The sequence below is a fragment of the Vibrio hyugaensis genome (genome assembly GCF_002906655.1).
Classification (GTDB): domain Bacteria; phylum Pseudomonadota; class Gammaproteobacteria; order Enterobacterales; family Vibrionaceae; genus Vibrio; species Vibrio hyugaensis.
The window spans coordinates 1,957,646-2,072,988 of record NZ_CP025794.1; the positions used below are offsets into that span (position 1 = coordinate 1,957,646).

A 115,343-nucleotide genomic window follows, 5' to 3' on the forward strand; every position below is an offset into this window, starting at 1 on the left:
AATAGGCTAGCGTTCCTTCATAACAATGCCCTCCCCCCCATATGTAAAACGGAGAGTAGCCTAGCGAAGACCAGCGAAGCATTTCAGCGTCCATAACAGCAGCTACATCTTTCATTTCACAGTAGACTATTCGAACACCAAGAAGCTCTAATAGCTTCAAATTTCCTGATGATTTTTCTTTAGACTCGGCATGAATAACTATCGAGCATTCCAACCCTAATTCTTTGCATCGAATCGCCGTTGCCCGAGCATGATTGGATTGAATTCCACCACAAGTTACGACTGCATTACATCCATCTGAAGTACACTTTTCTAAAATGTATTTGGCCTTTCTTCCTTTATTGCCGCCTCCAGTGATAGGGTATAAATCATCCCTTTTCACATAAACCATATCTAGTTTTCTGGATGTGACTTTATGAATTGGCGTAGTATTAGTCATATTTTCTTCACCATGTTCAACCCAATAATTTCAGAGTTTTCGTATTGAAACTCTGAATCTATTTTGAAACCAAATTTTTTATATAAATGAAGTGCATCAGAAGACTTTCTTACGGTTAAAGACAATCCCTTGAAACTATTCATTTCTAGTTCAGAAATTAGCTGTGTTAATAGCATGCTTCCGATACCATATCCATGAAGCTCACGTTCAACAGCAATGAGAGGAATATAGGCGTTTATTTTATCTGGATCATTTGCATAGCAAGCAACTAGACCAACCGTCTTTGAACCTTTACTTGCTTTGAAAATTATTGCGCTATCTATTAACTTTTGAGCATAGCTTCCAATATCAACGCGAGACGATAAGCTTGGCTCAAAGTCCTTATCGATCTTATGAAGAAAACCTTCTAATTCAGAGATTTCTTTGCTATTTATCTTGCTTATTAGCATTACTGTCACACGTAATAACATTAATAATAAAATCCAAATCTAACTGAGTTAGATCCGCATGTATAGGTAAGCATATTATGCTGTTGGAAATTTCTTTTGAGGAAGGGAACTCTCTCTTAAATCTACTATATGCTTTGAAATCTGTAATGAGTGGATAAAAGTATTTCCTCGCTAAAATTCCATTCTCCTTGAGAGCATCAAATAATTCATCACGATTCACACCTAACACTTCCTCATCAATGAGGATTGGGAAGTACGAGTGATTTAACTCTACATCCGACTCCGCTGCAAATGTGCTGATGCCATCTATAGACGCCAAGCGTCGCTCGTAAAACTCTGCGACCTCTTTACGCTTGGCAAGCGCTTCATCAATATGCTTTAACGTTGCCAAACCAAAAGCTGCTTGTATCTCGTTCATTTTGGCATTTGTCCCTAGGAGCGAGATTTGCGTCTCAGATTCAAATCCAAAGTTCTTCAGCCTATCCAGTTTATCTTTCATTTCTTGGGTATGGCAAACGATGGCCCCGCCCTCAATGGTTGAGTAGGCTTTGGTAGCATGAAAACTCAAAATCGACATGTCACCAAAATTCAAGATTGACTCTTCATTCTTTCTTACGCCAAATGCATGAGCCGCGTCGTAGACCACTTTTAAGTTGTGCTTATCCGCAATACTCTGAATAGCTTGATGATCACATGGGTTGCCATAAACATGCACAGGTAAGATCGCACACGTATTCTCGGTTATCGCCGATTCGATTTGTGCTGGGTCAATATTAAAGGTATTTGGATCAATATCTACAAAGACTGGTGTTAGGTTGTTCAACATGATTGCATGGCTTGTTGCAACAAAACTGTAAGGCGTCGTGATCACTTCCCCTTTTAGATCCAGCGCCTGCAAAGCCGTTACTAGTGCGAGCGTACCATTAGAAAACAAGCTAATAAATGGAACATCAAGGTATTCACAAAGTGCTTTCTCTAATTCCTGATGATAATGGCCATTGTTCGTTAACCATTTTCTAGACCAAATATCTTCAAGATAGGGGGTCAATTCATCTAATGGCGGAAGTAGAGGAGAAGTTACCGTTATTTTCGTCATATTATCTGTTTTTTTTCTTTAAAAGAGCCGAAAGTACATGTTGATATAAATCATTTTGAAATACTTTCACACTCAGAATATATAATGGAATTGCAATAAAAAGTGTTAATAAAGTTATGACTATACTATTTACTGCAACGATTTCAGCAATCATTCTGCTTAGTATGCATACAGAAAAGCTAAGTAACCAAATGGGGAGCAATCCTCTGAGTTGAGAAATCAACGTAAGCTTGCCTAATTTCCCGTTATAATAGGTGTTTATTATTAGAGAAAGATGAGACTGCACCACAACACCAATACAAATAGCAGTAACCCCTAGGGGGACTGTAATGAATAATATTGCGGTTGTAATAAGTTTTTTAATAATCTCTAGTTTTAAAAATAAGTCGGAACGCCCTTTTACTTGGAGATAATTCAAGTTAATGGCATGTATTGGATAGAGTATTAGACCAAAGGCTAATATAGTCACTAATATGGCAGCGGGTTTCCAAACTTCACCTAATATCATTGGTAATAGCGTGTCGGCCAGTAGCGCTAGCCCCATTAATAGTGGGAAGACAACAACAGCCGCTAAACGCAAGGTTAGTAAGTATGCGGCATTAAGTTTTCCCGGCTGCTCTTGCATTCCACTGAGCATCGGGTAGGTAACCCGTTGAATGATTGCTGTAAATGTTTGAGCCGGCACTTTCGTTAATTGATTGGCCTGAGTGAAGTGCCCTACATCAATCGCATTAAACTGCTTACCAATGATTAACTGGTAAATATTCTGATAAATACTATCAATCAGTCCCGACACTAGAAGTTTGGATCCAAAGCCAAATAGCTCATTAAATGATTTGAGTGAAGGTCCGAGTGTTGGCCGCCAACGATAAATTAGGTTTATAAGGACGGCGTTCGCGAAGGCAAATGTAAGCGTCTGGGCCACGAGAGACCAAACCCCAAACCCATGATATGCCATTGAGAGGCCAACGATACTGCTAGTTAAAACAGCCAATACAGACGCTTTGGCTTGCGTCTTAAAATCCATTTCTATCGTCAGTTTTGCCCTAGGGATGACAGTAAAGGCGTTGATGATCACGACAAGTCCAATCCACTTCATTAGTGGATTGAGTTCAGGTTGCTCATAAAACGTGGCAATCATTGGCGCGCAAGCATAGAGCAATGCATAACATAATAATGAAATAGCAATATTGAAATAGAATGCTGTTGCGAAGTCATGCTCGGTTCTGTCAAGCTTACGAATAAGCGCAGAGCTCATGCCACTATCAACAAACACCTGACTAATTGCAATAAATACGGCAAGTATCCCTATTAAGCCGAATGCGGTCGGGCCAAGTAAACGCGCGAGCATTAACATCACCAATAGCTGAACTAGTTGTGTCGTTAAACGTTCAATTGCACTCCATTTCAGCCCCTTCGTGACTTTCTGTTTTAAGCTAGACATCGATTAATCTTTCAATAAGGCTGATAAGTACTTTCCGTAGTCATTTTTGCTCATCAACTTGGCCTTTGCTTCTACTTCTGTACGGCTCAACCAGTTCTGGTGATAGGCTATCTCTTCTATGCACGCAATTTTATAACCTTGGCGCTTTTCTATCGTTTCCACAAATTGAGCTGCTTCAAGCAAACTTTCATGTGTACCTGTATCTAGCCAAGCGTACCCTCGACCAAGCATTTCCACGTTAAGTTTGCCTTTATTAAGATACATTTCATTTAATGTGGTGATCTCTAGCTCCCCTCTGTCTGAGGGTTTAACTTCCTTGGCTAACTCAACTACCTGGTTGTCATAGAAATAGAGTCCTGTCACGGCATAGTGGCTTTTCGGTTGAGGTGGTTTTTCCTCAATAGAGATCGCCTTTCTATTCTCATCAAACTCAACCACACCAAAACGCTCAGGATCTTTTACTTGGTAACCAAATACCGTCGCTCCTTTCCCTTTCTTGGCATTTTCAACCGCACTTTTTAATTTCGGGGTAAAATTAGGCCCCCAAAAAATATTGTCCCCCAATACTAAGCAAACCGAATCTTGTCCAATGAACGATTCTCCAATAACAAAAGCCTGCGCAAGGCCATCGGGACTCGGTTGAATCGCATATTGAAGCTCAATACCAAAAGCAGAGCCATCACCAAGTAGGCGTTTAAAGCTGTCTTGGTCTTCTGGCGTCGTGATAATTAGGATATCGCGAATTCCCGCAAGCATTAGTACTGACAGCGGGTAATAAATCATTGGTTTATCGTAAACGGGAAGCAACTGCTTTGAAATGCCCTGGGTAATGGGGTAAAGACGTGTGCCAGAACCACCTGCAAGAACAATACCTTTCATTATAAATAGATCCTAAGTTGGTAGGACCTAGATCCTAGGAAAACCTACGATCTAGAACCTCAAATGTTTGCAGAAGAGAGAATGCTATCAGTTAATACCTAAACGTTCGCGTTGGTAGCTGCCGTCTTGGACGTTTTGACACCACTGTTGGTTATCTAGATACCATTGAACGGTTTTCTTAAGGCCAGTCTCGAAGGTTTCTTCTGGCGTCCAACCTAATTCACGCTGCATTTTACTTGAATCAATCGCATAACGGCGATCATGGCCTGGGCGATCTTGCACGTACGTGATTTGTGCTGCGTACTTGGCGTCTTTTGGCACCAGCGTGTCCAAGATGTCACAAATGGTGTTCACCACTTCGATGTTTTTCTTCTCGTTATGGCCACCGATATTGTATGTCTGACCAATCTTACCTTCGGTTACTACTTTATATAGTGCTCGCGCGTGATCTTCGACAAATAGCCAGTCACGAATTTGATCGCCTTTGCCGTAAATAGGCAAATCTTTTCCCTCAAGCGCATTCAGAATAACAAGTGGAATCAGCTTTTCAGGGAAGTGATAAGGACCATAATTATTCGAGCAGTTGGTCACGATCGTCGGCAAACCATAAGTGCGCAACCATGAACGTACTAAGTGATCACTCGATGCTTTAGATGCTGAGTAAGGGCTTGATGGTGCGTAGGGGGTGGTTTCCAAAAACAGTGGAAGCTCTGAGTCAGAGCTCACTTCATCCGGGTGCAGCAAGTCACCATAAACTTCATCGGTTGAGATGTGATGAAAACGGAAAGCAGATTTTGCCATTTCATCCAGTGTATTCCAATATTCACGCGTTGCTTCTAGAAGGGTGTACGTGCCAACAACGTTCGTTTCAATAAAAGCTGCAGGGCCGGTGATTGATCGATCAACGTGAGACTCTGCGGCTAGATGCATCACAGCACCAGGCTTGTGAGTTTCAAATACGCGGTTCAATTCAGCACGGTCACAAATGTTCACTTGCTCAAATGCGTAACGATCGTTTGATTCTACCGAAACTAAAGACTCAAGGTTGCCGGCGTAGGTTAAGCAATCTACATTTACCACACTGTCTGATGTATTTTCGATGATGTGGCGCACGACCGCTGAGCCAATAAAGCCCGCCCCGCCTGTCACGAGTATTTTCATTTTTACCTTTCCAACGTTGGGAAACACCACATAAAGTGCTTCAAAACTTCCATTCCCATCTCAGACATCCAACCCCATCTGAGACATTTTTCACTCATTTTGAGACAGTAAAATTTCGCCCATCCCGCCCGTATAAAACCAAGATTTTGCTTACTTTTTTAAAACCACCCCAATAGGTAATGCAAAAGCCTAGGTCCTAGGTCCTAGGTCCTTATTATCTTCTTCTTTTCGAAACGCAAAGTGTATTAGCACAATTGCTACACCCAACATCCCACCAAGTAATGTGCCTAGCACACAAATCAGCGCGCGTTTCGGCCCATCTTTTAGTTCAGGCACTACAGCTGGGTCTACTACCTTGAAGATAAACTCTTCTTGTACCTCTGCTAGCATCAAGCTTTTGGTTTGCTCTTCTATCAGTTTGTAAAATGTACTCTGCATATCTGCCACAGCAGTCTTTTGTAACTGAGCGTTCAAATATGCTAAGTTTTGTGAGGTTTCTGCAATCGTACGTTCACGCATCACTTTATTGATGTCTTCAATTAACCAATTGACCCATTGTTGCGCAAGGTAGGGCGAATAGTGCTTAACAGAAACAGTATACAAGCCACTTTCTTTATCTTGATTAACGTTCAAAATGTTTTTATTAAAGACCTTAAATGCTTCTTGTGCGGTTGGTGTAGCACCACGTAGACCATCAGGTTCACGCAACCACTCACCGGTAGTTGGGTTATAGAGATCTTCATCTAAAATGAGTTTGTCATTTGCTAAGTCCCAATCTTTTGCCGCCATTAGTGGCACAAGTAAATCATGCTTGTTGATGAATGCTTCTACAAACTGTCGAGACTTCATTACCTGAACGGCTAAATCTGTTTGAGAAGATTCACCTGCACTCAAGTTAACACCTGCTAGTGCCGCAAGACCACCTAACTGACCTGCCATTTTTGAAAGACCACCACCATTTGAGCTTTCTGCAGGGGCAAGCAACGCATCTGATTTATAGATATTAGGCAAACTTAGTGCGTAGAGTACCGCGCCGACGGCAAAGACAAATGTGGTTACGATGATTATCCACTTGCCTTTCCACAATGCTTTGAAAAGTTCACGCAAGTCGATTTCATCGTCTGTAGGTCGCGATTGGGGTGGATATGGTAGGTAGTTTGGATTGGGTTCTTTTTGTGGTTCCATTGGTCTTTAATCCTAAGCTCTGAGATTCGTTATGTGAAATTCAGAGATTGGTAAAATTGATATCAGCCACCACGCTGTGACTAGATTCCTAGTCTCGCTTAGGCTCGCTGGAATGACGGAATACTGGATATAATCCTGTCAGATTATGTCCAGTATCATTTTCAGTACTAGATTATTAACCTTAATAAAGCTGAGCTTATGTAACTTCAACCGTCACATAAGCTCTTAGTATTATTAGATTTATAAGCCCATTTAAGCTGACTGGTATGGTTTTGTCGTTCGTTACTTCAACGCATTGATCGCAACACCTGTTTGGTAAAGGATCTGCGTTGCTGCGGTCCAGGTGCTTAATGCATCGCGGTAGTCGGTATCGATTGGCACAACAATTGTGTCGCCCGCTTTTAGCTCTTCATGATTGTTACCGAACCAGTAGCCAGACGTTGGTTTGTAGACTGAACCGTCTGCGCGCACGACAAAGATACGATCTTCATCCGCTTGCTTCTTCGCACCACCGGCTTTGTTTAGGTAGTCATCTACGTCTAGCTTGTTATCCAGCAAGTACGTGATTGGCACCTGAACTTCACCCATGATCGATACTGTATTGCGGTATGTCGGAACAAACAAGAAGTCTCCATCTTCCAACATAAAGTCCGCAGAACGCTCATCTTTCAAAATGCGATTAAGCTGCACAACCATGCGACCAAGCGCTTTGCTCTTACTTGCTTCTTCTACAAACGCCAAAGTTTTTTCTGGGTCAGAAATAACCGAGCCTAAATTACTGTCTGCACGGAAGGTCTTCTTAGCGGTTTCTGCACGCATATCTGCAGCGTATTGGTTTAATAACTTCTGCTCTTGTAGACGAAGCGCTTCACGAGTGAAGATCGCACCTTGAGGGTGAGCAAATTCCGTCAAGCCACCAGCACGCTCAAGTAACTCGCCTAAGGTCTCCCCTTGACGAACCGTGTACGTGCCAGGGAAACGAACTTCGCCTTGCAGAGTTACTGTGCTTTGTAGTTTAACATTCGGTTTTTCAAGAATATTTAGACGGTCACGGCCAACAAGGATTGCATCATCTGCTGTGCTTCCCTGAATCGCTTTACGTAAGTCAATGCGTTCTACATCGATAGATGCACGTTCATCCTTGCTGCTAATCACAGTACGAGCCAACTCTGCATTAATGGTAAATGCATTGTACGTTAGGCCACCCGCCGCTTCGATTAGTGTAGATACCGACATACGTGGCGTGAGTGGGTAGCGACCAGGGTGTTTTACCTCACCGAATACTTCGGCGATTTGTGGTGCTAAACCTAAACGAGATTGCTGTTGGAGCTGCAAAAGTACCGGTGCAAGTAAGGTGCGGCGCGTATTCTGCTTCAACGCATCAAAGTCTTCTTTCGTGATTTCTTTGCCACGGAAGATAATTTTGGGCTGTTCTGATTCTTCAGTTGAAGATTGCCCCATCGCCATATTGTCTGTCGCTGAGGATAACGCTACAGATGAGCTCATAACTTCTTGCTCTTTCTGTTGGTCTTGCTCGGCTTTAAATTGTGCCTGCTCAAGCGTTTTTGCTTTAGTCACCGTGTCTTGATCGGCTAGGGTATCTAAATCTTCATTGTTGAAGCGGTTAAACACCAGCACTCGGTCACGTGAATTTAGCTTCAGGTTATCTTTGCTGCTTGGAGAAAGAATCGCGTTAGCAAGATTAACTTGATAAACCTCTATATCACGTTGTGGGTTAATTTCACGAACAACGACAGCATAGTTAACATCTGCTGTGGAATTAAACGACGTATCTACTGATTGGAACAAATCAGCAACACGCAGGCCGCTCTTCCATTCGATGAAGCCAGGATGACGGACGTCACCCTCGATTTGTACGTAACGGGTTAACTCTTCACTCTTCTTCAATACATTAACGGCGTCGCCGTCTTTTACTTTGGTTTGTTGATCGTGTGACTGGCTGAAGTTAAGGGTTAATGCGTCACGCGCTCCTTTCGCTGCGTAACGTTTTATTTCAATTTGATCGCGGTAAGCGTTAGCAGTAAAACCACCCGCCATTTGAATCGCTTGCTTGTAGGTTTCACCTGATTTCACTTCATAGATTGCAGGGCGGTTTACTTCGCCATCAATAGCGATGGTATTACCGACAGCACCAATAAAGACCACATCGCCAGGTAACAGTCGAACATCGTTGCGCGCGTCGCCTTTCAGTAATAGGTCATACATATCCAGCTTGCGAATCACCTGCCCATTACGCTTTAACTGCACGTTGCGTAATGCACCGCTCTCACCAAAACCACCACTGTAATAAATGGCTTGAGAAATGGTGGTTAGCGCACTAACGGTGTAAGCACCCGGTTTGTAGGCATCGCCCATCACAAACACTTGCATGGTGCGCATTTCACCCAGTGAAATATCACTGCGTACACCAATCATTTGCTCTTTTACACGTTGGTTTAGTGAATCACGAACGTCAGAAAAGCTCATGCCTGCTACTTGAACTGGGCCAAGTGAAGGGAAGTTGATAGTACCAGCACGATTTACTCGCAAATGGTGCGTCGCGTTCTCTTTACCAAATAGCTGGATAACAATTTCGTCACCAGCACCGACTGTGTAATCAGCAGGGACAGGCACATCGCTCACTGGGGCAAATGTCGTTGGCGAACCCGCAAATAGATCCAAACCGAAGCGTTTTAGCTCTTCGTCTTCTTTTGTTAGATCCGCTTGGTCCGTTTGATTGGCGTTACTCACTTCCGGGCGAGGATTAATCACTTGAGGGTTTTGATAGCTACTCGGCTGAGAAGAAGAGCCAGAAGGGAGAGAAATGCCGTACTTACTCGCTAACGCTTGTTGTTGGTCAGCAGGTAAGCTTTGGAACATTTGCATTTGTTCCGGGGTTGGGGTCTGCGCATGACTGAATGGCGCAAATAAACTTGCCAATACACAAGCGGCAATCGAGAAATATCCTTTAAGCATGATAATTCGCTATTTAAATCGAGAGTTAAAAAATCCTAGTTACTAAAACTAGGCACTAGGTCTTTTAATTAAAATCGGTGCTGAAAGCCGAGTGTAAGGGCATTCAGACGAACTTGGTCTTCTGACGTACTGTCAACAAACTCGAAAACAACCGCATTGTGCTTATCTAGAGCGTAATGCATACCTAAGCCAAAGCTAAAGCCTTGGTCTTTGTTCGAACCTACGTTTTGTTGATCGATCTGGACACTGGAGTAACCCGCTAGTCCGTAAAGTGCGAAACGTTCAGAAACCGGCATGTTCAACTTAACAAACCCACTTGCTAAACTGTCAACCGCGAGCCCGCTTTCGCGCTGTACTGAGGTACCGTAACGCGCCTCTAACGCGACATAATCGTTAAAGAAGTAGCCTGCTTGCGCTTGAAGAAGGAATGGATTGCCTTCGGTTACGGAAGAAGTAGAAGAGTGGTGGTATTCGGCATTAGAGTAGCTCACTAACGCACCTGCATAAAAATCTGCTGAGGCCGTAAATGAGCACAAGCCTAAGCTGATTGCACTCAACGTCCCTAGCCATGGTCGTTTGTTCATCACGTAAGTGTTCCTTGGGTATTGACTGACCGCTGCACATGAATGACGCACGCAGTGAATGTCTGTTAACTGGTTGTCTGTTTACTTGTGCGTTTTCACGCTACCGCCCTGCGGCATTACGCGTTAGCCACTGTTCGCTGATTACCGAGTTGCTCGGCTTATTGATATAAGTACCATTTTTAAGCATCGTTTTTGTGACAAGAAAATCAAAAACTCATACTTGAAAAGCACAGCATAAAAGCTGGCAAATTATGCATGGATTAGCGCAAAACGGCAAGGGGGCTCACTCTAAGGTTTGAGAATGGGCATTCTTGTTTTTGAGAGCAATTACACACTGAGCGTCATTCACCTAAGTGTTACAAAACGTAACGTTAAACTTATCTCGAATATCAATTCGCCACTTATCTCGATATTGACGAGTTGGTGTTACTTAACGCCGAGTTATCCTTCATTACTCCTATAATCTCTAGTTAAAATAACTAAATCCACCTGCAAATGAATTATCTTTTCAATGAGACGCATTCTTTAGAACTTGGTAAAATTCCATAGTAAACTATTTACATGCTGATTGTTTTTTAACTAAAATGACAAATGGTATGTTTTAAACAGACCAAACATCGATGTTTTAAAATCTGAAATACAAGGATTAATAATGAAGAACACAGCTCTAGCTATTCTTATGGCTCTAAGCGCATCAACTGCATTCGCAGCGACTGAAGCTGGTACTACTGGCACAGCAGCAGCATCTGCAACGGGTACAACTGCGGTAGCAGTAGGTGCAGCAGCAGCAGTAACTGTAGTAGCAGTTGCAGCGTCAGACAGCGATTCAACTTCAACGTCTACTTCTACTTCTACTTCTACTTCTACGAACTAATTCGTTTAAGTCGAACTAGATAAATCGCCCTGAACTGTTTCAGGGCGATTTTATTTGTAAGAGGGAATAATGAATACCTTTCTATCGCAAAAATGGATGCGCTTACTTGTTGTTTTGCCTGTATTAAGCCTCACCTTTGGGTGTACTCAGAAATTCAATGATGTCTCGGCGACCGTTCAAGAAGCTTATGGCAACTACATCGATGTTGAACTGACACCAGAAGAAATTGAAGCCGTTCCTTATGCTAGCGCTTATCTAAAAATCGGCAATCAAAAACAAGTCTTTGTTGTTCTCGCCTTTGCAGAATCAAACCCATTAACAGGCCAAACCCAACTCAAATGGGTCAGTGCCGATAAAGCGATGGTAGTGACAGAGAATGGCCATATTGTTAAAACCATTGGCTTACAAACCACCAACCTAGCCGGTGTCTACGGTGACATACCCGCTTACTCAGATTCACCTACACAATATGCCCTTTCTTACGATTGGTCTGAGCAACACCGTTACGGCTTTCAAGCTCAGGTAGAGCGCTCACGTCAAGGCAAAGAGACGGTAACCACTCCTATTTCATCGACAGAAACCGACGTTTATACCGAGACCGTGACTTTTCCAAGCTTGGAAGAAAGTGTAGAGAACACCTATTGGGTAGACCGTAACGGACAAGTGGTGAAAACACGTCAGCACTTAGGTCCAAACATGGTGCCTGTTGAATTGACAATTTTGAAAGGGTACAGCAAATCATGAGTAAGCGACTGCTCTCCTTACTAAGCTTAGTGGGTGTTGTCGGTATTACCGCCCTACCGGCTATGGCCCAGAACCAAAGTTTACCGCCGTTACAAGTTGAGTTAGCTGGTACTGGAAAAGCCTTACAATTTGAACAGCCAACTCGTTTAGACAATATCCTGAAACTCGCACAGGAGCAGAACCTTGTCTTGCAATATCCACTCGCGATTACTTTGTTTGATGATTCAGAACAGGCACAGCAAGAGAGTCTGGCTCTAAAAAACGCCGTGTTGAACCAAATGATTCAATACAATCTCGTTGACCATCCATTTTACAAGTTTATCCAGCAAAGTCAGTTTGCGCCTCGCGTTCTTTCAGCCATCGATGTTGATCAGATTCGCTTAGACAAATTTGATAATCCGCTTTTAAAAGGTCAGTTTGCCTTAAGTGCGCCTGAGCGAGCAGAGAAAGTGTTGTATGTGGGCAATGTGGACAAGGTTTATGCAATCAAAAATCTAGCTGGTATCCCTCTGCATGAACAGGTCGATAGCCTAAAAAGCAGTGAGGTTGGTGAACTGGCTCAGCCGCCTATTTTAATCTATCCAAATGGTGAGGTGGTTACCCCTCATCATGGCAGTTGGTTAACCAAACAATATTATTTACCACCTTTGACCATGGTCTATATCCCATTTGACGATTTTGAACAGTCGCCAATGGATCAAGATATCGTCAAACTGCTGTCACAACGTAAACCAACCTCGTCGAAGAATTAAATATGAACCTGATAAGAACCAGTTTATCTCTTTCTTTAATGGGTCCAGCGTTGGTTTGGGCTCAAGATATGCCTTTTGAGGCGCCACCACTAGAACCATCACAAATGGACTTTGGTGGCGTGGGCTTAATGCAAATGCCAACTGGCCGCATGGCACCTGAGGGCGAGTTTAACTTTGCGGTCACTGGCAGCGATGAGTACCTATTTTACAATGTGACTCTGCAAGTGATGCCTTGGCTAGAAACGACGATTCGTTACACCATGGTAAACGATCTTTTCTACAGTAGCGATCCGAGCTTTTCTGGTGATACCAAGTACACAGACAAAGGCATTGATTTTAAAGTTCGCTTATTAGAAGAATCTGAGTACTTACCAGAACTTTCTGTTGGTATTCGTGACTTTGCGGGTACTGGCCTGTTTGATGGTGAGTTTGTTGCTGCAACAAAACGCTACTCTAACCCTAATCTTGGTACCTTTGATTTTACCTTAGGTATGGGCTGGGGTTACCTTGGAACGCGTGACAATATTAGCAACCCGGCTTGTAAATTATCAGACAGTTTCTGTGAACGCCCTTCCGATTTTAAAGGCAATGGCGGTAGCGTAGACTTTGAACGTTGGTTTAAAGGACCGGCAGCTCTATTTGGTGGTGTGGAATATCAGACACTGCATGCCCCACTACGCTTCAAGCTTGAATACGACAGTAATGACTACAGCGAAGATTTTCCTGTGGTACGCGGTGGCATAGACATGACGCCCCACACCCCTTGGAACTTTGGTGTTCTTTATCGTTTAGGCCACATGGCCGACCTGCGTTTGAGTTATGAACGTGGTGATACGCTGGTTGCTGGTGTGAGTCTTTATACTAACTTCAATGAGATGCCGTCTTTCTGGCGTGATACACCAACACCAGAAGTGGAAGATAAACAACCAGAGCAACTGTCTGATGTCGATTGGGAGCGAGTCACTGAAGAGCTTGATAAAGTCGCTGGCTACCAAAATACGCAGCTTTATGTTGAAGGCAACACTATCTCCGTTGTTGGTGAGCAGAAGAAGTATCGCGACCGCAACGAAGCGCATGAGAAAGCAGCGGCGGTTCTGTACAACGAGATGCCAAGCAGCATTGATACTTTTACCATCAATGAACGCAGCCGTGGTTTGCTCGGCGATCAAACGGTTATCTCTAAAGATAAGTACCGTGACTTTGCTGAAGTAAACTACATCAATCCGAGCATTGAAGATGCGACTTCTACATCAAACAATAAGCCTCAGGGCAAACCTGCTTACGACGGTTTTGAGCGTTTTGACTGGGGCTTTGCACCAAAACTTGCTCAAACCTTGGGTAACCCAGAAGACTTCTACTTGTTTAGTGTGGGTTTGAGCGGCAACGCCTCTTACTGGTTAACGGACAATCTAGAAATCGGCGGTTCGCTGTATTGGGATTGGTACAATAACTACGACAAGTTTAACTACGTAACCCCACCAGATGGCACAAGCGTTCCTCGCGTACGTACTATGTTCCGCGCTTATCAGAATGAACACGCGGTAACCATGTCGAACCTTCAATTGACTTGGTTCCAAGAGTACTCCGATACCATGGACCAGCAATTCTACGCAGGTTACCTAGAAAGCATGTTTGCTGGCGTGGGTACGGAGTTCTTATACCGTCCAAAAGGCGCCAACTGGGCTCTGGGGGCTGATGTTAACTTAGTTTCTCAACGTGATCCTGAAAGCTACTTTGGTGTATACGATGAGAAGTGGCAGCATATCCCTGAATACGGCCGTCCATTCCAAGTGGTTGATAAAGGCTTTACTGGCTTTGTTTCGGGTTACTACTATCCACAATGGGATATCCTACAAGATTTGATGATTCAGGTCGATGTAGGTCAGTTCCTGGCAGGTGATGTCGGTACTCAAGTTAACGTATCTAAGCAATTCAAGAGTGGCGTGATCGCTGGTGCGTTTGCATCTATTAGTGATTTGTCTGCTGATGAGTTCGGTGAAGGTAGCTTTACCAAAGGCTTCTACATTTCGATTCCATTCGACATCATGACTGTGAAACCAAGCAACAACCGTGCGAACTTTAGCTGGCAGCCTTTGACTCGCGATGGCGGTCAGAAGCTTGGTCGCAAGTACAGTCTGATTGAGCTGACAGATGAGCGTAACCCTTGGTATCAACGTCCAAATGCATCGGATGAAAAGTAATCTAATCGCAATTAGATTACCTAAATAATACAAAGGAAGCTTCGGCTTCCTTTTTGTTTATCTAATGGCAACGCCTTCCCTCTAGCACCTAAAGGCTTAACTCTGCTAAACTTCCTGAGAAATTTTTAATCTATGGTGGAAGTCTTATGATCATCGTAACTGGTGGTGCTGGCATGATCGGCAGCAACATTGTTAAAGCACTGAACGAAGCAGGTATTAACGATATTCTGGTTGTCGACAACCTAAAAAACGGCAAGAAGTTTAAAAACTTAGTTGATCTTGATGTCACAGATTACATGGATCGTGATGACTTCCTTACTCAAATCATGGCAGGTGACGACTTCGGCCCTATCGAAGCGATCTTCCATGAAGGTGCTTGTTCTGCGACTACTGAGTGGGATGGTAAGTACATGATGCTAAACAACTATGAATACTCAAAAGAGCTGCTTCATTACTGTTTAGATCGTGAAATCCCATTCCTATATGCATCATCAGCGGCCACATACGGCGAGACAGATACGTTTGTTGAAGAACGTGAATACGAAGGCGCACTCAACGTGTACGGTTATTCCAAACAGCAATTTGATAACTACGTTCGTCGTCTGTGGAAAGACGCAGAGGATCATGGCGAGCAGCTTTCTCAAATCACTGGTTTCCGTTACTTCAATGTGTATGGCCCACGTGAAGATCACAAAGGCAGCATGGCATCGGTAGCCTTCCACCTGAATAACCAAATCAATGCTGGTGAAAACCCTAAATTATTTGCAGGCAGCGAATCATTCAAACGCGACTTCGTTTACGTTGGTGATGTGTGCAAAGTAAACCTTTGGTTCCTAGAAAATGGTGTTTCTGGCATCTTCAACTGTGGTACTGGCCGTGCAGAATCTTTTGAAGAAGTGGCAAAAGCAGTTGTTAAGCACCATGGCAAAGGTGAAATCCAAACCATTCCGTTCCCTGAACACCTAAAAGGTGCTTACCAAGAATTCACGCAAGCCGACTTAACTAAGCTTCGTGCTGCAGGCTGTGATGTAGAATTCAAAACGGTAGCAGAAGGTGTTGCTGAATACCTAGCGATTCAAAACCGTTAATTCCCTTCAGAGGTGGTAGTTAACTCTCTACCACCTTTACTCTGATGCGATTACTAGTATCATTTCTACATACCTCCACTCGCCTCTCTTCAAATATATAGGTACTTAACACTTCATGACTAATCAACGTGATGATTTCGATCCTAAAGCTTATAACCCTAAATTTGAGCGCCACTTTTTAGCGCCGAAGTATTGGGGTACGTGGATAGGCGTTGTCCTTTCTTTGCCGCTTGCTTTATTACCTTTAGGGGTTCAGAAATGGCTAGCAAAAACTATCGCGAAGAAACTGGCTAAATCGCACAAAGGTCCGGCTCACAGAGCTCGTGTTAACTTTGAGCTGTGCTTTCCAGAAAAATCATTTGAAGAGCGAGAAGCTCTGATTGAAAAAACACTTTATACCGCAGCATTGTTCTTTTTCCGTTTCAGCCTACTCAGCTTACGTTCATCTACATGGTTACAGCAGCGTTGCCAGATCCGAGGTTTAGACATCCTACAAAAACACATCGACAATGATGAGAAAGTCATTTTGATGGTTCCACACTCATGGGCAATTGATATTCCTGCGGTGTTGCTTGCTTCGATGGGAATGCCCGTTTCCGCAATGGCAAAAAAACAGAAAAATGAAGTGGCAGATTGGCTAATGCACGAACAACGTGTGCAATATGGCGGTCGCGTTTATGAACGCTCTGGTGGTGTTAAGCCGTTTTTGAAATCAGTTCGTGACGGTTACATTGGCTATTACCTACCCGATCAGGATCATGGTCCTGAACACAGCGTTTTTGTCGATTTCTTTGCGACCAGAAAAGCAACGCTTCCAGGCTTGGGTAAAATTGCCAAATTGTCACGCGCTAAAGTGTTACCTATGTTTGCTTCTATGAATACAGAAGATGGTACGTTTGATATCGAAATCTTACCGGCGTTTGAACTAGATAAAGGCGAAGAACAAGACGCTCGCACTTGTAATCAAGCAATCGAGTACTTTGTTGCAAATAAACCAGAACAATACATGTGGGTACTACAACTTCTGCACTCTCAAGAAGATGGCAATAACTACTACAACCTATTTAAACCGAGATACAACACTGACTGGCAAATAAGCAAATGAAAAAAATCTTAATTATTGGCCCTTCTTGGGTTGGCGATATGGTGATGTCGCAGTCTCTTTATATTGTCTTAAAGCAACTCCATCCAGAAAGCCAAATTGATGTAATTGCTCCGGGTTGGTGTAAACCAATTCTTGAGCGCATGCCAGAGATCCACCAAGCCATTGAAATGCCTATTGGTCATGGTGAATTCAACTTACTTGGTCGTCGCGAAATCGGTAAATCATTACGAGAAAAACAGTACGACCACGCCTATATCCTGCCTAAGTCTGCAAAGTCAGCTCTGATTCCGTGGTTTGCAAATATTCCGCTTCGAACAGGTTGGAAAGGTGAAATGCGATACGGCCTGCTCAATGACTTGCGACCAAACATGAAGTCTTTCCAGTTCATGGTTGAGCGCTATGTTGCATTAGCTTACCCACAAGAAGAGATGATTGACTCATCCTCATTGGGTGGTTTGGAAATCCTACCTCGCCCTAGCTTGTTTATTGATAAAAAAGAGCAATCTGAAGCGATTGTTAAGTTTAACCTCAATCAAGAAGCGCCTGTTGTTGGCCTATGTCCAGGGGCAGAGTTTGGTCCTGCGAAAAAATGGCCAGAAACACATTACGCAGAAGTTGCATCAGCTATGGCAAATGCAGGAAAGCAAGTCTGGCTATTTGGTTCTCAAAAAGACCTTGAGACCTGTAACAACATCAAACAATTAGTACCTCAAGAACATCAGCACCAGATTCATGTTTTGGCAGGACAAACGAGCCTGATTGAGGCAGTTGATCTTCTAGCGGCATGTCAGACTGTTGTTGCAAATGACTCGGGTCTTATGCACGTGGCAGCTGCTGTTGGCTGTAATGTTGTTGCCGTATACGGTTCAACCTCACCAAAATACACACCCCCACTTGCAGAAAAAGTAGAGATTGTTCATACCGACATTGACTGCCGTCCATGCTTTAAGCGTGAATGTCCACTAGGGCATTTAAATTGCCTGAACCAGCTGTCTCCTCAAAAAGTAATCAGCAAGATTCCCGATACTGAGTAAGGTGCAATGCAAGTAGCTATCGTTGTTAATAGTTTAAAAATTGGTGGAATGGAAAGGGTTGCTGTCAACTTGGCTGACTCCTTTCTAGATGCAGGGCATAAGACCGATCTCATATATTTAAAGAATCGCACGTGCGAGCTGTCACCGAAGAACAAAGCGTTACCCATCCATTTATTCAATTTGAAGAAAAGCGTCTTCTCCACAGGTATTGGGATTGTCTGGTTTATTATTTGTAAGCTGTTGAATTTGCTATCACGAAAAACATTCCCAATCTGGTTTGCTTACGCGGAAGCGCTTGCCTTTAAAAAACACTTGCGTGCGTTGGAGAAAAAGAACGGGAGCAAATTTGACCTCGTCATTTTTCGTGGACAAGGCACGTTTGAGCACCTTTGGCCATTGCAAGACGCCAGATTTGTGTATGTATGCGAAAATGTTCAAAAAGCTGATATGTATGGCCCTTTATCTCGCTGGGTATTCAGCAAGCTATTTAATGGACGTAATGTCACTTGCGTATCAGATGGCGCACTAAATAGCTTTCGAGATATGGCGAAGCTGCACTGTATTACACCTCGCAAATCTGTCATGTTAAATAACCCGAATGATTTTCAGCATATTCAGCAGCAAGCCACTTTAGAGACTAAGCCATTACACGAGAAACCATATATCCTTGGACTAGGTCGTATCGTTCCCCAAAAAAATTTCTCCTTGCTTGTCCAAGCGTATGACTATGCAATTAAAAACTTTGGCATCCAACAAGATTTAGTGCTCGTTGGCGATGGTAATGATCGTGCAACGGTCGAAAATGAAGTCACTCGACTCGGCCTGAATGATAGAGTTCATTTCAAAGGTTCACAAACCAATCCTTTCCCTTGGTATCAACAAGCGGATCTTTACGTTTTAAGCTCGAAGCATGAAGGGTTGGGTATGGTTCTCATTGAATCGCTAGCTTGTGGGACAAAAGTTGTCTCAACAGACAGTCATGGCGGCGTTAGACAAATAATGAACGGAGAGCTTGAACCATTCTTGGCCAAAGAAACACCAGATTCGCTGGGTACAATAATATACGAGGCTCTGAACTTCAAAGAAAGTGACGCGTTTAGTCACTTTGTACAAGACACCTTAAAACGTTTTGACGGAAAAACTATTGTAGATAACTACCTGAAAGAGTTTACATAAGAATGCTTATTCGCATTATCTATACGCTCGTGCTTGCACTCGCCTCTCCGCTGTTATTGTTTGGGCTTTACAGAAAGAAGCCCGGCAAACCTTCATTTGGTAACCGATGGAAAGAGCACTTTGGCATTACCCCAACGTTAAGTGCACAATCTAGTCCGATTTGGATTCATGCAGTGTCTGTTGGCGAAACAATGGCTGCGATTCCTCTGATAAAAGAGATGAAAAAGAAAGACCCGAGCTTGCCGATCATTGTGACAACAACGACAAGTACCGGGGCAGAGCAAGTCGCGAAATTAGGCGATCTGGTCGAACATCGCTATATGCCGATCGACTTCTCTTTTGCAATAAAGCGCTTCCTTAAAGTCGTGAAGCCTCAAAAGATGTTGATAATGGAAACTGAGCTTTGGCCAAATACATTACATGCTGTTTCCAAAGCTAAAGTGCCTATTCATGTGTTAAACGCACGACTTTCTGAGAAGTCATTTCAGAATTACCGCAAGGTCCAATGGCTGTTTAATTTACTTGCAAACAGTATTACTCAGATTTGCTGTCAAAGCTCAGAAGATGCCAAAAGGTTTAAAAACCTTGGGGTCAGTCCCGAAAAGTTAACAACAACAGGTTCAGTGAAGTTTGATATCCATGTAGACCAAAACATCCTTGATCAGGGTAAGTCACTAAGAGAACGATTGAGAAATAACCGCCCAGTTTGGATTGCAGCCAGTACACATAAAGGGGAGGATGAGCAAATTGTTCACGCTCATAAGCGTCTACTTGAGACTCATCCAGATGCTTTACTCGTCTTGGTCCCTCGTCATCCAGAACGTTTCGAATCCGTATTCCAACTTTGTATGAATGCGGGGTTCCAGACAGAAAAGCACTCCCACAAAGCCCCGAGTGTTAGTCCAGAGACTTCAGTGTATATCGGTGATGTTATGGGACAAATGCTGACGCTCATTGGTGCTTCTGATCTATGTTTTATGGCTGGCAGCTTAATTGGCAACAAAGTTGGTGGACATAATATGCTTGAACCTGCCGCTTTAGGTGTGCCTACGATTACAGGTCCTAGCTTCTTTAACTTCCTAGAGATCGTTAATAATTTGAAAGAACTAGGTGGGATTGAGATAGTAAATACCTCAGATGAACTAGCCCTCACCCTTAAGTCTTTGCTTGAAAAAGACGAACAACGTACACAATTAGCTAAGCAGGCAAAGCTGTTTGTAGACCAAAACAGCGGCGCTATTCAAAAGACATTAGAAGAGCTCGCCCTATGACTCACAATAACCCGTTAATTTCCGTCATTATTCCCATTTATAACGTGGAAGAGTATTTAGCGGAGTGCTTAGAATCGGTTATTCGACAGACCTATAAGAACATTGAAGTTTTGTGTGTAATTGATGGGTCGAAAGACAACTCACAAACCATTGCTGAAAAGTATGCCACTTTCGACTCAAGACTTAACGTCATCCTACAGGAAAACCAAGGCCTTTCGGGCGCTCGCAACACGGGGATCGATGTAGCTAAAGGTGACTATATTTTCTTGATCGATTCTGATGACTGGCTTGTCGATAATGCGCTAGAAAATCTAATAGATGCCTCTTTAAAACACAACAAACATATCGTAAGTGGTGGGATCATTTCATTTGAACATGATACAAAAATAGAAGCTCCGTATAAAAAGAATCGGAAGACAGGCGCACTAACTTTATCTGGTACAAACTTCTTTAGTGTCGAGGTCATGGCATGGAATAAACTTTACCACAAGAGTGTCTTTGAGGGTCGGCGCTTCACACCAAAACTGATCCATGAAGATGAAGACTTTTATTGGCGCACCATGCCGTATTATCGAGATGTGTTTGCAATTCCTCAAGATATTATCTTCTATCGAAAGCGTAGTAATTCGATCATGAGTAACAAACGCAGAGACGAGCAGTATCAAGAAAACTACATCACCATTATTGATGCTGCTTTCCAAGAAAGAGCTAAACATAAAGACCTTAACTTTGCCTTTAGAAAGTGCGCAATCAAGTACTTACATCAACTAAAAGCTAAGCAAGCACCTTTTGGAAAATATGAAGCTCATGTTTCAAATGAGTATAACCTAAAAGACAGTAAGCTCACCAAACTCACCACGAAGCTTATCGGAGTGTTTTCATAGTGAAGAAGTCGATAGATAAATTAAAGAAAAAACTACGAAGAGCATATTTGGGAACTGAAGAGTTTTCAATTATCAGTGATAACTGCTGGGGTGGCTTTATGCACCAGCACTTAGGGATCCCTTATAAAAGCCCGTTTGTTGGGCTCTTTATCTTTTCTCCTGACTACCTGGTCTTGCTACGTGATCTACAATACTACTTATCTCAAGCAGATCTTACGTTTATCGCTCATGATGAATCTAAGTACAAAGAAGAAGTGGTCAAAAATGGTGAGTACAACAAATACCCTATAGGTCTTCTCGGAGGGAAGGTCGAGATTCATTTCTTGCACTATACCGATCAATATGAAGCACAAGAGAAGTGGGAGAGAAGGCTAAAACGAATAAAATGGGAGAATCTACTCATTAAGTTCAGTGACCGAGATTTGTGTACACCTTCATTGCTAAATGAATTTCATCAACTTCCTTACCATCAAACCTTATCATTCAGTGTCAAACCTACTGGACATCCAAATAATTATAACTTTGACACACAGACTAACGAGTGGAAAGCATTTAAGAAGTTTGTTTCTCCTACTAGGCTGTTAAAAAAGCACCTAACTCCTAAACGTAAGTAGAAGCTGCTTTGATGGTATCTAATGATTAAGGCCCCTTTGTGTTGTACACAAAGGGGCCTTAGAATTAGCTCTAGGAATAATGAACTGTATTTAGTTACTTTTAAAAGCTGATTTTATTTTCTTCTTCAGCTCTTTTCTTCTCTTTTTAAGCGACAGTTTAAAGAAGTAAAGCTTATCTTTAAGCTTCATTTTGTAATCTTCACTTACTATTCCATTTTTAGCTTTAAAATAGTTTATCGCTCGGATATCTCGCTTATCTTTGTTTTCATCGCGATTGGTTTTAAATCCTAGAATCTCGTTCAAAGATATAAATCTATAGCCCATTATATTATAAGTTAATGATGGGTCTTCGAAGTATAAAATCAAATCGCTTGGGTACCAGTGCATATAATCATTGTGTAACCCAACCTCTTCTGAGTGTTTAACGTTGGCGTCGATGCTTATAACGTCAATATCGTTTGCTTCTCGCATTGAAAAAAGCTCTAGAGCTATGCTGCCGGTAAAGACACTCTGGTTTTTGTAATCAATATCAAGTGAGTTAATGCATTTAGCGACCGTTTTTAATCTCAGTTTGTTCAAAATAACTTTTGCAAAGGGCATCAGAGTGATTTTGACTATATCTTTTGTTTCTTCAACATTATCTGTTGAATGAATCGAATGCTTGCCACCACCACATATTTTCCGAATACTTTCTTTTAATTCTATATCTCTCGCCTCTCCTCGCGTTTCAAAGATCATGAACTTTGTAGGTTGCCCAAATTTAAAGCAATGTTTTCCTTTTCGCCTTGCGCCTTGCCAAGCCTCTCCACTCTTCCCTGTCCATTCTTCATTTTTATACGCGATCGCACATAGAGTATTGATGCCATTTTTACTCAAATTCAGCGAGTATGTGTACACGAGAGCATCGCCGTATTCCTTTATAATATCTTTGTACTTGTGCACTCCGTTTGGCCACACCACCGCGACTCGCAGAGTTGAATCAAAATCTAAAGCTATTGTTGCCAACTTCTGAATCAGGTCTATATTAGCCCCGTGCTTCTCAAAGTGTTTTAGGCCATATTCAGCCTCTACCTCATTGACAACCACTGCCTTAACATTTCGATTTAACAAAGCTAGGATAGCAATACGATGAGCGCCATCTAACGGGGTGTTGTCCCCAGAGATGGGGATATAATGTAAGTCTTCATCATAGTTTTCCTGCAGTTCAAAGAATAACGCTTTAAAACTATCTACGAAGTCTTGGGCACTTGATTTATTGCTGTCACCAGGTTCAACAAAAGAGTTTCTAGTGAAGATCTTGATCGTTTCCAAATACAAATTCTGATAGTATTTCTCGCGTTCGCTATCAGAGTTAAGCCAAGCCTCAGCAAGTTTCATTTTGACATAGATATCCACACGTCTATGAGAAAGCAATTCTCTTGCTGGAATTGTTTTAATTTCATATTGAGAACTACTAAGTTTATTATGAAACCTTGAATCTATTTTTTCTGAGACTTGCTCTTTACTAATCTTCACCACTACACCTATATCACCCTAGTCAAAGTAAACTATCATCTACATCGTCCAGATATTAAAAATCTATAGTTTCTTGATACCCAGAAACTATATAGTCAAAATGTCTCTCTTCCCAGTGAATAGAACTTTTTTCTAATTCTTTACGAAAAGAGCGCAAAAGTCTGTTTAAATTCCTTTCTTTCCACTTTTCGCCACTCTGTATATAGCACTTATCAAAATCAATTAGCCATACAGTATCATCCCCATCAATAAGTATATTGTGAATATTTAGATCTGTATGGTTAACATTTTCATTGTGCATTATTGCGATCTGTCTACCTATCGCAGAATATAAGTCACTATCAATACAGTTAGACTTTAAAATTTCAGATAAATCCTTTGCGTTATGTATTTTTTCACTTATTAAGTCCGCTTTATAAGTAAAGGTATGTTTAACCATTCGAGCAGCAATCGGACGGGGTACGTTAACACCAGCACCTCTTAGCTTACGAAGAAGCTCTAGTTCTTGATAGCTCCGTGATTTCTCACTGCCAAGATACACATAGCTATCTTCAACCAACTTGCCTAGCAAACCACCTCGGCGATAGTGACGCAACGCCGCTTGAATAGAGTCAAGTTCAACAAACCAAGTAGTGCCTCGACCAACCGCACTGCCTATAACTCTACCTTGTTTCTGCCAGTAGCTTGCATCAAAAGCAAACTTTACTTGCTCTTGAGAAATGACAGATTCATCAAACCAAATCAGTTGATTATCAAACTTAAGCGTTTGCATCCCACCTACCTACCTATTTACTCTGTTTTATTTTACATTCCCTCAGCCCAACTGCATAATTCTTATTAATCAATTTGCTAGAGCACTACCCTATGCCTTTGTTTGAATCAGCACCAAAATCACTATGTATTTTAAGATTATCTGCAATTGGTGATGTTTGTAATACCATCGCCACTGTCCAAGCGATTCAAAAACACTGGCCACAAACGAAGATAACCTGGATTACAGGTAAACTTGAAGCTCAACTACTGATGGCTATCGAAGGAGTCGAGATCTTAACCTTTGATAAGAAGACTGGCATGGAAGGCTATAAGGCTCTCTGGAAGCAATTAAAAGGCCGTGAATTTGATGCATTGTTGCATATGCAATATGCGTTAAGAGCAAGTTTTGCAACACTAGGGATTAAAGCAAAATACAAACTTGGCTTTTCTGCGGAACGAAGCCAAGACTTTCAAACTTTGTTTACAAACACCAAAGTCACATCCCCTTTTTCTCTTCATGTTGCTGACGGTTTAATGGCATTTGCTCATCAAATTGGTGTCCCTCAATCAGATCTGCAATGGTCTTTATCATATTCAGAACAAGATAAGTCTTGGGCTCAGTCACATCTACAAACTAACAAACCCAACTTGCTTCTTGTTCCTGGTGCGAGTAAAGCCTATAAAAACTGGCATGCCGGAGGCTATGCTGACGTCATCAATCATGCTCGAAATATGGGTTGGAATGTTATTTTAGCGGGTAGCCCAGCAAAAGTTGAAATCGATCTAGCAAGTGACGTTCAAGCACAGTTATCTGAACCTTGCTTAAACTTGGTAGGCCAAAGCTCTATCATGCAAATGCTAGCTCTAATCGATATGGTGGATATGGTTATCGCCCCTGACACTGGCCCTACGCACATTGCAAGTGCAATGCAAACACCGGTTATAGGACTTTATGCTCATCACAACCCTCTACGTGTTGGTCCATATCACTACTTAAAGTATGTTGTTTCCGTTTATGAAGAAGCAATATTGTCCGAGACAGGTAAGGCTAGCCGAGAATTAAGTTGGCGCAAGCGTGTACATGATGAGAACGCTATGCATAGAATCCAGTCGAAAGACGTGATTACCATGTTTGATAAACTGGTTGAGGACTTCAAACTACAAAGCAACTACACTTATCCACAAGCTTAATTAGAGGTCAGAATATTATGATTACAGGTGTAGTGATCACCTTAAATGAAGCCAAGAATGTACAAGAGTGTATTCTATCCCTACAGCAAGTTTGTAACGAAGTCATCGTCGTCGACTCTGACAGTTCAGACAACACGGTGGAATTAGCAACCAAACTTGGCGCGAAAGTGATCCATCAACCATACCTCGGTGATGGATTTCAAAAAAACGTCGGCTTAGACTTCTCGAGCAATGACTGGATACTCAGTATTGATGCAGATGAACGCTTGACAGAAGAAGCTGTCGCCGAAATTAAGAGCCTTGACCTAACTAACACTTCACACGATGCATTTGCCTTTCGACGTCGAAACTACATTGGCTCAAGATGGATTAAGCAATGTGGCTGGTACCCTGACTACTGTATTAGGCTTTATAACAAGCAGAAAACTCGCTTTGCAGAAGTAAAACAGCATGCTTCTGTACAAGCTAAAAATCCTAAGCGTCTCAACTCAGACTTAATTCATTACTCTTTTGAGAATTTGGGGCAGTTATTTTCAAAGCCTGGGCGCGATTTTAGCGGTAGGGCAGCCAAGATCATGTATCAAAAAGGAAAGCGAGCGAATGCATTTTCTCCATTCACTCACGGCTTGTCTGCCTTTTTCCGCGCATATATTATCAAACGCGGCTTCCTCGGAGGAAGTGATGGGCTCACTGTTGCTTTAAGCGCAACAATGAGTAGCTACCTAAAGTACGCTCGCTTGTTGGAATTCCAAAGAGATCCGAAAGTATTAGAAAACGAGGATTTCTCTAAGGTTTGGTAACCAGCTGGTTGTAAATAGATTGATAGCTCTGAACCATTGTTTCAGGGCTATATTTTCTCTTAATCGCCTTAACCCCTTCCCTTAAAGTTGCATAACTAGATTTATCCCTAACTATATGTTCTAAATGGGCCACCGCTTCTTCAGGTCCGTTGTCTAAATCCACTAAATATCCAGACTGACCAACCTCAACGATTTCTGGTATTCCGCCGACATTAGATCCAATGACAGGAACATTATGTTGATAAGCTTCTAAAATCGAAGAACCTAGACCTTCATTTTTTGAAGGCATGATTAATAGGTTTGTGATTGACAGAACCGATGAGATGTAAGGAGTAAAACCTAAAAATGTTACGTTAGACAGGCCTTGTGCTTGTGACTTTAATTCTTCTTCTAACTTTCCCTCACCTACAATGAGAAAATGAATATCTGGGTATTGTCTCTCTACCAGTCTTGCAAGCTCTATGGTGTAAGGGACATTTTTTATATCAATCAAGCTTCCTATTTGAGTAACAACAAACTTGTTTGAATATGCTTGCAACGTTACCTCTTCATCTTTATTTGACGGTAAATTAGAGTAGCTATCGTAAATAATTGACACATTTGAGTTTAACCCTGAAAGGTTACTCGCCACTTTTTTGCTAATTCCGACAACATAATCAGCCTTGCGATAAGTGGACTCAGAGAGTTTACCCTTTAACAACTTATTGACTCTGCGGGTAATCAAGTAGGGGCAACCAGATAGCAATGAGATGATTCGTGCTAAATGCGCTCCACGCCCGTCATGAGCATGAATAACAGTATTTGTTGAGTTCTTTCGGCACTCTACAATAGCCTTTAGAGCTCCCATCACTTGAATTTTAGGGAACTCTTCACTCAACCTCTCAAGAAAAGGGCAGTTTCTCTTGCCAATTACTATCTGTCGGTCGCTTGGCAGGTTTTTGATCAAATTAAGAGTTTGAACCTCTCCGCCTCCAAAAGCTGAGGCCAAATTGATATGTACTATCAGAGGTGATGGCATATAATGATCCGATTCCACGAAAAAAAGTAACTATACCTGTGAATAAAAAAGTCATCTACCCTGGGACCTTTGATCCGCTAACGAATGGGCACCTAGACCTTATTGAACGCACCGCTGGTATGTTTGATACCGTTGTCATAGGCGTTGCAGCTAGTCCATCTAAGAAAACAATGTTCAGCCTAGAAGAAAGAGTTAAATTGGTTGAACAGTCCTGTAGCCACTTGCCTAATGTATCTGCGGTTGGTTTTAGTGGATTATTAGTCGACTTCGCAAAACAACAGGAAGCTAACGTTTTAATTCGAGGACTACGAACAACTATGGACTTCGAATATGAGTTTGGCTTGACGAGTATGTATCGGAAACTACTTCCAGACCTCGAAAGTATCTTCCTTACCCCTTCGGAGGAATTTGCCTTCTTATCCTCAACCATTGTAAGAGAAGTCGCAATTCATAAAGGTAGTGTGGCTCAATTTGTTCCTGAAGCAGTCAACCTTGCTATCATCAATAAAATAAAATCGCAATGAGAAAGATTAAGTATTACTTTATTAATAGCTTGCTGGGGATATTACCTTCCTTTTTTTATCGTTACTCTCTAAAAAAGATATTGAATAGCAAGAGTCAATATAACGAGGGCTACTTGAAGGAAAGAAGGGATTACTACTGCAAACTCCAATCAAATTTTCAATTGACAGCCGATGGAACAACAAGAGTTAGTGACTTTAAGAAGACGGGTGGACGAACCTATTATTACGACCTACTAAGAGTAGTAAAACACTTCCCTAAGAGTTTTCAATTCAAATACGTCAATGGCGATGTTATTGATGTTCCAGATGAGCCTAGCTTCGTAAAAAGCCGCCCTATCAATGGCAAAAACAGTAACTCCATTTTGCTTAAGCTAAATGCAATCCGCCACTATAATTTTGTTGAAGACAAAATACCATTCTTAAACAAGAAGCAGATGGCTGTATGGCGTGGAGCTGGATTCAGACCCAATCGAAAACTTTTGCTTGAGAAATATTTTCATCATCCATTGTGCAATGTTGGGCGAGTTGATCATCATATTGCCGAAGGAAAACAACGCGATTACTTAACTGACTCCATGACCATTGATGAGCAACTCGAGTACCGATACATCATAAGTCTCGAAGGGAAAGACGTTGCAACTAACTTGAAATGGATCATGTCTTCTAACTCATTATGCTTTACACCAAAATTGCGTTATGAGACTTGGTTTATGGAAGGGAAATTGATTCCAGGCTTTCACTATGTCGAGGTAAAAGATGACTTCTCCGACCTAATTGAAAAAATGGAATACTATAATAATCACACTAAAGAGGCGTTAGATATTATTCACAATGCTAATCTGTGGGTATCTCAATTCAAAAACGCTAAACAGGAACACTTAATCTCATTAATGGTTGCTGATAAGTACTTTGAACAGTCGGGACAGAAGCAACCTAATGACTAGCCAAAAAGGTAAACCTCAAAACACAGGGTTAACACGTATCCTGAAAGCGACAGGGTACTCTGTTAAAGGATTGAAATCAGCATTCAAGAGCGAAGCTGCAATACGACAAGAGTTAGTACTTCTCGCGCTATTTATCCCGATTGCTCTTTACCTAGATATAAGCAAAGTTGAGCAAATCTTAATGATTGCCTCTCTAGTGCTGGTATTTTTGTTTGAATTGGTCAACTCAGCGATAGAAGCCGTTGTCGATCGTATAGGCACTGAGCATCACGAACTCAGCGGCAAAGCTAAAGACATTGGCTCCGCCGCAGTTATGGTGAGTCTTGCTCTCGCAGTTTTCACTTGGCTCTATATTCTCGTTTAAAGTGCTCTAGTAAAAACTTTAAGAAGACACAAAGCCCTACTTCTGACATTCCCCACAAAAGAAGGTATTGCGTTGGCCTATCTTTTGTTCTTGGAGAGCTTCGCCACATTCTGGGCATGGCTCTCCGGCTTTTCCGTAAACTAATAACTCTTGTGCGAAGTAACCCGGTTTGCCATCTGCTTGGGCAAAGTCTTTCAGTGTGGTTCCGCCTTGCTGAATGGCAATTTCTAGCGTAGCTTTGATGTTCTCTACCAACAATTGCCACTCTTTCTTAGTTAGTTTTCCTGCCGGGCGAGTGGGATGAATGCGGGTTTTAAACAAAGATTCGTTGGCGTAGATATTTCCGACTCCGACGACAATTTTGTTGTCCATGATGAACTGCTTAACCGCAACACGCTTACCTTTAGCTTTCTCCACGACGTAGTCCGCGTTGAACTCTTCAGTTAAAGGCTCTGGTCCCATATGACCTAAAGCGGCATGTGGCTCATTAGGCGCGCTCCACAGCCATGCGCCAAAGCGGCGCGGATCGTTGTAGCGCAGCACTTTGCCATTGCTCAGTTTGAGATCCACATGATCGTGCTTTGCTGGAGGAAAATCAGCATCAAGCACACGCAGTGAACCCGACATGCCTAAGTGAACAATCGCAGTTCCTTCGTCCGTTTCTATCAACAGATACTTAGCGCGGCGACTGATATTACGAATCACCTGCCCTTCTAGCTTCTTCAACTCTTGAGGGATATCCCAACGCAGTTTCGGGGTTCGGAATACAAATGCCTTAATCGTCTCGCCAACCATGTGTGGACTGATGCCCATTCGGCTTACTTCAACTTCTGGTAATTCAGGCATTTAATTCTCCTTAAAACGCTAAGAGCATTGATATTGGGTGGCTAGCATAATCGAAAAGAACAAAGACAAATACAGCCTTTGCATAGGGTTATTCGTAAGACTTACTTGGGCATGATGTAATTGCCATCAACAGAAATCGCAATCCATTTATCTTGCCAGTTTTTAAACAACCAAAAGTCTCCAAGCCGATAAAAGGTCACTCGTTGCGGTTCTTCTAAGTCTTGGTACCAGATCTCAATACTTTCTGGAGAAGACAACTGAGACTTTAAATTATCGTATTGTTCTGAGGTCAGCTCAGTCCCTTCCAAAGATTGCCAACGAGTCACAATCTCTTGTACGGGAATATTAGCTTTAATGTTCGATTGCCATTGCCCATTTTGTTTCTCCAATTCCCAACCTGAGAAGTAAATAGCACTCACGTCATGATCAGAGCGCAATAAATTGGGGTAAGGATCCACGGGTTCTTCGACAAGGTAGGTTTTGATCAAGGTTGGCGCATTCAAGATCACCATAAAAACGATGATGCCTAGGATAAGAATATTGTTCCAACGACGGCGACGGGCCGGACTAACGCGCATAGCAGTTCCTAATCTCCTGTAGTTATCAACAAACTACCAAAGCGTATGAATTTTGACTAGAACATCTGTATGGAAACACGTGAAAGAAGGGATGAAGTGAGAGATTACTGAATTTTAGGTAATAAAAAGCCCAACTCGAGAGTTGGGCTTTTTAAATCGTCAAAGAGACAAAACCAATTATTTGATTTTAGCTTCTTTGTACATAACGTGCTGGCGTACAACTGGATCAAATTTCTTGATCTCAAATTTGCCTGGCATGTTACGCTTGTTCTTATCTGTTGTGTAGAAGTGGCCAGTACCTGCTGAAGATACTAGACGGATTTTCTCACGAACGCCTTTCTTTGCCATTGCCTATTTCCTCTTAAACGTTTTCGCCACGTGCACGGATATCAGCAAGAACAGTATCGATACCCTTCTTGTCGATGATGCGCATACCTTTTGCAGTAAGGCGTAGTTTAACAAAACGTTTTTCGCTCTCTACCCAGAAACGATGAGTTTGTAGGTTCGGCAGAAAACGACGCTTAGTAGCATTTCGTGCGTGTGAACGGTTGTTACCCGTTACTGGACGCTTACCAGTTACTTGGCATACTCGTGACATGAATGTCTTCTCCAAAATCGTTTCAGCTCGATATCAACCTTGGTGGCCGAACCTCTCTATTTCTCGGAAAGAAGTTAGAGGTTAAGAACCGCTATGGAAAATCCATACAAGGCTATCAAAGGTCGCGCATTATACTAACTTGATATGCATTGCTCAAGACCCGAACAGATCCTTTTTACAGGTTTTCGTGATCTTTTTTTAGACAGCAGGTTTTTTCTAGCAGTCCAAGCTGAATTCAGTTAAAAATTTAGTGGCGAGGATGATAGCAGATTTTTAGCAACTAACAACCTAAAAAATGCACAGTTATATCCACCCTCTTTCTGCAAAAGAAACGCTTTCGCCATCACCGATAACGAAATGGTCCAAAATCCGTATATCCACCAGCGCTAAAGCATCGATTAATCGTCGCGTAATTCGTCTGTCTGCTTGGCTCGGCTCTGCAACACCAGACGGGTGATTGTGTGCCAGAATCAAAGCAGCTGCGTTGTGATGCAAGGCTCGCTTGACGACTTCTCTCGGATAAACCGACGCGGCATCTAGTGTGCCTTCAAACAAAATCTCATCTTTTATTACTCTATGCTGGTTATCTAAGAAAAGAATGTAGAAAGCCTCTCTTTGTCGATCTCTTAATATAGAAGAAAGATACATTTTAGTTTGTTCGGGGCTGGTTAATGCATCACCACGCTTTAAGGTTTCGGCTAAATAACGTTGCGTCATTTCCAAGACGGCTTGTAACTGCACGTATTTCGCTTGTCCCAACCCTTTGTGTTGGCAGAACTCTTTTTCGGTTGCAGAAAAAAGCTGGCGAAGTGAACCGAAATCTTGAATAAGAAAATCAGCCAATTCGATGACATTCATACCTTGTGTGCCAGTGCGAAGAAAAATCGCCAACAATTCAGCATCGCTCAAAGCTTGCGGCCCTCTGTGTAGCAGCTTCTCTCGTGGCATAGAATCAGTAGGTAAGGATTTAAGGGTCATCATGAGCTCTCTTTCTCTAGTGAACTCCTATTGCACAAAACAAAAGCAGAAATTCGAAACTGACTTTTGTTTTTTCCGTTAGCCGCGGCTTTTTTATGTAATTTAGCAATCCATCAGAACGTACCACGTTCAACCAGATCGTCTTTTCTCTCCTGTGGATTTCTAAAAAAGGCATAGACCTCTTCTCTAAAATTTGAACAAAAAAACTATTATTGAGGCTCTAGAAATCCCAATAATTAATATTCTGTAGTTTGATATGGATTAGCTTCTCATCAGATTTGCTTGGGCGATGATAGATTCAGTTGTGCTAAACTCGTCGCCAGAAAAATTGGAGATCTCACATGCAAACACTAGCAGGAAAGAAAATTCTACTCGGCATCAGTGGCGGTATTGCCGCGTATAAATGTGCGGAGCTAACCCGTCGCCTAATAGAAAGAGGCGCGCAAGTTCAAGTAGTGATGACCAAAGCGGCGAAGGAGTTCATTACTCCCTTAACCATGCAGGCAGTCTCTGGACGCCCGGTGTCGGATAGCTTGTTAGACCCAGCAGCAGAAGCGTCGATGGGTCACATTGAACTGGCAAAATGGGCAGATTTGGTTCTTCTTGCTCCTGCAACTGCAGATTTGATTGCACGTATGTCGGCTGGCATGGGTAATGATTTGCTTACTACGTTAGTACTTGCGACAGATTCACCAGTAGCGGTATCTCCAGCAATGAATCAACAGATGTACCGCAATGTCGCAACTCAAGACAACATCGCGACACTAGCACGCCGCGGTATGCACATTTGGGGTCCTGCGGCCGGTGAGCAAGCATGTGGCGATGTTGGTCCTGGTCGAATGCTAGAGCCAATGCAACTTGTCGGCTTATGTGAGCAGTTCTTCCAACCGAAACTGTTGGCAGGAAAATCGGTATTGATCACCGCAGGTCCAACTCGTGAAGCAATTGACCCAGTGCGTTACATTTCTAACCACAGCTCAGGAAAGATGGGCTTTGCACTAGCAAATGCTGCAGCGCAATTGGGTGCGAAGGTCACGCTAGTCAGTGGACCCGTCAGCTTGAATACGCCAGCAGGTGTTGAGCGTATCAATGTTGCGAGTGCACAAGAGATGCATGATGCTGTAATGGCTCACGCGCCTAGCCACGATGCTTTCATTAGCTGTGCCGCCGTAGCTGATTACCGTCCAGAAAATGTGGCGTCTCAAAAATTGAAAAAGACGGAAAACAACGATCAGATGACCATCAACATGGTCAAAAATCCTGATATCGTAGCGGCCGTCGCCAATATGACTGTGCAACGTCCATTCACTGTTGGCTTTGCAGCAGAGACCAATGACGTAGAAACCTACGCTCACGGTAAACTGGTAAAGAAAAACCTCGATATGATTTGTGCGAACGATGTTTCTGTTGAAGGCCAAGGTTTTAACAGTAACGACAACGCCATCACTTTATTCTGGCCAGAAGGCGAACAGGCGTTGGCATTAGAATCCAAAGAAGCGCTAAGTTTCAGAATTTTGGAAAAAATGCACGAATTGATGTAATTACCATTCGCTTTTCATAGAAAACTGGCACAAATTTGGTACAAACATGACAAGTGAGGGTGTTAAAGCTCCCATTACCTCCTCACTGGTCTAGTTTGATGCCAAAGAGCGTCTTATAATCCCCTCCGCTCAACTTTGTATTTTGAAAGGAAGTAACTAAATGGCCGGCAGTAAAAAATCCAATCGTCGTGAAGAAATCTTGCAAGCTCTCGCGCAGATGCTTGAATCTACAGAAGGCGCTTCACGCATTACTACGGCAAAATTGGCGAAACAGGTCGGTGTTTCAGAAGCGGCACTTTACCGCCACTTCCCAAGTAAAGCTCGCATGTTTGAAGGCTTAATTGAGTTCATCGAAGAAGCACTCATGACTCGTATCAACCGTATTTTGGATGATGAGAAAGACACATTAGAGCGCATTCGTATGGTAATGCACCTTATCTTGGCATTCTCAGAACGTAACCCAGGTTTGACACGCATTCTTTCCGGTCATGCTCTAATGTTTGAAAATGAGCGCCTACGCGATCGCATCAACCAACTGTTTGAACGTATCGAAACGCAACTTCGTCAGATCCTACGTGAACGTAAGATCCGTGAAGGTAAATCGTTCCCAGTGGAAGAGCGCATTTTGGCGGCTCAAATCCTAGGACAAGTTGAAGGCAGCTTGAACCGCTTTGTTCGTAGTGATTTCAAATACCAACCAACCGCGAACTTTGACGAGTATTGGGCACTTCTTAGCGCACAAATTAAGTAGAGATTATGAGTAAAGACAAATTCACTAAGCCGGAGTTTTCTCTTTCACTTATCCACCCTCGTAACTGGGGTGTTTGGCTCGGCTTTGGCTTTTTGGCTATCGTGGTCAATATCCTTCCATACCGCATGTTGCTATCGTTAGGTCGCACACTCGGCCACCTCGGCATGCGCTATGGCAAAGGTCGTGTCCATGTCGCGACACGTAACCTTGAACTGGCTTTTCCAGATAAAGCGCCTGAAGAGATCCAACACATTGTTGAAGAGAACTTTAAGAATACCGGTATGGCACTGATCGAAACCGGTATCACTTGGTTTTGGCCGACATGGCGTTTCAAAACTCTGATCATTGAGAAAGACCTAGTCGCACTTCGTGAGAAAGCCGCAGAAGGTAAAGGTGTATTACTGTGTTGTGTACATGCTTTAAATCTTGAAATCACCGCTCGTGCTTTCGGCGTGTTAGGTGTTGCAGGCTATGGCGCTTTCCGCCCGCACAACAACCCAGCGTACAACTTCATTCAGTACTGGGGACGCACACACAACGGCAACAAACTTATTGACCGCAAAGACGTTAAACAAATGATTCGTGTTCTACGCAGCGGTGAGCGTTTGTTTTACTTACCGGATCACGATTACGGTCGTAACAAATCGGTATTCGTCCCTTTCTTCGCAATTGAAGACGCTTGTACTACAACTGGCACCAGCATTCTGGCTTACACGTCCAAGTGCTCGATAATTCCGGGCTCTGGCTTCCGCAATGGAGATGGTAAGTATGAAATCATCGCTGATAAGTGCATTGAAGCCGACTATCCGAAAAAAGACGAAGTAGCGGCAGCGGCTTATATGAACACCTTTGTAGAAGAAGTTATTCTGCGCGCACCAGAGCAGTGGATGTGGCTACACAAGCGCTACAAGACCATGGCTGATGAAACTGCGCCAAAAGGCATTCGCTACAAGTAAGTGATAAAGATAAAAGAAAGGGGCTGATGGATATCCACCAGCCCCTTTTTCTTTAATGATGAAAGAACAATTAAATGCCGTATTCCGCGCGGTACGCTTTTACTGCTTCTAGGTGCTCTTTGTCTGTACCTTTCTCTTCAAGGAAAGTCACAAGATCTGTCAGGCTAACGATTGAGATGATTGCACAACCAAAGTCACGCTCCACTTCTTGAATCGCAGACAGCTCACCTTTGCCCTTTTCTTGACGGTCAATCGCAACTAACACACCTGCTAGGTCCGCACCGTTTGCTTGGATGATTTCCATTGATTCGCGAATCGCGGTACCAGCTGTGATTACGTCATCTACTAGCATGATACGACCTTCAAGCGCCGCTCCTACAAGGTTACCGCCTTCGCCGTGGTCTTTTGCTTCTTTACGGTTGAAGCAGTAAGGCGTGTCGGTGTCGTGGTGATCCGCTAGCGCTACTGCAGTTGCAGTCGCGATTGGGATACCTTTGTACGCAGGGCCAAACAGTACATCAAACTCAATGCCTGAATCCGCCAACGCTGCTGCGTAAAAACGACCAAGACGCGCTAGGTCACGACCAGTATTGAAAAGACCAGCGTTAAAGAAGTACGGGCTTTTACGGCCAGATTTCAAAGTAAACTCACCAAACTTAAGAACTTCTTTCTCAAGTGCAAACTCAATAAATTCACGCTGGTATGCTTTCATTATTTTCTCTCTATGTCCTTGGTTTCTTGTGTCTCTTCTCGACAATCATTCATTTCTCTGTTGTCGAGATAAAAAAATAGCCCCCATAATGGGAGCTATTAAAATCAATTGGCTAACGCCGCCTTCTGCGCTGCGACAATTTCCGTAATGCCGACTTTCGCCGACTCTAGCAGAGCCATCAGCTGCTCGTGACTGAACGGTTCACCTTCTGCGGTGCCCTGAATTTCAATCATCTTGCCTTCTTCTGTCATCACTACATTCATGTCTGTGTCTGCCGCTGAATCTTCAACGTACTCAAGGTCACACAGAACATCATCACCTAGCAAACCAACTGAAACTGCCGCTACGTGACCTTTCATTGGGTTTGCTTTTAGCTTGCCACTATTCACTAGGTGTTGGAACGCATCTGCCATTGCAACGCTTGCGCCGCTGATAGATGCGGTGCGAGTACCGCCATCTGCTTGGATAACATCACAGTCAACCGTGATCATGAACTCACCCATCGCTTGTAGATCAACGACAGCGCGTAGGCTACGTGCGATCAAGCGTTGGATTTCCATCGTACGACCACCTTGCTTACCGTTCGCCGCTTCACGACGAGTGCGCGAGTGAGTCGCACGAGGTAGCATGCCGTATTCAGCCGTTACCCAGCCTTTACCTTGACCTTTTAGCCAACGAGGCACAGATTCTTCAACGGTCGCATTACACAACACTTTGGTGTTACCAAATTCAACTAACACTGAGCCTTCAGCGTAAGCTGTGTAGTTACGAGTAATTTTGATTGGGCGAACTTGGTCCGCCTTGCGATCGTTTGGACGCATGGGCATCTACCTTAAGTAATGAGGAGAAGACGATTTGGTTGGGCGCAGATTATAACGGAATCGATTAAATAAAGCTATCTGGACAATCTCGTCACAGAATAGCAAAGCCTCTGCCATCTTGCTGTGCTACTATTGCGTGGTAATTTTCAGCAAATTTAAAAGACAGGAAAATTCGATGATTTACAGTATGACAGCGTATGCGCGCAAAGAAGTAAAAGGCGATTGGGGCAGCGCAGTGTGGGAGATCCGCAGTGTAAACCAACGCTACCTAGAAACTTACTTCCGCATGCCAGAACAGTTCCGTGCTCTTGAGCCAGTACTGCGTGAGCGTTTTCGTAAGCGCCTAGCTCGCGGCAAAGTAGAATGTAATCTGCGTTTTGAAGCAAACCCAGCAGCAAAAGCAGAGCTTAGCATTAACGAAGCACTGGCAAACCAAGTGATCAAAGCTGCTGAGCAAGTGATGCACATGACTGGTGAGCTAAGCCGCATCAACCCATTCCAAGTCATGCAATGGCCTGGTGTGATGGAAACACCTGAGCAAAATATGGATGAGGTGAACAAAGAACTGCTTGCTGCATTTGATGAAGCAATTGGTGAGTTCATCGAAGCGCGTGGCCGTGAAGGCGAGAACATGAAAGCGCTTATCGAACAACGCCTAGAAGCGATCACATCAGAAGTCGTGAAAGTGCGCGCACGCATGCCAGAAATCCTAGAGTGGCAACGTGAGCGTCTGTTCTCGAAGTTTGAAGATGCGAAAGTAGAGCTAGACCCATCTCGCGTTGAGCAAGAGCTTATCCTTCTGGCACAGAAATCAGACGTAGCAGAAGAGCTAGACCGTCTTGATTCTCACGTAAAAGAAACCACAAACATCCTGAAGAAAGGTGGCGCAGTCGGTCGTCGTTTAGATTTCATGATGCAAGAGTTTAACCGTGAATCGAACACGCTAGCGTCAAAATCGATCAGCACAGACATCACTGCATCAGGTGTTGAACTGAAAGTTCTGATTGAGCAAATGCGCGAACAAATTCAGAACATCGAATAATAAAGACCTCGATGAGATATCTAAAGAGCCTCGCACTGCGGGGCTTTTTATTTGCTGATGCTTCACTTGCTTCCTATATATAAAACCAATAATCTTGTGTGGTTACTTCTAAACCATTGAATCGCCATGACTCGTCCGCATTGCTTCGTCCTGCAACATGACTCCCCTATTTCTTTCTATCCTAATAAAAATCAGTTGATGATTGATGGTGAGGAGGTTCATTTAGAGCCATTGCAAGCAAGATTGCTGAGCTACTTTATCGAGAATCGTGGGAAAGTACTGAGTACCCAGCAAATCGCCGATGATGTCTGGCAAAGGACGCAAGTTTCCGACAACTTGGTGAGACAAGTCATTAGTCTACTGCGCAGTCAGCTTCAGGACAAAACGCGTCCGTATCGCATCATTCAGACCATTCCTAAGCAAGGTTACTTATTTGATATCGAAGTGACTGAGCCAAGCATAACGCGCACTCCTATCACTGAAGAAGCGGTTCCTCTTACTCGTACCGCAAAGCCTAAAAACAAACGTATGGTTTTAGCTGTAGCTGCAATCCTGACGGTTGGGCTTATTGTGGCTTGGGTAGTAAAAATGGTGACACCACAGATGAAACAACGGTGATAACAGCACAACACAGTGACGTAGTGCCCGTTTATATTCATGATATTACGCTCGATTCCAGCAGCAACTTTGAAATGGCAGAAAGCGTATATAACTATCTCTTCTATGGGCTAAATTCAGCCAAAAACCTATCCGGCTATCACTATTCTCAGCTATCCAAACAAAGTAAGCAGTCTCTTGCCAACCATGGTGTTGAGCTCAAAAGTTGGATTAAGAAAGTAGAAGGCAATTATGTGCTTAGCGTCTTGGTGCAAAACAACCACCAACCCAACCAGAGCCAAAAGGTAGAGAAGACGTTTAACCAAGATAACTTCTTCGATGCTATCGGCGATGTGATTTTAGAAATCAAAGCCATCATTGCACCAATGAGTTCCGATTACGAAGTGGCTAGCCATCGCGTGACGTCCATCAGTAACTATGACGATTGGAAAGTGATCTCTGAAGGGATTTCTCTTTTCTATCAAGGTAAAGGTGGTCCCGCTTTTTCGGATATTGCTCAGCAGCTAAATACGATTCAACAGCAAGGGCGAGACAGCTATTTGGTCAGCGCTTTGTTGTCTTACTCTGAATCTTTAGCTTACTTACGCGAGCACAAACAAGAAGACCGAGAGCAAGCGCTTCACTCAGCCAAGCAAGCGTTCGAACTGAACCCACGTTGTGATATTGCCAACCTCACTTTGGGGCTTGCTTTACTTATCAACCAGCACCCTAATCAAGCCTTCCCATACTTGTTTTACGCAGCAGAAAGCACGCCAAGTCCAATCAGTTTTTACTTACTCAGCGTGGCTGACAAACTCGCAGATAACCCGAAAGGCTCGCAATACAATTACCAACGCTATACTGAGATGAAAAAAGAACATAACGGGCAACTATTTGATCTTATTGAATCTTCACAAAAAGCAAACCTATTCCAAACAGCCAAATAGCCTCAAATAAATCGGAACGAAAAACCGCTACTCTCACCTATTGCTAAGTCGGCATCTCCAATGCTGATGGGTATTCTGGATGTTTGATTTTTGTTTGGAGTTCAACTCGCTTGCCTTGCATCAAGCGTAAGAAACTTACCTTCCACATACTTGTAAACCAATTCATTCATTTCTTGGGATACACACATGTTGAAGAAGTTTGCTTTTCAGATCATTCCAATCCAGATCTTTCTTTTCGTCTTTTGGTTCAAAAATGGCTTTATCGATAAAGTGATGGGCGTGCTACTTGGCATCATTACGCCTGATACTGCCTATGCAGGCGATACTTGGGCAGGCTGGAAAGGCTATATCGTTGGGACTTGGGATAAAAGCCAAGTCGGTCATGCACTGCTGAGCCCAACGTTTGACTTGATGTTCCCGATCCTCATCGCTTTGCAATGCTTACCGTTTTTATTGGTAATTCGATCAGTACTGGCAGGCGAGTTTATGGCAGGTAAAGAGCGCCCGTGGCTACTCTGTGCGGCTTTTGCATCTCTGTTCGTGACGGGTTGTATGGCTTTCACCCAAACCATTACGGGTGCGAGTGATGGGCAATACCTATGGCAATTTATTGGCTTTAGCATGGTTGCCATCATGTATCTGCGTAACGAACAAGGTAAATAAAGTCACATCAAAAGCCCCAATCCAATGGGGCTTCTTCATGACGTTTAGTCTGTTTTAGGCATTGATGTTCTTCATACAATGTTCACATAGCACAGGCTTTTGCTCTGTAGATTTTAGGCGAAAACGCTGCCAGAAAGTAGGCTCAGCTTTAGTCACAAAAATACCGCCAAGTAATGGCAACAACAGAGCGACAGAAACCAACGACAAACTGTTACCCGCAATCCATGTTGAAAGACTCAGTGCAATCAAAGGGAAAAACAGAAAACAGATCGAGGCAGTAAACGGCGTCGACACTTGTCCAAGCTTAAAGTACGCCACAATGCCACCTACGCTAGCAAACATACCGAGATAAATCACAGCGCTAATCGAGTCCACCGAGAACTGAGAAATATCTGGTCGCTCGACGATCAGTGAGGTGATAAACAACAGCACAGAAGCAACAAAGCTTGGAAAGGCGTTGTAAGTCAGTACTGGAATGCCTTTACAGAACTTTTCAACAAACACATACATCACTGCATGAATCGCAACCGCCCCACCTAGAGCGAGAAAGCCCAGCAGGTAATCCTCTCCACCTAGACTCATTTCTTTCGCCAGAATCAGAATTAAGCTCAGAACCGCGACCAAAAGGCCGGCAATCTGGGATTTACGTAACCTAAGCCCAAGAAACAGACTCGATGTCACCATCACCGCTATCGGCACATTGGCGAAGATGATCGAAGCAAGGCCCGATGAAATGTATTGTTCCCCAAAAATCATCAAGGTAAACGGAATCGCGAAATAGAAAATCGCAACGACGAACATCCAGAACACTTTACCTTTAGGGAAGAACAGAGGCTGTTTGAGGTGTTTCGCCAACATGATTAATAGCGGTGCGGCAATCAGAAAACGCAGTCCAGTAGCAAAGATAGGTGGAATAGTTTGCACCGCTACTTCCATCGCAAACCACGTGGTGCCCCAAATCAAACACACAGACACGAACAAGATAATTGGTAGATGCTTATACGTCATGACGACCTCCCGCTTGTTGAGCATTAACAAGGTTTGGCAGATACGCAGCAAAGCGCTCGTTACGAGCAATTAAAGTGGTTTTCATTTTTTAGTTCCCATCACAGGGCGGTGTAAATAAAAAGCTATTTACACGCGTAACAAATTCGCACGGTAATGCGTGCAGTGACATTGTTGGCAGCGATATGCTGCGAGATAGGAATTAAGCTATCGGAGGACGATAGTGAGAGTGCATATCTGCACTGGTATAGATAGAAGTTTGGCTAGTCGCAAGCTCATGACGATATGGTGCCTCATATGAACGTTGCTGGGTTTCGACAACTGCCGTGCCCGAAGCATGACCATGGGAACAACATTGTTTTTCGAAGCATGTTCCGCCCGGTTCACAACAACCCGGTTCTTCCTTGTTGACGGTATTAAACTCGATATCACAATAGCTAAAGTGCATCACTTCTGCATTGGGAGTGTTATCTGAGTAACCGGGTGAGACCTCTGCACGAGCTACGCCACTCGACAGCATAAAAGCCATCAAAGCAGAGAGCAGGAAGCAAATTGTGGATGTGCTTTTCATCAGCATCACAATGTCTCATAAAAAGGAGAATACGGGATAGCGTGAAGATAACTGTCAAACAGACAAGAAACAATAGTGCTTGAGATGACTTTACACTTTTTTACCCCAAAGTCGTGTAGATGTGATTCCCCTTCACACAAAAGCAAAGCCTCGCACTTGGCGAGGCTTAACATTATTCATCTTTTTCGGCGGTTTGATTATCAATATACGGCCAATAATGATGACCGACTCGAATAACCAAAGTAGCGGCAGCCAGAATAAACGCGGCCAAAGACAGCCACACTATCATCACTGAGTCGAGCTCTTTCATTCCGAGAGTGATATAGCGAGCAATGGCCATCATGGCAATGTAAATTGGGTAACGGACTGGTATCTTACCGTTCATCACAAACTGCCCAACCATAGCAAGCACTTCCAGATAGATGAACATCAATAAGATATCATCGAGTGCAACACGCTTTTGCACGTAAATATGGACAAACTCTTCGACCATAGCCCAAACAGTCGCCAGAGTAATGGCAACCAAAAGCACAGCTTCAAGCAGATGAAAGATTTTCAGAAAGGGACGACTGAATGATTTAGGTAAATGCGACGGCATGGTCAACTATCCAAACAAATCAAAGGAGTAAGTTTGCAGTGTAGCACGCGGAGTTGAATAAGCTGAACTGACAAACCTCACCGGCAGAAAGAAAAAACGCTCCAATTAATAGGAGCGTTTCATTTTACCTTGAAGGTGACTTTACGCCACTTGCTGCTTTTTTTCTGCCACGCGCTTTTTCTTGCGATATTTAGGGTGCGTGATAGGAATCGCGGATAGAAGTTTTTTGGTGTAGTCATTTTGAGGGTTCGCGTAAATTTCTTTCGCGTTGCCCGCTTCCACCACCTTGCCAAAGTACATCACCGCCACTTTATCGGACACGTGTTTCACTACAGACAAATCATGAGAGATGAAGATAATGGCCAGATTCATCTCTTGCTGAAGTTGCAGTAACAAATTCAAGATCTGAGCCTGAACCGATACATCTAACGCAGAGACTGACTCATCACAAATCAACAACTTCGGTTTAAGGGCGATCGCACGGGCAATACCAATACGCTGACGTTGACCACCAGAGAATTCATGTGGATAACGGTTCACTGCCGTTTCTGGCAAACCGACTTTGACCAACAGCTCTTTCACCCACTGCTTACGCTCTGAAGACGTACCGATGTTGTGAATCACGTACGGCTCTTCGAGAATCATTCCAATCGTATGACGTTGGTTGAGCGATTCCATCGGGTCTTGAAAGACAATTTGCATGTCTTTACGCAATGAGCGCATTTGTTTCACAGACAATTTGGTGATGTCTTTGCCTTCAAAGAAAATCTTACCTTCTGTTGGCTCGTACAATTTCAAAATAGTACGACCTAGGGTACTTTTACCACAGCCAGATTCACCTACTAGGCCAAGAGTTTCACCCTCACCTACTGATAACGACACGCCATCAACGGCTTTAATGGTGTAGCCTTTCTTAAACAGTCCTTTACCTGATACAAAGTGCTGCTTAAGATCTTCAATTCTTAATACTTCTTTTGCCATAACATCCTCTTTTATGACTTGTTCACTTTGCACCAGTTAGCTAGCAAACATACTGGCATCGATCGGTTTAATATCGATCATCTGTTTAGGTTCGTTATCTAAACTCGGCATCAAACCCATTAAACGTTCTGTATAAGGGTGCTGTGGGTTATCAAACAGCTCGAAAATCTCGGCTTTTTCCACAATACGACCACCGTACATCACGGCTACGTCATCACACACTTCCGCAACCACACCAAGATCATGAGTAATGAAGATCATCGCCATGCCCGTTTCTTCTTGAAGCTCATTCATTAGTTCAAGAATAGACGCCTGCACGGTTACATCCAGTGCTGTGGTTGGCTCATCACAGATAAGAATGTCTGGTTTACACGCTAATGCCATCGCGATCATCACACGCTGACGCATGCCACCCGATAGGTTGTGTGGGTATTCATTCAGACGTTTTTCTGGCATAGGGATTTTTACTTTAGCCAGCATTTCTAGCGCGTAAGACTCTCTTTGCCTCTTATCCAATTCAGGACGGTGCAACTCCAAGACTTCGCACAGTTGGCGCCCGATACTATGTACGGGATTCAAAGCCGTCATCGGGTCTTGGAAAATAATAGAAATGCGGTCGCCGCGCATGGCGTACATTTCTTCTGCTGGTAATGTGGCAAGGTCTGTACCACGGTAATTGACCTCACCATTGACGATATTACCGTATGGTTTTGGCAACAGACCCATTATCGACATCGACGTGACACTCTTACCACTGCCCGACTCACCAACTAGACCAAGGGTACGCCCAGCACGAACATCAAAGTTCACGCCATGCAGTACTTTGACAGGTCCATCATCCGTAATGAATTCAACCTCAAGATCTTTAACACTTAGGATTACATCGTTTTCCATAACACATCCTTACAGCTTATAAGTGTCATCAACGACGACAACCGGTTCAAAAATTTTACCCGATTTCATCGCCTTCTGAGTTTCTTTCTTCACATCAGTATCAATCCAGTAAGTGCCATCACCAATGATGCCACCGCTAAACAGTGCTTCCGTCATGCGGTTCATTGGCTTCTCTGGCAGCTTTAACCAACGCCAGTGGCCATAACGAACGTAAGGCACCATATAACCAGGAACAATCACGTGCGCATCAATAATGTCACGCTGGATTTCATGACCAAGTTGGATCTTTTTGTCCATGTCCATATTGAAGCGATAATCGATGATCTTCGCATCAAGTTCAGGCGTGCTGTAGTTTGTGAACGAGTTGGTTTGTGGCTTATTCGCGTTCACTGAGTGGAAGTATTCCCAATAGGTTGGTATCTCAGAAGTGCCCATATCAAGGAACGCTAAATCATGTTTCTTCTCACGCACATATTTGAACATCGACGAGCCATCGATCAGCTTAAGCTCAATGTCTAAACCAGCCAATTTAGCCTGTTCGCGCACAAAGGCGATACGAGGCGTGTGTACTGGTGTCGCGTACGTCAATTCGAAGCTCAAACGTTGGCCTTTGTCATTGATACGGATACCGTCCGAACCAATCTTATCAAAACCCGCTGCAGCAAACGCTTGTGCCGCTTTTTCTGGGTCAAATTTCGGAGCTTTAGCATCTGGCAACGTGTATTTGCCGTGGCCGTAACCTGTTGGGTTTGGTTTACGACTGTAGTCACCACGCATGATGTTTTCGATCATACCATCAAAGTCGATCGCGTGAGTAATGCCTTTGCGGATGTTTAAATCATCCAATAATGGCATTGCAGTATTCATCCAAACACCGCCAGCCCCTACAGGGTATTGGTTGTAACCCCAGAACTTCTGAATGTAGCCTTTTTGGTAAGGTGCGGTATTGGATTTGTCATGCCATAGGCTTGGTAGAACCAGACCAAATGCATCTAAACTGCCTTTCTCAAAGTGCTTCTTGGCAATATCGTTATCACGGATGACGGTGATGCGAATCTTGTCGACGTTATAACGGTTTTGGTAGTACTTGTTCGAGTAACCCCACCAGTCTTCGCCTACGTGTTTAAAGGTAACGCTTTTACCTTTTTTGATATCCGCTAGGTAGTAAGCACTCGTGGTTGGTTCACTCTTAAAGTTGTAATAGCGAACAAAGTTGTCGTGAATACCATCACCATTCTCATCTTTCTTTGGATTCGCATAGAAATGAGCAGGACGAGGACGCAGTGCGCCCATTCTTAACAACAACTCTTCAGGATTGAGTTCTTTCGCGGCTTTAACCGCGAACGTTAAATCATCGAACTTAATCACATCTTCGACAGTCTTGTTATAGTAATCGTTATACCATGGCTCAAGAATGTCTTTCGAGCGATAGAACTTCAGCATAAATACAAAATCGTCGGCAGTGACAGGTTTACCATCTGACCATTTTGCTTCTGGGTTCAGTTTAAAATAAACGGTTTTGTTATCACCCGCTAACGCCCACTCATTAGCTAACTCCGGAATAAATTCGAGAGTATCAGGGTGACGTACAACCAATCCCGGTGTTTCATCCAGGATATAAGAACGCAAACCTGAGTTGGCATCGGGGCCAACACTACGCAAAGTCTGAGGAAAGCTCGACATATACGCTCGGAAGGTACCACCACGTTTTGCTTCAGGAGAGCCATATTGAGGCTCATCCCAGTTTGTTTGCCAGTTTAAGTCAGTCGGAAGCGTTGCTGACATCGCACCAAAACTCAGGGCGCTCAGCGTTGACGCTAATAATAATTTTTTCATAAAACTTCCCTTTTTATGTTTTGCTCACAATGCTTACTTAAACGTAGCGCGTGAATTTTTTCGGGTCGAATGCAGCTCGGATAGCTTCACCAATAAAGGTCACCATCACTAGCACCAGTACGATAGAGCTAACAACAGAAGCAACGATCCATGGCGAGTCTAGGTTCGACTTACCTTGTTGCAATAACTCACCCCAACTTGGTGTCGGAGGCATCAGGCCAAGGCCTAGGTAATCTAGTGCTGTCAGTGCTGTGATGTTCGCTGCGATAGTAAATGGTGCCAGCGTCACAATCATTACCATGGTATTTGGCAGGATGTGGTTGAACAGGATACGGCCGGTTGACGCACCTAATGCACGTGCTGCCATTACGTATTCACGAGCCGACTCTTTATAGGTCATGGTACGCATGTACCAAGTCATCCCCATCCACCCAAAGAGTACGTTAATACCGACGAACAGAGTAAAGGTTGGTTGCACTATCGAGACGAGGATCATGATGACGTACAAAAACGGAACCATTGACCAGACCTCGATCAAACGCTGAACAAATAAGTCAAATTTTCCGCCCCAGAAGCCCATCGCACAACCCACGGCAGTACCAATCGCATACGAGATGGCCATGGTTAGCAACGCAAAGCCCATTGCCGTTCGAAAGCCATAAACCAATCGAGCTAAAATGTCTCGGCCAATCACATCAGTGCCTAGGTAGTGCTTATCTTCCGCGCTTGGCGCTGTCGGTGGGAAATCACCGCTAAAGTCTTGCTCGTATGGGTTCCAAGGTACAATAGGTAATACAACGAAGTTATCGCCACCTTCTAATTCGAATACCTTTTGTAGCTCTCGGTAGTCTGCTTCACTAGAAGAAGCTTGGCCAAACTCAGAACCCAAGCGGACATCACTGACGACAGGAAAGTAAAAACTACCATCGTACTTAACGACCAGTGCCTTACTGTTGATCAACAGCTCCGAAAACAATGAAAGGATCAGCATGGTTGATAAGATCAAAAATGACCAATAACCGCGTTTGATTTCTTTAAAGTGACGGAACTTCTTTTGAGTTAATGGGCTAACTTTAATCATATTACGCTCCAAACTTCACACGTGGGTCGACTAAAGCAACACAGATATCCGAAATGATATTACCGATCAGTAGCAATACCGCGTTGATAGCTACGATGCCCATAACTACAGGATAATCGCGCTCCATGATGGACTCATAACCAAGCAGGCCGATGCCATCAATATTGAAAATTACTTCAATAAGGAACGCACCTGTCATAAAGAACAGCAATGAATTACCAAAGTGAGAGGCGATTGGAATCAAACTATTGCGCAGCGCGTGCTTGCGTACTGCTTTCTTAAATGGCAAACCTTTTGCAATCGCAGTACGAATGTAATCGGATGACAAGTTTTCCATCAGGTTATTTTTCATTGTCATCGTTAGCGTTGCGAAGTCACCAATCAGGTAACAGATAAGAGGTAGTACCGCATGCCACATGATGTCTTTTGCGCGCTCAAAGAAGGTTTCATAGTCATCAAAGTCGTCTCCGACAAAGCCTCCCATCGGGAACCACTCTAGGTGATAACTGAACAAGGTGATAAGTAGGACACCAACCACGTATCCGGGTAGTGCGTACCCGACAAAGATGAGAATAGAAGAAGCGGAATCAAATACGGAGCCGTGTTTAAGCGCTTTATAATAGCCGAGCGGAATCGAAATAAAATAACTGATAAAAAAAGTCATTCCGCCATAAAACAAAGAAACAGGTAAGCGCTCTGCAATCATGTCAGACACAGGTTCGTAATAACGAGTAGATTCACCTAAATCAAGCGTCACCAAGCGACTCAACCACTCAACATAAGCTTCCATCACTGGTTTATCTAAGCCATAAAACGCATTCAGCTCAGCGATTTGATCATCGGAGAGAGCGGTATTACCGCCAGCAGATGTCATTGACGCGGCGCCATCACCTTGCGCTTGCATTTGAGAAAGCATGCGCTCAACCGGACCACCAGGTACGAATCGCGTGATAGCAAAGATAAGAATGGTAATCCCGAGAAACGTTGGGATAACCAACGCCAAACGGCGTAAAAAGTACGACAGCATATACAACTTGCTCCTTGTCTACTGTCCATTATTAGGCGGAATTGGAGAGGAGGAATCCGGCCCAAAATGGTGCATCTCTATCCCGTAGTAACTAAAGCTGTTGAAACACACTCCCTGAATTTCAAAAGCCAGTTTTTTCCACTACTGCAATAATTTCAGCGTCATATTTATCTTGAATCCACTGAAGCTTCAAGTGTTTGAACCCAAAACATGACAAACTTCCCTCGAGGTCGAAAAATAGAAATGTTTTTGTAAAAAATTATAAAAAACCACAAAACCAATTCATACAGAATATCAATCTGGGCACTTTAGAGCCAAAACCCTATATAAACATGCATATATAGAGAATAATTAGACGAAAACGCCCATTACTATTTGACCCTGAAATACGAGTGAGCCCTTTTATAATGGTGGGTATCATATTCTGATACCACCCCTTGCGATCGAGTTAACATAGAGACCATTCCATAAAAAAACCAAATCAGAATAATTCTCTAGATAAGTACCCATTTTCAGTACCAATCGCCTAGTTAAAAACCAAAGACCACATAAGTCATTAGTCTTTACAAGAAACACAAAATACGGTGTTTTATTAACATTTGATCTCGCCCACCCTTCCTAACACAGCCATTTATTCTGTGATTTACATCACTTTTGGAATTTTACATCTTTTTTACATTTCCTTATCTCTGTTTACCACTGGTTTGACTTCCTTTTTTCACCTCAGGTATACATGTGGCAAGCGTTAACGAAATCTTAACGTCACAATTGGTCTTTAAGTGACCATACATAGGAAATAATAATAATCGGAGCAACAAGGATGTATAAAAACACAACCGCTTTATCTGTTGCGATCAGCCTTGCACTGGGAACGGCGGCGGCAGTGGCCCCACTAGCAGCACAGGCAGAAGAGCAGCAAGTTGAAAAACTTCAAAAGATGAAAGTTACTGGTTCACGTTTAACACGTGCGTCTATGGAAGGAAGCACTCCAGTAGCAGTAATCGGCCGTGCAGAAATTGAACGTGCCGGTGATATCTCCATCGCTGATGTACTACGTAAATCTTCATTCAACTCTTTCGGTTCATACAGTGAAAGTTCAGGTAGCTCGTGGCAGAGCCAAGCAACAATGTCGCTACGTGGCCTAGGTGCTTCACGAACACTTGTTCTTATTAACGGTAAGCGTCTACCTGGTTCTGCAACCATGGGTGGCGGCGCAGCAAACTTAAACGTGATTCCTGCAGCTATCGTTGAGCGTGTTGAAGTTATGGCCGACGGCGGTTCTGCCGTGTACGGTTCAGATGCTGTTGCAGGTGTTGTAAACGTAATTCTAAAAGATGAGTTCGACGGCATTAACGTAACCGTTGGTGGCGGCATTCCTTCGCAAGAAGGCGGTGATGAACAGAACTTCTCTATCGTAACGGGTACTTCTGGAGAAAAAGGTAATATTTACTTTTCGTTTGAACATGATTCGAAAGGTGAGATTTACCAAAGAGACCGTGATTACTTGAGCTCAAAGAATACTGGTTCAGATAACTACTTTGATATGTCAGGCGTAAGTATTTATGGCCGTAACGTATATCATGATGGCAAACTAAAGCCTCTGAACGGTTATGACACTGATGCGAAGTGTGACTCATCTAAAGGCTTCGTGGGTGTTACTGAATACCCTGGTCTTGGCCCTATGTGTGGTTACGACTACACCTCAGAGGCAGCTCAAACCGCTTCTCTTGAACGAAATACAGTTTTTGTAAATGGTAATATTTTCCTATCAGATACAACGACCTTTAACGCACAAATGCTTTTAAGCCGTAACGAAAGTTTCGGTCGTTTTGCCCCAGCGGCAGGTTACTTTGAAGTTGATCCATCAACTTCAGGCGGCGCTGATTTCTTTACAGAAAACGGCTTGGACCCATCTAAGGGCCCGGCAAGTGTTTACTACCGTTTCACGAACGTAGGTACGCGTGACACAAACGTTACGGATTTCCAAGCGGATATGAAAGCAGGCCTAGACGGCTCTTTCTATACTGACGGGTTCGGTGAGGTAATTTGGGAAACTGGCTACCACCTAAACTACTCAAACAGTAACGAGCGCGGTACTGGTTATGTTCTACGTTCACCTGCAGAAGCACTTGCTAACTCTGGTGAATTCGTAGATGGCGAATTTAGTGCTGATGCGACTAAAGATTTGGCCGCGACAACTGCACGTGAATCGCAAATGGAAATGCACCAGATCAATGGTGGTTTACAGTTCGACCTAGCAGATATCGGTGATGTAACCATTCCACTATACATTGGTGCTGAAGCAACAACGTATGACTACTTTGACCAATACGATTCACAAAGTGAAGCAGGTAATATCATTGGTAGCGCTGGTAACTCAGCGGCTGGTGATCGCCAAACATACGCTCTCTTTGCAGAATCCTTGATCGCTTTCACTGATGAGCTAGAGATGAACGTAGCGTTACGCTACGACCACTACAGCGATTTTGGTAGTGCCGTTTCACCAAAAGCATCATTCCGTTACCAACCACTTGATAACTTAATGTTCCGAGCTGGTGCAGGTATGGGCTTCCGCGCTCCTTCTTTAAGCAACCTTTACGGTGCGGATAGCGAATCAAATGATTTCGCAAAAGACTATGTTTACTGTGAAGACCAAGGCATCTCTGACGCAGATTGTCCTGAGAAACAGTACACAACAACGCGTACATCAAATGAAGATCTAGATGCTGAGACATCAACGTCATTTAACTTCGGCGTAAGCTACTCGCCAATCGAAGATCTAGCGTTAACTGCGGATTACTACAACATCCGTATTGAAGATACGATCGTGATGAACACACTACAGAGTATGATTGACCAAGAGCGTAGCAGCGGTCAACCAAACTCAAACATCACTCGTGATTCAGCAGGCAGCATCACACACGCAACGGTTCCACTATCAAACATCGGCGACCTTGAAACATCAGGCATCGACTTAAAAGTGAACTACTTGTATGACTTCGATGTAGCGACTGTACGTTACGACTTTGGTGGTACTTACGTACTAGATTACAGCAGCCCTGAGTACGTAGATGGTCCAACAAACAACAAAGTAGGCCGCAACGGTCTACCTGAGTACCGTTTCCAAACGGGTGTTGGCTTCAATGTCTTGAGCGACCACGATATTTACCTATCGGCTGATCACATTGCCTCTCAAGCACAAGACGTAGATAAGAACTACAATAAGACCGGCAAGATCCCAAGCTACACAACGTTCAACGTAGCCTACAACTACATGGCACCTTGGGATGCAAAACTAACAGCAGGTGTACGTAACCTAACTGACGAAGATCCAGCATTTGAAGCAGATGGCGTTACATACAACGATGAACTGTACAGCATTCAAGGCCGTGTATTCTTCGTTAACTACTCTCAAAACTTTTAATTAAAAACTTTGGCGCAGGAACTTTTCCTGCGCCCTATTCGACTGACTTTTTACACACTGACAAGGATGCAACTATGACGTTAAAGGAATTTGGCGTAAGTGCAGTTACTGCCGCGATTTTAACGGTAAGTGGAGCAGCAGTAGCTGCGGACTCCGGTACCGTTGTCGCTAACCAAGCAAAGACAACGAAGTCTTCTCAGGCTTCACAACAAAAAATTGATAACTATGCTGAAAGCGCTGAAAGCATGCTGGCTGAATACAAAGGCCTACTGCGTCAAATCGACAGCATGAAAATCTACAACGAGCAAATCAATCGTATGGTTCAATCGCAGCAAGGCGAATTGGATTCATTAAACAGCCAGATTGCTCAAATCGATCAAACCGCGACTGAGGTTGTACCTCTTACATTAAAAATGATCGACGCTCTTGATGAGTTCGTTGTGCTTGATCTCCCTTTCCAAAAAGAAGAACGCGCTAAGCGCGTTAACGAATTGCGTGACCTGATGGATCGTGCAGACGTAACAACTTCTGAGAAATTCCGTAAAGTGATGGAAGCGTACCAAATTGAAGAAGGCTTCTCTCGCTCAATCGAATCTTACAAAGCTAGCCTAGAGCGTAACGGTGAGACCGTGACTTACGACTTCCTACGTATTGGTCGTACTGCGCTTCTATTCCAATCTCCGGATGGCGGTGAAACAGGTATGTGGAATCAACAAACCCGTCAATGGGAATCACTACCAGAAAACTACCGTATCGCTGTACAGCAAGGCCTTCGTATCGCTAAGAAACAAGCGCCACCAGCGCTGATCAAACTGCCTGTATTTGCTGGGGAGGAATAAGAAATGAAAGGATTCAAAACTCTAGCCGCTGGTTTGCTAGCGAGCTTATTCATGATTTCCGGTGCGCAAGCTGAAGCACCTAAGAACTTATCTGAGCTACTGAAAAACGTAAAATCAGAAAGTATCGTTGAATCAAAAGAGAACAAGGCCCGTGAAGCTGAGTTCAAAAACAACCGTGACCAACAAGCTGCACTTCTTGAAAAAGCACGTGCAGAACTTGCAGCACAGCAAGCTCTTGGTGACGAATTAAAAGCAACATTTGATGAAAACGACAAACAGCTAACTGACCTAACAGAAACATTGCGTGTTCGTTCAGGTACGTTAGGTGAAATGTTTGGTGTAGTTCGTCAGTATGCAGGTGAATTTAAAGGCCTATTTGCCGCTTCACAAAATGCTGTTCTTTTCCCAGAGCGTGACGCGCTTCTTACGAAACTAGCAGAAAGTAAGGAACTTCCATCAACGCAAGAACTTGAAGCATTTTGGCACACGATCCTACAACAGGTAGTGGCATCAGGCGAGACAACAACAGCACAAGCAACGGTTGTATACGGTGAAGGTAAAGAAGCGGTACGTGACGTCACTCTTGTCGGTGAGTTTAACGCAATCGCAGATGGTAAGTACGTTACTTACGTACCTCAAACCGCTAAGTTTGAAGAACTATCACGCCAACCACGCAAAAACATTACTGGCCTAGTTGGTGGTTTTGAAGCAGCAGAAGGCACATACGAACCTTTGTTTATCGACCCATCTCGTGGTGTGATTCTGTCTCTACTCGTACAAAGCCCTACTGTTCAGGAGCGTATTGACCAAGGTGGTATCGTTGGTTACGTCATCCTAGGCATGGGTGCTATCGGTGCACTTATCGCGCTTATCTGTTACCTACGCCTATTGGTTATCGGTGGCAAAATGCGTAAGCAAGCGAAATCAGACACTGTTATTCCAGGTAACCCTCTGGGTGAAGTAATCCAAGCTTACCAAGACCACAAAGGTGACAACCTTGAGGATCTTGAAGCGAAGCTGGATGAAATCATCCTACGCAACGCACCGAGCATTGAACGCTTTATCAGTTCAATCAAGCTGTTTGCTTCGGTAGCTCCTCTTCTGGGTCTACTAGGTACCGTTATGGGTATGATCGGTACATTCCAAGCAATCACACTATTTGGTACAGGTGATCCGAAGCTAATGGCTGGCGGTATCTCAGAAGCACTTGTTACTACGATGCTTGGTCTAGTTGTCGCAATTCCTCTACTGTTCCTGTACACCATCGTACACAGTAAAGGTCGCCGTTTGGTTCAAACTCTTGAAGAACAGAGTGCAGGCTTCATCGCTCGCTATCAGGAAAAACTGCATAAAGCCGAAAGCTAAGGAGGCATTATGTGGTGGTTAGTTGGAGAACTTGAATCAATTAGGCGCTTCTTGGGAATGGGTGGCGATGTACTTGTCGCCATCTTTATCCTCAGCTTTATGTTATGGGCAGTCTTGTTAGAACGTTGGTTTTACTTCGCTGCTGTCGCTCCCAAAGCAATGAAAAAAGCAGTGAGCTTTTGGGAAGAGCGTTCAGAACATAAAAGCTGGAACGCAAAGATGATCCGACAAGAAATGGTTTCTCGTCAGGATATTGAGAATAGAAAGGGACTGCCAATCGTAAAAGTACTGATTGCACTTTGTCCCCTACTTGGTCTGCTCGGCACTGTTGTCGGTATGATTCAAGTATTCGACATCTTAGCGGTAACAGGAACAGGAAGCCCCCGAGCAATGGCCTCGGGGATCTCAAAGGCAACAATCCCAACATTAGCGGGAATGGTGGCTTCTCTATCAGGACTTTTCTTTAGTACTCGTCTTGATCATTTAGCCAAAGTCACCACGCAGAAGCTTGAAGACAAGCTAAAGCACATTGCCTGAGTAAACGGAATTAGAGGTATAGGTCATGAAGAGACGCTATAGCAATGACAGCAGCGACGAGGCTGCTATCGATATGACTCCGATGCTAGACATCGTATTCATCATGTTGATCTTCTTTATCGTAACAACGTCGTTTGTTAAGGAAGCAGGTCTAGAAGTAAATCGTCCTACGGCAAGTTCAGCGCAAACCGTGAAAAAAGGTAACATCATGGTTGCTATCGGTGCAGCAGGCGATGTGTGGGTAGACAAGCGTCGTATTGAAGTCGACGCGGTTCGTGCCAACATCGAACGCCTACGTGCTGAAAGCCCAGACGGTGCGGTTGTAATCCAAGCGGATACAGAAGCAAATGCTGGCGTAGTCGTGAAGGTGATGGACCAGATTAAGATGGCAGGTGTTGAAAGCATCTCCATTGCCGCAACCAATAAGGATTAAGCCTATGCGGTATCTGGCCTCAATTGCACTGGCGCTCATTGTCTCCCTTGGATTGTTCTGGGGGATGGACAAGCTAGTAAACAAAGAGCGCCACGAGCTAGTGTCGAATGATGACCTCCGTATGGTGGAATTCATTCGCATTAAACCGGACGAAAAAATACAGGAGAAAAAGCGCGAACTCCCGAAACCACCACCACCGAAGCGCCCACCGCCGCCACCTGAAATGAAGGTAACAGCAACGGTCAAACCGGTGATGGATCAAATCCCAATGGATATGCCAAAACTCGATCTACCAGTGAATGTTACAGGTGGTTCAGTACTCGGTCACTACTCGCAAGGTGGTGGAGCTCAACTGGCAGGAAGCGGAGGCCCTGTTCCTCTTGCTACATTCCAACCGCAAATGCCACGTAAAGCAGCACGGGCGGGGATTGAGAAAGGTATCGTTTTAGTAGAGTTTACTGTTAACGAGCGTGGTAGCGTTCAAGACGTCAAAGTCTTAAAAGAAACACCACGTAAATTAGGCTTGGGTAAAGCAGCAAGAAAAACCGTATCAAAGTGGACCTTTAAACCAAAAATGGTTGATGGAAAGCCGGTAACTTCGCGCTTATCGCAAGAAATTGAGTTCTCTACTAACTAAGGAGTCGCAACATGAAAGCATATACAAAATTGTTAGCTTCTCTATTGGTTATTGCAGGCGCGTACAGCGCGCCTGCCCTAGCAAAAACACCAGAGTTGTCTGACAGAACGTTTCGAACGGTCAATAAAGTTCAAGAACTGATCGCAACTGAAAAATACTCAGATGCTATCTCCAAGCTGAACTCTGCATTAGATAGTACCAAGAAAAAGAAATACGACCGCGCCGTCTTATTACAACAGATGGGCTTTCTGTATTCTTTAAAAGACGATTACCCAAAAGCAGCGAAATACTTTGCTGAAGCACTCAAGCTAGATGCTTTACCAGTACCCGTAGCTCAACAGGTTCGTTATAGCCTTGCACAACTTTATCTAGCAGAAGGTCAATTTAAAAAGTCTGTCGTGACGATGAACGAGTGGTTCAAGATTGCGGAAACAACAGAGGAAAAACCACAAGCACACGCTTACATCACATTAGCAAGTGCTTACATTCAACTAGAAGACTACCGTAAAGCAATTCCGCCAACCAAAAAGGCAATTGCAATGACGAAAAACCCTAGTGAATCTTGGTACCAACTGTTGATGTCTGCTCACTATGAGTTGAAACAATTCAAAAGTGTCGCTGGCGTACTGAAAATTTTAACCACTAAGTATCCGCAAAATAAGCGCTACTGGACTCAACTGTCTGGTATCTACATGGAACTGAAACAAGAGCGTAACGCCCTTTCGACTTTGGAAATGGCTCATAAAATGGGTCTTTTAGAGGGAGAAAAAGAGTACCTACGCTTGGTGAACTTCCAAGCTTATCAAGGCGTTCCTTTCCGTGCTGCTAAAACCATGCAAACGTCAATGGAAGAAGGGCACGTTGAACGTACTTCGGAGAATTTGGAGAAGTTAGCGTCCTTTTGGCAACAAGCGCAGGAACTAGATAAGTCGATTGAGACTTATGTAGCGGCCTACAAGTTAGCACCAAAAGCAAAAACGCAGATCAAGATTGCTCGTTTGATGATTCTCGATAAGCAGTACTCAGCAGCAACCAAGTTTGCGAAGAATGCCGCACCAGACGCCAAACGTAATGACAAAGGTGAGCTGAACTACATTCGAGGTATGGCGTATTTCGAATTAAATCAGCCAAGCAATGCATTAAAAGCAATGAAGAGTGCAGCGCAATCGCCTGATATGAAACCTGTCGCTAGCCCTTGGATCAACTTCTTAGAGTCTCAAGGCTAACGGAAGCCAACACCGTAAAGTAGTAACCAAAGTGGTTATGGTTGCTCCGAAAATTAAGTGTGAGTCAGTCGCACGCCTGGGGAAGTGAAAGCTTCCCCTTTTTTCGTTTCTGTATACAAAGATATGAATTTATACTGAGCCTCAAAGATCCAAAAGATCGGCTAGCCACCGCAAAGAGATCATGATACTCTTCGCCTCCATTTTTCTGGCGGGTTTATCACCAATCTCAAGCAGTTTGTTGAGAAAATCATCAACGTCAGTGCTATCGTTATACCAATTTCGCCAATAAGCGTTATTAGCATGACACAAGGTCGATACTCTTTCGGCATTCACTCAATCCAACCAAAAGTGGAACAGTACAATGGGCAAAGGTACTCTCTATATCGTATCGGCACCTAGCGGCGCAGGTAAATCTAGCTTGATCTCAGCAATGTTGGAACGCAACCCAACATACGCAATGAAAGTGTCTGTGTCTCATACTACTCGTAGCATGCGCCCTGGCGAAGAAAATGGTACGCACTACCACTTCGTAGCAAAAGAAGAGTTTGAAACTCTAATTGCTAAAGGCGACTTCCTAGAATATGCAGAAGTGTTCGGTAACTACTACGGCACATCACGCGTATGGATTGAAGAAACGCTAAATAAAGGCATCGACGTATTCCTAGACATCGATTGGCAAGGCGCACGCCAAATCCGTGAGCAAATGCCAGAAGCGAAAAGCATCTTTATCCTGCCACCATCAAACGGTGAGCTAGAGCGCCGTCTAAACACTCGCGGTCAAGACAGCGAAGAAGTAATCGCAAAACGCATGGCAGAAGCAAAGTCTGAAATCTCACACTACAACGAGTACGATTACGTAATCGTAAACGATGATTTCGACACTGCATTAATGGACTTTAAAGCCATTCTGCGTGCGGAAAGATTGAAGGAAGAAAAGCAAGCTGCTAAATATAAAGGTATGCTTGATGCGCTTCTAGCAGAGTAATTCTGTTCGGAAACACAAATTTTCGCTTCTTTATTACGGTAAGGAAGCTTATATTGTTTATATAGAAAGTCATTGTTGTTGCACGTCTTATCGCTAGTAAATATTACGCTGAGACTGTATACTTTCTCGTCATTCAAAATTTAGTTAACTATTTGGAGTCCTCATGGCACGCGTAACTGTTCAAGACGCTGTTGAAAAAGTTGGCAACCGTTTCGACCTAGTACTGATTGCGGCTCGCCGCGCTCGTCAAATGCAAACTGGCGGTAAAGATGCACTAGTGCCAGAAGAGAACGATAAGCCAACGGTTATCGCTCTACGCGAAATCGAAGAAGGTTTAATTACTAAAGAAGTTCTAGACGCTCGTGAACGTCAAGAACAGCAAGAGCAAGAAGCGGCAGAGCTAGCGGCAGTAAGCAGCATCGCTCACAACCGTTAATTCTGACTTTAGAATTCAACAACCTCCCGGGCCTATAATTTGTATCTATTCGATAGCCTCAAAGACGTTGCCCAAGAATACCTAACAGAGCCTCAAATTGAGGCTCTGCGTCAATCTTATGTGGTAGCAAGAGATGCCCATGAAGGGCAAACCCGCTCAAGCGGTGAACCATACATCATCCACCCAGTCGCTGTGGCTCGAATCTTGGCCGAAATGCGCCTCGATATCGAAACCCTCCAAGCTGCTTTGCTGCATGACGTCATCGAAGACTGTGACGTTACAAAAGAAGATCTCGAAGAGAAATTCGGCAATACCGTCGCTGAGCTGGTTGATGGTGTATCTAAACTGGACAAACTCAAATTCCGCGATAGGAAAGAGGCTCAAGCCGAGAACTTCCGTAAGATGGTTCTGGCGATGGTGCAAGACATCCGCGTTATCCTGATCAAACTGGCCGACCGTACGCACAATATGCGCACGCTAGGTGCCCTGCGCCCTGACAAAAAACGCCGTATTGCTCGTGAAACACTGGAAATCTACGCGCCGCTGGCTCACCGACTTGGTATTCACAATATCAAAACGGAACTCGAGGAGCTTGGCTTCGAAGCGCTTTACCCGAACCGCTACCGTGTTCTAAAAGAAGTGGTGCGAGCGGCACGTGGTAATCGAAAAGAGATGATCCAACGTATTCACAGCGAAATTGAAGGCCGACTCGAAGATGTAGGCTTAAATGCGCGCGTGTTAGGTCGTGAAAAGAACCTGTTCTCCATCTACAACAAGATGAAAACCAAAGAACAGCGTTTCCACACCATCATGGATATCTACGCTTTCCGAGTGGTTGTTGATACTGCCGATACTTGTTATCGCGTTCTAGGCCAAGTACACAGCTTGTATAAGCCGCGCCCTAGTCGCATGAAAGATTACATCGCAGTACCAAAAGCGAACGGCTACCAATCGCTACACACTTCTATGGTCGGCCCACACGGTGTACCAGTAGAAGTTCAGATCCGTACCGAAGATATGGATCAAATGGCGGACAAAGGTGTCGCTGCGCACTGGTCATACAAAGACAAGGGCGACAAGTCTGGCACAACAGCGCAAGTGAAAGCTCAGCGTTGGATGCAAAGCCTACTTGAGCTACAGCAAAGTGCAGGTAACTCATTCGAATTCATTGAAAACGTAAAATCGGATCTGTTCCCAGACGAAATTTACGTCTTCACGCCAAAAGGTCGTATCGTTGAATTGCCATTAGGTGCTACAGCGGTCGACTTTGCTTATGCAGTGCATACTGATGTTGGCAACTCTTGCGTTGGTACTCGTGTTGATCGCAACCCTTACCCATTGAGTAAGGCACTGAAGAACGGTCAGACGGTAGAAATCATCAGTGCACCAGGCGCTCGTCCAAACGCGGCTTGGTTAAACTATGTCGTGACATCGCGTGCCCGCACTAAGATTCGTCAAGTATTGAAAACCATGCGTCGCGAAGAGTCGATTACCTTGGGTCGTCGCCTTCTGAATCACGCCTTGGGTCGCCACTCGATTGATTCAATCTACCCAGAAAACATCCAAGAAGTGCTCACGGATCTACGTTTAGAAAGCGTTGATGATCTGCTTGCAGCAATTGGTTTGGGTGAATTGATGAGTATCGTCATCGCTCGTCGCCTACTAGGTGACACCGATGAGTTGACCACAACAAGTTCGATTCCAAACGAATCTAAAAAGAAACTGCCAATCCGTGGTGCTGAAGGCCTGCTACTGACTTTCGCAAATTGTTGTCACCCTATCCCGGATGACCACATTATCGCTCACGTATCACCTGGTCGTGGTCTTGTGGTACACCGTGAAACGTGTCCAAACGTACGCGGTTATCAAAAAGAACCAGACAAATACATGGCTGTTGCTTGGTCTGAAGAGTACGACAAAGAATTCATCGCTGAACTAAAAGTCGATATGCTTAACAACCAAGGTGCGTTAGCGGAATTGACCAATGTGATTTCGAAAACTGGTTCGAACATTCACGGTCTCTCGACCGAAGAGCGCGACGGTCGCTTGTACACCGTTACCGTTCTGCTAACCACCAAAGATCGTGTTCACCTTGCTGGCATCATGCGTAAAATTAAGACCATGCCACAGGCGACTCGAGTCAGACGAAGAAAGAACTAAACTTCATCGCCATCCAATCACTGGGTGGCGATTTTTTATATCCCTATTAATTATGAATTTAGAACGTTACAACCGCATTCATCAGGTGCTAAAAGCACGCCAAACCGACCTCACTCTGTGCCTTGAAGAAGTTCATAAGCCAAACAACGTATCCGCTGTGATCCGTACTGCTGACGCAACAGGCTTACACAAAGTTCATGCGATTTGGCCAGACAAAATGCGTACCCTCACTCACACCTCAGCAGGCGCACGTAACTGGGTAGAAGTAGATACTCACAATTCGATTGAAACCGCGATTACCGAGCTCAAAGCGCAAGGCATGCAGGTTTTGGTAACTAACCTTTCGGACGCCGCGGTCGATTTTCGTGAAATCGACTACACCAAGCCAACGGCAATTATTCTGGGTAGCGAAAAAATCGGCGCTTCAGAGCAAGCGAAGAAACTCGCAGACCAAGACATCATTATTCCAATGATCGGTATGGTGCAGTCTCTGAATGTCTCAGTCGCCAGTGCTGTGATTCTTTATGAAGCGCAGCGTCAGCGTGAAGCCGCTGGCATGTACGAACGTGAAGAGAGCGCTCTACCAAAAGAAACCATCAACCGCATTTTGTTCGAACGTGGGCATCCGGTCTTAGCAAAGGTAGCGAAGCGCAAAGGGCTAGAATACCCACAACTTGATGACGAAGGCCAAATTGTGGCTGACGAATCATGGTGGAAAGAGATGCAGAAGAAATAAATAGACTCGAGAGGCGAGAACGCTTCGCTTCGGGATAAACTCATATCGTCAATCGATATGGCTCTTTCTCGCCTCACTGGTTAAGTTTGTTTCCGCGTTCTCGAATCTCGGAGCGTAAGCGTTCCCATATCCCTTTCTCTAACTTAATCCTGTACAAAAACACAGCTTAGTGGTTAACATACTGCTATGTTAACTATTTTCTTGAGCCCACTATGTCTGCCCAAATGTTATCTGCTGTTCCTTTAACTTCTCTGTCTGGAGTTGGCGCTAAAGTCGCAGAAAAACTCGCCAAAGTTGGCTTGCATAGCGTTCAAGATCTACTGTTTCACCTTCCTCTTCGTTACGAAGATCGTACTCGCATTTACCCAATCGCCAAACTGCATGCCGGACTTTGGGCGGCGGTACAGGGCAAAGTCATGGCTGTCGATACTACTTTCGGCAAACGCAAAATGCTGACGGTAAAAATCAGCGACGGCAATGGCACGATTACCCTACGCTTTTTTAACTTTACTGCCGCGATGAAGAACAATTTCTCGAATGGTAAGTTAGTACACGCTTACGGCGAAATTAAGCGTGGCGGTATGGGCTTAGAAATTGTTCACCCTGACTACAAGTTTTATGTAAGTGAACAAAAGCCGGATGTGGAACAGAGCTTAACCCCCGTTTATCCGACCACCGATGGGTTACGCCAAATCACTTTGCGTAACCTGACGGAACAAGCCTTATCACTCCTCGATAAAGCCGCAGTGCAAGAGTTGCTGCCTTCCGGTTTGTACAATCACCAGATCACCATGTCGCAAGCGCTGCATACGATTCATCGACCGCCTCCAACCATTAATTTGGATGAGTTTGATGAAGGTAAACACCCAGCTCAAATTCGTTTGATCATGGAAGAGTTACTGGCGCAGAATCTCTCTATGTTGGCAGTGCGCAGCAAAGGACAAGAGGACGTTGCATTGCCTTTGGCGTCGTGTGACTCGCTGAAAAAGCAGCTACTAGCTCAATTGCCCTTCTCGCCGACCAATGCTCAAGCACGAGTCGTTAAAGAAATTGAAGCTGACTTAGAAAAAGCGCACCCAATGATGCGCCTTGTTCAAGGTGACGTTGGCTCGGGAAAAACTTTAGTTGCCGCACTCGCAGCAGTCAGAGCAATTGAACACGGCTATCAAGTCGCTTTAATGGCACCGACCGAACTGCTCGCCGAACAGCACGCGATTAACTTCGCTAATTGGTTCGAGAAAATGGGCATTCAGGTCGGTTGGCTTGCGGGTAAATTGAAAGGTAAAGCCAAAGAAGCCGAACTAGCTCGGATTGCCAGTGGTGAAGCGAAAATGGTAGTGGGCACTCACGCCCTTTTCCAAGAGCATGTTGAGTTCCATCATCTTGCGTTAGTCATTATTGATGAACAGCACCGCTTTGGTGTCCACCAGCGCTTAGAGCTGCGTGAGAAAGGCGCGAAACAAGGCGCTTATCCACATCAGCTCATCATGACAGCAACGCCGATTCCGCGAACATTAGCCATGACTGCTTATGCCGACTTAGAAACGTCGGTGATTGATGAGCTACCGCCAGGTCGAACACCAATCCAGACCGTCGCGATTCCAAACACCAAACGCGATGATATCGTCGAACGAGTGCGCAATGCTTGCTTAAACGAAGGCAAACAAGCGTATTGGGTATGTACCTTAATTGATGAATCTGAAGTCTTGGAAGCTCAAGCCGCCGCTGATACCGCTGAAGAGCTGCAACGTAAACTGCCTGACGTAAAAATTGGTCTCGTGCACGGACGAATGAAGCCTGCTGAGAAGCAAGCGGTGATGCAGGATTTCAAAGACAACAAGCTGCATTTACTGGTTGCAACGACAGTGATTGAAGTTGGCGTGGACGTGCCCAATTCCAGCCTGATGATCATCGAGAACCCAGAGCGCTTGGGTTTGGCTCAGTTGCACCAGCTTAGAGGTCGTGTTGGTCGAGGTTCAGTGGCGAGCCATTGTGTGTTGCTGTATCACTCGCCACTATCAAAAACCGCCCAAAAACGTTTAGGCGTATTACGTGAAAGCAATGACGGCTTTGTGATTGCACAGAAAGACTTAGAGATTCGCGGACCGGGTGAGCTTCTTGGTACCAAACAAACTGGCTTGGCAGATTTTAAAATTGCCGACTTAGTGCGAGATCAGCGCTTAATACCAGAAGTTCAGCGTATTGCACGCCATATTCATGACAACTACCCGACGAATGCAACAGCAATTATTGACCGTTGGTTAGGAGAACGTGACATTTACTCTAAGGCGTAAGCTCTTCTTTTCTCGACCATTCTCACTCCAATCTTAAACCACCTTACAGACACTGTTCTGTAAGGTTGAACTTGCACACATTCATTCTGTCTATGAATATCTCATTTAATAAAAGCCAAGTCGACTTTATTCAATAATTACGACAAGTTAGAGCAAACTCTACATAAAGTTAATACTCCAAGCGGATATAAAAACGTCATAAATACACAATGTCATCAAGGATAGATGCATGAAAAAACGTACCTTGCTTGCGGTCACAGCAGCATTAGTTGGCTCTGTACACTCCGCATCCATAGCAGCGCAAGATAGACAGAGCGCTATTCTTCAGTCAGCTGATCTTTTTGCCAAAAGTTCGGCTTACTTTAATCCCAAAATATCACCAGATGGAAAGCACTTAGCCTTTGAATCCAGTATCGATGGTAAAGATGCTTTGGTTATACTCGACAGTAAAACCATGCAGCCGAGCAGTGTGCTGCGCTTCTCAGGTAACGAGCAAGTGGGTGATTATTATTGGGTCAATAATGAACGTGTTGTCGCATCCAAAGAATATTTAAAGAGTTGGTCTACCGCTCCTCGCTACTATGGCGAACTCGTCTCGGCCAATGTGGATGGAAACAAATACGCTTATATATTTGGTTATAACCCTCCTCAAACTAGCCGCCTAGTGCGAGCATCCTCTATCGTAAGAGCTTACGGTGATGTCTTAGATATTCTGCCTGAAGACGACCGCCATATCTTAGTTTCTGCTCTGCCTTTCGGTGAATACAGTTTCAACTTGGAAGCGCCAAGAGAGGTGTACCGCGTCAACGTATACACCGGTAGGCGCTCAAAGATAACGACAGCACCCATCCCGTTTAGTCGGTTTCTCACCGACCATGATGGTGAAGTTCGCTTTGTTTCAGGCTTGAATAGCAATAACAAAGTCGAGCTTTATTATCGCGTCAACGATCAATGGAAAAGCTCCGATAAATTGGCGGCTTTAAAAAATTTCGAAGAGTTCTATCCCATCTCTTTTGCAGAGAGCCAAGATTCCGTTTATGCCGCGATAAGTCAGTCAGGTGAGCCAAGAGCAATCCATCACCTCAACTTAAAAACCGGCAAAAGTACAAAAGTTGCCTCGGATGATACCGTCGATCCGAAGGAATACTGGTTAGATCCAGACTCAAAGCAACTTTACGCCGTCGAGTTTGAAAGTGATTACCCTACTTATGCCTTTGTTGATCCAAAAAACAAACGCAGCGAATACCTAAAGCAGATCCTCACTTCTCTGCCAGGTCATCAAGTTCGCCTAGTCAGTGAGACAGAAGCTGGTGATGCTTACGTCATTATGGCCTTTAACGATAGAAACCCTGGGGATTACTACTTATTTACCACCGAGCCAAAAGAAATTCGTTATCTGTTCTCGGCACGAGAGTGGTTAGACCCAGAGAAAATGGCTGAAGTGAAGCCTTTTGAGTTCACCAGTCGAGACGGGAAAACCATCTCAGGTTATCTGACATTGCCACCAAATACTGAAGCAAATAATCTCCCTCTTATCGTCAATCCGCATGGCGGTCCTCATGGTCCACGAGATTGGTGGCGTTTTACCGAGGAGAATCAGTTTCTCGCTAACAATGACTATGCTGTGATGCAAGTAAATTTCCGTGGCAGTGGTGGCTTCGGTAAACAGTTTGAAGAGGCAGGCTATCGTAAATGGGGAACAAACATTCAATATGACATCATCGACGCCACCAAACACATTGTCGCAGAAGGCATCGCAGATAAAGAACGCATCTGTATTTCTGGCGGAAGCTTTGGTGGATACAGTGCATTGCAATCAGCCACCCTTGCACCTGAGTTATTCCAGTGCGCCGTGGGCAGTGCCGGTGTTTATGACCTTGAGTTGATGTTCACCGAAGGTGATATACCCGATAGCCGCATGGGGTTAAGCTTTTTGAAAGAAGTACTGGGAACCGACCCTAAAGTCTGGAAAGCAATGTCTCCAACTCATAATGCAGACAAGTTAAAAGCTTCTATCCTTCTCGTGCATGGGGGAAAAGACCAACGTGCGCCTATTGAACATTATGAGGCAATGGCTAAAGCACTCGACAAGCTCAACTACCCATACGAATCTTTTGTGTTAGACGATGAAGGACATGGCTTTTACAAAGATGAACACCGAGCTAAATATTACGCTCATGTGTTGGGCTTCTTTGATAAGCACTTAAAAAACTAACCTCCCAAAGTAAAACCTTAAAGGCGATAACCATTCCGTTATCGCCTTTTCTTTTTAGCCCAAAGCAAACGTTTGCTTTTTGAATAAATCCCTCTATAATCGCGCTCAAAATTTATGGTGTGCACTTTGTCACATCAAACCAACCTGAGTTGACACTGATTAACAGCAATCACAGGTCATAACGTCAACTCCACCCAGCACTCCCATTCAGCGAGCTCTGGGGCAAGAATTATTGCGACTAGCGAGACAAACATGACAACTTCAAACCGAACTTCGGAACTGGTCTATCAGTTAAACGATCGTCCACCACTACCTCAGACCATTTTTGCTGCACTTCAGCATTTATTGGCGATGTTCGTAGCCGTTATCACCCCCTCTCTGATCATTTGTCAGTCTTTGGGTGTACCTGCTGACCAAACCAACACCATCATCAGCATGTCACTGTTTGCGTCAGGCGTGTCTTCCTTTATTCAAATTCGTACCTTTGGCCCTATCGGCTCTGGTTTGCTTTCAGTGCAAGGCACCAGCTTTAACTTCTTAGGTCCAATCATTGGTGCGGGTCTTTCTCTTAAAGCCGGTGGCGCGGACCTCAGCACCATGATGGCGGCAATTTTCGGCACCATTTTGGTCGCCTCTTTTGCAGAAATCCTACTATCTCGCGTTTTAGAACATGCTCGCCGCATCATCACGCCACTGGTATCTGGCATTGTCGTGACGCTTATCGGCCTGACACTTATCCAAGTGGGTTTGGTATCAATGGGCGGCGGTTATGCTGCAATGGGCGATGGCTCTTTCGGTAGCCTAGATAAGTTAGCCCTCGCTGGTACAGTACTTGGCTTGATCGTCATTCTTAACCGTTCAAAGAACCCATACCTGCGCGTTGCATCTATCGTGATTGCGATGGTGGTTGGCTACGTCATGGCGTACTTCATGGGCATGGTCGACACATCAACACTGGGCGAAACTGATCTCATCGCACTGCCGATCCCAATGCAATACGGCTTAAGCTTCGACTGGTCTCTGTTTATTCCACTGGTTCTGATTTTCTTTATCACAGCGCTAGAAGCAATTGGTGACATCACCGCAACGTCTGAGGTTTCAGGTGAGCCAGTAAAAGGTCCGGTTTACATGAAGCGCATCAAAGGTGGCGTATTAGCTGACGGTCTAAACTCAGCAATTGCAGCAGTGTTCAACAGCTTCCCGAACTCTACCTTCAGCCAAAACAACGGCATCATCATGCTCACTGGTGTAGCAAGCCGTTACGTGGGTTACTTCATCTCAGGCATGTTGGTGATTCTGGGTCTGTTCCCGGGTGTGGCAAGCTTTGTTCAACTGATTCCTGAGCCAGTCCTGGGCGGCGCAACCATCGTGATGTTCGGCACCATTGCCGCAGCGGGCGTGCGCATTATCTCTCGTGTCGACCTCGATCGCCGCGCAATCCTAATTATGGCGCTGTCATTCTCAATGGGTTTGGGCATTGCACAAAAACCAGAAATTCTGCAATTCATGCCTGAGTTCATTAAGAGTATTTTCTCAACAGGCGTGGCGGCAGGCGGCATCACCGCTATCGTATTGAACCTACTGCTTCCAGAGAAACTGGAAGAGGAAGACGAGCTGGTCGCTCAAGAGGTAAAAGAATCCTAATACCAATTCCGTTAATTAGATGTTCAAAAAATTGCGCCGGTAAAATCACTTAGAACAAGGCAAAGATTGCAGCTAGCTAGTTACTCTACCTACAAAATCTTTAACGCCGTTATAAGTGATTTTAACCAGCAAGAATGAGCAGATAATTGATAGAATTGGTATAATCTTGCACTAGGATGATCGGAAAGCCCAACCAAACTTTGGTTGGGCTTTTTATTGGAATCGATTGAGCGAGAAAGCTTACTTGGTTGGGAAACTGATTTGCGCGCTTAGCCCGCCTTCACTGCGGTTACGTACCACAACCGAGCCAGAGTGTTGACTGACGATACGTTTAACAATGGCCAAACCCAAGCCTGTCCCTTCACTGCCACGTGCAGTATCACCACGAGTAAAAGGTTCAAACAAGCGTGCGATTTGCGATTGCTCGATACCCGGACCATTGTCTTCAACGCACACCCACACTAACTGTTTGTCGGCGGTGACGCCCGTACTGATTTTCACCCAGCCATTGCCGTATCGTAGAGCATTAACCACAAGGTTACTCACCGCGCGTTTAATCGCGATTGGACTGCCTTTCGCGGTTGGCATCGTAGGGTTGAGGTCAGTTTCAATTTCGACTTCATAACCCCCTTCCGACGTTGCAACATCACTGGTGATGGTATTGATGTCCACCTGCTCAAACGACTCTTTATTTACTGGCTTGAGGTAGTCCATGAACTGGCTAATGATCTCGTTACACTCTTCAGTATCACTGATGATGCCTTCAGCTAAGTAACTGTCTTCTGGCGACATCATTTCTGTCGCAAGACGAATACGCGTCAATGGCGTACGTAAGTCGTGACTGATACCCGCCATTAATAGCGCGCGGTCTTCTTCCAGTTCTTGAATGCCTTTCGACATCTGGTTGAATGCGCGAGTGACAGAGCGGATTTCTGAAGCCCCCTTCTCTGGCAATGGCGGCGGAATTTCACCTCGACCTACTCCTTTCGCGGCTTTTTCTAGCGCAATCAAAGGTCGGTTCTGCAAACGGATAAATAGCCAACCACCAGCAATGATCAGAAGCGCCATGATTAAGCTATTGCGAAACAGCGGAGCAAAATCTTCTTCTTGCAGTTCAGAAAGTGGAATACGAATGATGGAGTTCGGCAACTGATCGATGCGCATCCACAGAATGTAGCTCTCACTGCCAAGTAGCAAACGAACTTCCGTTGGTGAGCCAAGCTCTTGCGACATTTCTTCTGACATCAAGTCAATCGACATCGCATGATTGAACTCATTCATCATCTCGCTATCAACGCTATGTACTGTTACTCCAAGATTTTCTAGTAATTGGTGACGCAGAGGTGCATCAGACTTGAGTAAACCATCTTCATCAAGAACCAAATTCAATTCATGAGCAAGAATTTTGTTGAACTGTTGCAAACTTGGCATCAACGCGTAATTAAAAACGGCGTAGTAAGAAAAGACTTGGCTAGCGAGAAGCAAAGAAATGAACAGTAAAATGGATTGTGTAAATGAACTTCGGATTCGCATGGAGGATCCCTAATGGACTGTTCCTAGTGAACAACATTAATTGCGAGTTTCCAGCCCTCAAACAGGAAGGAGGTTTGAGGGTGGAATATGAGCTGCCGAGTATCGGCAAACCTTTTATAGCGGATTACGCTTCTTTACCGTCTGGAACGAACACGTAGCCTAAACCCCACACCGTCTGGATGTAGCGCGGCTTGCTTGGATCATCCTCAAGCATGCGGCGTAGACGCGAAATTTGAACGTCGATAGAACGCTCCATTGCCGAGTATTCACGACCACGGGCCATGTTCATCAGCTTATCACGTGACATCGGCTCACGAGCGTTAGTCACAAGTGCTTTCAGCACCGCAAACTCACCTGAAGTCAGTGGCATCGCCTCTTCACCACGGAACATTTCGCGCGTTCCTAGGTTCAGACGGAAGTCACCAAACTCAACGACTTTCTCTTCCGTGCTTGGCGCACCAGGTAGTTCAACCGTTTGGCGGCGAAGTACTGCTTTAATTCGAGCCAGCAGTTCACGCGGGTTAAACGGTTTTGGTAAGTAATCGTCTGCTCCCACTTCTAGACCAACAATACGATCAACTTCATCGCCTTTCGCCGTAAGCATTAGGATAGGTAGCATGTTGTTGGCATGACGTAAACGACGACAAATCGATAAGCCATCTTCGCCCGGCAACATTAAATCCAGCACCATAAGGTGGAAGTTTTCACGGGTCAGAAGACGATCCATCTGCTCGCCGTTAGCGACACTTCTCACCTGAAAACCTTGCTCAGAAAGGTAACGCTCCAAAAGAGCACGCAAACGAGCATCGTCATCAACCACTAATATTTTATGATTTTCCTGCATTGAAACATCCTTTCAGAGGCATCTATTGTCAAAAATGTATCACTGTTTTTTCAAATGTGCTTGTTCAAATTGTTACTCTTTTTATCTTAACCACGATTTTGATGGATTATTCCCATGTTTCACGTTGTTTTTCTCTCAATCACAACAATTTACAGTCAGGCAAAATCAAGGCTAATATGGTCGACAGAATCCAATAACGGCTGATTTACTTCTAATGAAAACCAATTTAATTACCCGTGAAGGCTACAATCGCCTAAAAACAGAACTCGACTTTCTTTGGAGAGAAGATCGCCCAGAGGTCACTAAAAAAGTGACTTGGGCCGCGAGCCTCGGTGATCGCAGTGAAAATGCAGATTATCAGTACAACAAAAAACGTTTGCGTGAAATTGACCGTCGCGTCAGATACTTACGCAAACGCCTAGAGCAAGTCAAAGTGGTGGATTACTCACCTCAACAAGAAGGCAAAGTGTTCTTTGGTGCTTGGGTAGAAATTGAGAATGAAGCGGGCGATGTGAAGCATTTTCGCATTGTGGGTCCCGATGAGATCTATGGCGACGCAAAAGGCTATATCTCGATTGATTCCCCAATGGCTCGCGCGCTACTAAAAAAAGAAGTCGATGACGAATTCGCAGTAAGAACGCCGGAAGGTTACAAAGAATGGTTTATTAACAGCATTCGCTACCAAGCCGAAGAAAATTGATTCTGTAACCCCAAAAAAGAAAGCCGCACTATTGAGTGCGGCTTTTGCGTTTTAGATACCAACCTTGGGGGTTACTCTTCGTAGTCAGGCTTGTCGGTCACAATGTAGTTGGTGTCGCTGGCAACGATCGCACCGTGCTTCAAGAAGTTCTTACCCAGAATCATGCTGTAATGGAAGCGGCTGCGGTCTTGCAGGTTAACGCGAATCTTCTTCTCTAACTCTCCCAACTTGACGTGCATTTCCACTACAGGGCGCACGTTGGCCTTCTCGCCTTTCTTGGCTTTAATGCGCATCACGTCGACAACTGGCTTGGTAAATTCCTTCTTCATACCACTGTCGTTCTCGTAGGTGAAACTCACCATGTCTTTGCCATCTTTCTTGAACTGTTTGATGTTCTTGGCATTAATCGAGCTCACATCCGCACCTGTATCCAACTTCACAGGGAATGACATACCTTCCACTTCAGCAACTTCAATGTGACCAGCTTTAAACAGCGGTTTTGCATCCAACAAATGATCCGCACGAGTATTCAGAAGCACACCACCTTTTGCCATGTTGTGGCCAAAGACAAAGAATGGTTGCTCTTGGTCATCTTTCTCCAACACATCAACCGCAAACTCGATAGTTTTTTCCTCATCGCCAAACAAGAACTCGCCTTCCACGACAGGACGAACTGAATCACCCACTTTTAGCTTTTTCAAAACAGGCTTCGTGATTTTTTCTTCCTTACCTTCAGTTGTTGGTAAGTAGAAAGTCACCACTTCTTTTCTATCTTTTTCTGTAAGCTCGAAGCCATCAACACGCAAAAGTGGGGTCTTAACAGCAAACGTCGGGTAAGCTGCCAGCACGTGGCCGTCTATGTTTACCGATTCTTCTGGTGAGATAACCAATGGTTTCGACTTAAGCGCATTTTTGAAGGATTTCTCCACACCACCTAGTAAGTTTTCTTTATCGGTATCAATTACAAAATGTTGACTCGCGACATCTTTGCCAAGGCGAATTTGCGAGCTGAAACCACTGCGGTCACGTAGGTACACCAACCATTGCTGAGTTTCGGTTTCGCTCACTTTGACAGGTAAATAAACCAAAGGGCGCTCGCTTTTACTTGTTTTCAGCATACGCACTAATGGCAGAGTCATTGGATGACGTTTACCGTTTTCACCTTCTAAGGTGAAGGAAACCTGTTTTTTCTTCTCGTCCACTTTGATGTTCAAAGCATGCACATTGGTGTAACGACTGGTGGTTGAGATGCTAATTTTGTATGGCACACCTTCGACTTCAACCGTTTCTTTTTTACCAATCATCTGGGCTTTAGGTTGCTCTTGAAGATAATCGTAGCCAGCAAACACCCATGCATTGTTATCAAGGTATGTCTTACCAATCAAAATGGGTGCAGAAAATTGAGTACGCTTAGTGAGGTTCACCACGGTATCAACCGTGTGTCCTGCAATGGTCATCGGCATCTTCACCGTTGGACGCAAAATCGGCTTTTCGCTGGTGCGGCTGCGAATCGCGCTAATACGTTCTAGATCATCAGTGATTTTAATATCTTTGCCTTTGTACGGATGATGAAGAGTAAAGCTCACTTTTACTTGATACGGCTTAAAACTATCGGCATCCCAATTTGCTTTGGTTCCACCAAGATCATCAATAATCGCCCACATCAACTTATCGTCTTTGAGTTTTTTATATTCTGGGTTCGAGCTACTGACGTGGATATTTTCCGCATTCATTGATGTGGTGTCGGCACCTGTGTCGATTTTACCGATAAACGGCACGCCACTTAGTTCAGGAATATCACCGTAGTAAACACTTTCAACACGGCCTAAGACCAGTTTGTCATCAAGTTGATAGATGGGATCTTGAGTGGTCGCGGAGAGAGTTTGCGACCAAGCAAGCGGCGTCGCTAATAAGGCACCAGAAAGCGCCAAAGACATTTTCTTCATCATTGTTTTCCGTGTGAGCTAAGGTACAAGGTTAGTCGATAACCGAATGTATAAGTTCTCAATTTACTTACAGTTTTGACACAAATCTGACTGATGTCCACCAGCGCTCGGTAAATTTTCGCGTGACTAGTTTAAAACATTGCAAATTCCATGAATGACCCCAATGTTCTATACACAACCAATATCTAAACAGAATTAAAGAGAATACACGGATGAGCCAAGCTATCTGTCGCATGATTGCTCAAGAGCTGAATGTTCGCCCTGAGCAAGTCAATGCCGCTGTAACCCTTATCGATGACGGGAACACAGTCCCATTTATTGCACGTTACCGTAAAGAGGTGACGGGCGGTCTTGATGATACCCAACTGCGTACTCTAGACAGCCGTCTGTCTTACCTTCGTGAGTTAGACGATCGCCGTCAAACCATCCTGAAGTCGATTCAAGAGCAAGGCAAACTTACGCCAGAGCTAGAACAAGAAATCACTCAGGCAGACAGCAAGACTCGTCTTGAAGACTTGTACCTACCTTACAAACCAAAGCGTCGCACCAAAGGTCAGATCGCGATTGAAGCAGGTCTTGAGCCACTCGCAGACCAGCTTTGGAATCATCCGCAAACTGAGCCAGAAAGCGAAGCAAGCAAATACCTTGATGCAGACAAAGGCGTGGCAGACACCAAAGCCGCACTGGATGGCGCTCGCGCAATCATTATGGAGCGCATCGCTGAAGACGCGAATCTTCTAGAGAAAATCCGCGCTCATCTAAACCGCAATGCGGAAATGGGTGCTCGCGTCGTAGAAGGCAAAGAGCAAGAAGGTGAGAAGTTTAAAGACTACTTTAACCACAACGAGCCACTAAGCAAAGTACCATCGCACCGCGCACTGGCGATGCTACGCGGTCGTAACGAGGGCTTCCTGACATTGGCGATGAATGCCGATCCGGAACAGGAAGAAGGCGCTCGTCAGTCTTATTGCGAAACGATTATTGCTGACCACTACGGTGTGACACTCAGCAGCGCACCAGCCGATACATGGCGTAAACAAGTGATCAGTTGGGCATGGCGTATCAAAGTATCGATGCACATGGAAACCGAGCTAATGGGTGCAATGAAAGAACGTGCTGAAATCGAAGCGATTGAAGTATTTGCGACTAACCTAAAAGACTTGTTGATGGCTGCGCCGGCAGGTCCTCGTGCGACACTTGGTCTCGATCCGGGTCTGCGTACAGGCTCGAAGATCGCTATTGTCGATCCGACTGGTAAAGTGCTTGCAACCGAAACCATCTACCCTCACCCACCACAAAAGCAATACGACAAATCAGCGCAAATCGTTGATCAGTTGGTGCGCAAGTACAACGTGGATTTGATCGCAATAGGCAACGGCACGGCTTCACGTGAAACCGACAGCTTTGTCGCAGACGTCATCAAACGTGGCAACCTGAAAGTTCAGAAAATCATCGTAAGTGAAGCGGGTGCATCGGTGTACTCAGCATCTGAGCTTGCAGCGAAAGAATTCCCGAATATGGACGTATCTCTGCGTGGTGCGGTGTCGATTGCTCGTCGCCTACAAGACCCACTGGCTGAGCTAGTGAAAATCGATCCTAAATCAATTGGTGTAGGTCAATACCAGCACGATGTTAGCCAATCGATGCTAGCAAAACGCCTAGATGCGATTGTGGAAGACTGTGTAAACGCGGTCGGTGTTGATGTAAACACCGCCTCTGCAGCACTACTGACGCGCGTAGCGGGCTTGTCGAGCACCATCGCGCAGAACATTGTCGACTTCCGCGATGAAAACGGTCGCTTCGAAGCTCGTACAACCTTGAAGAAAGTACCTCGCTTGGGCCCTAAGGCATTCGAGCAGTGTGCAGGCTTCCTACGAATCATGGATGGCAAGAACCCTCTTGATGCGTCTGCGGTTCACCCAGAAGCATACCCTGTGGTAAAAGCGATCTCTGAGAAGAACAACAAAGACATCAAAGCATTGATTGGGGATTCAAACTTCCTTAAAGGTCTGCATGCTGTGGATTACACCGACGATAACTTCGGTGTTCCAACCATTACAGACATCATCAAAGAGCTGGATAAACCGGGTCGTGACCCGCGTCCAGAATTCAAGACAGCGACGTTTGCAGAAGGCGTAAACTCAGTATCTGACTTGGAGCCGGGCATGATTCTAGAAGGCGTGGTATCGAACGTAGCCAACTTCGGTGCTTTCGTTGATATTGGCGTTCACCAAGATGGTCTAGTACACATCTCAGCACTGACAGATCGTTATGTATCTGACCCACGTGAAGTGGTAAAAGCGGGCGACATCGTTAAAGTAAAAGTGATGGAAGTTGACGTGCAGCGCAAGCGTATTGGTTTATCGATGCGTTTGAACGACGAGCCGGGTCAAGACAACCGCAGCCAACGCTCATCAGCAGCACCGCGTCGTAATGACCAACCGCAACGTCGTCAGCCTCGCCGTGATGACTCGTCATCTAACAGCGCAATGGGTGGTGCTTTTGCAGCGGCGTTTGCTAAAGCGAAAAAGTAATCTCGCTTAGTTTCACCGCTAACGAGCTTTCATAGCTAAAAAGAAAACGCTCCAATCAGTTGATCTGCTTGGAGCGTTTTTATTTGAGTAGGATATTGAGTCGTCATAATACTGCTATCACTTCTGACGGTGTATGGGGCGCGACCGAATGACCGTAATGAAACTTAATCACCTTCCTGCGCTTTTCCATCAATCCCTCTTTGACCGCAGCATCCAAAATGCGCTTAGGTAATCGAAAGCGTATCGCATAGCCCTTACCCTGATCTTCGCTGTAACTCTTGAGCGCAAGCAAACCGAAGAGACGTTCTAGCGTGTCTTCCGGTTCTTCGTGATAACGGGTATCCACCTCGGGTTCCACTTCGTAGTCAGGATGCTCCGATGGGTCCCACGAGGATTGGCGTCGCCGCTTCTCATCACTTTTTACTTTGCGCTCCGCATTGGTTTTCGCCAGTGCGACTGTTGGCGTCACAGGTTCTCGGACTTTATTGTCACGAGCAGCTTGTTCCGTCTGCACATTAACGGATGGGGCGATCAGTGGCACGCTTACGTTAGCCGGTGACACAATCATTGCGAACCCTCCTCAGAGTCGCCCAACTCGTCAATACAGCAAACTCCTCCCACAAGAAGAGTTCGCTAAAACTTATATCGACCAATTTTTAAGCAGCTTTAGAGTTTTATTCGCTTAGATTTGTAGACTCGCTAATTAAGCAGCAAATTCTCGCACTTGGAGACAAAACGCGTCATGTTCGGTCATGAACGGCGCATGAGAGGATTGGTTGAAAACAAACTGCTGAGTAGTTGGCAACTGCTCACTCAAGTCACTTGCCACTTTGATTGGCACTAAACCATCAAGTCGACCATAAAGGCGCAGCATCGGCATCGAAAGAGAGGCCAAAGCATCGCGCAGATCCACATCGGCAAGAATATTCAAACCAACCAACAATGAATCAGGGTTTGGCTGCGGACGCGATAGTACAGCTTGCTTGAGTTGTTTAACGTCTTTGCGCGCAGACGGGCTGCCCATCGCTTGCAGCGCCATAAAGCGCTCAATAGTGACAGAGAAGTCTTCCAGCAATTGTTCGGTGAATGCGGTTAACACGTTAGGTTGAATGCCACGCCAAGGACGTTCAGCAGCAAATTTGGGGGAACTGGCTACCGTGATTAACTTGCTCACACGCTGCGGAGCATTAAGTGCAATGTGGGTTGCCACCAAGCCACCTAATGACCAGCCAAGCCAGACAGCTTTTTCTGGCGCGTCTTGCAGAACAAGCTCAGCGATTTTTGCTAAGTCTTCGGCGTGAGATTCTGCGCTATGCCCGTACCCCGGAAGGTCAACCACATGAACTCGGAAATAAGGTTGAAGAGACTCGACCGTCTGCTGCCATACCGCACCATTCATGCCCCAACCATGAAGCAACACCAAATCCGGTCCTTGACCAAATGACTGCCAGTGTAAATTCGTGCTCATGCTCTCGTTCTCTCCCACTTATCTTATTCCTTACCACGCAATCCAAGCTTTACTCTGATGACTCGCTCACCTTGGATGGATTGTATGTTATCTGATCAATGGCAAAACATCATGCACCGCGTGCTTGGCAGTCAATGCGGGCTATGCCGTTTTCCAATCTCCCCCGACCAGCAGCCTAACTTAATGCGCTGGTGCGACAGCTGTTTTCATCACCTCACACTCCGCAAACGCTGTTCACGGTGCGGATTAACAATGACAGAGGAAGCATTCCAAACGTCAGCAGAATGCGGAGAATGCCTCAAAGAACCGCCACCATGGCAAAGGTTATACACATTGGGGGATTATGATTTCCCCCTTTCTCATCAAGTACAACGCTTTAAGGATCATGGTGAATCTTGGCATGTTACCGCCCTAACTCAATTGTTAGCGGAACGAATCGAGCATCCTGCTCCTATCATTACGAGTGTCCCTTTGCATTGGCAACGTTACTTAAAGCGAGGATTTAATCAGAGTCATGTCTTGGCGACACATTTAGCGCACAACTTGAATAGCAACTATCGCAATCGGGTTTTTAAACGCGTCAAAAGCGCACAATCTCAACGTGGAAATAAAAAAGCCGGTCGCGAGCAAAATTTGAAAGCAGCATTTGCCCTACACGGTGAGGTAAACTTTTCCCACATTGCTATCGTGGACGATGTTGTCACAACAGGCAGTACCGTCCGACAATTATGTCATTTACTACTTGAAGTTGGCGTAGAAAGCATCGATATTTACTGCATCTGCAGAACTCCTGCCCCTGGTTCAGGCTAGATCGCTTGGCAATGCCTTAGTATCAAAAAGACTAGACCAAGGCGGTAACAGGAGTAGAATAGCAGCAATAGCCTACAAATTTACTCAGGTATTCGTCGTGTCAAATATTACTATTACAGAAACTGCGCAAACGCATTTCGCCAACCTTTTAGGCCAACAACCTGAAGGTACTAACATTCGAGTTTTCGTTGTAAACCCAGGAACACAAAACGCAGAGTGTGGCGTGTCTTACTGCCCACCAGAAGCCATTGAAGGCACTGACACCGAAATCCCTTACAGCGGTTTCTCTGCTTTCGTTGACGAGCTAAGCCTACCTTTCCTGGAAGATGCTGAAATCGATTTCGTAACAGACAAAATGGGTTCTCAACTGACGCTTAAAGCACCTAACGCAAAAATGCGCAAAGTGTCTGACGACGCACCTCTAGTAGAGCGTGTAGAGTACGTAATCCAAACTCAAGTGAACCCTCAGCTAGCAGGTCATGGTGGTCACGTAAACCTTGTTGAAATCACTGACGACGGTATCGCTATCGTTGCATTCGGTGGCGGCTGTAACGGCTGTTCAATGGTTGATGTGACACTAAAAGAAGGCATCGAGAAAGAACTACTGAACCAATTCATTGGTGAATTGACAGCGGTTCGCGACGCAACAGAACATGACCGTGGTGATCACTCTTACTACTAAACGTTCAAAAGAACTCGGCTTTGAGAGCCAGTAAAAGTGTACATTGACGAAAAATGGGAGGCGTTTGCTTCCCATTTTTGTTTTCAATCGAACGAAGCTGAATCATCACGCTAGAAACTCGAGCCTTCTTCTCATATATTAAGAAATCTCATTAGCTTTAAAGAGCCAACGACACATAGGAGCCAGCGTTATGTCGAAAAGGACCCCACCAGAGATACTCTCTTGTCAGACGGTCGCACAATCTAAACTGTTTGCAGTGGAAGCCCTAGACCTTCGCTTCTCTAATGGTGAGTTGCGTACCTACGAGCGTATGAAACCAAGTGGGCGCGATGCTGTAATGGTTGTTCCTGTTACGGAGCAAGGCGATTTACTGCTCGTACGCGAATACGCAGCAGGCACAGAACGCTACGAGCTCGGCTTTCCGAAAGGTTTGATTGACCCAGGGGAGACTCCGCATCAAGCGGCAAATCGTGAGCTTAAAGAAGAAATTGGTTTTGGCTCTAACGCGCTAACACCACTCAAACAAGTCATCCTTGCTCCTTCTTATTTCTCCAGCAAGATGACCTTGTTCTTAGGACAAAGCCTTTACCCAGAAAAACAAGAAGGTGATGAGCCAGAACCATTAGAAATTGTTCGCTGGCCACTTGCTCAAGCCGAAGAACTATTAACGCACTTGGATTTTTGTGAAGCAAGAAGCATCACGGCGTTGATGTTGGCACTAAAACACTTACAAAACACCACTCACAACCAAAACCAATAACGGTCAAAGAGCCGAGCCATAATTGTGAGAAAGGACCATTACTTATGCCAATGACAAAAGATTTATCTCACCTGCTCCCGCAAGTCATCGAGATCGCGCGTAGTGCAGGACAATTGATTTTAGATATCTACGAAAAAAAGCAGTACGAAGCCTACATCAAAAGTGATGAGACACCGGTCACCAGTGCCGACATTGCAGCACATAAGCTAATTACAGAACGCCTAAGCGAGCTGACACCTGATATCCCCGTGCTTTCAGAAGAAGCAGCGGACATTAGCTTAGAACAACGCGCACAGTGGGAACGTTACTGGTTAGTTGACCCTCTTGATGGTACACAAGAATTCATCGCACGCAGTGGTGACTTCGCGACCATCATTGCTCTGATCGACAACAACAAGCCAACCATGGGAGTAGTTTACGGTCCAGTTTCTGGCGTAACTTACTATGCTTACAATGGCAAAGGTGCCTGGAAGATCCCAGACATGTCAGAGAGTGTGAAAATTCATACCCACAAGCATGAACAACCGGGACAAAACATCGCAATCGCAATCAGTCGTCGTCAAGACATCAACCGTATTACCAGCCGTATGAGCAGTGCTTGGAACTACGATTTAATTCCACTCGGCTCTGCCGCACTTAAAGCATGCCTTGTCGCTGAAGGTGCTGTGGACTGTTACTTACGTCTAGGTCCAACTGGCGAGTGGGATACTGCGGCTACGCAGTGTATTGTTGAAGAAGCGGGCGGACGTATTCTCAGCACGCAACTTGAGCCGCTGTCTTACAACGAGCGCGAGACGTTAGAAAATCCGAACTTCATCGTACTGGGCGATGCTGACTTACCTTGGGACGAGATTCTACAACGCAAAGATTGATCACAATCCAAACTGCATAGCTAGATTTTAAAAGGCCACGAATCGACTTCGTGGCCTTTCTTTTTATCTTTTGTACAGCGATAGGAGCATTTAGCCTACCATGTTCTAAGTACTCACCCAACTGTACACACTCATATCATTTACTTAAAAATCATAAAGTTAGACAAAAAGCAAATAACCAACTGAATTTCCTGTACAGCGAATAGCAGGCTTGGCCTACTATGATCTAAAAGCAAAAAGAGCTGCACATTAGCAGCTCTTCAATAATGGGATGGTTTCTAAAACTGACTAGAAACGCCCTTTGTAATCAAACTCGTATTGGCCTTGAGCGTTCGGGTTGCCCAACCATTTCAGTTGGTCACTCATCCCTGATGGGAACTCCGCCCCAGGTTTAAACCACGCTTTGGTAGAGTAGCGCTGATTTGGCATCAACTCGGCAGAAAACGCTGCGGACACTTGCTTGCTCTTTTGCTCACCTGATGCCGATAGTACGCTGTCTTTACAGTTCAGATCGGCAATCACAGGGCCAAGTTCAAGGCTACCGAGCGGGCTTTGAATGCCACTCGCATTCCAAACTAGTGTACCTTCACCCGTTTTACACCAAGGTGCCGCGTAAGTCGCATGACGGATATTGAGCTCAAGCTGACCATCAACACCAACTGGCACAGGAATACGCGCTTGCTCCACTACTTTGGCAGCCGGAATCGATGCAACCAAATTTTCAGCGTATGGACCACCAGTTAGGCTATAACCAACCAAACCACGACCACGAACGTCCATATCACTTCCACGGCCAAAACGTACGGCGAATTCCGCTTTACCAGTGAATAAGCTTGATAGTTGGAAATCCCAATTTACCTCACCGAGATTTTGACGCTGCCAGCTGATGTTAGAAGCACGGCCTTGCCACACAGAGCCTTGGGCATCTTGAATCTCTAACCCTCTTACCGTCGGTACTTGTTGAAGCACCCAAGAAACAGGCAAACCAACAATCAAACTTGTGGAGAAAAAGGCTATGAATATAACAACGTAAAGTATTGCTCGCTTCACCTTAACCTCGCTTAAATTGCAGGCGGTTCACATCAATCATGCCTGCTTGGTCTGTACGATCGATATCGAGAAATTCCACCTCAATACCTTGTTGTTCTTTTAGGTAACGCAACCAATCCACCATCTGGTTAAATGCCAATGGCTTAATCCAAACTTGAACACTTTCATTACGTGGTTGAACTCGAATCAGCTCCACTTTGTAACGACGAGCAGAAGAAGAAACTAATTGGTTCAGAGGTTGATTAGAGAAGCTGACTCCACCACTTTTGCGTAGAGCAGTAATATCATCAGCCTTGTCTTGCACCCAATTCAACAACTGTTTTTCTGACTGAATTCGAGTCTGAGCGAGTTCAGCTCGTTGATTCATTGGCTGTAGTAGCCCCCAATAAATCATTCCGATAATGGCAATCACACCACCACCCATCACCAAACGTTGTTCACGTTGTGAGATGCTATTCCACCAAGTTTGAGCCTGAGCGATTAAATTCTTCATCATCACCTCACAAACGTTTTAGTACAAAGCTGCCTATCACAACATTTCCGTTGCGATTCAGCTGACCTTGTTCAACAGTGAACTTTTCTGCCAATTTCACACGCGCTTGCTCAAACGGTTGGAAATCTGAACTGCTTGCTTGAATGCGTACTTCACCGCGTTGGCCATCGTATTTAAAGCTGGTTATCTCTAGATCTGTAACCTGACCCAGTGTCGTTGGCAGTGCCGCTATCCAAGACAGCATTGCTGTTTCACTTGTACCACCAGAAAGACGACGCTCTTCATCGGTCATCTGACGCTTCAGGTAACTGACCGTTGGAATTCGCTTCTTGTTCGGGAAAATTTGGCGGAAAATGCGTTCACTTTCTTCACGATAGGCTTGTGCTTGCGCCTCATATTTATGGACCACCAGCAATTGCTGCCCCACAAGAACAACCAATAGCACACCCGCAGCGATAGCAGCTTTTTGCCAGACTTTTACGTACTTACCCCAAGACGATTTTGGCTTGAAGCTACCCGTTAATAGGTTGACCTTGCTTTCAGTAACACCTTTAGCAAGTAGTGCCATCGCCATTTCTTCAGGCTTTGCGACCCAAGCCTCTGGGAGTGAAGATTCAGGAATCGAACTGTAACAATCAAGTTTCCATCCTTCATTCGCTTGCAGATAAGCAGAAAGGTATAAATCTAGCCACGACGCATCGACCACCGCACCTTGAGTATTAGAATGACGAATTAGCCATTGCTCACCCAACGCAACCGCAGAGCTGTTTTCTTCATGCACAGGCAACGCCAGCACATCAGGAAGGATACGCTTAATTACAATACCTTGACTGGAAAAACGCTGCAAAATGGTTTGGATCCAAGCACGCTCAACAGCACAAATTTGCGCTTTCTCTGCTTGCTTGTCTAATACTGTGAAATGCAGGTTATCCACGTCTTGTGCGACTTCATCTTCCACCAAATAAGGCAGCATGCTATCAAACTGACGAGCAGCACCCGGCGGGATGTCTACTTCTGTCAGCACAACATCATTACTGGCTAACAAGGCAATCACTTGTCGCTGATCAGCGTAAGACGCCAACTCATCCAGATGTTCCCATCCGGCGAGTTCACCACTGGCAATCACGTCTTGCTGTTGTGTCGACCACACCAACCATGGAATGGTACTTTGTTGTTCGCTACTCAGCCGAACGGTCAGAAACTCGCTCACTGATTCCTCCAAAACGACGGCGAACGACAGTCACCGTTTCTCTATCTGTACTTTGTAAAAGACTACGGATACGTACTCGGGATTCATCCACCAGTACTTGTGCGTCCAATTCAAAAAAGGAGCTATCGACTCCTAAATAGCCTTTAGCATTTTTCTTTACATCATCGCTCAAGCCAGCTAATTCTGACTCAGCTAAAAATTCATCAACACTATCCCAACCATCGAAAGGGCGCTTTTCAATTAACTGCACCGCATCACTAGAACTCAAGCCAGGAGAAAACATCGCGACTAAGATCGGCGCTTGTTCGACTTCAATAGTATTTACGTTCAAACGCCAATCGTCTGTGGGAATAGCACAAATCATCGGTGCGATCTTCTGATAAATGTCACCCGTGACTTGATATACCGCTCTCAGTTCGCTGGCATCAGCCATCAGGCCATTGGGTGGTAAATACGCAGGCTTCATTGCCTCATAAGTGCTGTCTTCTACACCTGCAGCGGAGCGCACTGTGCTGTCGCTATCGACGTACTCCCAAGTCGAATCAGCAATCACTTCCGCTTGGTATGGTTCCACGTCCATCTCTTCCATCAAGCGCTGGAACACTTGCACCAAGTAAGGACGATTTGTCGAGTCACCCGATGGCTGAACACTCGCTAATACATTCATATTAAAGCAAGCTTGTTTGTCTACGATGCGTCCGGCCGCTTGACCATAATCTAGCGGATACACTTGTTCTTTAATTGCCCAAGGCTGGCTCATATTAATGGTATCGCTGTCTTCGTAGCTCTGTTCGATACCAATTTCAGCCAACGCCTCAACCCCCAAACTATACCAATACGCCTGTTGGTAATTGATCTGGTTTGCGCCTCGCTGAAACTGCAAAAACAATCGCTCAGACATACTTGCTGCAACGGTCGTCATAATCGCTAGCAGCATTAAAACAATAATAAGCGCTACACCACGCTGTCGTTTAGCCATTATTGCCTCCGGAGGATTCATCATTGGATGAGTCATCTTGCCCAGAGGCGCTGATCTTGCCTCCAGAGGTTAAGTAAGTACGGCTGATCTCACCGTAGTCTTTGAGTTTCAAAACAACAGAAACCGCTTTCGGTAACTCTTGCTTACTTTCCCATGTTTTTTTCCACGCTTTGCCATCGTAGAAACGCATATCAAATTCTTCGACCTGAGTCAGAAGCGGTGTCACAATACCTTCTTGTCCAACGGGTGTATCTGGGTAACGCCACCATACACGCTGTAGAACTTCATCTTTAATGCGATAGCCAACTTTCGTGACTTCACCACGTGGGAATTGCTGCTGGGGATTGTGCCACCCCAAACGCGCAAACATCACGCCTTTCGCATCCGAATCAAGCAGGTATTCCGACCAAAACAACAACTGCTTTGATGGCTCTTCGCCATTGGTTCGCATCTGACGCATGGCCATTTGACGGAAATCGTTATCCATCATCACCATTGCACGTTGCAACTCGTTCAAACGCTGCGTACGTTCTTGCGATAACACATTACTGCGTTGCACCTGCGAGACCACTTGATAGGCAGCAACGCTTAAGCTCGCAAAAATAGCAATCGAGACGAGCACCTCAATCAAGGTAAAGCCTCGATTCGATTTCATACTTGATGCCTTATATCGCTTATTACTCCGCAACATAGCTTCTCACCGTCACAACAGGACTCGCTTCTTTTTCAGTTGCGACACTGACATCAAATGCTTTCAGCAATGGCTGCGCGGTGGCAACAGGAGTTACCTTCCAATACCAAGTTCGCCCCGCTAACTCTTCAGTGCCTTTTTTAGCTTTGAGTTTTTCAGTCGAGAGCATCACATTGGCCATTTGGTTATCCACAACCATGGCTGCAAACATTTTTTCTTCTAAATAACTGACAGTATTAATGTGTTGACTCACCGAGCGAATCACACTGATTGCCGCCGTCGCAAAAATCGCCAATGCGACCAACACTTCCAACAACGTCATGCCTCTAGTATGAAGCGAAGAAGAACCGATACGGCTTTGCTTAGAATGTCGCATTGTTGTCGTCTTCCAATTCTTCACCAGGCTCTAGTAACAAGATTTCGCCGGTTTCTTTGCCAATAACGCGCCAACCATCGTTAAATGCGTCGCCATCTTCAGGAAAGAAAGACAAACTAAATGGCGTTACTTCTGCACTAGAGAAAATGAATACCTGAGGTGGCTTCACTTTCTTTTTCTCTTTGTCATCTTCTTCCGCAAACATGTCCTCATCAAACAAAGAACCGGGTTCAAATAGTCGGTCGTCATCGTCCCATGCGCCACCACCAAGATCCAATTGCAGCGAAATATCGCCTTCCAATTTGGTCTCACTCGGAATCTGTTTCAATTCCAATGGTTGCCATCCATCTTGGGTTAAGCTGAGCAAGACGTAAGTGGATTTCACATCATCAACACGTAAACCAAAGTCTTTGCCGCTCAGTACGGCTTCTTCATTCAGTAGCTGTAAGCGCTGGAAAAAGCTTTGAGCATATTGTTTGGAAAGATCTTTCTGACTGGTAGGCAGGGTCGCTATTACGGCGACTGCGGTAAGAGATAACAAAACCAGCACCAATAGAATTTCTATTAATGTAAAACCACGATGTTTTTGCATTTGCTTCATTAGTGCTGGTTTGAACTTTATCTTATTGGAAATCTTGCATGTTCCAGTTGCCGATATCCGACGCAGGGCCTTCACCGCCCTCTTGTCCATCTGCACCTAGAGTAAAGATATCAATCGTACCATTGTCACCAGGGCTTAGGTATTGGTACTCATTGCCCCATGGATCAGACGGTAGACGCTTAATGTAGCCACCATCGCGGTAGTTGCGTGGTTCTGGGTTAGATGGTTTGTTTACTAACGCATCAAGACCTTGGTCTGTTGTTGGGTAAACGCTGTTATCCAACTTGTACATATCCAGTGCATTTTCTAATGCAACAATATCGGTGATCGCTTTTTGTTGGTCTGCTTTTTCTTTGTTACCAAGTAAGTTAGGAACAACAACACTCGCCAAAATACCTAGGATAACCACAACAACCATCACTTCTAAAAGTGTAAAGCCTTGTTGTTTACTACGCTTAAATTTCATTATTATCTCCGAAAGTTAGATTCAAGCTATATCATCAGTAGACACAGCTTAACTCGAATTTTATCCACTCATTAAGTTATTCATTTCCAACATTGGCATCAATGTCGCCATTACGATGAAAAGTACCAAGCCTGCCATCAATGCAATCAATACTGGGGTGAAAATGCCAAGTGCAATGTTGACCGTAGATTCAAAGTTTTGATCTTGGTTATCCGCAGCACGAGTCAACATACTCTCAAGCTCACCACTCTGCTCACCACTAGAAATCATGTGCAGCATCATTGGTGGAAACAAACGAGTTTGATCCAATGCTTTACGTAAGCTTGCACCTTCTCTTACGTTATCTGCCGCCACCAAAACTTGCTGTTTCACGTAACGATTAGACATAACATCAACCGCGACTCGCATGCCTTCCAAAATCGGAATAGCACTGGATGTACAAATCGATAGCGTGCGCGCAAATCGCGACGTATTTAAGCCACGAGAAATCTTACCAATCAGCGGTAGGCTAAGGATTTTTCTATCCCACGCTAAACGAAAGTTCGGTTTTTGTAGTGCCAGCTTAAGCCCGTAAAAGAGCACCACCACCACGATAAAGATGATCAGCCCCCACTCTTGGACAAACTCACTCGCAGACAAAAGAAATTGCGTTGATTGAGGTAACTCTTGCCCCATCTGAATGATAGGTTCGATGATCTTTGGAACAACAGAAGAGAGCAACAGAGAGACGATACCAACCGCAAACACCACCAATACCACCGGGTAAATCATGGCTTGCAGCAATTTAGAACGCATCTTCTGACGGTTTTCTACGTAGTCAGCCAAGCGCTCTAACACCGTGTCCAAGTGACCGGATTTTTCACCCGCGGCAACCATTGAAAGGTAAAGTTCGTCGAAAACATGCGGGTAATCCCCCAGGCTATCTGCCAGAGGGTAACCTTCCGTGACTTTTGAACGCACGGCGGCAATCATAGTACGAATACGTGGCTTTTCTGCTTGCTCTGATACAGCTTTCAAACACTCTTCTAATGGCATACCCGATTGAACGAGTGTTGAAAGCTGGCGTGTGATCAGTGCAAGTTCTGCGGTTTTGATACCACGCTTGAATCCGACTGACCCGCCTGAAGACTTAGCCGCTTTTGCTTTGGCTTCCACTACCTCGACAGGAATCATTCCCTGTTCTTTTAGGCGTTGGCGCACCTGACGAGCGTTATCCCCTTCAATTGTGCCTTTCTTCTGCTTGCCTTTCGCATCCAGCGCTTTGTATTCAAATGCTGCCATTACGCTTCCTTGGTCACTCGCATGACTTCTTCAAGTGAGGTAATGCCACGGCTCACTTTGCTTAGGCCATCGCTACGAATACTTGGTGTATGCTGACGGACGGCTTTTTCAATTTCTTGTTCACCCGCTTCGCTGTGAATCAACTCCTGAACTTGCTCATCCACCATCAGAAGTTCATGAATACCAGTACGACCACGGTAGCCCTTCTGATTGCAGACTTCACATCCTGTCGCACGATGTAAAACCAGAGATTCATGCTCTTCTAAACCAAACAGTTTCTTCTGTTCTTTATCGGCTTCATAAGGCTCTTTACAGTCCGAACACAAGGTACGAACCAGACGTTGAGCAAGCACACCAAGCAATGAAGATGAAATGAGGAAAGGTTCGATGCCCATATCACGTAGACGCGTAATAGCACCCACTGCCGTATTGGTGTGTAGCGTCGACATAACCAAGTGACCAGTCAGAGACGCTTGCACTGCAATCTGTGCAGTCTCTAAGTCACGGATCTCACCAACCATCACCACGTCTGGGTCTTGACGAAGAATGGCACGCAAGCCGCGCGCAAACGTCATGTCGACTTTCGGGTTAACCTGCGTCTGGCCGATACCATCGATATCGAATTCGATTGGGTCTTCTACCGTCAGAATATTACGTTCGTTGCTGTTGATCTCTTGCAAGCCCGCGTACAAGGTCGTTGATTTACCCGAACCTGTCGGGCCGGTCACCAAGATGATACCGTGTGGACGTTGAATCAGGCGACCAAAGTTATCGTGCACCGATGGCGTCATGCCCAAACTGTGTAAATCTAGACGCGTTGCGTTTTTGTCCAATAGACGCATTACCACACGCTCACCATGCGATGAAGGCATGGTAGAAACACGAACATCGACTGCTCGGCCACCGATACGCAGAGAAATACGACCGTCTTGAGGGACGCGTTTTTCTGCGATATCCAGCTTCGCCATTACCTTTACACGAGAAACCAGCAAAGGGGCGAGTTTACGGCTTGGGGTTAAGACTTCACGCAATACACCATCGACACGGAAACGAATAGAAAGGGTTTTCTCGAACGTTTCGATATGAATATCCGATGCCCCTTCCTTGATAGCTTCACCAAGCATGGCGTTGATCAATTTGATGATGGGCGCATCATCTTCAGACTCTAGCAAGTCCTCATCATGTGGCAGCTCTTCTGCCAATGAGAAAAAGTCGTCACTGTCTGCGCCAATGTCTTCCATCAACTGACGGGCTTCAGAAGAGTCACGCTGGTAAGCTTCAGTTAGCTTTTTATCGAACGCTTCTTTGTCCATCGGTTGAGGAATAAAGTTTTGTTTCAGTACACGGCGTACTTCAACCAAAGCCGCAGGGTTGAGCGGCTCGACGTAATACAGGATTGGAGGGCGCTCAGGGTGCTCCGTCTCCAACACCAGTTTAAAGCGGTTGGCAAAACTGAATGGCAGACGGCGCATGCTTGGCGCTGTGTCTAACATATCAACCATTATTCTTTACCATCTGATCGATGAACGCTTGAATTTCTGCAGGGTGTTTACGATCTTCACCAAATTCAGGCATGACTGGAATCTTAGAGTCATCCATCAACTTCAAGCCTTCTTGCGCTTTATAAAGCTGCTCTGCACGAATGAAGTTGTACTTACGCTGAGTGATGCCATCAGCCGTCATACCATCGCGGATGATGGTTGGCTTGATGAATACCATAAGGTTACGTTTTTCTGTTTGCGTGCTAGTCGACTTGAACAGTTGACCAATGACAGGAATATCACCCAGTAGCGGCACTTTCGATTCACTTTCTAACGCACGCTCATCAACCAAACCACCCAGAACTAACATCTGACCATCTTGAATCATCACTGAGGTATTCAACTGACGCTTCGCGAAACGTACGTCCACCGCACCATTCGCGCCCAGAACGTTTGATACTTCCTGCTCAATAGTCAGTTGCACTGAATCGCCTTCGTTGATTTGAGGCACCACTTTCAGTTTGATGCCTACTTCTTTACGGTCAACTGTTTGGAATGGGTTGTCGTTATTCGACCCTGCTGTCGAGCCTGTAATTACTGGCACTTCTTCACCAACGATAAATGACGCTTCACCGTTATCCATCACTGTAATGCTTGGAGAAGATAGAATGTTTGAGTTTGAATCCGATGAAACAGCACTGATCAACGCTGTCCAATCACCCATTACAATACTCATCGCTGCACCATTTACACCGCTAAGTGCAGATGCCAAAGTTGAGTAGTCACCAGATTCAGTAACATCATATGGCGTACGTTCACCATCTGAGTTTGTGTAGTATTCAGTTCGAGTTTGATCTTTTGCTTCTTCAAGACCAACCATTACGCTACCAATTGACGCTCCAGAGTTGCCGTATTGAATAACCGCACCTGTTTCTAGGTTACCCCATTGAACGCCAAGGTTGATGCCGTCGCCTTCAGACATTTCAACGATCAATGCTTCAATCAGAACTTGTGCACGACGGATATCCAGTTGAGAAATCACGTCTTGTAGCGCCATCATGATATCTGGCGGCGCAGTCAGCACCAAAGAGTTGGTCGCTTCGTGAGCGGCAATCACCACTTCGCCACGTTGTGAGCTTGATGCACCTTTTTGACCCGCTTGCTTCTCAGCTTGTAGGTTGTCAGACACCCCTTTTAATACGTCAACCAAGTCTTCGGCTTTCGCATACTTGAGGTAAACCACGCGGTTATTACCTTTCGTCGCCATTTCAACATCAAGTTGACGAATCAATCGCTTAAGGCGTGCTCGCACTTTGGGATCACCAGAAATCAGGATTGAGTTGGTACGCTCATCAGCAACGATTTTAGGCTCAAGGAATTCAGGCGTACTTTTTTGATTCGTCGTTTTGTTCAGGGCCTCAACGATACGAACCATCTCAGCAGCAGAAGCATTGCGTAGCTCGACTAATTCGATTTCTTTATCACCCGCTTGGTCAACCCGTTTAATGATTTCCGCAAGGCGGTTTACGACCGCGGCACGACCTGTGATCAAAATGATGTTAGCAGGGTCATAGTGCACTACGTTACCGGCACCCGCGTTATCAATCAGCTGACGCAGCAGTGGAGAAAGTTCGCGAACCGATACGTTACGAACCGCGACCACGCGAGTAATGACACTATCGCCTTTCGCACTGCCGTCACCTAAGACTGGAATGGCAGATGTCTTTGAGTCTTTTGCTTTAATGACTTTAAGTACGCCGTTGTCCATTTCTACAACCGCATAACCATACACCTCTAGTACGTTAAGGAAGAAGCTGTAGTATTGCTCTTCATTTAGAACGTCATAGCTGCGTACGTCGATTTTGCCGCGTACTGACGGGTCAACGATGATGGTCTTTTCTAGGTTACGACCAACAATGTTGATGAATTCTTGAATGTCAGTGCCTTTGAAGCTAGCACTAAAATCGTTCGCCATCGCACCCGGTGCGCAGAGAAGAGTCCCTGCAAGTAACCAAGCACTTTTGCTAAACCAATGTTTCACGTATGTCTCCCTGAACTTACGCTGGTTGCCTAAGTATTACAATTGGATGTAGATGTCGTACTGCTGACCATCACGGTCCACAGTCAAATTCAGTTCTTGCGGGTCGTTCATCACTTGCATCAGTTGTACTGAAGATGAAGGGTCACTTAAATCGATCCCATTTAGTTGCACCGCAATATCACCAGGTTTTAGACCGACATCATTAAACAAAGCCGCATCACGACCTGGTGAGACGCGATAGCCGACAATTCCACCGTCTTTCTTAACCGGAGAAATGTTGATGTACTTAAATACGCTCTGCGGATCTTTTGCGATTTCCGCTCGAATTTGATCTAACTTTTCACCCACAGCAGAAGGTTTGTTTGCCTTCGCCGCTTGTGGTCGAGTTGCCTGACGAGTTTCAGACAGCTTTTTGTATTCAATCCCTTCAAGCATAAGGGTTTCATCTCGGCCTTGGTTGTCAATAATAACTCGGTCCACCAACACCGCTTTTAATTCTGCTCGCGTTCCATCAATTTCTTCGCCGATGCCGTAAGTCGCTTGTTTGCCTCGGTTGGCAATCACCGCCAAGCTGGTTTTTGCGTTGCTACTCGCAACCGCACCAACTAACGTTAGGTTTAAGCGTGTTTTAGGCGCATCTTGAACAACTGGCTGTTCTACTACGACCGGCTTTTGCTCGGTGTACTTTCCGAATAAGTTGGCATTTTGGAGGGCATTGAAATCAATCGCGTCTTTTTTACTACCAGACACAAAAGCACTTGCTGACGGTCTCCATTGAGTCACATCAGAAGTTTGAGGCATTGCTAACCACACCACTTTACCGAGTATCCAACCTGTCATTGCAATAAATAGACAAGTAAGTAGCAAACTAAGTTTCGCTTGAATGGTATGATTGTTGGACTTGATCTGAGCCAGTAGCGGGCTGCTTGATAATCCTGCACTTAGCTCTAAACGCTTCACTGAATTGATTCCTTTATTCTTACGTCTGTCAGCCTGAATCTAAATAAAGACAGCCAACTCTATCTTGCTAAAATTGCAATAAAATTACTACTCAACAAAGAGCAGTGAACTATATCACAACTTATATTTCATACCTTTTTCTTATGCAGTTTTTGCCAACTCCCTTGAAAAAAATACGCCTTGGCACCATCTGTAGGTGAATAATCCACCAGCATTGCGCTATCAGTGCAGTGATTAGATAGCATAGAGTTCTATGAGTTCCGAAAATGAAGCCGTAAGGCTAGATAAATGGCTGTGGGCTGCCAGATTCTATAAAACCCGCTCTATCGCACGTAATATGGTCGATGGCGGTAAAGTCCACTATAATGGGCAACGAAGCAAACCAAGTAAAACCGTTGAGTTGGGCGCTGAGATTCGTCTTCGTCAAGGTAATGAAGAAAAAACGGTGATAATCGAAAAAATCTCTGATCGTCGCATGGGCGCACCCATCGCTCAAACGCTCTACCGCGAAACTGACGACAGTGTTAATCAGCGCGAAGAGTTCGCGAAACAACGTAAACTCAACGCCCACAACCCTAGTCCGGAACGCCGCCCAGATAAAAAGCAGCGCCGCGACATCATTAAGTTCAAACATCAATAAACGCCGGAATTACCGACGAGGAAAGCACTCCATGGCAAATAATGTTTTACACCGCTACCTATTTGAAGACCTTTCAGTTCGTGGCGAGTTGGTACAATTGGATGAAGCATACCAACGTATTATCTCCAGCAAGGAATATCCAGCAGCACTGCAAAAACTGTTGGGTGAGCTACTCGTTTCAACCACACTTTTAACGGCAACTTTGAAGTTCGAAGGCTCAATCACAATCCAGCTGCAAGGTGACGGCCCTGTCTCTCTAGCAGTAATCAATGGCGATCATGATCAAAAGATCCGTGGCGTTGCACGTTGGGAAGGCGATATCGCTGACAACGCGACACTGCACGAGATGATGGGTAAAGGCTACCTAGTGATCACCATCGAACCGAAAAAAGGCGAGCGTTACCAAGGTGTCGTTGGCCTAGAAGGTGACACACTAGCTGAAGTTATCGAAGGCTACTTCGCAAACTCTGAGCAGCTAAAAACGCGTCTATGGATCCGCACTGGTGAACACGAAGGTAAAGCACACGCTGCAGGTATGATGATTCAAATCATGCCAGACGGCACTGGTGCACCAGAAGATTTCGATCACCTAGAGCAATTGACAGACACAGTGAAGAACGAGGAGTTATTCACGCTACCTGCGAACGAACTGCTATACCGTCTATATAACCAAGACACCGTTCGTCTTTACGAACCTCAACCAGTCGAGTTCCATTGTGGTTGTTCTCGTGAGCGCAGTGGTGCAGCAATCATTACCGTAGACCGTGCTGAAATTAATGACATTTTGGCCGAAGAAGGATCAGTTTCTTTACATTGTGATTACTGTGGCACGTCATACTCATTTGATGAATCAGAGATTACCGAACTCTATGCGCAAGCGGCTCCTGAAAAGAAAACCCTGCATTAATTTTCATAACTTAGCAAGCCTGTAATTTACCTTTCAAAAGGCCAGCATTACGCTGGCCTTTTTGTGATCTAACCCTCGTAATACCTAGCCTCACACGTAATAAAGCAACCGCTTAATTTTAAGTAATTAATAATTCTTTTGGCCTAGCGCAAAGGTTTGCGCGCACGATAAACTATTCGTACCGATATGTGACGGGTTACCTAAAACCTTACTGAAATCATGGATAATTTTTGAGCTACATCCCTGTTTTCTCCCCGCCCCGTTGCTAGCATGGTGAGCAGATAAAAATTAAAACATTATTACAAAATCCCTACAAAAATCCTTATAAGGAGCACCTATGACCGTTATGGAACATACAAAGGCTGCAACACTTGATCTAACCAAACACGGACTGCACAACGTTAAAGAGGTTGTTCGCAACCCAAGCTACGAAATGCTATTCGAGGAAGAGACCCGTGCTGACCTAACAGGTTATGAACGTGGTGTCGTTACGGAACTCGGCGCGGTTGCCGTTGACACTGGTATCTTCACTGGTCGCTCACCAAAAGATAAGTACATCGTAAAAGATGCAACCACAGAAGAGCACATGTGGTGGACTTCTGATGCAGTGAAAAACGACAACAAAGCCATCAACAAAGAAGTGTGGGACGATCTAAAAGAGCTCGTGACCAACCAGCTTTCCGGTAAACGCCTATTTGTGATTGACGGTTATTGTGGTGCAAACCCAGACACTCGTTTGAGTATTCGAGTGATTACAGAAGTCGCATGGCAAGCGCACTTCGTGAAAAACATGTTTATCCGCCCAACTGAAGAAGAGCTAGCAACGTTTGAACCTGATTTCGTCGTAATGAACGGTGCGAAGTGCACGAACGACAAGTGGGAAGAACAGGGTCTGAACTCTGAAAACTTCACGGTGTTCAACCTAACAGAGCGTATGCAACTGATCGGTGGTACTTGGTACGGCGGTGAAATGAAGAAAGGCATGTTCGCCATGATGAACTACTTCCTTCCGCTGAAAGACATCGCATCAATGCACTGTAGTGCAAACATGGGCGAAGAAGGCGATGTAGCAATTTTCTTCGGTCTATCTGGCACAGGTAAAACCACGCTATCTACAGACCCTAAACGTGCACTGATTGGTGATGATGAGCACGGTTGGGACGACGACGGCGTATTCAACTTCGAAGGTGGCTGTTACGCGAAAACCATCAAGCTATCGAAAGAAGCTGAGCCTGATATCTACAACGCAATCCGCCGCGATGCACTATTAGAGAACGTTACAGTTCGTAGTGATGGTTCTATCGACTTTGATGATGGGTCTAAGACAGAGAACACTCGTGTTTCTTACCCACTGCATCACATCGACAACATTGTTAAGCCAGTATCAAAAGGCGGTCACGCGAATAAGGTGATCTTCCTATCAGCAGACGCATTCGGCGTACTACCTCCGGTTTCTAAACTGACTCCTGAGCAAACTAAGTACCACTTCTTGTCTGGCTTTACCGCTAAACTAGCCGGTACAGAACGTGGCATCACTGAACCAACACCAACCTTCTCGGCATGTTTCGGGGCAGCGTTCTTAACCCTACACCCAACTAAGTACGCAGAAGTACTGGTTAAACGCATGGAAGCAGCTGGCGCAGAAGCTTACCTAGTCAACACAGGTTGGAACGGCAGCGGCAAGCGTATTTCTATCCAAGATACACGCGGCATCATCGATGCAATCCTTGACGGCTCAATTGAAGATGCGAAAACCAAGCATATTCCTATCTTCAACCTAGAGGTGCCAACTTCACTTCCAGGTGTCGATCCAAGCATCCTTGACCCACGTGAGACTTACGTAGATCCACTTCAATGGGAAAGCAAAGCGAAAGATTTGGCAGAACGCTTCATCAACAACTTTGATAAGTACACTGACAATGCTGAAGGCCAATCTTTGGTGGCAGCAGGACCTCAGTTGGATTAAACCATCAACGAAGTCTGCGTGACTTAGCTACAAAAATAATCGTCAAGCCCCTCTTTTGAGGGGCTTTTTATTGAATCCCACCCCAGATTGATACAAGCTTAAGCCTATCTAGGTTGCTCAAGAGACATCTCTTCATCGGGTTAACCATTATTTTGCGCACAGGTTTTGGCAAGGATGAAAGCAGCAGGTCGAATTCTAATTCTTATATTCGTATTGGCGATCGCGGTACCAACTGCTTTTATCGCCTTACTAACGACCTCGTACTCCAAACAAACCTGGAACCTGCTATCAGAGTCGATTGAGCTCCCTTTGCAAGCAGAAAGTGTCCAATACGAATTTCCTTACCACCTGAAACTGCAAGGCGTCACATCAAAAGATAAACAATGGCCTTATATCGAACAAGTTGATGTCTGGCTCAACCCCGATGTTCGTCACAATGGAAAATGGGTTGTCGATAGTTTGCTTATTGATGGTCTGAGCTTGCAACAAGGCATGCCGACTCTCCCTCAATTAACAAATGTCCAATTTCATCAGGTGGCGCTAAAAAACCTCGATTACGCGGATGACGCATTCAGTATTAATGGTTTGAGTCTACAAATCCAAGATCCACAATGGAATGGCAAGGACCAACTCGTTCCTTTCGGTGCAATCCAACTGTCTGCCGAGCAGTGGTACTGGAATGGTGAGACCTTTAACAATGTTTTGGTCGATGTCGATTATAAAACACAGGACAGCACCCTTTACGGCGCGTCGTTCAATTGGCGTGGCAGCGAGATTTCAGGCCAAGGTGAGCACTATCCACAAGGTTGGTCGCTGGTGAATGTCACTGTTGACAGGCTCAAAATCAACAACACTCAATTACAATCCTTGTTAGCGAAACCATGGCATGCTCTGCCGATTAACATCAGTCACATCAACAGCCTCGACCTACTGAATGCAGACGTGGAATACGGAGATTGGCATTGGCAGAATTTAGAATTGTCGGTAGAAAATGCCTCTCTCCCATTGTCATTGTGGAACACAACAGCACAAATATCTCTGCAAGCAGACAGTGTCAGTTTCCAAGATCAAACCGCGGTTGAGCCTCGCTTGAATGCTCAATTCAAGCCAGGATCCATTCAACTGCAAGAACTAAGCTTAGATTGGCAACAGGGTACCGTTCAGATATCAGGCGAGTTTGAGCCAGAGCATTGGAAAATTAACAACGCCACCATCACTGGATTAAAATGGGCAATCCATCCAGGAGATAAAACCGACTGGTGGCAAACAGCGACAGAGAAGCTCCAGCAAGTCGATGTTAAGCAGTTAGAGATTGAACGCAGTCAAGTAATCCAGTTATCCAAACAACCTTACTGGCAGCTTTCTGGCTTGAATTTGGAGGGTGACCAGCTCGAAGTAAAACGCAGCAATGGTCACTGGGGTATTTGGAATGGCAAGCTTGATGCAAGCGTCGTGAATGCCAGTTACGATCAAGTCCTTTCATCGCATGCTGCGATCGCAACACAAAGTGAAAATGGCTTCTGGCAGCTAACGCGTTTGTTTGCGCCATTAGAGCAAGGCTATATCGAAGGCTTGGGGCAAATCGATCTCAGTACCACCAGTCAACCATGGGCACTAAACCTCAACGCAGATGGTATTCCCCTGCAATTACTTCACCCATACTTACCAACAGCACTTGCGGTCAATGGTTTCTCTGACTTAAGTCTCGATTTAAAAGGATTGGCGGGCGATCAAAACATGCTTTCTTACAGCTTATCGGGAGAAGTCGAAGCCAACTTGCGTGATACCACCTTGAAATCGCAAGCGGACGATTCACTAAAGTCAGTCACTTTCAGCCCATTGCGACTGCAAGCTCAGCGAGGCGAAGTAAAGCTTCAGCCAGTGACCATTTCCGGCAAAGCCATTTCGGGTAACCTATCGGGTGAGTTTGATATGGCGAATAACCCACTGAGCGGTGTGATTTATCAGCTCAAAGAAGTGTGTGGAAAAGTTCAAGGTGACATATTGAGTGGCGACGTCGAAACCAATGAATGTGCAATTAAGCCAAAGCAGACTGAGTCAATCGAATCAGAAAAGCCTTCATCGAAAGTAACAAGCAGCAAAACGATTGACGCAATTAATCTAGAACACCATGAAGAAGAACTGAGCGAAGAAGTGCTCGAAGAGGAAGAGCCTCGCGCAACGGTGCACTCAGAAGAGCAACTTATCTCTAATCAAGAAGACTCGACTAAAGGCCCAGTTAAAGAAAGCGCGGCAGAAACTAACGCTGCGCCGCAAGGCCGTGACCTAACATCTGAAAAAGGCGCATCTACAAACACAGACGCGCCACAAGAAACACTAACAGCTGAGTAACTTAGAGTAATTCGGTAGCAGCATGTAAGTACCAACAAAGTCCACTGCTGGTACGTCACCACTGTAAATCACCACATGAATAACAATGCGCGCTTTACGTCCTGACGCAAGCCTGTCCAAATCGCCACTAATACCATCAAGTGAGGTACTCGCCACAGGATTCTGCTCAACCGGATGGCGATAGCGAATCGAACTGTCTGCCAACACGATATCGCCGTGCAAACCACGCTCTTTCATCAACAACCACGTCATACCCCACCCCGTCAACGTCGCCAGAGTAAAGGCAGAGCCTGCAAACATGGTGTTATGCGGATTCAAGTTTGGATTGAGCTGTGCACTACACTCAAACTGGTAACCCGTGTATTGATTGATTTTGATCCCCATCTTATCTGCAATTGGGATCTGCGCTTCCCAGCGTTCTTGTAGCTCGGTACACCAGTCGGGACGGCGAAGTACATCAGCCATTGGGTCAAGGTGTTTGACCATCTGTTGGTGGCGCACCGGCCCACGTTCATCGGTCAGTTCACCTCTTCGCTCAAAACCGTTCTTTTCGTAGAAGGCAATCGCATCTTCACGCGCATTACACACCAAACGCTTCGCGCCTTCTTGACGCGCCAGAGATTCCAACGCCACGAGCACTAATGAGCCCATGCCTTTGCTACGACGGTTATTTTTCACTGCCATGTAGCGGATCTGACCATCGTTATCTGGGGTAATGTACAAACGACCAATTGCCATAGGGCGGCCACGACTATCAGTAATCATGCGATGATGGCTCATGCCATCGTACTCATCACGCTCTGATCCTATCGGCATACGCCAAGGTTCACGTAGCAATTGCCAGCGAAATTGATAGTACTTATTGAGCTGATTTTCTGTTTTTGGAGTTATGAGTTTGAACATATCAATCCTTGAAAGTACAAATCAAATGAAAGCCTTAGGAGAAAACATCCAAGCAAATTCAATTCGCTTGGGCTTAAAGCTTAGACCATGATATTGGAGTTACCAGATTAGACCTGTAGCCAGAAAGTCACCGGGCCGTCATTAATTAATGACACTTTCATATCAGCAGCAAAGCGGCCACGTTGCGTTGGTAGCTCTTGCTCACACAGGTCAGAAAAGTAGTCATACAGACGTTCTGCATCCGCAGGGTGTGCACCACGAGAAAAGCCTGCGCGAGTGCCTTTTTTGGTGTCTGCTGGTAACGTAAATTGAGACACCACCAACACCTTACCGTTCACTTGTTTGACGTTGAGATTCATTTTACCGTCATCGTCTTCAAACACTCGATAAGTGGTTACGCGCTCCATCAAACGTTTTGCTTTTGCTTCATCATCGTCCTTCTCTACACCAAGTAGGACAAGTAGACCTTGGTCGATTTCACCGATAACTTCACCGTCCACGCGAACGGCGGCTTCACTGACTCGTTGGATTAGCGCTATCACGACTCTCGCTTCCTTCATCTGTTAATTGCAATTCTGCCGTCGAGTGTATCATTTCTAGGTCATCACTCCAGTGCTCTCTTTCTCCCAGAGCCGCAGTGACTTCCGCACCAATCAAAACAATGAGCCAACACAAATAGACCCACACAAACAAGATTGGAATTGCCGCTAACGCGCCATAAATCAACTGATAAGAAGGAAACTGGGTAATGTAGAAAGCAAAGCCTTTCTTACTCAGTTCAAACAGCACAGCGGCAATAGCAGCGCCAACCGCACCATGGGATAGGTATACCTTTTTGTTTGGCACTAAAAAGTACAAGCCCATAAACGCAAAGAAGGACAACAACAAAGGCAGCCAACGCAAAAACAGGTTGTAAGCGCCCGATAGCGTTTCGTTCTCAATCAGCTTAAGGGACGTCACGTAAGACGTCGCAGCAATACTTGCGCCGACCAAAATCGGACCAAGGGTCAACACCATCCAATACATTGAGAAAGAAAACACAGGGCGGCGTTTGTCTTTTACTCGCCAAATGTAGTTTAAGTTCTTATCGATATTTGAAATCAACATCAAAGCCGCAACAAATAGGAAAGCACCACCCACGGCAGTCATTTTTCCTGTATTCGAAACGAATTCTTGCAGCGCCGTTCTTACTGCATCACCAGAAGCTGGGACAAAGTTATCAATGATGTAACCTTGCAAGGTTTCACCCACATTCTCAAACACCGGAAACTTCGACAATATCGACAAAAGTACCGTCAACATCGGCACAATAGACAGCAAAGTAATATAAGCTAGATAGCCAGCATTGACGTTGACGCGATCGTGCGTCATTCGTTTGAGAAGATATTTGGAAAACGCGACGCTCCCCGGCACAAGCCTAGTCAATCTCACCTTGTAACTCTCTGATAACTGGTTCATAGTTCATCCCATAAATTAGCGTCGAGGACATAAGAATGCCTTATTTATTAGCAATTGTACTATCAATTTTCACTTTAACAGGATGTCAGTCCGCTTATTATTCAGCGATGGAACAAGTGGGATACCACAAGCGTGACATCATGGTTGATCGCGTTGAAGACGCCAAAGAATCACAACAAGACGCACAAGAAGAATTTACCAGTGCACTCGAAGCACTTTCTGCCTTAACCAATTTTGATGGTGGTGAACTGGAAAGCGTCTATAACAACATAAACGATAAATACGAAGACAGCGAAAAAGCAGCACAAGACGTGCGCGATCGTATTGCTGCAATTGAAGACGTGTCCGATGCGCTGTTTGATGAATGGCAGGGCGAACTAGACTTGTACACCAGCGCGAAGCTACGTCGCTCAAGTGAACAAAAGCTGCGTGAGACCAAAGCATCTTACAAAACCATGCTCAGTGCGATGAAGCGCGCTGAAGACAAGATGACGCCAGTACTCAACACACTCCGCGACAACACGCTTTACTTAAAGCACAACCTAAACGCGAGCGCGATTGGCTCTCTAAAAGGTGAATTTTCTAGCCTAGAGAAAGACATCCAATACGCAATCAAACAAATGAATGCCGCGATCGCAGAATCAGATAAGTTCCTACAACAGCTGAATCAAAAGTAAGCCTTTAAAAGCTCCTCTTCGTGAGGAGCTTTTAGTTTGTACTCTCGACCACTAAGCCTGTGACTCTTCGAACAAACTCGACCCTTTCTGGTATTGTTCCCCATGGTACTTCAACCACTTCATAACCCAGTTCAGCATACGTCTCGACAAGGGCGTGATGAATCTGAAGCGCTTCTTCAAAGCTGTGTGGGCGTACTTCATCTTGAACATAGATTGATGCTTCAGGTCGACAAATTAGCACCTGACTATGGTACCCAGCACTCTCCGTTAGGAAAGCTTGCTCAACGTGACACCCTCCAACTTGCAGATAAGCCACAATATCGGGGATCGCGCGATCCATAAAAGCCACCTGATGACTCAGCGACTCACACTTTTGCTTACCCATAAACTCAAGACATAAGTTGGCAAACTCGGGCAGGTTACTCCAAGGCAAGATGCCATTTTCTAACTGGCTTTGTTGCTCTATCAAAATACGTGAGCCTTCAGCAAACGTCGCATATCCTAAATGACCGAGCGCATTCAACAATGTCGTTTTGCCAGCGCCTGGGCCACCCGTAATCACAATTGGCCTCATGTACTCTTTTCCCTTCAGATACAAAAAACCCCGAGCATAACTCGGGGTTTCTTCTTAATCGAATCCGTTAAAACAGATTATTTACCTGCACGAGAAGCGCGTTTACGGTCGCTTTCTGTTAGGAATTTCTTACGGATACGGATGCTTTCTGGCGTTACTTCTACTAGCTCATCTTCATCAATAAACTCTAGAGCTTGCTCAAGAGTGTGCTTGATTGGTGGAGTTAGAACCTGAGCGTCATCAGTACCAGATGCACGAACGTTGGTTAGCTGCTTACCTTTCAGAGCGTTCACTGTTAGGTCGTTATCGCGGCTATGAATACCGATAACCATGCCTTCGTAAACTTCTACACCGTGACCGATAAATAGACGACCACGTTCTTGAAGGTTAAACAGTGCGTTAGTCAGAGCTTTACCCATTGCGTTAGCGATTAGTACGCCGTTGATACGCTGACCGATGTTACCGCCCTTGTGTGGACCGTAGTGATCAAACGTATGGTAAAGAAGACCAGAACCAGACGTTAGCGTCATGAATTCAGTTTGGAAACCGATCAAGCCACGAGAAGGCATATCGAAGTCCATGCGCACACGGCCTTTACCGTCTGGTGCCATGTCTTTCAGCTCACCTTTACGTAGACCGATGTTTTCCATGATGCCGCCTTGGTGCTCTTCAAGAACATCAATCGTTACTGTTTCAAACGGTTCCATTAGCTGACCATCTTCTTCTTTGATGATTACTTCTGGACGAGATACAGCAAGCTCAAAGCCTTCGCGACGCATGTTTTCAATCAGGATAGATAGGTGAAGTTCACCACGGCCTGAAACGCGGAATTTGTCTGGATCGTCTGTTTGCTCAACGCGCAGCGCTACGTTGTGTACCAATTCTTTCTCTAGACGCTCAAGGATGTTACGTGAAGTTACGAATTTACCTTCTTTACCCGCGAATGGAGACGTGTTTACTTGGAACGTCATCGTTACTGTTGGTTCATCAACAGAAAGTGCTGGTAGCGCTTCAACTTGGTTTTGAGCACAAATAGTGTCAGAGATTTTCAGCTCACCAAGACCAGTGATTGCAATGATATCACCAGCGTTCGCTTGCTCAACTTCGTGACGCTCTAGACCAAGGTAACCCATTACTGTACCCACTTTACCGTTGCGCGTTTTACCGTCAGCACCGATAACTGTTACTTGTTGGTTTGGCTTAACGCTACCACGAGTTACACGAGCAACACCGATAACACCAACGTAAGAGCTGTAGTCTAGCTGAGAAACTTGCATCTGTAGTGGACCGTCTAGGTCAACTTCTGGAGCGGCTACTTCGTCAACGATAGTTTGGAATAGCGGTTCCATGTTTTCGCCAGTTTCGCCCTCTTCTAGAGTAGCCCAACCGTTTAGTGCTGAAGCGTAAACAACTTTAAAGTCTAGCTGTTCGTCAGTTGCACCTAGGTTGTCGAATAGGTCGAAGACTTGGTCCATAACCCAATCAGGACGAGCACCTGGGCGGTCAATCTTGTTGATTACAACGATTGGCTTAAGGCCGTGTGCAAATGCTTTTTGTGTTACGAAACGCGTTTGTGGCATCGGGCCATCAACAGCGTCAACGATAAGTAGTACTGAGTCTACCATCGACATGATACGTTCTACTTCACCACCGAAGTCCGCGTGTCCCGGAGTATCTACGATGTTGATGCGGTAATCATTCCAGTTAATTGCTGTGTTTTTAGCAAGAATGGTAATACCACGTTCTTTTTCGATGTCGTTTGAGTCCATGACTCGCTCTTCAGCTTCGCCGCGAGACTCTAGAGTACCTGATTGTTGCAGTAGTTTATCAACCAGTGTTGTTTTACCGTGGTCAACGTGCGCGATGATCGCGATATTTCTTAATTTATCAATCTGTGGAGTAGCCATGGATTTGATTCACTTAGATAGATGAAATGCCCCCACGCTGAGAACGGGTGCTCTCTGGTGACATTTGCTGATTAAAAAAACGGCCATAATGTACCAGATTTTAGCAAAAAGCATAGAAATATGTGATCTACTCCCGAGCTTTTCTGCGAAATTTACGCTTAATGCCCACTTTCCTTATTAAAGCGAATTGATTCAACGCAATTTTATTCCAATCGTTGCGTAATACAAATTGACTCTCGCTCAAAAACTGGACTAAATAAGCAACGTGTTTGTCACATTGTGGTGCAATAATTTAAATGCGCACCATTTTAGTGCAAAGTCAGATCATTTTGGTGCAATCATTTGCACCAAACTAGGATCTAAAAACATAATCCCTTGAAATTAATGGAATATTTTTTTTGGCACGGTTTTGGCTTTAGAGAAACCAGCATCGATTAATAAAATGTCAAACAGATTAATCAATGCTGGATTTAATCAAGATTTCATAAATCGAGCTTTACCGCTTTATTAACACTGGAGGTTATCCACGATGTCAGTAGAAAACGTTTTATCACTGATCCAAGAGAACGAAGTTAAGTTTGTTGACCTACGCTTCACTGATACAAAAGGTAAAGAGCAGCATATCTCTATCCCTGCTCACCAGATCGACACAGACTTCTTCGAAGAAGGTAAAATGTTCGATGGTTCATCAGTTGCTGGCTGGAAAGGCATTAACGAATCAGACATGGTTATGATGCCAGATGCATCTTCTGCAGTGCTTGACCCATTCACTGAAGATGCAACGCTAAACATCCGTTGTGACATCCTTGAGCCTGCAACAATGCAAGGCTACGATCGCGACCCTCGCTCTATCGCTAAACGCGCTGAAGACTTCATGCGCTCTACAGGCGTTGCTGACACAGTACTTATCGGTCCTGAGCCAGAGTTCTTCCTATTTGACGACGTTAAGTTCGCAACTGACATGTCTGGTTCTTTCTTCAAGATTGATGACGTAGAAGCAGCATGGAACACAGGTTCTGATTACGAAGAAGGTAACAAAGGTCACCGTCCAGGCGTTAAAGGTGGTTACTTCCCAGTAGCTCCTGTGGATTCATCTCAAGACATCCGTTCTGCAATGTGTCTAGTAATGGAAGAGATGGGCCTAGTTGTTGAAGCGCACCACCACGAAGTAGCAACTGCGGGTCAAAACGAAATCGCAACTCGCTTCAACACGCTAACAACAAAAGCAGACGAAATCCAAATCTACAAGTACGTTGTACACAACGTTGCACACGCATTTGGTAAGACAGCGACATTCATGCCTAAGCCACTAGTTGGTGACAACGGCTCTGGTATGCACGTTCACCAATCTCTAGCAAAAGATGGCGTTAACCTATTTGCTGGTGATAAGTACGGCGGCCTATCTGAAATGGCACTTTACTACATTGGCGGTATCATCAAACACGCTCGTGCAATCAACGCATTCGCTAACCCATCAACGAACTCGTACAAGCGTCTTGTACCAGGCTTCGAAGCACCAGTTATGCTAGCTTACTCAGCGCGTAACCGTTCTGCTTCTATCCGTATCCCAGTGGTACCAAGCCCTAAAGCACGTCGTATTGAAGTTCGCTTTGGTGACCCAGCAGCAAACCCATACCTATGTTTCGCAGCAATGCTAATGGCTGGCCTTGACGGCATTAAGAACAAGATCCACCCAGGCGAAGCAATGGATAAAGACTTGTACGACCTTCCAGCGGAAGAAGCAGCAGAAATCCCAACAGTAGCTTACTCACTAAAAGACGCACTAGAAGAACTAGATGCAGACCGTGAGTTCCTAACAGCTGGCGGCGTATTCTCTGACGACTTCATCGATTCTTACATCAGCCTGAAAGCGCAAGATGTTGAGAAAGTAAACATGACAACTCACCCACTTGAGTTCGAACTTTACTACTCTGTATAAGGTCTAAACTGTGTAAAATGTAAACACAGTTACAAAATATTAGGCTCGCCTCGCAGGCGGGCCTTTTTTGTATACGCTAACCTAAGTTGCCCGTTTAACATGGAGGGATAACAAAAATACGCCAGAGTCTTTTATCTTTATTGATCAGGGTTCTAGGTAACCGAAACGTGAAATCATCGATCAAAAGAAGGTGAGCAATGAAAGTTCAGCTTTTACCATCGCTATGCGCCTTAAGCGGCCTTTTAATGGCGTCCGCTGTCTCATCACAAGTTGCCTATACTTGGGTGGATAAAGACGGCGTGGTGCATTTTAGCGATACTCCAAACCAAGGCGCGAAAGCCATCTCTCTACCTAACCTTGAATCCAGTGCGCCAGCGCCAAGAGTGGAGAGTACCGAGTCTCTCGCCCCTCAAGCCAAAAACACATCAGAACCTCAAACCGATGAGAAACCAAAAGCAGACAAGCCTCTTCCGCTCTCCTTATCCATGCTGACACCACAGCATGACGAAACCATTCGCAGCAACCCTGGCTCCATCAATATCCAACTCGAAGCCAACCGCAAGCTAGGCATTGGTGAACAACTGCAACTCTTCCTTGATGGCAAGCCATATGGGGCACCACAAAGCCGGTTAACTTGGCAATTGAATAACATCGACCGTGGAACTCACACCCTTGCGGTACAAGCCAAAAGAAGCGGCAAGCTTATTGCATCTACTAGCCCTATAACGGTGCATTTACATAGAGCGAGTATCAAGCCGACCATTAAAGGGGCAAAGTAGAATATTAAGTGAAAAAAACCGCACTCTGATGGCGCTTTTCACTTTTTCTTCTGAGGTTTATTCGCCATACTTACGTTCTATTGCACCAATATAGTGCAGCGCACAATCACAACGCAAACAAGGACGTAATGTGGATACTAGTCTCTCCAGTGCCATTCTCAATAATATGGTGACAGCCACGCTAATTCTCGATGATGGATTAGCCGTACGCTACGCCAACCCAGCGGCTGAACTCTTGTTCTCGCAAAGTGCTAAGCGCATTGTTGAGCAGTCGTTGTCTCAGTTGATTCAGCATGCATCATTGGATCTTGCGCTGCTCACTCAGCCCCTGCAAAGCGGACAAAGCATCACAGACAGTGACGTGACCTTTGTCGTCGATGGTCGCCCTTTGATGCTAGAAGTGACTGTCAGCCCGATCACATGGCAGAAGCAGCTAATGCTGTTGGTAGAGATGCGTAAGATTGACCAACAACGCCGACTCACCCAAGAGCTTAACCAACATGCCCAACAGCAGGCAGCGAAGCTTTTGGTGCGTGGTTTGGCACATGAAATCAAGAATCCATTGGGTGGCTTACGCGGCGCGGCGCAACTACTAGAGAAGATGCTTCCCAATCCATCTCTAACCGAATACACCCACATCATTATTGAACAAGCCGACCGCTTGAGAGCATTAGTCGATCGCTTGCTAGGGCCTCAAAAACCGGGCAAAAAGACCCAAGAGAACCTACACCAAGTGCTTGAAAAAGTGCGTCAATTGGTCGAATTGGAGTCTCAGTATTCGGTTGTTATTGAACGCGATTACGATCCAAGTTTGCCAGAACTACTAATGGACGCTGACCAGATTGAGCAAGCCATGCTCAACATTGTTAGTAATGCAGCACAGATACTGTCTCACCAAGAACACGGAAAAATCACCATACGCACCAGAACGGTGCATCAGGCTAATATTCACGGCCAGCGTTGCAAACTCGCTGCTCGTATAGAAATCACGGATAACGGTCCGGGTATCCCACCAGAACTACAAGACACCCTTTTCTACCCCATGGTCAGTGGCCGTGAGGGGGGAACCGGACTCGGACTGTCTATCTCACAGAACCTGATCGACCAGCATAACGGCAAAATAGATGTCGAAAGCTGGCCAGGTCACACTACTTTTACGATTTATTTGCCAATCTGACCATGCTAAATGGCTTTGGTATTCGTCAGTTTTTAGGCTTTCGCTGCAAGGATTTATTACATGAGTAAAGGATATGTTTGGGTCGTCGATGACGACAGTTCAATTCGCTGGGTAATGGAGAAGACACTCTCTTCCGCCAACATTAAATGCGAAACCTACGCGGACGGGGAAAGCGTCCTAATGGCGCTAGAGCGTGAAGTGCCAGACGTGTTAGTTTCTGATATCCGTATGCCGGGTATCGATGGCTTAGAACTATTAAAACAAGTTCAGCATGACTACCCCGATCTACCCGTCATCATCATGACTGCCCATTCAGATCTAGACGCAGCAGTGAATGCCTACCAAAAAGGCGCATTTGAATATCTGCCAAAGCCGTTTGACATTGACGAAACCCTAACTCTGGTTGAGCGTGCGATTGCCCACAGCCAAGAGAATAAACGCGAGCAATTACTCCCAGAAGAGATCCCAACCAACACTCCGGAAATCATCGGAGAAGCGCCAGCAATGCAGGAAGTATTTCGTGCCATTGGCCGTTTATCTCGCTCTTCCATCTCCGTTCTGATCAACGGTGAATCTGGTACAGGTAAAGAGTTAGTGGCTCATGCTCTGCACCGCCATAGCCCGCGCGCCAACAAACCTTTTATTGCCCTCAATATGGCTGCGATTCCGAAAGACCTCATTGAATCAGAACTGTTCGGTCATGAAAAAGGCGCATTTACCGGCGCTAACAGTGTACGCCAAGGACGTTTTGAACAGGCCAACGGTGGCACACTGTTTTTGGACGAAATCGGTGATATGCCGCTGGATATCCAAACTCGTTTATTACGCGTATTAGCTGACGGCCAATTCTATCGTGTTGGTGGCCATTCACCCATTAGAGTCGACGTTCGTATTGTCGCCGCGACCCACCAAAACCTTGAAAAGTTGGTTCACGAAGGCGATTTCCGTGAGGATTTATTCCACCGCTTAAACGTCATTCGAGTTCAAATCCCAGCACTCAGAGAACGTAAACAAGACATCGAAAAGCTCACCCAACATTTCTTAGTTCGTGCTGCTGATGAACTTGGTGTTGAAACCAAAACGCTACACCCGTCGTCAGTGGAAATCCTTAACCGCCTTGATTGGCCGGGTAACGTCCGCCAGTTAGAGAATATCTGTCGTTGGCTCACTGTGATGGCCAGTGGTAGTGAAGTTCTGCCAAGTGATTTACCAGCAGAATTGTTGGAGGAGAAAAAAAACGTCACCGAGACAACCAGTGGCAGTTGGCAAGAACAATTAGCGGATTGGGCACGCCATGCGCTAGATGCTGGGGATAAAGAACTGCTTTCTTTCGCTTTACCAGAATTTGAACGCATTTTATTGGAAGCTGCGTTAGAACATACTAAAGGTCACAAGCAAGATGCCGCTAAAGTACTAGGTTGGGGACGCAATACCTTAACCAGAAAGTTAAAAGAGCTGTACTGATATTGGACGATTACTAATTTGAGTACTGGTTATCAAGCGCAAACTTTTCAGCTCGCTTGATAACCTAAATGTCAGTACAATTACGGAACAACATCCCATTTGTGACTAGGCAATGTCTAACGCGACGACTCAAATTACACTACGCACCGCTGTTCTCATCCCTTTTGTGATGATTTTCTTGCTGGCTATCGGTGTGATTGTTTACGTCCAAAAACAGAGTTACGAAGAAGTTGTCGCTGACATCAGTGACAAACAACTTTCGGTACTAACAGAAAGTGTTCATGACCACTTGAACGATTACCTACGTAAACCCTTTACTGCGGTCGCAGCACTTGGCCACAACGTCAGCTACCACAATCTTTACCATCCTAATGACACCAAAGACATTCAATCCTACTTACTTAGTGCGTTTAAAGATCTGTACCACTCGATACCGCAACTCGATGTAATCGCTTTTGGCTCAGAAACGGGTGACTTTACCGGTTTTCGCCGAGAGTCAGCCGATGCATACACACTGATGGTGCAAGATTACCGAACCAAAGGTAGCTTAGTCATTTATGGCAGTGAAGAAGTCAGTGATGATATCCGTACTATCATCGCCCCCTATGACCCTAGGACTCGCCCTTGGTATAAACCCGTAGCACAAGACCATAAAGCTCGTTGGTCCTCGATTTATGCCAATGCCGATGAGCGTCAAGACATCACCCTTTCTGCAATGACGCCGGTTTACGAAGTGGGTAAATTTGCGGGCGTCCTGGTCACAGATATACGCATCAACACCTTCAATCAGTTTTTACAAGAGTTGAAACAAGAGACCAATGCTTCTGTGTACGTCATGGACCAACAGCACCGATTGGTCGCGCATTCAGGACAAGGCAGTGTAATTTCATGGGGTACCAAGTTCTCCGATAAAGATCAGCGTTTGCTTGCTTCAGAGAGTGCCGACCCAATCATCAAAATGAGTGCTGCTCGAGTTAGCGGACAGGTGTTGAATTACACCGATAAACCCTATACGTTCGAATTCGACTTTAACGGTCAGCGCACTTTTAGTCGTATCACGCCTTACCATGACACCAATGGCTTAACTTGGTTTATCGGCACCTCCATCTCTGAGAGCGAATTACTCGGCACCTTGCCAAAGAGCCAGCAAAGAAGCTGGATGGTTGGCTTTTTAGTGAGTCTATTTGGCATCGTTGTCAGTCTATTGATCTTCAATCGCGTAACTCGTCCTATCAATGCCACCGCTACAGCAGCGCAGCATCTAGCGAAAGGCGATTGGGACAGTTCCATGCCTCGTCCAGGCTACATATACGAGACCACAATTCTGGTACAAGCCTTTAATGAAATGGCCAGTAATCTAAAAGCTTCATTCAAAGCATTGCGAGAGCAACTCGAATTCGATTCATTAACCCGCTTGTACAGCCGCCAAGGACTCATTGAAGTCAGTGAAAGCAGCTCACATGCAGAACAAGGCAGTTTGTACCTTATCGGGATCAACAAATTTAGGGATATCAACGACAGTGTTGGTCATCACAATGGTGATCAGCTCCTAATTCACGTTGCTAAGCGCCTTAAACAACAGCTGAAAGAAGAAGCAACGTTAGCTCGAATTGGAGGTGATGAATTTGCTGTCTTTTTGCCAAGTACACACAGTGACGACGATATTCGTTTAACGGAAAGACGCTTACAGCAATTGCTTGCTGCACCATTCATGCTTGATGGTGAAACGGTGGTTATCAAGATTTCGATAGGGGTCGTACGAACCAAACCGGAGCAATCTATGTCACTGTGGCTACGCAACGCGAGCATCGCTCTAAGCTACGCAAAACAAGACACGCTAGCTAGCGTTTGTCACTACAGCCCAGAAATGGCCAGCGCCTCTAAGTTCCGCACTCAAATGCAAACCAAGATTCAGTCGGGTATCGATAATCAAGAATTTGTACCTTACTACCAACCTATCGTCGACCTTGCGAGTGGTAACATTTGCGGCGCAGAAGCTTTAGCTCGTTGGCACAGTGAATCAGGAATGGTTTCTCCATTAGATTTCATCCCGATCGCAGAAGAAAGCAGCATGATCAAAGCAATAGGGCAACAAATACTCTTCCAAGCATGCCGTGACACACGTAAAGCTATCGACAAAAAACAGTGGCCTGAGAACTTCCAATTGCATGTGAATGTCTCAGTAAACCAACTCTCTTGTCCTGACTTTGTCGACACCGTCAGCAGCATCCTGAAAACGACTCAATTGCCAGCCAATACTGTCACATTAGAAATCACTGAGTCTCGCATCATTGATAGTGCACCAACAACATTGGATAACCTGATCAAACTGCGTCAAATGGGATTAGGGATTGCCATTGATGATTTTGGTACTGGTTACTCATCTTTAGCGTACCTTCATGCGCTACCATTTACATGCTTGAAGATAGATCGCACCTTTATCAATCGACTCACCGAAGAAGACCTCGACAGCTCTGTTGTTGCCGCGATAGTTAACATCACCAAAGGCATGAAAACCAATGTCGTTGCAGAAGGCGTAGAGACACGCACGCAGGCAAAGCTGCTTAGCGCATTAGGCTGTAACCAAGTACAAGGTTTTTACTATAGCCGCCCATTACCGCTGGAAGACTGGCCAACACATTTGGTTAACATGAAGTAGAAAAGAGCTGAAATCGTTGATTTCCTAGTCATCATCTACTGACAATCTACCTAACTGTTATTTATACTTAACTGCAAATCTTCCCCATGTATTGTCATCGATAATGTTTGGGCTGAGTTCCTGTTCACAACATACAACCCGGATCGACATAATGATAACTAAGAATCTTCCCCTGACTGATTTGCACCGTCACCTTGACGGTAACATTCGCACTAAGACTATTCTTGAGCTTGGTCAGCAATTTGGTATTGCGCTACCAGCTTATGATATTGAGTCTCTTACTCCACACGTTCAAATTGTTGAAGCTGAGCCATCTCTTGTTGCTTTCCTTTCTAAGCTTGACTGGGGTGTGGCAGTACTGGGCGATCTAGACGCATGTCGTCGTGTCGCTTACGAAAACGTAGAAGACGCTCTAAACGCAAAAATCGACTACGCTGAACTTCGCTTCTCACCATACTACATGGCGATGAAACACAAACTGCCAGTGGCAGGCGTTGTGGAAGCAGTCGTTGATGGTGTGCAAGCGGGTATGCGTGATTTCGGTATCAAGGCGAACCTGATTGGCATTATGAGCCGTACATTTGGTACTGATGCTTGTCAACAAGAGCTGGATGGCATCCTGAGCCAAAAAGATCACATCGTAGCCGTTGACCTAGCGGGTGATGAGCTTGGCCAGCCAGGTGACCGTTTTGTCTCTCACTTCAGGCAAGTCCGTGATGCAGGCCTAAGTGTTACTGTTCACGCGGGTGAAGCGGCGGGCGCAGAAAGCATGTGGCAAGCAATTCAAGAGTTAGGCGCAACTCGTATCGGTCATGGTGTGAAAGCGATTCACGATCCTAAACTAATGGATTACCTAGCAGAAAACCGCATTGGTATTGAATCTTGCCTGACGTCAAACTTCCAAACGAGTACGGTTGAATCGCTAGCTAACCACCCGCTTAAGCAATTCCTAGAGCACGGTGTGCTGGCATGTCTGAACACGGACGATCCAGCAGTTGAAGGTATTGAACTGCCATACGAATACGAAGTGGCAGCACCAGCAGCAGGTCTGACTCAAGAGCAAATTCGCCAAGCGCAAATAAACGGCCTAGACATCGCTTTCTTATCAGATGCAGAAAAAACTGAACTGAAAGAAAAAGTGAAAGATCGCGTTTAATTGCCGCGAAGGACATAAAAAATGCCAGCATTTGCTGGCATTTTTTTATATCCGAAATCTATTGAGAGCTTAGATAACGCGAGAGAATTGCTGCTGACGCGCTTTCGCTCGTAGGTACTTGTCGAAGCACATACAGATATTACGAATCAATAAGCGACCACGAAGTGTCACTCGAATTTCACGCTCATCCACTTCCACCAACTTGTCATCAACGAAAGTTTGCAGAAGCTGTAGATCTTCTTTGAAGTACTGTTCGAACTTCACAGCAAACTCAGACTCAATCGCTTTCTTATCCAGTTTAAAGTTACAGATAAGCTGCTTAATCACCTCACGGCGTAGCAAATCATCTGAGTCCAAAGAAACCCCTTTCCAGAGCGCATGACGCAAGTCATTCACTTGAGCATAGTACTTCTTCAACTCTTTTTGGTTTTGCGCGTACGCATCACCAATCATGGAAATCGCAGAAACACCAAAGCCGACCAAATCACACTCACCTTGCGTGGTGTAGCCTTGGAAGTTGCGGTGCAAAATACCTTCACGCTGAGCAACGGCAAGCTCATCATCTGGCATAGCAAAGTGGTCCATACCGATGAATTGGTAGCCAGCCCCCGTAAGTGTCGCGATCGTGTCTTGCAGAATCGCCATCTTCTCTTCAGCTTTCGGCAAATCTTCGTCTTTAATCTTACGCTGCGCAGCAAAGAGTTGAGGCATATGCGCGTAGTTAAACACAGACAAACGACCCGGCTGCATTTCTAACACTTGCTCAAGTGTTTTAGCAAAGGACACCTTCGTTTGCTTCGGTAAGCCGTAAATTAGATCGAGGTTCGTTGAACGAAAGCCAAGCTCTTTGGCGCGTGCGACCATCGCAAAGATAAATTCTTCATCTTGCTCGCGATTCACAAGCTGCTGAACTTCTTTATTGAAGTCCTGAACACCAATGCTCAGACGGTTGAAACCTTCGCTGCGCAGATGATCCAGCATGGTTAGTTCGATTTCACGCGGGTCCACCTCAATACTGATTTCAGCATCCGCATTAAAGTTAAATTCTTGGCGCAATAAATCCATCACGCGAGTGATTTGTTTTTCAGACAAGAAAGTTGGTGTACCACCACCAAAGTGCAGTTGAGTGACTGTGCGCTCACCAAGCAACGACGCGCGTTGACGAATTTCATGCTCCAGTACGTCTAGGTATTCGTCTGCTTTGTGCGAATGACGAGTAATGACCTTGTTACAGCCGCAGTAGTAGCAAAGCTTGTGGCAAAACGGAATATGAACGTACAAAGATAACGGACGCTCTGGGTATTGAGTGCATGCCATATCGTAGTCTGAAATGGTAAATGCTTCATGAAACTCCAGCGCCGTTGGGTACGACGTATAGCGAGGACCGGAATAGTTGTACTTATCCAATACCGCTTGATCCCAGACGATTTGCTGCTTCGATTCAGTATGTTGATTCGACATGGTGGTACTTTCCGTTAAATGCGAGGGCAACGAAAATCGTTACCCAATATTCAGAGGTCGTTATTTTGCCATATGACAAAGGCAACAACGGTAACCGCAGGTGGCTTTTTAAGTATAAAACCAAAGAAGTGCTAGCGTGATCACGATACCCCCAATAGCAATAAGGAAACCATTGGGGATACAAACTAGATCATCTGAATATTGATTTGGTTATTCAGTGGCTGGACGTTTTTTTGCAACACTTTGAGTTCTTCTACGATCGTATCCGTCAAGCGCTGCTCTGCTTTATGGCGATCCAAGTTTTGTTGCATACGTTCTTTCTTCGCAAGTTGCTGTCGGTCTTCACCACGCGCCATATCTTTCACAATATGGTAAAGCTCAGAAATCGCTGGGTACGTTTTATCAAAATCCACACGGTCTTCACCCTGAACATAGTCCATGATGTTGTATACACGAATGCTGATTTCAGATAAATCACACTGGCCTTGAATGCCAGCCTGACACAAAGTATGCACGTTCTCAAAAATGTTGGCGTTACGTTTATCGATCGCCAATTTTTTATGCTTCAGCTGCAATTCCTTTTGCTTTTTCAATTGAAGCAGAAGGTAACCTGCATATGAAGCCAGCGCGATAATGATCACAGCACCCGCAATCGCTAATAAGGTTACGTTCATGAATTACTTATCCTTTGTAGTCGTCGAAGTTGATGTCATCGAAATCCGCTAGTAGGTCATCGTCGTTGCGAGTACCTTTAGCAGCAGGAGCGGTGAAGTCTTCCTCTTCTTCCGGCTCAAGTAGACCAAGTTGGTCCATCAGTTTTTCGATGCGATCTAGCTTCTCATCTACGAACTTCTGTAGACCTGTGCCTAGGTTCTCACCCGCTTCAATGCGATCCAACAACACGTTCAATTGCGCATCGTTTTCTAGCATCTCTAGCTCTTGCTCAGCCGATAGGCGACGCTCTTGTTTTGTCATCTTCTTCGCTGGCTCAACGATCAGAGGAATTTTCTTCTTACTACCTAAACGTGGATCACGATTTTGGGCAGCAGATTGCTTCTTCTGTTCATTCACTTCTGAGTTACGGTTACCTGTCTTCAAGCCTTTACGCTTTTTAGCGCGCTTGCGTAGACGGCCTTCAACGTCAGATTCTGTGCGGTTACGAGTGACAACAAACTCAGGTGCGCCTGCTGCACCTGGCTTTCTAGATTTTTTACTACGGCTCATTACTGGGCTTTCCTCAGTAAAATTACATCATTACCAATAAATTCGAGTTCGAGCTTATCCCGCTCAGCTAGGAACTGGAACGTTTCACGGCTAAAGAACACCACGTGAGTAGGATCGTTCTTATAATGCCATGATTGAAAGGCTTCTACATCGATGACCATTTTCGTCATCAGGCCTATCCAGCCACCTGGCTTAACTAAATTCAACCATTGCTTCCACACCACATCGGGGTGGTAGAGGTGTTCGATCACCTCTGTTGCTGTCATGAAGTCATACTGCTTTTCTAACACCGATGTATTAGGGTGATAGTAAAGATCATACAACGCCATGTTGTGCCCCGCTTCTTCTAACATTAATGAAAGCGTAGGGCCTGGACCACAACCAAAGTCGATTCCGTTCGATTGTGGTGAAATTCGCTCTGCGATTGGGTCAGCAATTCGCGACAAAAAATGTCGATATCCCATATCTTCAGGATTGTTCTCATGCAGATCATAGTGAGCTTTTTCAGTTTTCGCATCCAAACGTTGGTCTGGATTGACGAATACCAAACTGCACTGTTCACACTGAAGATACTCGCGTCGCTTATCTTCAAAAAAGTGGTGAGTGCGCTGATTCTGGCATAAAGGACAGGTGTGCATGCTGACTTCCTCAAACAGGGATGCGAAACATACCAGAAAGTGGACACAGATTGGAGTGTTGCTGGATACTTTTTCAGCAGTTTTTGTTAAAAAACTTTGATTGGCAAAAATGAATATAAAAAAAGCGACAGTGAGACTGTCGCTTTCTGAATGCCACCAATAAGTGGCGAAACTGTGTTGCACACATCTGGTGCACCAAGAATCCTTTTGTTTTTCAAGCTTTCCCTGCCAAAAAGTGTTGTTCTTCATCTTCCTGATGAGTTTTGGCTATCCTTTCACTTCCTGTTTACTGAGCTACTTCCTGAAGCCTGATCCGTTTCGCTGTCTTAACCGTTAGACTAGATGACCATCCATATCTGATAGGCTCCTTGCCTATCTAAGTCCCTTTTCCGACTACCAAACGTCCTTCGCTTGCGTCCTTGGAGACCTTATATCCATGGTCTAAATTCCTGAGGTTCACTCCTTGTGAACACCGTCTACTTTACGGGTTTCGTAAAAACCAACAAGTCACCAAAAGCAATTAATGACACTAATTTTTTGCCATAAATAAATCACCCATTTTATCAATAACTTAAAAGTTATAGAGAGAAATCGCATCGATCACGTATGGCAAATGTCTCACAAGGCCTCAAGCTATCTATCACTTTTATGTCTAACATTGAATA

General features: G+C 45.0%; 105 protein-coding genes and 1 pseudogene (1 of these 106 cut by a window edge). 53 read left to right on the plus strand and 53 right to left on the minus strand.

Translation table 11 applies throughout. The features are described 5' to 3' along the window. From C1S74_RS09695 to C1S74_RS09735, 9 genes are all read right to left on the minus strand, one after another. Positions 1-439, minus strand: partial view of a 1-aminocyclopropane-1-carboxylate deaminase/D-cysteine desulfhydrase gene (locus tag C1S74_RS09695; protein ID WP_045399339.1) — the start only. 464 nt of this gene lie to the left of the window's left edge; the window shows 439 of its 903 coding nt (coding positions 1-439); it begins with the start codon at positions 437-439; its stop codon lies off the left edge, out of view. Beyond that, entirely contained in the window at positions 436-888 is a 453-nt protein-coding gene (locus tag C1S74_RS09700) for a GNAT family N-acetyltransferase (RefSeq protein ID WP_052437300.1), read from the minus strand. The genes C1S74_RS09695 and C1S74_RS09700 overlap by 4 nt, the downstream gene beginning before the upstream one ends. Beyond that, positions 866-1,984 carry a DegT/DnrJ/EryC1/StrS family aminotransferase gene (locus C1S74_RS09705; RefSeq protein ID WP_045399341.1) on the minus strand — a complete coding sequence of 373 codons (1,119 nt, stop codon included), beginning with the start codon at positions 1,982-1,984 and terminating at the stop codon, positions 866-868. The genes C1S74_RS09700 and C1S74_RS09705 overlap by 23 nt, the downstream gene beginning before the upstream one ends. A gap of 1 nt (position 1,985) precedes the next feature. Further along, positions 1,986-3,428 (minus strand): lipopolysaccharide biosynthesis protein, encoded by a 1,443-nt coding sequence (locus C1S74_RS09710; RefSeq protein ID WP_045399344.1) that lies wholly within the window; start codon positions 3,426-3,428, stop codon positions 1,986-1,988. Between the two features lie 3 nt (positions 3,429-3,431). After that, positions 3,432-4,307 carry a glucose-1-phosphate thymidylyltransferase RfbA gene (gene rfbA, locus C1S74_RS09715; protein ID WP_045399347.1) on the minus strand — a complete coding sequence of 292 codons (876 nt, stop codon included), beginning with the start codon at positions 4,305-4,307 and terminating at the stop codon, positions 3,432-3,434. An 87-nt stretch (positions 4,308-4,394) separates the two neighbouring features. Continuing rightward, positions 4,395-5,468, minus strand: a complete 1,074-nt coding sequence (rfbB, locus tag C1S74_RS09720) for a dTDP-glucose 4,6-dehydratase (RefSeq protein ID WP_045399349.1) — start codon at positions 5,466-5,468, stop codon at positions 4,395-4,397. 189 nt (positions 5,469-5,657) lie between these two features. Continuing rightward, positions 5,658-6,653 (minus strand): Wzz/FepE/Etk N-terminal domain-containing protein, encoded by a 996-nt coding sequence (locus C1S74_RS09725; RefSeq protein WP_045399351.1) that lies wholly within the window; start codon positions 6,651-6,653, stop codon positions 5,658-5,660. 282 nt (positions 6,654-6,935) lie between these two features. Beyond that, a complete protein-coding gene (locus tag C1S74_RS09730; RefSeq protein WP_045399353.1) occupies positions 6,936-9,629 on the minus strand; it encodes an SLBB domain-containing protein in 2,694 nt (897 codons plus the stop codon). Between the two features lie 68 nt (positions 9,630-9,697). Further along, on the minus strand, positions 9,698-10,213 hold the full coding sequence (locus C1S74_RS09735) for a porin family protein (protein WP_045399356.1): 516 nt from the start codon (positions 10,211-10,213) through the stop codon (positions 9,698-9,700). Between the two features lie 652 nt (positions 10,214-10,865). Here C1S74_RS09735 and C1S74_RS09740 point away from each other — a divergent pair. The 11 genes from C1S74_RS09740 (at position 10,866) to C1S74_RS09790 (ending at position 21,956) form a co-directional block, all read left to right on the plus strand. Then, positions 10,866-11,087: a hypothetical protein gene (locus C1S74_RS09740; RefSeq protein WP_021017910.1), complete on the plus strand. Its 222-nt coding sequence runs from the start codon at positions 10,866-10,868 to the stop codon at positions 11,085-11,087. Positions 11,088-11,156: 69 nt separating this feature from the next. Next, positions 11,157-11,831 carry a YjbF family lipoprotein gene (locus C1S74_RS09745; protein ID WP_045399359.1) on the plus strand — a complete coding sequence of 225 codons (675 nt, stop codon included), beginning with the start codon at positions 11,157-11,159 and terminating at the stop codon, positions 11,829-11,831. Then, complete coding sequence (locus C1S74_RS09750; RefSeq protein WP_045399362.1) at positions 11,828-12,583, plus strand: capsule biosynthesis GfcC family protein; 756 nt, start codon at positions 11,828-11,830, stop codon at positions 12,581-12,583. Before C1S74_RS09745 ends, C1S74_RS09750 begins: the two co-directional genes overlap by 4 nt. A gap of 2 nt (positions 12,584-12,585) precedes the next feature. Beyond that, on the plus strand, positions 12,586-14,784 hold the full coding sequence (locus tag C1S74_RS09755; RefSeq protein ID WP_045399365.1) for a YjbH domain-containing protein: 2,199 nt from the start codon (positions 12,586-12,588) through the stop codon (positions 14,782-14,784). A gap of 146 nt (positions 14,785-14,930) precedes the next feature. Further along, entirely contained in the window at positions 14,931-15,872 is a 942-nt protein-coding gene (gene rfaD, locus C1S74_RS09760) for an ADP-glyceromanno-heptose 6-epimerase (RefSeq protein ID WP_045399371.1), read from the plus strand. Between the two features lie 115 nt (positions 15,873-15,987). Then, positions 15,988-16,977 carry a lauroyl-Kdo(2)-lipid IV(A) myristoyltransferase gene (gene lpxM / locus C1S74_RS09765; protein WP_045399374.1) on the plus strand — a complete coding sequence of 330 codons (990 nt, stop codon included), beginning with the start codon at positions 15,988-15,990 and terminating at the stop codon, positions 16,975-16,977. Beyond that, entirely contained in the window at positions 16,974-18,011 is a 1,038-nt protein-coding gene (gene waaF, locus C1S74_RS09770; RefSeq protein ID WP_045399376.1) for a lipopolysaccharide heptosyltransferase II, read from the plus strand. Before lpxM ends, waaF begins: the two co-directional genes overlap by 4 nt. A 6-nt stretch (positions 18,012-18,017) precedes the next feature. Next, complete coding sequence (locus tag C1S74_RS09775) at positions 18,018-19,187, plus strand: glycosyltransferase (RefSeq protein ID WP_045399379.1); 1,170 nt, start codon at positions 18,018-18,020, stop codon at positions 19,185-19,187. 2 nt (positions 19,188-19,189) lie between these two features. Continuing rightward, positions 19,190-20,458 carry a lipid IV(A) 3-deoxy-D-manno-octulosonic acid transferase gene (gene waaA, locus C1S74_RS09780; protein ID WP_045399381.1) on the plus strand — a complete coding sequence of 423 codons (1,269 nt, stop codon included), beginning with the start codon at positions 19,190-19,192 and terminating at the stop codon, positions 20,456-20,458. Beyond that, entirely contained in the window at positions 20,455-21,342 is an 888-nt protein-coding gene (locus C1S74_RS09785; RefSeq protein WP_045399384.1) for a glycosyltransferase family 2 protein, read from the plus strand. Before waaA ends, C1S74_RS09785 begins: the two co-directional genes overlap by 4 nt. Further along, positions 21,342-21,956, plus strand: a complete 615-nt coding sequence (locus C1S74_RS09790; protein WP_052437301.1) for a DUF1919 domain-containing protein — start codon at positions 21,342-21,344, stop codon at positions 21,954-21,956. Before C1S74_RS09785 ends, C1S74_RS09790 begins: the two co-directional genes overlap by 1 nt. Before the next feature lie 90 nt (positions 21,957-22,046). Here C1S74_RS09790 and C1S74_RS09795 read toward each other — a convergent pair whose 3' ends face one another. Together C1S74_RS09795 and C1S74_RS09800 are read right to left on the minus strand one after the other, a co-directional pair. Next, on the minus strand, positions 22,047-23,471 hold the full coding sequence (locus tag C1S74_RS09795) for a hypothetical protein (RefSeq protein ID WP_045399386.1): 1,425 nt from the start codon (positions 23,469-23,471) through the stop codon (positions 22,047-22,049). Between the two features lie 55 nt (positions 23,472-23,526). Then, positions 23,527-24,243: a 3-deoxy-D-manno-octulosonic acid kinase gene (locus C1S74_RS09800; protein ID WP_045399389.1), complete on the minus strand. Its 717-nt coding sequence runs from the start codon at positions 24,241-24,243 to the stop codon at positions 23,527-23,529. Positions 24,244-24,341: 98 nt separating this feature from the next. Between C1S74_RS09800 and C1S74_RS09805 the strand changes: the two genes are divergently transcribed. Next, entirely contained in the window at positions 24,342-25,415 is a 1,074-nt protein-coding gene (locus tag C1S74_RS09805; protein ID WP_045399566.1) for a glycosyltransferase family 9 protein, read from the plus strand. 17 nt (positions 25,416-25,432) lie between these two features. Beyond that, positions 25,433-26,215: a glycosyltransferase family 2 protein gene (locus C1S74_RS09810; protein ID WP_045379271.1), complete on the plus strand. Its 783-nt coding sequence runs from the start codon at positions 25,433-25,435 to the stop codon at positions 26,213-26,215. Here C1S74_RS09810 and C1S74_RS09815 read toward each other — a convergent pair. After that, positions 26,202-27,233 carry a glycosyltransferase family 4 protein gene (locus C1S74_RS09815; protein WP_045399391.1) on the minus strand — a complete coding sequence of 344 codons (1,032 nt, stop codon included), beginning with the start codon at positions 27,231-27,233 and terminating at the stop codon, positions 26,202-26,204. The two genes, C1S74_RS09810 and C1S74_RS09815, sit on opposite strands and share 14 nt — an antisense overlap. A gap of 38 nt (positions 27,234-27,271) precedes the next feature. Here C1S74_RS09815 and coaD point away from each other — a divergent pair, with 38 nt between their 5' ends. Genes coaD through C1S74_RS09830 form a run of 3 tightly spaced genes read left to right on the plus strand, consistent with a single transcriptional unit; the run spans position 27,272 to position 29,065 of the window. Further along, a complete protein-coding gene (gene coaD / locus C1S74_RS09820) occupies positions 27,272-27,757 on the plus strand; it encodes a pantetheine-phosphate adenylyltransferase (protein WP_045399569.1) in 486 nt (161 codons plus the stop codon). Next, positions 27,754-28,701: a glycosyl transferase family 90 gene (locus C1S74_RS09825; RefSeq protein WP_197064551.1), complete on the plus strand. Its 948-nt coding sequence runs from the start codon at positions 27,754-27,756 to the stop codon at positions 28,699-28,701. Before coaD ends, C1S74_RS09825 begins: the two co-directional genes overlap by 4 nt. Continuing rightward, positions 28,694-29,065, plus strand: coding sequence for a diacylglycerol kinase (locus tag C1S74_RS09830; protein ID WP_045379261.1), 372 nt, complete (start codon positions 28,694-28,696; stop codon positions 29,063-29,065). The genes C1S74_RS09825 and C1S74_RS09830 overlap by 8 nt, the downstream gene beginning before the upstream one ends. Before the next feature lie 36 nt (positions 29,066-29,101). Here C1S74_RS09830 and mutM read toward each other — a convergent pair whose 3' ends face one another. The 5 genes from mutM to radC all read right to left on the minus strand — a co-directional run bounded on the left by mutM (position 29,102) and on the right by radC (position 32,065). After that, positions 29,102-29,911, minus strand: a complete 810-nt coding sequence (gene mutM / locus C1S74_RS09835) for a bifunctional DNA-formamidopyrimidine glycosylase/DNA-(apurinic or apyrimidinic site) lyase (RefSeq protein ID WP_045399395.1) — start codon at positions 29,909-29,911, stop codon at positions 29,102-29,104. Between the two features lie 101 nt (positions 29,912-30,012). Next, entirely contained in the window at positions 30,013-30,489 is a 477-nt protein-coding gene (locus C1S74_RS09840) for a hypothetical protein (RefSeq protein ID WP_045399397.1), read from the minus strand. Positions 30,490-30,666: 177 nt separating this feature from the next. Next, on the minus strand, positions 30,667-30,837 hold the full coding sequence (gene rpmG, locus C1S74_RS09845) for a 50S ribosomal protein L33 (protein ID WP_004410866.1): 171 nt from the start codon (positions 30,835-30,837) through the stop codon (positions 30,667-30,669). Between the two features lie 13 nt (positions 30,838-30,850). After that, positions 30,851-31,087, minus strand: a complete 237-nt coding sequence (gene rpmB, locus C1S74_RS09850; protein WP_005467944.1) for a 50S ribosomal protein L28 — start codon at positions 31,085-31,087, stop codon at positions 30,851-30,853. Between the two features lie 303 nt (positions 31,088-31,390). Then, entirely contained in the window at positions 31,391-32,065 is a 675-nt protein-coding gene (radC, locus tag C1S74_RS09855; RefSeq protein ID WP_038877097.1) for a RadC family protein, read from the minus strand. Positions 32,066-32,406: 341 nt separating this feature from the next. On the opposite strand from radC, the gene coaBC reads away from it, so the two are divergent. From coaBC to C1S74_RS09870, 3 genes are all read left to right on the plus strand, one after another. Then, complete coding sequence (gene coaBC, locus C1S74_RS09860; protein WP_045399400.1) at positions 32,407-33,606, plus strand: bifunctional phosphopantothenoylcysteine decarboxylase/phosphopantothenate--cysteine ligase CoaBC; 1,200 nt, start codon at positions 32,407-32,409, stop codon at positions 33,604-33,606. Positions 33,607-33,766: 160 nt separating this feature from the next. After that, positions 33,767-34,357 (plus strand): nucleoid occlusion factor SlmA, encoded by a 591-nt coding sequence (gene slmA, locus C1S74_RS09865; protein ID WP_005434407.1) that lies wholly within the window; start codon positions 33,767-33,769, stop codon positions 34,355-34,357. 5 nt (positions 34,358-34,362) lie between these two features. Next, a complete protein-coding gene (locus C1S74_RS09870; protein WP_045399402.1) occupies positions 34,363-35,313 on the plus strand; it encodes a Kdo(2)-lipid IV(A) acyltransferase in 951 nt (316 codons plus the stop codon). Between the two features lie 70 nt (positions 35,314-35,383). Here the strand turns inward: C1S74_RS09870 and pyrE are convergent, their stop codons facing one another. Together pyrE and rph are read right to left on the minus strand one after the other, a co-directional pair. Beyond that, entirely contained in the window at positions 35,384-36,025 is a 642-nt protein-coding gene (pyrE, locus tag C1S74_RS09875) for an orotate phosphoribosyltransferase (protein WP_045399404.1), read from the minus strand. Positions 36,026-36,129: 104 nt separating this feature from the next. After that, positions 36,130-36,846, minus strand: a complete 717-nt coding sequence (gene rph / locus C1S74_RS09880) for a ribonuclease PH (protein ID WP_039975896.1) — start codon at positions 36,844-36,846, stop codon at positions 36,130-36,132. A gap of 175 nt (positions 36,847-37,021) precedes the next feature. Here rph and C1S74_RS09885 point away from each other — a divergent pair, with 175 nt between their 5' ends. The 3 genes and pseudogenes from C1S74_RS09885 to C1S74_RS09895 all read left to right on the plus strand — a co-directional run bounded on the left by C1S74_RS09885 (position 37,022) and on the right by C1S74_RS09895 (position 40,095). After that, positions 37,022-37,888, plus strand: a complete 867-nt coding sequence (locus tag C1S74_RS09885; protein ID WP_045399408.1) for a YicC/YloC family endoribonuclease — start codon at positions 37,022-37,024, stop codon at positions 37,886-37,888. 126 nt (positions 37,889-38,014) lie between these two features. After that, positions 38,015-39,432 (plus strand): annotated as a pseudogene (locus C1S74_RS09890) (winged helix-turn-helix domain-containing protein). A 186-nt stretch (positions 39,433-39,618) separates the two neighbouring features. After that, positions 39,619-40,095: a hypothetical protein gene (locus C1S74_RS09895; RefSeq protein ID WP_045399410.1), complete on the plus strand. Its 477-nt coding sequence runs from the start codon at positions 39,619-39,621 to the stop codon at positions 40,093-40,095. 54 nt (positions 40,096-40,149) lie between these two features. Here C1S74_RS09895 and C1S74_RS09900 read toward each other — a convergent pair whose 3' ends face one another. From C1S74_RS09900 to C1S74_RS09935, 8 genes are all read right to left on the minus strand, one after another. Beyond that, positions 40,150-41,103: a DMT family transporter gene (locus C1S74_RS09900; protein ID WP_045399411.1), complete on the minus strand. Its 954-nt coding sequence runs from the start codon at positions 41,101-41,103 to the stop codon at positions 40,150-40,152. A gap of 199 nt (positions 41,104-41,302) precedes the next feature. Beyond that, positions 41,303-41,677 carry a hypothetical protein gene (locus C1S74_RS09905; protein WP_038870114.1) on the minus strand — a complete coding sequence of 125 codons (375 nt, stop codon included), beginning with the start codon at positions 41,675-41,677 and terminating at the stop codon, positions 41,303-41,305. A gap of 166 nt (positions 41,678-41,843) precedes the next feature. After that, positions 41,844-42,269: a phosphate-starvation-inducible protein PsiE gene (locus C1S74_RS09910; protein ID WP_038870113.1), complete on the minus strand. Its 426-nt coding sequence runs from the start codon at positions 42,267-42,269 to the stop codon at positions 41,844-41,846. A gap of 141 nt (positions 42,270-42,410) precedes the next feature. Further along, complete coding sequence (locus tag C1S74_RS09915) at positions 42,411-43,250, minus strand: ABC transporter ATP-binding protein (RefSeq protein WP_080774273.1); 840 nt, start codon at positions 43,248-43,250, stop codon at positions 42,411-42,413. 36 nt (positions 43,251-43,286) lie between these two features. Next, positions 43,287-44,144 carry an ABC transporter ATP-binding protein gene (locus C1S74_RS09920; protein WP_050568419.1) on the minus strand — a complete coding sequence of 286 codons (858 nt, stop codon included), beginning with the start codon at positions 44,142-44,144 and terminating at the stop codon, positions 43,287-43,289. Positions 44,145-44,153: 9 nt separating this feature from the next. Beyond that, on the minus strand, positions 44,154-45,980 hold the full coding sequence (locus C1S74_RS09925) for an extracellular solute-binding protein (protein ID WP_045399413.1): 1,827 nt from the start codon (positions 45,978-45,980) through the stop codon (positions 44,154-44,156). Positions 45,981-46,017: 37 nt separating this feature from the next. After that, on the minus strand, positions 46,018-47,061 hold the full coding sequence (locus C1S74_RS09930) for an ABC transporter permease (RefSeq protein ID WP_038870110.1): 1,044 nt from the start codon (positions 47,059-47,061) through the stop codon (positions 46,018-46,020). Position 47,062: 1 nt separating this feature from the next. After that, positions 47,063-48,088, minus strand: coding sequence for an ABC transporter permease subunit (locus C1S74_RS09935; protein ID WP_005434432.1), 1,026 nt, complete (start codon positions 48,086-48,088; stop codon positions 47,063-47,065). An 820-nt stretch (positions 48,089-48,908) separates the two neighbouring features. Here C1S74_RS09935 and C1S74_RS09945 point away from each other — a divergent pair. The 14 genes from C1S74_RS09945 to C1S74_RS10010 all read left to right on the plus strand — a co-directional run bounded on the left by C1S74_RS09945 (position 48,909) and on the right by C1S74_RS10010 (position 67,019). Continuing rightward, complete coding sequence (locus C1S74_RS09945) at positions 48,909-51,512, plus strand: TonB-dependent receptor plug domain-containing protein (RefSeq protein WP_045399414.1); 2,604 nt, start codon at positions 48,909-48,911, stop codon at positions 51,510-51,512. Positions 51,513-51,586: 74 nt separating this feature from the next. Continuing rightward, positions 51,587-52,351, plus strand: a complete 765-nt coding sequence (locus C1S74_RS09950) for a DUF3450 domain-containing protein (RefSeq protein ID WP_045399416.1) — start codon at positions 51,587-51,589, stop codon at positions 52,349-52,351. A 3-nt stretch (positions 52,352-52,354) separates the two neighbouring features. Then, the gene (locus C1S74_RS09955; protein ID WP_038870104.1) at positions 52,355-53,716 is read left to right on the plus strand and encodes a MotA/TolQ/ExbB proton channel family protein; all 1,362 of its coding nucleotides are present in this window, start codon (positions 52,355-52,357) and stop codon (positions 53,714-53,716) included. Between the two features lie 9 nt (positions 53,717-53,725). Next, positions 53,726-54,253 carry a MotA/TolQ/ExbB proton channel family protein gene (locus C1S74_RS09960; RefSeq protein WP_038870102.1) on the plus strand — a complete coding sequence of 176 codons (528 nt, stop codon included), beginning with the start codon at positions 53,726-53,728 and terminating at the stop codon, positions 54,251-54,253. Positions 54,254-54,278: 25 nt separating this feature from the next. Beyond that, positions 54,279-54,686, plus strand: a complete 408-nt coding sequence (locus C1S74_RS09965; protein ID WP_005430119.1) for an ExbD/TolR family protein — start codon at positions 54,279-54,281, stop codon at positions 54,684-54,686. Between the two features lie 4 nt (positions 54,687-54,690). After that, entirely contained in the window at positions 54,691-55,323 is a 633-nt protein-coding gene (locus tag C1S74_RS09970; protein ID WP_005529132.1) for an energy transducer TonB, read from the plus strand. Positions 55,324-55,334: 11 nt separating this feature from the next. Further along, entirely contained in the window at positions 55,335-56,549 is a 1,215-nt protein-coding gene (locus C1S74_RS09975) for a tetratricopeptide repeat protein (protein ID WP_045399418.1), read from the plus strand. A gap of 361 nt (positions 56,550-56,910) precedes the next feature. After that, on the plus strand, positions 56,911-57,534 hold the full coding sequence (gene gmk, locus C1S74_RS09980) for a guanylate kinase (RefSeq protein WP_038870100.1): 624 nt from the start codon (positions 56,911-56,913) through the stop codon (positions 57,532-57,534). A gap of 163 nt (positions 57,535-57,697) precedes the next feature. After that, positions 57,698-57,970, plus strand: coding sequence for a DNA-directed RNA polymerase subunit omega (rpoZ, locus tag C1S74_RS09985; protein ID WP_005379346.1), 273 nt, complete (start codon positions 57,698-57,700; stop codon positions 57,968-57,970). Positions 57,971-58,009: 39 nt separating this feature from the next. Then, positions 58,010-60,130, plus strand: coding sequence for a bifunctional GTP diphosphokinase/guanosine-3',5'-bis pyrophosphate 3'-pyrophosphohydrolase (spoT, locus tag C1S74_RS09990; RefSeq protein ID WP_038870099.1), 2,121 nt, complete (start codon positions 58,010-58,012; stop codon positions 60,128-60,130). Between the two features lie 52 nt (positions 60,131-60,182). After that, positions 60,183-60,866 carry a tRNA (guanosine(18)-2'-O)-methyltransferase TrmH gene (gene trmH, locus C1S74_RS09995; RefSeq protein WP_045399421.1) on the plus strand — a complete coding sequence of 228 codons (684 nt, stop codon included), beginning with the start codon at positions 60,183-60,185 and terminating at the stop codon, positions 60,864-60,866. Positions 60,867-61,078: 212 nt separating this feature from the next. Then, the gene (gene recG, locus C1S74_RS10000) at positions 61,079-63,160 is read left to right on the plus strand and encodes an ATP-dependent DNA helicase RecG (RefSeq protein ID WP_045399423.1); all 2,082 of its coding nucleotides are present in this window, start codon (positions 61,079-61,081) and stop codon (positions 63,158-63,160) included. 229 nt (positions 63,161-63,389) lie between these two features. After that, positions 63,390-65,375, plus strand: coding sequence for a S9 family peptidase (locus C1S74_RS10005; RefSeq protein ID WP_045399424.1), 1,986 nt, complete (start codon positions 63,390-63,392; stop codon positions 65,373-65,375). 252 nt (positions 65,376-65,627) lie between these two features. Beyond that, the gene (locus C1S74_RS10010; protein WP_045399427.1) at positions 65,628-67,019 is read left to right on the plus strand and encodes a uracil-xanthine permease family protein; all 1,392 of its coding nucleotides are present in this window, start codon (positions 65,628-65,630) and stop codon (positions 67,017-67,019) included. A 240-nt stretch (positions 67,020-67,259) separates the two neighbouring features. On the opposite strand, the gene envZ is transcribed toward C1S74_RS10010, so the two are convergent. Both envZ and ompR read right to left on the minus strand, forming a co-directional pair. Then, positions 67,260-68,552: a two-component system sensor histidine kinase EnvZ gene (envZ, locus tag C1S74_RS10015; RefSeq protein WP_038870091.1), complete on the minus strand. Its 1,293-nt coding sequence runs from the start codon at positions 68,550-68,552 to the stop codon at positions 67,260-67,262. A gap of 124 nt (positions 68,553-68,676) precedes the next feature. Beyond that, the gene (gene ompR / locus C1S74_RS10020) at positions 68,677-69,396 is read right to left on the minus strand and encodes an osmolarity response regulator transcription factor OmpR (RefSeq protein WP_038870089.1); all 720 of its coding nucleotides are present in this window, start codon (positions 69,394-69,396) and stop codon (positions 68,677-68,679) included. Positions 69,397-69,610: 214 nt separating this feature from the next. On the opposite strand from ompR, the gene greB reads away from it, so the two are divergent. Then, positions 69,611-70,096 carry a transcription elongation factor GreB gene (gene greB / locus C1S74_RS10025; protein WP_045399429.1) on the plus strand — a complete coding sequence of 162 codons (486 nt, stop codon included), beginning with the start codon at positions 69,611-69,613 and terminating at the stop codon, positions 70,094-70,096. A gap of 71 nt (positions 70,097-70,167) precedes the next feature. Here greB and C1S74_RS10030 read toward each other — a convergent pair whose 3' ends face one another. Beyond that, on the minus strand, positions 70,168-72,045 hold the full coding sequence (locus C1S74_RS10030) for a putative ATP-dependent zinc protease (protein WP_103415269.1): 1,878 nt from the start codon (positions 72,043-72,045) through the stop codon (positions 70,168-70,170). Between the two features lie 209 nt (positions 72,046-72,254). Here C1S74_RS10030 and C1S74_RS10035 point away from each other — a divergent pair, with 209 nt between their 5' ends. Beyond that, on the plus strand, positions 72,255-74,576 hold the full coding sequence (locus C1S74_RS10035) for a Tex family protein (protein ID WP_045399434.1): 2,322 nt from the start codon (positions 72,255-72,257) through the stop codon (positions 74,574-74,576). A gap of 103 nt (positions 74,577-74,679) precedes the next feature. Here the strand turns inward: C1S74_RS10035 and C1S74_RS10040 are convergent, their stop codons facing one another. Together C1S74_RS10040 and bioH are read right to left on the minus strand one after the other, a co-directional pair. Next, positions 74,680-75,144 carry a hypothetical protein gene (locus C1S74_RS10040; RefSeq protein WP_005430182.1) on the minus strand — a complete coding sequence of 155 codons (465 nt, stop codon included), beginning with the start codon at positions 75,142-75,144 and terminating at the stop codon, positions 74,680-74,682. Between the two features lie 135 nt (positions 75,145-75,279). Then, a complete protein-coding gene (gene bioH / locus C1S74_RS10045) occupies positions 75,280-76,044 on the minus strand; it encodes a pimeloyl-ACP methyl ester esterase BioH (protein ID WP_045399571.1) in 765 nt (254 codons plus the stop codon). A gap of 84 nt (positions 76,045-76,128) precedes the next feature. Here bioH and C1S74_RS10050 point away from each other — a divergent pair, with 84 nt between their 5' ends. From C1S74_RS10050 to cysQ, 4 genes are all read left to right on the plus strand, one after another. After that, positions 76,129-76,854, plus strand: a complete 726-nt coding sequence (locus C1S74_RS10050; protein WP_045399437.1) for an amidophosphoribosyltransferase — start codon at positions 76,129-76,131, stop codon at positions 76,852-76,854. Positions 76,855-76,951: 97 nt separating this feature from the next. Continuing rightward, entirely contained in the window at positions 76,952-77,536 is a 585-nt protein-coding gene (gene nfuA, locus C1S74_RS10055) for a Fe-S biogenesis protein NfuA (RefSeq protein WP_038870077.1), read from the plus strand. Positions 77,537-77,726: 190 nt separating this feature from the next. Further along, positions 77,727-78,296, plus strand: a complete 570-nt coding sequence (gene nudE, locus C1S74_RS10060) for an ADP compounds hydrolase NudE (protein ID WP_038876989.1) — start codon at positions 77,727-77,729, stop codon at positions 78,294-78,296. A 44-nt stretch (positions 78,297-78,340) separates the two neighbouring features. Further along, positions 78,341-79,168 (plus strand): 3'(2'),5'-bisphosphate nucleotidase CysQ, encoded by an 828-nt coding sequence (gene cysQ, locus C1S74_RS10065; RefSeq protein WP_038870073.1) that lies wholly within the window; start codon positions 78,341-78,343, stop codon positions 79,166-79,168. A gap of 288 nt (positions 79,169-79,456) precedes the next feature. On the opposite strand, the gene C1S74_RS10070 is transcribed toward cysQ, so the two are convergent. The 12 genes from C1S74_RS10070 to gspC are packed head-to-tail and all read right to left on the minus strand — an operon-like array spanning position 79,457 to position 90,797. Then, positions 79,457-80,218 carry a type II secretion system protein N gene (locus C1S74_RS10070; RefSeq protein WP_038870071.1) on the minus strand — a complete coding sequence of 254 codons (762 nt, stop codon included), beginning with the start codon at positions 80,216-80,218 and terminating at the stop codon, positions 79,457-79,459. Position 80,219: 1 nt separating this feature from the next. After that, entirely contained in the window at positions 80,220-80,711 is a 492-nt protein-coding gene (locus C1S74_RS10075) for a type II secretion system protein M (protein WP_045399440.1), read from the minus strand. 7 nt (positions 80,712-80,718) lie between these two features. Further along, the gene (gene gspL, locus C1S74_RS10080; protein ID WP_045399443.1) at positions 80,719-81,921 is read right to left on the minus strand and encodes a type II secretion system protein GspL; all 1,203 of its coding nucleotides are present in this window, start codon (positions 81,919-81,921) and stop codon (positions 80,719-80,721) included. After that, positions 81,890-82,900, minus strand: a complete 1,011-nt coding sequence (gene gspK, locus C1S74_RS10085) for a type II secretion system minor pseudopilin GspK (protein ID WP_045399446.1) — start codon at positions 82,898-82,900, stop codon at positions 81,890-81,892. The genes gspL and gspK overlap by 32 nt, the downstream gene beginning before the upstream one ends. Next, positions 82,893-83,555: a type II secretion system minor pseudopilin GspJ gene (gene gspJ, locus C1S74_RS10090; protein ID WP_102848058.1), complete on the minus strand. Its 663-nt coding sequence runs from the start codon at positions 83,553-83,555 to the stop codon at positions 82,893-82,895. The genes gspK and gspJ overlap by 8 nt, the downstream gene beginning before the upstream one ends. Positions 83,556-83,577: 22 nt before the next feature. Continuing rightward, positions 83,578-83,967 (minus strand): type II secretion system minor pseudopilin GspI, encoded by a 390-nt coding sequence (gene gspI, locus C1S74_RS10095; RefSeq protein ID WP_258070277.1) that lies wholly within the window; start codon positions 83,965-83,967, stop codon positions 83,578-83,580. After that, a complete protein-coding gene (gspH, locus tag C1S74_RS10100; protein ID WP_038876993.1) occupies positions 83,954-84,559 on the minus strand; it encodes a type II secretion system minor pseudopilin GspH in 606 nt (201 codons plus the stop codon). Before gspH ends, gspI begins: the two co-directional genes overlap by 14 nt. Before the next feature lie 31 nt (positions 84,560-84,590). Then, entirely contained in the window at positions 84,591-85,034 is a 444-nt protein-coding gene (gspG, locus tag C1S74_RS10105; protein ID WP_005430189.1) for a type II secretion system major pseudopilin GspG, read from the minus strand. Between the two features lie 60 nt (positions 85,035-85,094). Continuing rightward, entirely contained in the window at positions 85,095-86,315 is a 1,221-nt protein-coding gene (gspF, locus tag C1S74_RS10110) for a type II secretion system inner membrane protein GspF (RefSeq protein WP_045399449.1), read from the minus strand. Then, positions 86,315-87,817, minus strand: a complete 1,503-nt coding sequence (gspE, locus tag C1S74_RS10115; protein ID WP_038870057.1) for a type II secretion system ATPase GspE — start codon at positions 87,815-87,817, stop codon at positions 86,315-86,317. The genes gspF and gspE overlap by 1 nt, the downstream gene beginning before the upstream one ends. Continuing rightward, positions 87,810-89,837 carry a type II secretion system secretin GspD gene (gspD, locus tag C1S74_RS10120; protein WP_038870055.1) on the minus strand — a complete coding sequence of 676 codons (2,028 nt, stop codon included), beginning with the start codon at positions 89,835-89,837 and terminating at the stop codon, positions 87,810-87,812. Before gspD ends, gspE begins: the two co-directional genes overlap by 8 nt. A 36-nt stretch (positions 89,838-89,873) precedes the next feature. Next, positions 89,874-90,797: a type II secretion system protein GspC gene (gene gspC, locus C1S74_RS10125; RefSeq protein WP_045399451.1), complete on the minus strand. Its 924-nt coding sequence runs from the start codon at positions 90,795-90,797 to the stop codon at positions 89,874-89,876. A gap of 253 nt (positions 90,798-91,050) precedes the next feature. Between gspC and hslR the strand changes: the two genes are divergently transcribed. The 4 genes from hslR (at position 91,051) to C1S74_RS10145 (ending at position 96,662) form a co-directional block, all read left to right on the plus strand. Next, positions 91,051-91,437 carry a ribosome-associated heat shock protein Hsp15 gene (gene hslR / locus C1S74_RS10130; protein WP_045399453.1) on the plus strand — a complete coding sequence of 129 codons (387 nt, stop codon included), beginning with the start codon at positions 91,051-91,053 and terminating at the stop codon, positions 91,435-91,437. A gap of 31 nt (positions 91,438-91,468) precedes the next feature. Further along, positions 91,469-92,344 carry an Hsp33 family molecular chaperone HslO gene (gene hslO, locus C1S74_RS10135; RefSeq protein ID WP_038870048.1) on the plus strand — a complete coding sequence of 292 codons (876 nt, stop codon included), beginning with the start codon at positions 91,469-91,471 and terminating at the stop codon, positions 92,342-92,344. 337 nt (positions 92,345-92,681) lie between these two features. Then, positions 92,682-94,310: a phosphoenolpyruvate carboxykinase (ATP) gene (gene pckA, locus C1S74_RS10140; protein ID WP_038870046.1), complete on the plus strand. Its 1,629-nt coding sequence runs from the start codon at positions 92,682-92,684 to the stop codon at positions 94,308-94,310. Positions 94,311-94,484: 174 nt separating this feature from the next. After that, positions 94,485-96,662 (plus strand): AsmA family protein, encoded by a 2,178-nt coding sequence (locus tag C1S74_RS10145; protein WP_045399456.1) that lies wholly within the window; start codon positions 94,485-94,487, stop codon positions 96,660-96,662. Here the strand turns inward: C1S74_RS10145 and C1S74_RS10150 are convergent. The 3 genes from C1S74_RS10150 to C1S74_RS10160 all read right to left on the minus strand — a co-directional run bounded on the left by C1S74_RS10150 (position 96,648) and on the right by C1S74_RS10160 (position 99,023). Then, positions 96,648-97,565: a bifunctional GNAT family N-acetyltransferase/hotdog fold thioesterase gene (locus C1S74_RS10150; RefSeq protein ID WP_038870043.1), complete on the minus strand. Its 918-nt coding sequence runs from the start codon at positions 97,563-97,565 to the stop codon at positions 96,648-96,650. The genes C1S74_RS10145 and C1S74_RS10150 overlap by 15 nt on opposite strands. Positions 97,566-97,672: 107 nt before the next feature. After that, complete coding sequence (dtd, locus tag C1S74_RS10155) at positions 97,673-98,107, minus strand: D-aminoacyl-tRNA deacylase (protein ID WP_045399459.1); 435 nt, start codon at positions 98,105-98,107, stop codon at positions 97,673-97,675. Beyond that, the gene (locus C1S74_RS10160; protein WP_038870039.1) at positions 98,079-99,023 is read right to left on the minus strand and encodes a virulence factor BrkB family protein; all 945 of its coding nucleotides are present in this window, start codon (positions 99,021-99,023) and stop codon (positions 98,079-98,081) included. The genes dtd and C1S74_RS10160 overlap by 29 nt, the downstream gene beginning before the upstream one ends. A gap of 35 nt (positions 99,024-99,058) precedes the next feature. On the opposite strand from C1S74_RS10160, the gene C1S74_RS10165 reads away from it, so the two are divergent. Then, entirely contained in the window at positions 99,059-99,700 is a 642-nt protein-coding gene (locus C1S74_RS10165; protein WP_005434517.1) for a DUF2959 domain-containing protein, read from the plus strand. Between the two features lie 31 nt (positions 99,701-99,731). On the opposite strand, the gene C1S74_RS10170 is transcribed toward C1S74_RS10165, so the two are convergent. Both C1S74_RS10170 and typA read right to left on the minus strand, forming a co-directional pair. Next, on the minus strand, positions 99,732-100,274 hold the full coding sequence (locus C1S74_RS10170) for an AAA family ATPase (RefSeq protein WP_045399462.1): 543 nt from the start codon (positions 100,272-100,274) through the stop codon (positions 99,732-99,734). A 77-nt stretch (positions 100,275-100,351) separates the two neighbouring features. After that, positions 100,352-102,181, minus strand: coding sequence for a translational GTPase TypA (typA, locus tag C1S74_RS10175; protein WP_038870035.1), 1,830 nt, complete (start codon positions 102,179-102,181; stop codon positions 100,352-100,354). Positions 102,182-102,710: 529 nt separating this feature from the next. Between typA and glnA the strand changes: the two genes are divergently transcribed. The 6 genes from glnA (at position 102,711) to add (ending at position 111,355) form a co-directional block, all read left to right on the plus strand. Further along, positions 102,711-104,120: a glutamate--ammonia ligase gene (gene glnA / locus C1S74_RS10185; RefSeq protein WP_038870033.1), complete on the plus strand. Its 1,410-nt coding sequence runs from the start codon at positions 102,711-102,713 to the stop codon at positions 104,118-104,120. A gap of 197 nt (positions 104,121-104,317) precedes the next feature. Further along, positions 104,318-104,899 carry a DUF4124 domain-containing protein gene (locus C1S74_RS10190; RefSeq protein WP_045399465.1) on the plus strand — a complete coding sequence of 194 codons (582 nt, stop codon included), beginning with the start codon at positions 104,318-104,320 and terminating at the stop codon, positions 104,897-104,899. Between the two features lie 166 nt (positions 104,900-105,065). Then, positions 105,066-106,076, plus strand: a complete 1,011-nt coding sequence (gene glnL / locus C1S74_RS10195; protein ID WP_425275334.1) for a nitrogen regulation protein NR(II) — start codon at positions 105,066-105,068, stop codon at positions 106,074-106,076. Positions 106,077-106,136: 60 nt separating this feature from the next. Continuing rightward, positions 106,137-107,540, plus strand: a complete 1,404-nt coding sequence (gene glnG, locus C1S74_RS10200) for a nitrogen regulation protein NR(I) (protein ID WP_045399469.1) — start codon at positions 106,137-106,139, stop codon at positions 107,538-107,540. Between the two features lie 112 nt (positions 107,541-107,652). Further along, on the plus strand, positions 107,653-110,199 hold the full coding sequence (gene gepA, locus C1S74_RS10205; RefSeq protein ID WP_045399472.1) for a phosphodiesterase GepA: 2,547 nt from the start codon (positions 107,653-107,655) through the stop codon (positions 110,197-110,199). A gap of 151 nt (positions 110,200-110,350) precedes the next feature. Then, positions 110,351-111,355: an adenosine deaminase gene (add, locus tag C1S74_RS10210; protein WP_045399475.1), complete on the plus strand. Its 1,005-nt coding sequence runs from the start codon at positions 110,351-110,353 to the stop codon at positions 111,353-111,355. A gap of 69 nt (positions 111,356-111,424) precedes the next feature. Here the strand turns inward: add and hemN are convergent, their stop codons facing one another. The 4 genes from hemN to C1S74_RS10230 form a co-directional block, all read right to left on the minus strand. Beyond that, the gene (gene hemN / locus C1S74_RS10215) at positions 111,425-112,816 is read right to left on the minus strand and encodes an oxygen-independent coproporphyrinogen III oxidase (RefSeq protein ID WP_045399477.1); all 1,392 of its coding nucleotides are present in this window, start codon (positions 112,814-112,816) and stop codon (positions 111,425-111,427) included. A gap of 185 nt (positions 112,817-113,001) precedes the next feature. Next, positions 113,002-113,490, minus strand: a complete 489-nt coding sequence (locus C1S74_RS10220; RefSeq protein WP_038870019.1) for a DUF2489 domain-containing protein — start codon at positions 113,488-113,490, stop codon at positions 113,002-113,004. Positions 113,491-113,497: 7 nt separating this feature from the next. Beyond that, on the minus strand, positions 113,498-114,040 hold the full coding sequence (yihI, locus tag C1S74_RS10225) for a Der GTPase-activating protein YihI (protein WP_038870017.1): 543 nt from the start codon (positions 114,038-114,040) through the stop codon (positions 113,498-113,500). Beyond that, positions 114,040-114,678, minus strand: a complete 639-nt coding sequence (locus C1S74_RS10230) for a class I SAM-dependent methyltransferase (protein ID WP_038877099.1) — start codon at positions 114,676-114,678, stop codon at positions 114,040-114,042. Before C1S74_RS10230 ends, yihI begins: the two co-directional genes overlap by 1 nt. Positions 114,679-115,343 lie beyond the last annotated feature (665 nt).

Coding starts and splice junctions, on each gene's coding strand:
- C1S74_RS09700 (WP_052437300.1), bottom strand. CDS start 888: ATGCTAATAAGCAAGATAAATAGCAAAGAAATCTCTGAATTAGAAGGT.
- C1S74_RS09705 (WP_045399341.1), bottom strand. CDS start 1,984: ATGACGAAAATAACGGTAACTTCTCCTCTACTTCCGCCATTAGATGAA.
- C1S74_RS09710 (WP_045399344.1), bottom strand. CDS start 3,428: ATGTCTAGCTTAAAACAGAAAGTCACGAAGGGGCTGAAATGGAGTGCA.
- rfbA (WP_045399347.1), bottom strand. CDS start 4,307: ATGAAAGGTATTGTTCTTGCAGGTGGTTCTGGCACACGTCTTTACCCC.
- rfbB (WP_045399349.1), bottom strand. CDS start 5,468: ATGAAAATACTCGTGACAGGCGGGGCGGGCTTTATTGGCTCAGCGGTC.
- C1S74_RS09725 (WP_045399351.1), bottom strand. CDS start 6,653: ATGGAACCACAAAAAGAACCCAATCCAAACTACCTACCATATCCACCC.
- C1S74_RS09730 (WP_045399353.1), bottom strand. CDS start 9,629: ATGCTTAAAGGATATTTCTCGATTGCCGCTTGTGTATTGGCAAGTTTA.
- C1S74_RS09735 (WP_045399356.1), bottom strand. CDS start 10,213: ATGAACAAACGACCATGGCTAGGGACGTTGAGTGCAATCAGCTTAGGC.
- C1S74_RS09740 (WP_021017910.1), top strand. CDS start 10,866: ATGAAGAACACAGCTCTAGCTATTCTTATGGCTCTAAGCGCATCAACT.
- C1S74_RS09745 (WP_045399359.1), top strand. CDS start 11,157: ATGAATACCTTTCTATCGCAAAAATGGATGCGCTTACTTGTTGTTTTG.
- C1S74_RS09750 (WP_045399362.1), top strand. CDS start 11,828: ATGAGTAAGCGACTGCTCTCCTTACTAAGCTTAGTGGGTGTTGTCGGT.
- C1S74_RS09755 (WP_045399365.1), top strand. CDS start 12,586: ATGAACCTGATAAGAACCAGTTTATCTCTTTCTTTAATGGGTCCAGCG.
- rfaD (WP_045399371.1), top strand. CDS start 14,931: ATGATCATCGTAACTGGTGGTGCTGGCATGATCGGCAGCAACATTGTT.
- lpxM (WP_045399374.1), top strand. CDS start 15,988: ATGACTAATCAACGTGATGATTTCGATCCTAAAGCTTATAACCCTAAA.
- waaF (WP_045399376.1), top strand. CDS start 16,974: ATGAAAAAAATCTTAATTATTGGCCCTTCTTGGGTTGGCGATATGGTG.
- C1S74_RS09775 (WP_045399379.1), top strand. CDS start 18,018: ATGCAAGTAGCTATCGTTGTTAATAGTTTAAAAATTGGTGGAATGGAA.
- waaA (WP_045399381.1), top strand. CDS start 19,190: ATGCTTATTCGCATTATCTATACGCTCGTGCTTGCACTCGCCTCTCCG.
- C1S74_RS09785 (WP_045399384.1), top strand. CDS start 20,455: ATGACTCACAATAACCCGTTAATTTCCGTCATTATTCCCATTTATAAC.
- C1S74_RS09800 (WP_045399389.1), bottom strand. CDS start 24,243: ATGCAAACGCTTAAGTTTGATAATCAACTGATTTGGTTTGATGAATCT.
- C1S74_RS09810 (WP_045379271.1), top strand. CDS start 25,433: ATGATTACAGGTGTAGTGATCACCTTAAATGAAGCCAAGAATGTACAA.
- C1S74_RS09815 (WP_045399391.1), bottom strand. CDS start 27,233: ATGCCATCACCTCTGATAGTACATATCAATTTGGCCTCAGCTTTTGGA.
- C1S74_RS09825 (WP_197064551.1), top strand. CDS start 27,754: ATGAGAAAGATTAAGTATTACTTTATTAATAGCTTGCTGGGGATATTA.
- C1S74_RS09830 (WP_045379261.1), top strand. CDS start 28,694: ATGACTAGCCAAAAAGGTAAACCTCAAAACACAGGGTTAACACGTATC.
- mutM (WP_045399395.1), bottom strand. CDS start 29,911: ATGCCTGAATTACCAGAAGTTGAAGTAAGCCGAATGGGCATCAGTCCA.
- C1S74_RS09840 (WP_045399397.1), bottom strand. CDS start 30,489: ATGCGCGTTAGTCCGGCCCGTCGCCGTCGTTGGAACAATATTCTTATC.
- rpmG (WP_004410866.1), bottom strand. CDS start 30,837: ATGGCAAAGAAAGGCGTTCGTGAGAAAATCCGTCTAGTATCTTCAGCA.
- rpmB (WP_005467944.1), bottom strand. CDS start 31,087: ATGTCACGAGTATGCCAAGTAACTGGTAAGCGTCCAGTAACGGGTAAC.
- radC (WP_038877097.1), bottom strand. CDS start 32,065: ATGACCCTTAAATCCTTACCTACTGATTCTATGCCACGAGAGAAGCTG.
- coaBC (WP_045399400.1), top strand. CDS start 32,407: ATGCAAACACTAGCAGGAAAGAAAATTCTACTCGGCATCAGTGGCGGT.
- slmA (WP_005434407.1), top strand. CDS start 33,767: ATGGCCGGCAGTAAAAAATCCAATCGTCGTGAAGAAATCTTGCAAGCT.
- C1S74_RS09870 (WP_045399402.1), top strand. CDS start 34,363: ATGAGTAAAGACAAATTCACTAAGCCGGAGTTTTCTCTTTCACTTATC.
- pyrE (WP_045399404.1), bottom strand. CDS start 36,025: ATGAAAGCATACCAGCGTGAATTTATTGAGTTTGCACTTGAGAAAGAA.
- rph (WP_039975896.1), bottom strand. CDS start 36,846: ATGCGTCCAAACGATCGCAAGGCGGACCAAGTTCGCCCAATCAAAATT.
- C1S74_RS09885 (WP_045399408.1), top strand. CDS start 37,022: ATGATTTACAGTATGACAGCGTATGCGCGCAAAGAAGTAAAAGGCGAT.
- C1S74_RS09895 (WP_045399410.1), top strand. CDS start 39,619: ATGTTGAAGAAGTTTGCTTTTCAGATCATTCCAATCCAGATCTTTCTT.
- C1S74_RS09900 (WP_045399411.1), bottom strand. CDS start 41,103: ATGACGTATAAGCATCTACCAATTATCTTGTTCGTGTCTGTGTGTTTG.
- C1S74_RS09905 (WP_038870114.1), bottom strand. CDS start 41,677: ATGCTGATGAAAAGCACATCCACAATTTGCTTCCTGCTCTCTGCTTTG.
- C1S74_RS09910 (WP_038870113.1), bottom strand. CDS start 42,269: ATGCCGTCGCATTTACCTAAATCATTCAGTCGTCCCTTTCTGAAAATC.
- C1S74_RS09915 (WP_080774273.1), bottom strand. CDS start 43,250: ATGGCAAAAGAAGTATTAAGAATTGAAGATCTTAAGCAGCACTTTGTA.
- C1S74_RS09920 (WP_050568419.1), bottom strand. CDS start 44,144: ATGGAAAACGATGTAATCCTAAGTGTTAAAGATCTTGAGGTTGAATTC.
- C1S74_RS09925 (WP_045399413.1), bottom strand. CDS start 45,980: ATGAAAAAATTATTATTAGCGTCAACGCTGAGCGCCCTGAGTTTTGGT.
- C1S74_RS09930 (WP_038870110.1), bottom strand. CDS start 47,061: ATGATTAAAGTTAGCCCATTAACTCAAAAGAAGTTCCGTCACTTTAAA.
- C1S74_RS09935 (WP_005434432.1), bottom strand. CDS start 48,088: ATGCTGTCGTACTTTTTACGCCGTTTGGCGTTGGTTATCCCAACGTTT.
- C1S74_RS09945 (WP_045399414.1), top strand. CDS start 48,909: ATGTATAAAAACACAACCGCTTTATCTGTTGCGATCAGCCTTGCACTG.
- C1S74_RS09950 (WP_045399416.1), top strand. CDS start 51,587: ATGACGTTAAAGGAATTTGGCGTAAGTGCAGTTACTGCCGCGATTTTA.
- C1S74_RS09955 (WP_038870104.1), top strand. CDS start 52,355: ATGAAAGGATTCAAAACTCTAGCCGCTGGTTTGCTAGCGAGCTTATTC.
- C1S74_RS09960 (WP_038870102.1), top strand. CDS start 53,726: ATGTGGTGGTTAGTTGGAGAACTTGAATCAATTAGGCGCTTCTTGGGA.
- C1S74_RS09965 (WP_005430119.1), top strand. CDS start 54,279: ATGAAGAGACGCTATAGCAATGACAGCAGCGACGAGGCTGCTATCGAT.
- C1S74_RS09970 (WP_005529132.1), top strand. CDS start 54,691: ATGCGGTATCTGGCCTCAATTGCACTGGCGCTCATTGTCTCCCTTGGA.
- C1S74_RS09975 (WP_045399418.1), top strand. CDS start 55,335: ATGAAAGCATATACAAAATTGTTAGCTTCTCTATTGGTTATTGCAGGC.
- gmk (WP_038870100.1), top strand. CDS start 56,911: ATGGGCAAAGGTACTCTCTATATCGTATCGGCACCTAGCGGCGCAGGT.
- rpoZ (WP_005379346.1), top strand. CDS start 57,698: ATGGCACGCGTAACTGTTCAAGACGCTGTTGAAAAAGTTGGCAACCGT.
- trmH (WP_045399421.1), top strand. CDS start 60,183: ATGAATTTAGAACGTTACAACCGCATTCATCAGGTGCTAAAAGCACGC.
- recG (WP_045399423.1), top strand. CDS start 61,079: ATGTCTGCCCAAATGTTATCTGCTGTTCCTTTAACTTCTCTGTCTGGA.
- C1S74_RS10005 (WP_045399424.1), top strand. CDS start 63,390: ATGAAAAAACGTACCTTGCTTGCGGTCACAGCAGCATTAGTTGGCTCT.
- C1S74_RS10010 (WP_045399427.1), top strand. CDS start 65,628: ATGACAACTTCAAACCGAACTTCGGAACTGGTCTATCAGTTAAACGAT.
- envZ (WP_038870091.1), bottom strand. CDS start 68,552: ATGCGAATCCGAAGTTCATTTACACAATCCATTTTACTGTTCATTTCT.
- ompR (WP_038870089.1), bottom strand. CDS start 69,396: ATGCAGGAAAATCATAAAATATTAGTGGTTGATGACGATGCTCGTTTG.
- greB (WP_045399429.1), top strand. CDS start 69,611: ATGAAAACCAATTTAATTACCCGTGAAGGCTACAATCGCCTAAAAACA.
- C1S74_RS10030 (WP_103415269.1), bottom strand. CDS start 72,045: ATGATGAAGAAAATGTCTTTGGCGCTTTCTGGTGCCTTATTAGCGACG.
- C1S74_RS10035 (WP_045399434.1), top strand. CDS start 72,255: ATGAGCCAAGCTATCTGTCGCATGATTGCTCAAGAGCTGAATGTTCGC.
- C1S74_RS10040 (WP_005430182.1), bottom strand. CDS start 75,144: ATGATTGTGTCACCGGCTAACGTAAGCGTGCCACTGATCGCCCCATCC.
- bioH (WP_045399571.1), bottom strand. CDS start 76,044: ATGAGCACGAATTTACACTGGCAGTCATTTGGTCAAGGACCGGATTTG.
- C1S74_RS10050 (WP_045399437.1), top strand. CDS start 76,129: ATGTTATCTGATCAATGGCAAAACATCATGCACCGCGTGCTTGGCAGT.
- nudE (WP_038876989.1), top strand. CDS start 77,727: ATGTCGAAAAGGACCCCACCAGAGATACTCTCTTGTCAGACGGTCGCA.
- cysQ (WP_038870073.1), top strand. CDS start 78,341: ATGCCAATGACAAAAGATTTATCTCACCTGCTCCCGCAAGTCATCGAG.
- C1S74_RS10075 (WP_045399440.1), bottom strand. CDS start 80,711: ATGAAGAATTTAATCGCTCAGGCTCAAACTTGGTGGAATAGCATCTCA.
- gspK (WP_045399446.1), bottom strand. CDS start 82,900: ATGGCTAAACGACAGCGTGGTGTAGCGCTTATTATTGTTTTAATGCTG.
- gspJ (WP_102848058.1), bottom strand. CDS start 83,555: ATGAAATCGAATCGAGGCTTTACCTTGATTGAGGTGCTCGTCTCGATT.
- gspI (WP_258070277.1), bottom strand. CDS start 83,967: ATGCGACATTCTAAGCAAAGCCGTATCGGTTCTTCTTCGCTTCATACT.
- gspH (WP_038876993.1), bottom strand. CDS start 84,559: ATGCAAAAACATCGTGGTTTTACATTAATAGAAATTCTATTGGTGCTG.
- gspG (WP_005430189.1), bottom strand. CDS start 85,034: ATGAAATTTAAGCGTAGTAAACAACAAGGCTTTACACTTTTAGAAGTG.
- gspF (WP_045399449.1), bottom strand. CDS start 86,315: ATGGCAGCATTTGAATACAAAGCGCTGGATGCGAAAGGCAAGCAGAAG.
- gspE (WP_038870057.1), bottom strand. CDS start 87,817: ATGGTTGATATGTTAGACACAGCGCCAAGCATGCGCCGTCTGCCATTC.
- hslR (WP_045399453.1), top strand. CDS start 91,051: ATGAGTTCCGAAAATGAAGCCGTAAGGCTAGATAAATGGCTGTGGGCT.
- hslO (WP_038870048.1), top strand. CDS start 91,469: ATGGCAAATAATGTTTTACACCGCTACCTATTTGAAGACCTTTCAGTT.
- pckA (WP_038870046.1), top strand. CDS start 92,682: ATGACCGTTATGGAACATACAAAGGCTGCAACACTTGATCTAACCAAA.
- C1S74_RS10145 (WP_045399456.1), top strand. CDS start 94,485: ATGAAAGCAGCAGGTCGAATTCTAATTCTTATATTCGTATTGGCGATC.
- C1S74_RS10150 (WP_038870043.1), bottom strand. CDS start 97,565: ATGTTCAAACTCATAACTCCAAAAACAGAAAATCAGCTCAATAAGTAC.
- C1S74_RS10160 (WP_038870039.1), bottom strand. CDS start 99,023: ATGAACCAGTTATCAGAGAGTTACAAGGTGAGATTGACTAGGCTTGTG.
- C1S74_RS10165 (WP_005434517.1), top strand. CDS start 99,059: ATGCCTTATTTATTAGCAATTGTACTATCAATTTTCACTTTAACAGGA.
- C1S74_RS10170 (WP_045399462.1), bottom strand. CDS start 100,274: ATGAGGCCAATTGTGATTACGGGTGGCCCAGGCGCTGGCAAAACGACA.
- typA (WP_038870035.1), bottom strand. CDS start 102,181: ATGGCTACTCCACAGATTGATAAATTAAGAAATATCGCGATCATCGCG.
- glnA (WP_038870033.1), top strand. CDS start 102,711: ATGTCAGTAGAAAACGTTTTATCACTGATCCAAGAGAACGAAGTTAAG.
- C1S74_RS10190 (WP_045399465.1), top strand. CDS start 104,318: ATGAAAGTTCAGCTTTTACCATCGCTATGCGCCTTAAGCGGCCTTTTA.
- glnL (WP_425275334.1), top strand. CDS start 105,066: ATGGTGACAGCCACGCTAATTCTCGATGATGGATTAGCCGTACGCTAC.
- glnG (WP_045399469.1), top strand. CDS start 106,137: ATGAGTAAAGGATATGTTTGGGTCGTCGATGACGACAGTTCAATTCGC.
- gepA (WP_045399472.1), top strand. CDS start 107,653: ATGTCTAACGCGACGACTCAAATTACACTACGCACCGCTGTTCTCATC.
- add (WP_045399475.1), top strand. CDS start 110,351: ATGATAACTAAGAATCTTCCCCTGACTGATTTGCACCGTCACCTTGAC.
- hemN (WP_045399477.1), bottom strand. CDS start 112,816: ATGTCGAATCAACATACTGAATCGAAGCAGCAAATCGTCTGGGATCAA.
- C1S74_RS10220 (WP_038870019.1), bottom strand. CDS start 113,490: ATGAACGTAACCTTATTAGCGATTGCGGGTGCTGTGATCATTATCGCG.
- yihI (WP_038870017.1), bottom strand. CDS start 114,040: ATGAGCCGTAGTAAAAAATCTAGAAAGCCAGGTGCAGCAGGCGCACCT.
- C1S74_RS10230 (WP_038877099.1), bottom strand. CDS start 114,678: ATGCACACCTGTCCTTTATGCCAGAATCAGCGCACTCACCACTTTTTT.